This is a genomic window from Arthrobacter zhaoxinii (assembly GCF_024385505.1).
GTDB classification, from domain to species: domain Bacteria; phylum Actinomycetota; class Actinomycetes; order Actinomycetales; family Micrococcaceae; genus Arthrobacter_B; species Arthrobacter_B zhaoxinii.
On sequence record NZ_JANFLT010000008.1, the window covers coordinates 1 to 109,316 of the forward strand.

At 65.0% G+C, this 109,316-nt stretch carries 101 protein-coding genes, 1 tRNA gene and 2 rRNA genes; 68 read left to right on the forward strand and 36 right to left on the reverse strand.

The features are described from left to right. The first annotated feature begins 110 nt into the window (after positions 1–110). Both aceB and NNX37_RS15805 read left to right on the forward strand, forming a co-directional pair. Positions 111–1,742 (forward strand): malate synthase A, encoded by a 1,632-nt coding sequence (aceB, locus tag NNX37_RS15800; protein WP_255793808.1) that lies wholly within the window; start codon positions 111–113, stop codon positions 1,740–1,742. 112 nt (positions 1,743–1,854) lie between these two features. Beyond that, on the forward strand, positions 1,855–2,562 hold the full coding sequence (locus tag NNX37_RS15805) for a DsbA family oxidoreductase (protein ID WP_255793712.1): 708 nt from the start codon (positions 1,855–1,857) through the stop codon (positions 2,560–2,562). 60 nt (positions 2,563–2,622) lie between these two features. Here NNX37_RS15805 and NNX37_RS15810 read toward each other — a convergent pair whose 3' ends face one another. Further along, positions 2,623–3,297 carry a LytR C-terminal domain-containing protein gene (locus tag NNX37_RS15810; protein WP_255793713.1) on the reverse strand — a complete coding sequence of 225 codons (675 nt, stop codon included), beginning with the start codon at positions 3,295–3,297 and terminating at the stop codon, positions 2,623–2,625. Continuing rightward, positions 3,290–3,589, reverse strand: a complete 300-nt coding sequence (locus NNX37_RS15815) for a type II toxin-antitoxin system VapB family antitoxin (RefSeq protein ID WP_255793714.1) — start codon at positions 3,587–3,589, stop codon at positions 3,290–3,292. The genes NNX37_RS15810 and NNX37_RS15815 overlap by 8 nt, the downstream gene beginning before the upstream one ends. A gap of 105 nt (positions 3,590–3,694) precedes the next feature. Between NNX37_RS15815 and NNX37_RS15820 the strand changes: the two genes are divergently transcribed. Both NNX37_RS15820 and NNX37_RS15825 read left to right on the forward strand, forming a co-directional pair. Continuing rightward, on the forward strand, positions 3,695–4,630 hold the full coding sequence (locus NNX37_RS15820; protein ID WP_255793715.1) for a Cof-type HAD-IIB family hydrolase: 936 nt from the start codon (positions 3,695–3,697) through the stop codon (positions 4,628–4,630). A 114-nt stretch (positions 4,631–4,744) separates the two neighbouring features. Further along, entirely contained in the window at positions 4,745–5,629 is an 885-nt protein-coding gene (locus NNX37_RS15825) for an NAD-dependent epimerase/dehydratase family protein (RefSeq protein ID WP_255793716.1), read from the forward strand. Positions 5,630–5,683: 54 nt separating this feature from the next. Here NNX37_RS15825 and NNX37_RS15830 read toward each other — a convergent pair whose 3' ends face one another. Next, positions 5,684–6,196 (reverse strand): glutathione peroxidase, encoded by a 513-nt coding sequence (locus NNX37_RS15830; protein WP_308206338.1) that lies wholly within the window; start codon positions 6,194–6,196, stop codon positions 5,684–5,686. 161 nt (positions 6,197–6,357) lie between these two features. Here NNX37_RS15830 and NNX37_RS15835 point away from each other — a divergent pair, with 161 nt between their 5' ends. Further along, positions 6,358–7,386: an isopenicillin N synthase family dioxygenase gene (locus NNX37_RS15835; protein WP_255793717.1), complete on the forward strand. Its 1,029-nt coding sequence runs from the start codon at positions 6,358–6,360 to the stop codon at positions 7,384–7,386. An 85-nt stretch (positions 7,387–7,471) separates the two neighbouring features. On the opposite strand, the gene NNX37_RS15840 is transcribed toward NNX37_RS15835, so the two are convergent. After that, complete coding sequence (locus NNX37_RS15840) at positions 7,472–9,406, reverse strand: BCCT family transporter (RefSeq protein WP_255793718.1); 1,935 nt, start codon at positions 9,404–9,406, stop codon at positions 7,472–7,474. A 399-nt stretch (positions 9,407–9,805) separates the two neighbouring features. Here NNX37_RS15840 and NNX37_RS15845 point away from each other — a divergent pair, with 399 nt between their 5' ends. The 3 genes from NNX37_RS15845 (at position 9,806) to NNX37_RS15855 (ending at position 13,598) form a co-directional block, all read left to right on the forward strand. Further along, the gene (locus NNX37_RS15845) at positions 9,806–10,120 is read left to right on the forward strand and encodes an FmdB family zinc ribbon protein (RefSeq protein WP_255793719.1); all 315 of its coding nucleotides are present in this window, start codon (positions 9,806–9,808) and stop codon (positions 10,118–10,120) included. A 33-nt stretch (positions 10,121–10,153) separates the two neighbouring features. Then, on the forward strand, positions 10,154–11,410 hold the full coding sequence (fmdA, locus tag NNX37_RS15850) for a formamidase (RefSeq protein WP_255793720.1): 1,257 nt from the start codon (positions 10,154–10,156) through the stop codon (positions 11,408–11,410). Positions 11,411–11,486: 76 nt separating this feature from the next. Beyond that, the gene (locus NNX37_RS15855) at positions 11,487–13,598 is read left to right on the forward strand and encodes an FAD-dependent oxidoreductase (protein WP_255793721.1); all 2,112 of its coding nucleotides are present in this window, start codon (positions 11,487–11,489) and stop codon (positions 13,596–13,598) included. Here NNX37_RS15855 and NNX37_RS15860 read toward each other — a convergent pair. After that, complete coding sequence (locus tag NNX37_RS15860; protein WP_255793722.1) at positions 13,595–14,185, reverse strand: TetR/AcrR family transcriptional regulator; 591 nt, start codon at positions 14,183–14,185, stop codon at positions 13,595–13,597. The two genes, NNX37_RS15855 and NNX37_RS15860, sit on opposite strands and share 4 nt — an antisense overlap. A gap of 55 nt (positions 14,186–14,240) precedes the next feature. Here NNX37_RS15860 and NNX37_RS15865 point away from each other — a divergent pair, with 55 nt between their 5' ends. From NNX37_RS15865 to hxlA, 4 genes are all read left to right on the forward strand, one after another. Beyond that, positions 14,241–15,728 carry an MFS transporter gene (locus NNX37_RS15865; RefSeq protein ID WP_255793723.1) on the forward strand — a complete coding sequence of 496 codons (1,488 nt, stop codon included), beginning with the start codon at positions 14,241–14,243 and terminating at the stop codon, positions 15,726–15,728. A 151-nt stretch (positions 15,729–15,879) separates the two neighbouring features. Then, the gene (locus NNX37_RS15870) at positions 15,880–16,545 is read left to right on the forward strand and encodes an SDR family NAD(P)-dependent oxidoreductase (RefSeq protein WP_255793724.1); all 666 of its coding nucleotides are present in this window, start codon (positions 15,880–15,882) and stop codon (positions 16,543–16,545) included. Positions 16,546–16,550: 5 nt separating this feature from the next. Next, the gene (gene hxlB, locus NNX37_RS15875; RefSeq protein ID WP_407079979.1) at positions 16,551–17,126 is read left to right on the forward strand and encodes a 6-phospho-3-hexuloisomerase; all 576 of its coding nucleotides are present in this window, start codon (positions 16,551–16,553) and stop codon (positions 17,124–17,126) included. A 43-nt stretch (positions 17,127–17,169) separates the two neighbouring features. Further along, a complete protein-coding gene (hxlA, locus tag NNX37_RS15880; protein WP_255793725.1) occupies positions 17,170–17,793 on the forward strand; it encodes a 3-hexulose-6-phosphate synthase in 624 nt (207 codons plus the stop codon). Between the two features lie 129 nt (positions 17,794–17,922). Here the strand turns inward: hxlA and NNX37_RS15885 are convergent, their stop codons facing one another. Next, positions 17,923–18,747: an alpha/beta hydrolase gene (locus tag NNX37_RS15885; protein WP_255793726.1), complete on the reverse strand. Its 825-nt coding sequence runs from the start codon at positions 18,745–18,747 to the stop codon at positions 17,923–17,925. A 198-nt stretch (positions 18,748–18,945) separates the two neighbouring features. Beyond that, complete coding sequence (locus NNX37_RS15890; protein ID WP_255793727.1) at positions 18,946–20,733, reverse strand: HNH endonuclease; 1,788 nt, start codon at positions 20,731–20,733, stop codon at positions 18,946–18,948. 351 nt (positions 20,734–21,084) lie between these two features. Between NNX37_RS15890 and NNX37_RS15895 the strand changes: the two genes are divergently transcribed. Then, positions 21,085–21,300, forward strand: coding sequence for a helix-turn-helix domain-containing protein (locus NNX37_RS15895; RefSeq protein ID WP_255793728.1), 216 nt, complete (start codon positions 21,085–21,087; stop codon positions 21,298–21,300). 4 nt (positions 21,301–21,304) lie between these two features. Beyond that, the gene (locus NNX37_RS15900; RefSeq protein ID WP_255793729.1) at positions 21,305–21,886 is read left to right on the forward strand and encodes a Clp protease N-terminal domain-containing protein; all 582 of its coding nucleotides are present in this window, start codon (positions 21,305–21,307) and stop codon (positions 21,884–21,886) included. A 3-nt stretch (positions 21,887–21,889) separates the two neighbouring features. Here NNX37_RS15900 and NNX37_RS15905 read toward each other — a convergent pair whose 3' ends face one another. From NNX37_RS15905 to NNX37_RS15925, 5 genes are all read right to left on the reverse strand, one after another. Continuing rightward, positions 21,890–22,495: a class I SAM-dependent methyltransferase gene (locus tag NNX37_RS15905; RefSeq protein ID WP_255793730.1), complete on the reverse strand. Its 606-nt coding sequence runs from the start codon at positions 22,493–22,495 to the stop codon at positions 21,890–21,892. Between the two features lie 75 nt (positions 22,496–22,570). After that, positions 22,571–23,137: a hypothetical protein gene (locus NNX37_RS15910; protein ID WP_255793731.1), complete on the reverse strand. Its 567-nt coding sequence runs from the start codon at positions 23,135–23,137 to the stop codon at positions 22,571–22,573. Positions 23,138–23,249: 112 nt separating this feature from the next. Further along, positions 23,250–24,479, reverse strand: coding sequence for an N-acetylglucosamine-6-phosphate deacetylase (locus NNX37_RS15915; RefSeq protein WP_255793732.1), 1,230 nt, complete (start codon positions 24,477–24,479; stop codon positions 23,250–23,252). Between the two features lie 10 nt (positions 24,480–24,489). Beyond that, complete coding sequence (locus NNX37_RS15920; protein WP_308206339.1) at positions 24,490–25,236, reverse strand: glucosamine-6-phosphate deaminase; 747 nt, start codon at positions 25,234–25,236, stop codon at positions 24,490–24,492. Next, the gene (locus tag NNX37_RS15925; RefSeq protein WP_255793733.1) at positions 25,233–25,970 is read right to left on the reverse strand and encodes a FadR/GntR family transcriptional regulator; all 738 of its coding nucleotides are present in this window, start codon (positions 25,968–25,970) and stop codon (positions 25,233–25,235) included. The genes NNX37_RS15920 and NNX37_RS15925 overlap by 4 nt, the downstream gene beginning before the upstream one ends. Before the next feature lie 194 nt (positions 25,971–26,164). On the opposite strand from NNX37_RS15925, the gene NNX37_RS15930 reads away from it, so the two are divergent. The 14 genes from NNX37_RS15930 to NNX37_RS15995 all read left to right on the forward strand — a co-directional run bounded on the left by NNX37_RS15930 (position 26,165) and on the right by NNX37_RS15995 (position 40,080). After that, entirely contained in the window at positions 26,165–27,775 is a 1,611-nt protein-coding gene (locus NNX37_RS15930) for an ABC transporter substrate-binding protein (RefSeq protein WP_255793734.1), read from the forward strand. A 64-nt stretch (positions 27,776–27,839) separates the two neighbouring features. After that, the gene (locus NNX37_RS15935) at positions 27,840–28,799 is read left to right on the forward strand and encodes an ABC transporter permease (RefSeq protein WP_255793735.1); all 960 of its coding nucleotides are present in this window, start codon (positions 27,840–27,842) and stop codon (positions 28,797–28,799) included. Between the two features lie 4 nt (positions 28,800–28,803). Next, positions 28,804–30,930 (forward strand): dipeptide/oligopeptide/nickel ABC transporter permease/ATP-binding protein, encoded by a 2,127-nt coding sequence (locus NNX37_RS15940; RefSeq protein WP_255793736.1) that lies wholly within the window; start codon positions 28,804–28,806, stop codon positions 30,928–30,930. Then, the gene (locus tag NNX37_RS15945) at positions 30,927–31,745 is read left to right on the forward strand and encodes an ATP-binding cassette domain-containing protein (RefSeq protein ID WP_255793737.1); all 819 of its coding nucleotides are present in this window, start codon (positions 30,927–30,929) and stop codon (positions 31,743–31,745) included. The genes NNX37_RS15940 and NNX37_RS15945 overlap by 4 nt, the downstream gene beginning before the upstream one ends. A 21-nt stretch (positions 31,746–31,766) precedes the next feature. Next, a complete protein-coding gene (locus NNX37_RS15950; RefSeq protein WP_255793738.1) occupies positions 31,767–32,699 on the forward strand; it encodes a dihydrodipicolinate synthase family protein in 933 nt (310 codons plus the stop codon). Positions 32,700–32,704: 5 nt separating this feature from the next. Continuing rightward, a complete protein-coding gene (locus tag NNX37_RS15955) occupies positions 32,705–33,670 on the forward strand; it encodes an ROK family protein (protein ID WP_255793739.1) in 966 nt (321 codons plus the stop codon). Next, positions 33,663–34,337 carry an N-acetylmannosamine-6-phosphate 2-epimerase gene (locus NNX37_RS15960; protein ID WP_255793740.1) on the forward strand — a complete coding sequence of 225 codons (675 nt, stop codon included), beginning with the start codon at positions 33,663–33,665 and terminating at the stop codon, positions 34,335–34,337. The genes NNX37_RS15955 and NNX37_RS15960 overlap by 8 nt, the downstream gene beginning before the upstream one ends. Further along, positions 34,334–35,311, forward strand: a complete 978-nt coding sequence (locus NNX37_RS15965; RefSeq protein ID WP_255793741.1) for an alpha/beta hydrolase — start codon at positions 34,334–34,336, stop codon at positions 35,309–35,311. The genes NNX37_RS15960 and NNX37_RS15965 overlap by 4 nt, the downstream gene beginning before the upstream one ends. Beyond that, positions 35,308–35,550: a Sec-independent protein translocase subunit TatA gene (tatA, locus tag NNX37_RS15970; RefSeq protein ID WP_255793742.1), complete on the forward strand. Its 243-nt coding sequence runs from the start codon at positions 35,308–35,310 to the stop codon at positions 35,548–35,550. Before NNX37_RS15965 ends, tatA begins: the two co-directional genes overlap by 4 nt. A gap of 103 nt (positions 35,551–35,653) precedes the next feature. Further along, on the forward strand, positions 35,654–35,779 hold the full coding sequence (locus NNX37_RS15975) for a hypothetical protein (protein ID WP_255793743.1): 126 nt from the start codon (positions 35,654–35,656) through the stop codon (positions 35,777–35,779). A 118-nt stretch (positions 35,780–35,897) separates the two neighbouring features. Beyond that, positions 35,898–36,926 carry an NADPH:quinone reductase gene (locus NNX37_RS15980; RefSeq protein WP_255793744.1) on the forward strand — a complete coding sequence of 343 codons (1,029 nt, stop codon included), beginning with the start codon at positions 35,898–35,900 and terminating at the stop codon, positions 36,924–36,926. Positions 36,927–37,138: 212 nt separating this feature from the next. Then, positions 37,139–38,674: an LTA synthase family protein gene (locus NNX37_RS15985; protein ID WP_255793745.1), complete on the forward strand. Its 1,536-nt coding sequence runs from the start codon at positions 37,139–37,141 to the stop codon at positions 38,672–38,674. 102 nt (positions 38,675–38,776) lie between these two features. Beyond that, entirely contained in the window at positions 38,777–38,923 is a 147-nt protein-coding gene (locus tag NNX37_RS15990) for a hypothetical protein (protein WP_255793746.1), read from the forward strand. Positions 38,924–38,931: 8 nt separating this feature from the next. Further along, positions 38,932–40,080 (forward strand): N(5)-(carboxyethyl)ornithine synthase, encoded by a 1,149-nt coding sequence (locus NNX37_RS15995; RefSeq protein ID WP_407079980.1) that lies wholly within the window; start codon positions 38,932–38,934, stop codon positions 40,078–40,080. 23 nt (positions 40,081–40,103) lie between these two features. On the opposite strand, the gene NNX37_RS16000 is transcribed toward NNX37_RS15995, so the two are convergent. Beyond that, complete coding sequence (locus NNX37_RS16000; RefSeq protein ID WP_255793748.1) at positions 40,104–40,520, reverse strand: winged helix-turn-helix transcriptional regulator; 417 nt, start codon at positions 40,518–40,520, stop codon at positions 40,104–40,106. Positions 40,521–40,648: 128 nt separating this feature from the next. On the opposite strand from NNX37_RS16000, the gene NNX37_RS16005 reads away from it, so the two are divergent. The 5 genes from NNX37_RS16005 to NNX37_RS16025 all read left to right on the forward strand — a co-directional run bounded on the left by NNX37_RS16005 (position 40,649) and on the right by NNX37_RS16025 (position 47,930). Beyond that, positions 40,649–41,521, forward strand: coding sequence for an aldo/keto reductase family oxidoreductase (locus tag NNX37_RS16005; RefSeq protein ID WP_255793749.1), 873 nt, complete (start codon positions 40,649–40,651; stop codon positions 41,519–41,521). Between the two features lie 54 nt (positions 41,522–41,575). Then, entirely contained in the window at positions 41,576–42,649 is a 1,074-nt protein-coding gene (locus NNX37_RS16010) for a DNA polymerase IV (protein WP_455423609.1), read from the forward strand. Positions 42,650–42,962: 313 nt separating this feature from the next. Next, positions 42,963–44,477 carry an amino acid permease gene (locus tag NNX37_RS16015; protein WP_255793750.1) on the forward strand — a complete coding sequence of 505 codons (1,515 nt, stop codon included), beginning with the start codon at positions 42,963–42,965 and terminating at the stop codon, positions 44,475–44,477. A 121-nt stretch (positions 44,478–44,598) separates the two neighbouring features. Next, a complete protein-coding gene (locus NNX37_RS16020; RefSeq protein WP_255793751.1) occupies positions 44,599–46,146 on the forward strand; it encodes a sulfatase-like hydrolase/transferase in 1,548 nt (515 codons plus the stop codon). A gap of 131 nt (positions 46,147–46,277) precedes the next feature. Next, a complete protein-coding gene (locus NNX37_RS16025) occupies positions 46,278–47,930 on the forward strand; it encodes an FAD-dependent oxidoreductase (protein ID WP_255793752.1) in 1,653 nt (550 codons plus the stop codon). Here the strand turns inward: NNX37_RS16025 and NNX37_RS16030 are convergent. Further along, entirely contained in the window at positions 47,925–48,782 is an 858-nt protein-coding gene (locus tag NNX37_RS16030; RefSeq protein ID WP_255793753.1) for a PhzF family phenazine biosynthesis protein, read from the reverse strand. The two genes, NNX37_RS16025 and NNX37_RS16030, sit on opposite strands and share 6 nt — an antisense overlap. Beyond that, positions 48,782–49,531, reverse strand: coding sequence for an EAL domain-containing protein (locus NNX37_RS16035; protein ID WP_255793754.1), 750 nt, complete (start codon positions 49,529–49,531; stop codon positions 48,782–48,784). Before NNX37_RS16035 ends, NNX37_RS16030 begins: the two co-directional genes overlap by 1 nt. Before the next feature lie 209 nt (positions 49,532–49,740). Between NNX37_RS16035 and NNX37_RS16040 the strand changes: the two genes are divergently transcribed. The 4 genes from NNX37_RS16040 (at position 49,741) to NNX37_RS16055 (ending at position 53,921) form a co-directional block, all read left to right on the forward strand. Next, a complete protein-coding gene (locus tag NNX37_RS16040) occupies positions 49,741–50,529 on the forward strand; it encodes a hypothetical protein (protein WP_255793755.1) in 789 nt (262 codons plus the stop codon). 109 nt (positions 50,530–50,638) lie between these two features. Next, positions 50,639–52,024 carry a flavin-containing monooxygenase gene (locus NNX37_RS16045; protein WP_255793756.1) on the forward strand — a complete coding sequence of 462 codons (1,386 nt, stop codon included), beginning with the start codon at positions 50,639–50,641 and terminating at the stop codon, positions 52,022–52,024. Position 52,025: 1 nt separating this feature from the next. Next, on the forward strand, positions 52,026–52,859 hold the full coding sequence (locus NNX37_RS16050; protein WP_255793757.1) for an SDR family oxidoreductase: 834 nt from the start codon (positions 52,026–52,028) through the stop codon (positions 52,857–52,859). 132 nt (positions 52,860–52,991) lie between these two features. Then, a complete protein-coding gene (locus NNX37_RS16055; RefSeq protein ID WP_255793758.1) occupies positions 52,992–53,921 on the forward strand; it encodes an acetamidase/formamidase family protein in 930 nt (309 codons plus the stop codon). A gap of 15 nt (positions 53,922–53,936) precedes the next feature. Here NNX37_RS16055 and NNX37_RS16060 read toward each other — a convergent pair whose 3' ends face one another. Next, positions 53,937–55,523 carry an ABC transporter permease gene (locus NNX37_RS16060; protein WP_255793759.1) on the reverse strand — a complete coding sequence of 529 codons (1,587 nt, stop codon included), beginning with the start codon at positions 55,521–55,523 and terminating at the stop codon, positions 53,937–53,939. Then, positions 55,520–56,431 (reverse strand): ABC transporter ATP-binding protein, encoded by a 912-nt coding sequence (locus tag NNX37_RS16065; RefSeq protein WP_255793760.1) that lies wholly within the window; start codon positions 56,429–56,431, stop codon positions 55,520–55,522. Before NNX37_RS16065 ends, NNX37_RS16060 begins: the two co-directional genes overlap by 4 nt. Positions 56,432–56,767: 336 nt before the next feature. Between NNX37_RS16065 and NNX37_RS16070 the strand changes: the two genes are divergently transcribed. Further along, positions 56,768–57,352 (forward strand): DUF3060 domain-containing protein, encoded by a 585-nt coding sequence (locus tag NNX37_RS16070; RefSeq protein ID WP_255793761.1) that lies wholly within the window; start codon positions 56,768–56,770, stop codon positions 57,350–57,352. A gap of 99 nt (positions 57,353–57,451) precedes the next feature. After that, on the forward strand, positions 57,452–57,928 hold the full coding sequence (locus NNX37_RS16075) for a hypothetical protein (protein WP_255793762.1): 477 nt from the start codon (positions 57,452–57,454) through the stop codon (positions 57,926–57,928). Positions 57,929–57,944: 16 nt separating this feature from the next. Here the strand turns inward: NNX37_RS16075 and NNX37_RS16080 are convergent, their stop codons facing one another. The 3 genes from NNX37_RS16080 to NNX37_RS16090 form a co-directional block, all read right to left on the reverse strand. Next, positions 57,945–58,787, reverse strand: a complete 843-nt coding sequence (locus tag NNX37_RS16080) for a MerR family transcriptional regulator (protein WP_255793763.1) — start codon at positions 58,785–58,787, stop codon at positions 57,945–57,947. A 131-nt stretch (positions 58,788–58,918) separates the two neighbouring features. After that, positions 58,919–60,259, reverse strand: a complete 1,341-nt coding sequence (locus NNX37_RS16085; RefSeq protein ID WP_255793764.1) for an APC family permease — start codon at positions 60,257–60,259, stop codon at positions 58,919–58,921. A gap of 372 nt (positions 60,260–60,631) precedes the next feature. Further along, positions 60,632–61,099, reverse strand: coding sequence for a nucleoside 2-deoxyribosyltransferase (locus NNX37_RS16090; protein ID WP_255793765.1), 468 nt, complete (start codon positions 61,097–61,099; stop codon positions 60,632–60,634). A 96-nt stretch (positions 61,100–61,195) separates the two neighbouring features. On the opposite strand from NNX37_RS16090, the gene NNX37_RS16095 reads away from it, so the two are divergent. Genes NNX37_RS16095 through NNX37_RS16105 form a run of 3 tightly spaced genes read left to right on the forward strand, consistent with a single transcriptional unit; the run spans position 61,196 to position 63,240 of the window. Continuing rightward, positions 61,196–61,897, forward strand: a complete 702-nt coding sequence (locus tag NNX37_RS16095) for a histidine phosphatase family protein (RefSeq protein ID WP_255793766.1) — start codon at positions 61,196–61,198, stop codon at positions 61,895–61,897. Between the two features lie 15 nt (positions 61,898–61,912). Beyond that, positions 61,913–62,473: a DUF3090 family protein gene (locus NNX37_RS16100; RefSeq protein WP_255793767.1), complete on the forward strand. Its 561-nt coding sequence runs from the start codon at positions 61,913–61,915 to the stop codon at positions 62,471–62,473. After that, positions 62,473–63,240: an SCO1664 family protein gene (locus NNX37_RS16105; RefSeq protein ID WP_255793768.1), complete on the forward strand. Its 768-nt coding sequence runs from the start codon at positions 62,473–62,475 to the stop codon at positions 63,238–63,240. Before NNX37_RS16100 ends, NNX37_RS16105 begins: the two co-directional genes overlap by 1 nt. 99 nt (positions 63,241–63,339) lie before the next feature. On the opposite strand, the gene NNX37_RS16110 is transcribed toward NNX37_RS16105, so the two are convergent. The 4 genes from NNX37_RS16110 to NNX37_RS16125 all read right to left on the reverse strand — a co-directional run bounded on the left by NNX37_RS16110 (position 63,340) and on the right by NNX37_RS16125 (position 66,607). Next, positions 63,340–63,585 carry a hypothetical protein gene (locus NNX37_RS16110; RefSeq protein WP_255793769.1) on the reverse strand — a complete coding sequence of 82 codons (246 nt, stop codon included), beginning with the start codon at positions 63,583–63,585 and terminating at the stop codon, positions 63,340–63,342. Between the two features lie 125 nt (positions 63,586–63,710). After that, positions 63,711–63,911, reverse strand: a complete 201-nt coding sequence (locus tag NNX37_RS16115; RefSeq protein ID WP_255793770.1) for a hypothetical protein — start codon at positions 63,909–63,911, stop codon at positions 63,711–63,713. A 392-nt stretch (positions 63,912–64,303) separates the two neighbouring features. Continuing rightward, entirely contained in the window at positions 64,304–65,095 is a 792-nt protein-coding gene (locus tag NNX37_RS16120) for an SDR family oxidoreductase (protein WP_255793771.1), read from the reverse strand. A 156-nt stretch (positions 65,096–65,251) separates the two neighbouring features. After that, on the reverse strand, positions 65,252–66,607 hold the full coding sequence (locus tag NNX37_RS16125; protein ID WP_255793772.1) for an MFS transporter: 1,356 nt from the start codon (positions 66,605–66,607) through the stop codon (positions 65,252–65,254). A gap of 524 nt (positions 66,608–67,131) precedes the next feature. Between NNX37_RS16125 and NNX37_RS16130 the strand changes: the two genes are divergently transcribed. The 8 genes from NNX37_RS16130 (at position 67,132) to NNX37_RS16165 (ending at position 74,188) form a co-directional block, all read left to right on the forward strand. Continuing rightward, the gene (locus tag NNX37_RS16130; protein ID WP_255793773.1) at positions 67,132–68,658 is read left to right on the forward strand and encodes a pyruvate carboxylase subunit B; all 1,527 of its coding nucleotides are present in this window, start codon (positions 67,132–67,134) and stop codon (positions 68,656–68,658) included. Positions 68,659–68,660: 2 nt separating this feature from the next. Next, positions 68,661–69,197, forward strand: a complete 537-nt coding sequence (accB, locus tag NNX37_RS16135; protein WP_255793774.1) for an acetyl-CoA carboxylase biotin carboxyl carrier protein — start codon at positions 68,661–68,663, stop codon at positions 69,195–69,197. Further along, positions 69,187–70,563 carry an acetyl-CoA carboxylase biotin carboxylase subunit gene (accC, locus tag NNX37_RS16140; RefSeq protein WP_255793775.1) on the forward strand — a complete coding sequence of 459 codons (1,377 nt, stop codon included), beginning with the start codon at positions 69,187–69,189 and terminating at the stop codon, positions 70,561–70,563. Before accB ends, accC begins: the two co-directional genes overlap by 11 nt. A gap of 178 nt (positions 70,564–70,741) precedes the next feature. Next, a complete protein-coding gene (locus NNX37_RS16145) occupies positions 70,742–71,746 on the forward strand; it encodes a LacI family DNA-binding transcriptional regulator (protein WP_255793776.1) in 1,005 nt (334 codons plus the stop codon). A 53-nt stretch (positions 71,747–71,799) separates the two neighbouring features. Next, complete coding sequence (locus NNX37_RS16150) at positions 71,800–72,126, forward strand: CHY zinc finger protein (protein WP_308206340.1); 327 nt, start codon at positions 71,800–71,802, stop codon at positions 72,124–72,126. Positions 72,127–72,139: 13 nt separating this feature from the next. Then, positions 72,140–72,889: an energy-coupling factor ABC transporter ATP-binding protein gene (locus NNX37_RS16155; protein ID WP_255793778.1), complete on the forward strand. Its 750-nt coding sequence runs from the start codon at positions 72,140–72,142 to the stop codon at positions 72,887–72,889. Further along, on the forward strand, positions 72,886–73,506 hold the full coding sequence (locus NNX37_RS16160; protein ID WP_255793779.1) for an energy-coupling factor transporter transmembrane component T family protein: 621 nt from the start codon (positions 72,886–72,888) through the stop codon (positions 73,504–73,506). Before NNX37_RS16155 ends, NNX37_RS16160 begins: the two co-directional genes overlap by 4 nt. A gap of 127 nt (positions 73,507–73,633) precedes the next feature. Beyond that, positions 73,634–74,188: a biotin transporter BioY gene (locus tag NNX37_RS16165; protein WP_255793780.1), complete on the forward strand. Its 555-nt coding sequence runs from the start codon at positions 73,634–73,636 to the stop codon at positions 74,186–74,188. 158 nt (positions 74,189–74,346) lie between these two features. Here NNX37_RS16165 and poxB read toward each other — a convergent pair whose 3' ends face one another. Next, positions 74,347–76,065 carry a ubiquinone-dependent pyruvate dehydrogenase gene (gene poxB / locus NNX37_RS16170; protein ID WP_255793781.1) on the reverse strand — a complete coding sequence of 573 codons (1,719 nt, stop codon included), beginning with the start codon at positions 76,063–76,065 and terminating at the stop codon, positions 74,347–74,349. A gap of 382 nt (positions 76,066–76,447) precedes the next feature. Here poxB and NNX37_RS16180 point away from each other — a divergent pair, with 382 nt between their 5' ends. The 5 genes from NNX37_RS16180 to NNX37_RS16200 all read left to right on the forward strand — a co-directional run bounded on the left by NNX37_RS16180 (position 76,448) and on the right by NNX37_RS16200 (position 82,009). Then, positions 76,448–76,639 (forward strand): hypothetical protein, encoded by a 192-nt coding sequence (locus tag NNX37_RS16180; RefSeq protein WP_255793813.1) that lies wholly within the window; start codon positions 76,448–76,450, stop codon positions 76,637–76,639. A 64-nt stretch (positions 76,640–76,703) separates the two neighbouring features. Beyond that, entirely contained in the window at positions 76,704–77,102 is a 399-nt protein-coding gene (locus NNX37_RS16185) for a hypothetical protein (RefSeq protein ID WP_255793782.1), read from the forward strand. Positions 77,103–77,734: 632 nt separating this feature from the next. Beyond that, positions 77,735–78,208, forward strand: coding sequence for a DUF1837 domain-containing protein (locus NNX37_RS16190; protein ID WP_255793783.1), 474 nt, complete (start codon positions 77,735–77,737; stop codon positions 78,206–78,208). Positions 78,209–78,387: 179 nt separating this feature from the next. After that, positions 78,388–78,510 carry a hypothetical protein gene (locus NNX37_RS16195; RefSeq protein WP_255793784.1) on the forward strand — a complete coding sequence of 41 codons (123 nt, stop codon included), beginning with the start codon at positions 78,388–78,390 and terminating at the stop codon, positions 78,508–78,510. Continuing rightward, entirely contained in the window at positions 78,500–82,009 is a 3,510-nt protein-coding gene (locus NNX37_RS16200; protein ID WP_255793785.1) for a DEAD/DEAH box helicase, read from the forward strand. Before NNX37_RS16195 ends, NNX37_RS16200 begins: the two co-directional genes overlap by 11 nt. 294 nt (positions 82,010–82,303) lie before the next feature. Here the strand turns inward: NNX37_RS16200 and NNX37_RS16205 are convergent, their stop codons facing one another. Continuing rightward, a complete protein-coding gene (locus tag NNX37_RS16205; protein WP_255793786.1) occupies positions 82,304–83,500 on the reverse strand; it encodes a restriction endonuclease in 1,197 nt (398 codons plus the stop codon). 397 nt (positions 83,501–83,897) lie between these two features. Here NNX37_RS16205 and NNX37_RS16210 point away from each other — a divergent pair, with 397 nt between their 5' ends. The 8 genes from NNX37_RS16210 to NNX37_RS16245 all read left to right on the forward strand — a co-directional run bounded on the left by NNX37_RS16210 (position 83,898) and on the right by NNX37_RS16245 (position 94,227). Further along, the gene (locus NNX37_RS16210) at positions 83,898–85,352 is read left to right on the forward strand and encodes a DUF3375 domain-containing protein (protein ID WP_255793787.1); all 1,455 of its coding nucleotides are present in this window, start codon (positions 83,898–83,900) and stop codon (positions 85,350–85,352) included. Next, entirely contained in the window at positions 85,349–86,134 is a 786-nt protein-coding gene (locus NNX37_RS16215) for a DUF4194 domain-containing protein (protein WP_255793788.1), read from the forward strand. The genes NNX37_RS16210 and NNX37_RS16215 overlap by 4 nt, the downstream gene beginning before the upstream one ends. Continuing rightward, on the forward strand, positions 86,131–89,442 hold the full coding sequence (locus NNX37_RS16220) for an ATP-binding protein (protein WP_255793789.1): 3,312 nt from the start codon (positions 86,131–86,133) through the stop codon (positions 89,440–89,442). Before NNX37_RS16215 ends, NNX37_RS16220 begins: the two co-directional genes overlap by 4 nt. 21 nt (positions 89,443–89,463) lie before the next feature. Further along, entirely contained in the window at positions 89,464–89,658 is a 195-nt protein-coding gene (locus tag NNX37_RS16225; protein ID WP_255793790.1) for a hypothetical protein, read from the forward strand. Between the two features lie 103 nt (positions 89,659–89,761). Beyond that, positions 89,762–90,682: an oxygenase MpaB family protein gene (locus tag NNX37_RS16230; RefSeq protein WP_255793791.1), complete on the forward strand. Its 921-nt coding sequence runs from the start codon at positions 89,762–89,764 to the stop codon at positions 90,680–90,682. Between the two features lie 223 nt (positions 90,683–90,905). Next, positions 90,906–92,645: an HNH endonuclease signature motif containing protein gene (locus NNX37_RS16235; protein ID WP_255793792.1), complete on the forward strand. Its 1,740-nt coding sequence runs from the start codon at positions 90,906–90,908 to the stop codon at positions 92,643–92,645. 187 nt (positions 92,646–92,832) lie between these two features. Next, on the forward strand, positions 92,833–93,600 hold the full coding sequence (locus NNX37_RS16240) for a VOC family protein (protein WP_255793793.1): 768 nt from the start codon (positions 92,833–92,835) through the stop codon (positions 93,598–93,600). Between the two features lie 27 nt (positions 93,601–93,627). After that, positions 93,628–94,227, forward strand: coding sequence for a GNAT family N-acetyltransferase (locus NNX37_RS16245; protein WP_255793794.1), 600 nt, complete (start codon positions 93,628–93,630; stop codon positions 94,225–94,227). A 2-nt stretch (positions 94,228–94,229) separates the two neighbouring features. Here the strand turns inward: NNX37_RS16245 and NNX37_RS16250 are convergent, their stop codons facing one another. Further along, entirely contained in the window at positions 94,230–95,123 is an 894-nt protein-coding gene (locus tag NNX37_RS16250; RefSeq protein ID WP_255793795.1) for a LysR family transcriptional regulator, read from the reverse strand. A 182-nt stretch (positions 95,124–95,305) separates the two neighbouring features. Here NNX37_RS16250 and NNX37_RS16255 point away from each other — a divergent pair, with 182 nt between their 5' ends. The 3 genes from NNX37_RS16255 to NNX37_RS16265 all read left to right on the forward strand — a co-directional run bounded on the left by NNX37_RS16255 (position 95,306) and on the right by NNX37_RS16265 (position 98,548). After that, positions 95,306–96,001: a DsbA family protein gene (locus NNX37_RS16255; RefSeq protein ID WP_255793796.1), complete on the forward strand. Its 696-nt coding sequence runs from the start codon at positions 95,306–95,308 to the stop codon at positions 95,999–96,001. A gap of 128 nt (positions 96,002–96,129) precedes the next feature. Further along, a complete protein-coding gene (locus tag NNX37_RS16260; RefSeq protein WP_255793797.1) occupies positions 96,130–97,194 on the forward strand; it encodes a phosphatase PAP2 family protein in 1,065 nt (354 codons plus the stop codon). Positions 97,195–97,234: 40 nt separating this feature from the next. Continuing rightward, positions 97,235–98,548, forward strand: coding sequence for a hypothetical protein (locus NNX37_RS16265; protein WP_255793798.1), 1,314 nt, complete (start codon positions 97,235–97,237; stop codon positions 98,546–98,548). A gap of 121 nt (positions 98,549–98,669) precedes the next feature. On the opposite strand, the gene NNX37_RS16270 is transcribed toward NNX37_RS16265, so the two are convergent. The 5 genes from NNX37_RS16270 to NNX37_RS16290 form a co-directional block, all read right to left on the reverse strand. Beyond that, entirely contained in the window at positions 98,670–99,902 is a 1,233-nt protein-coding gene (locus tag NNX37_RS16270; protein WP_255793799.1) for a beta-ketoacyl-[acyl-carrier-protein] synthase family protein, read from the reverse strand. Continuing rightward, complete coding sequence (locus NNX37_RS16275; RefSeq protein WP_255793800.1) at positions 99,903–101,582, reverse strand: class I adenylate-forming enzyme family protein; 1,680 nt, start codon at positions 101,580–101,582, stop codon at positions 99,903–99,905. Between the two features lie 30 nt (positions 101,583–101,612). Beyond that, positions 101,613–102,443: an SDR family oxidoreductase gene (locus NNX37_RS16280; RefSeq protein ID WP_255793802.1), complete on the reverse strand. Its 831-nt coding sequence runs from the start codon at positions 102,441–102,443 to the stop codon at positions 101,613–101,615. 105 nt (positions 102,444–102,548) lie between these two features. Continuing rightward, positions 102,549–103,193 carry a response regulator gene (locus tag NNX37_RS16285; protein ID WP_255793803.1) on the reverse strand — a complete coding sequence of 215 codons (645 nt, stop codon included), beginning with the start codon at positions 103,191–103,193 and terminating at the stop codon, positions 102,549–102,551. After that, positions 103,181–104,443, reverse strand: coding sequence for a sensor histidine kinase (locus NNX37_RS16290; protein WP_255793804.1), 1,263 nt, complete (start codon positions 104,441–104,443; stop codon positions 103,181–103,183). The genes NNX37_RS16285 and NNX37_RS16290 overlap by 13 nt, the downstream gene beginning before the upstream one ends. 165 nt (positions 104,444–104,608) lie before the next feature. On the opposite strand from NNX37_RS16290, the gene NNX37_RS16295 reads away from it, so the two are divergent. Both NNX37_RS16295 and NNX37_RS16300 read left to right on the forward strand, forming a co-directional pair. Beyond that, entirely contained in the window at positions 104,609–105,364 is a 756-nt protein-coding gene (locus NNX37_RS16295) for an ABC transporter ATP-binding protein (protein ID WP_255793805.1), read from the forward strand. Between the two features lies 1 nt (position 105,365). Continuing rightward, positions 105,366–107,834: an ABC transporter permease gene (locus NNX37_RS16300; protein ID WP_255793806.1), complete on the forward strand. Its 2,469-nt coding sequence runs from the start codon at positions 105,366–105,368 to the stop codon at positions 107,832–107,834. Between the two features lie 59 nt (positions 107,835–107,893). Here NNX37_RS16300 and NNX37_RS16305 read toward each other — a convergent pair. The 4 genes from NNX37_RS16305 to rrf (NNX37_RS16320) form a co-directional block, all read right to left on the reverse strand. Beyond that, positions 107,894–107,981, reverse strand: a tRNA-Ser gene (locus tag NNX37_RS16305). Between the two features lie 87 nt (positions 107,982–108,068). Then, on the reverse strand, positions 108,069–108,716 hold the full coding sequence (locus NNX37_RS16310; RefSeq protein ID WP_255793807.1) for a TMEM175 family protein: 648 nt from the start codon (positions 108,714–108,716) through the stop codon (positions 108,069–108,071). Positions 108,717–108,838: 122 nt separating this feature from the next. Further along, a 5S ribosomal RNA gene (gene rrf, locus NNX37_RS16315) occupies positions 108,839–108,955 on the reverse strand. 276 nt (positions 108,956–109,231) lie between these two features. Next, positions 109,232–109,316, reverse strand: a 5S ribosomal RNA gene (rrf, locus tag NNX37_RS16320); the annotation flags it as partial.

Here is a 109,316-nt window from a genome sequence, read left to right on the forward strand (position 1 = left end):
ACCTGACCCTGGCCAGCCGCTATTTCGAGCGCTTTGCGGACCACGGCGTCTCCGAGCCGGCGCCCCCGCAGCAGCACCCTTCAGTCTTGAAAGATCCCAAGGAGAGCGCCATGAATGACCCGATCACCCTGAACGGCATTTCCCTCACCGCACCCGCAGTGCGGCGGCAGGAGGAAATCCTCACCCCGCAGGCGTTGGATTTCGTCAAGGCGCTGCACCGGGCCACGGCCTCCCGCCGGCAGGAACTCCTTCAGCAGCGGCAGGCCCGCCGCCAGCAGATTTCCAACGGCGCCGACCCCTCGTTCCTGGCCGAAACCCGCAGCATCCGCGAGGACGATACCTGGCGGGTGGCCCCCACGGCGCCGGGGCTGGAGGACCGCCGCGTGGAAATCACCGGCCCGGTGGACCGGAAGATGACCATCAATGCACTGAATTCCGGCGCCAAGGTCTGGCTGGCGGACATGGAGGACTCCTCCACGCCGTCGTGGTCCAACGTGGTCAACGGCCAGCTGAACCTACGCGACGCCCTGGACCGCCGCATCGACTTCACCTCCCCGGAGGGCAAGGAGTACCGGGTGCGGGGTACGTCCCTCACCGACCTGCCCACCATCGTGGTCCGCCCCCGCGGCTGGCACCTGCCGGAAAAGCACATGCTGGTGGACAACACCCCGATCGCCGGCGGCCTCGTGGACTTCGGCCTGTACTTCTTCCACAACGCCCAGCGCCTCATTTCGCAGGGCCGCGGACCGTACTTCTACCTGCCCAAGATTGAAAACCACCTCGAGGCACGGCTCTGGAATGACATCTTTGTCCTCGCCCAGGATCTGCTCGGCATCCCGCAGGGAACCATCCGTGCCACGGTCCTGATCGAGACCATCACCGCAGCCTTCGAGATGGAGGAAATCCTTTACGAACTGCGGGACCACGCCGCCGGGCTGAACGCCGGACGCTGGGACTACATCTTCTCGGTCATCAAGAATTTCCGCACCCGCGGCCCCCGGTTCGTGCTGCCGGACCGCAACATGGTCACCATGACCGCCCCGTTCATGCGTTCCTACACCGAGCAGCTGGTCCGCGCCTGCCACCGCCGCGGCGCCCACGCCATCGGCGGCATGGCTGCCTTCATCCCTAACCGCAAAGACGCCGCAGCCAACGACGTCGCCATGGAGAAGGTGCGCGCCGACAAGACCCGCGAGGCCGGCGACGGTTTCGACGGATCGTGGGTGGCGCACCCGGACCTGGTGCCGGTGGCCATGGAGGTGTTCGACGGCGTGCTCGGCGACCGCCCCAACCAGCTGGAGAAGACCCGCGAAGACGTGGTGCCCAACGACAAGGCACTGCTCAACATCGCTGCCACTCCCGGCGTCATCACCGAGGCCGGCATCCGCAGCAACATCGAGGTGGGCATCCGCTACATCGAATCCTGGCTGCGCGGCAACGGTGCGGCCGCCATCAACAACCTGATGGAAGACGCTGCCACGGCGGAAATCTCCCGCTCGCAGATCTGGCAGTGGATCCACTGCTCGGCCGTGACCGACAAAGGCGAGATTGTCACGCACCAGTGGGTCCAGGAGCTGCTCGACGAGGAGTTCGCGGGCCTGCAGCGCTTCGACGGCGACCGCTTCGACGACGCCCGTGAGCTCTTTGAGGAAGTCGCCTGCGGGGAGCATTTCCCCACCTTCCTCACCGTGCCTGCCTACGCCCGGTTCCTGCATGAATCGCAGGAGCTGGCCGCGGCATAGCCCCTGAGGGGTGAGGCGGATACCGCTTCAGTATCCGCCCCGGCAAGGGCCGGGAGTCATTACCGTATCCCCCGCGGGAATGGCTCCCGGCCCTTTCTGCGTTGCACCGGATATGAAGATTGATATCTGGTCCGACATTGCCTGCCCGTGGTGCTACATCGGCAAGCGCCGCTTCGAGACCGCACTGGCCCGCTTTCCGCACCGGGACGAAGTGGAGGTCCGCTGGCACAGCTTCCAGCTGGACCCGTCCCTGCCCGAACACTTTGACGGCACCGAGGTCGAATACCTCAGCGAGCGCAAGGGCATCGACCCCGCGCAGCTCGCCGGCATGCTGGACCAGGTCACCGCCCAGGCCGCCGGCGAGGGACTGTCCTACGACTACGATTCCCTCGTCGTGGCCAACAGCTTCTCCGCCCACCGGCTGATCCACCTCGCCGGCGCGGAAGCCGGACTGGAGGGTGCCGACGCCGCCAAGGAAGCGCTGCTTTCGGCCCACTTCGAAAAGGGCATGGACATCGGCGCAGCTGAAGACCTGGTGCAGATCGGCACCGGTATCGGCCTCTCTGCTGACCGGGTGAAGGCAATGCTGGCCACGGATGAATACGCCGACGCCGTTCGCGCGGACATCGCGCAGGCCCGGTCCCTCGGAATCAGCGGCGTTCCGTTCTTTGTGCTCGATGACAAGTACGGCATTTCCGGCGCGCAGCCGGCCGACTTGTTCTCCTCGGCCCTGGAACAGGCCTGGCAGGAATCCCACCCGCTGGTGAACCTGACACCGGCGTCAGTAGACGGGCCGGCCTGCGGCCCGGACGGCTGCTAGGGAGCCAGGGCAGCCCCTTCCCGCTCGACGCCGGCCGGATACAGCCGGACGACGGCACCCTTACTCGTCCGGCGTCGCGGACCCCGGGCAGCTCAGCGCACCCGGGCCGGCGGCAACCGCCTGCTCCGGCGGGGTGAGGCCCTCATAAGCGGAACCGATGACCACGTCCACGGAGGCATCCGTCCGCTCATCCAGGACGTAGTCGGTGCCGGGAAGATGCTGCTGCACCGTGTAGGCGGCGGCGAGGCCGGAACTCCCCGACACCACCAGCGCCGTCATGCCGGCACGGTTCACACTGCTGTTGCCCACGTTCTCCACCCGGAAACCGCGCTCACTCAGGGCGCTTCCCGCGATTCCGCCCAGGCCCGGCGACGCGGTCGCGTTGTAGACGTTGAGCGTGACGGTACCGGGGTCCAGATACGGAAAAGGCCCGGCCGGACATTCGTCCACCGGACCTGCCGGGGTATCGGGTGCTGCGCTCGGCAGCCGTACCCACCCCGAAATCAATCCCTGTGCCAGGACCGCCGCCAGCAGCACGAGGACCGCGAGGAACCCGACCACCGAGTTGTGCAGCCGCCTGCGCCGCTTCGCACGCCGTACCAGCTCCGGCTCGTCGGTGGGTGCGAACACCTCTCCCAGCTCGCCGCCGGTGATGATCCGGTGCCCGTGCCATTCCCGCGGATCGTTCTTCGCGGAGTTGCCGCGGTGACGCCCCTCGGGGGGTTCCTTAGTCATCGAGGACCAGCACGCGTGCGTGCAGGATGGTCCGCTGGTGCAATGCCGTCCTTACGGCCCGGTGCAGTCCGTCTTCGAGGTACATAGTGCCCTTCCATTGGACAACGTGCGGAAACAGGTCTCCGAAAAAGGTGGAGTCCTCGGCCAGCAGTGCGCCGAGGTCCAGTGTGGCCTTCGTGGTCACCAGGTCATCCAGGCGAACCTGCCGGGGAGGTACCGCTGCCCAGTCCTTCGGGGTCACGTATCCATGGTCAGGGTAGGGGCGTATGTCGCCAACAGCTTTGAAGATCACTAATACAGAGTAGAGAACATCCGCAACCAAAGAAACAGAGCTGCTCGGGCGCGCCGCGCTCAAAACCTCCGAATATCCCCTTATTTCCGTGTCCGTGACCTCAAAATGCGGTCCGGCCTCAGGACACGGGATACTGGGGAGGTGAACACCTCTGCTGCCCGAATCGGTCTCCTGCTCGACGTCGACGGCCCCGTGGCCAGCCCCGTCTCCCGGAGCGTCCGTCCCTCCATCATCCGGAACCTGGTGACCCTGGCGAACGCTGGCTGGCCGGTCATCTTCAACACGGGCCGGTCCGATGCCTTTATCCGCGAGCAGGTCATGCAGCCGATGATGGCTGCCGGGCTGCCGGAGGGGGTTCGGCTGCACGCGGTCTGCGAAAAGGGCGCCGTCTGGTTCTCCTTCGACGGAGCCGGTCCGCAGCAGTCCCAGGTGGATCCTGAGCTGAAGGTACCCGGTGACTACGCCGAAGCCATCCGCGACCTGGTGGCCGCCAAGTACTCCGGAACCATGTTCTTCGACGAAACGAAGCTGGCCATGGTGTCCGTGGAGCAGCACGTGGAGGTGGACAACGCCGACTACCTCACCGACCAGCGCCGCTTCGACGCCGACGCCCTGGAGCAGATGTCCCTGGCGGGGATGGGCGGCCGGCGGCTGGAGCACGCGATCCCGGACGCCTCCGGTGCGGTGGCCTTCCGGATTGATCCGACCATCATCTCCACGGACATTGAAGCCATGGGCGTGGGCAAGGACCTGGGTGCCCGCCGTGCACTGTCCCTGCTGGAAGCCGACGGAACACCGGTTCCGCAGATCTGGCGGACGGTCGGCGATTCCCGGACCGATTACGCCATGGCGGATGAACTGCACGCGCTGGGGTACAACGTCGCGCACGTTGATGTACGGCCGGCCGACGGCGTCCCGGTGAGGCCCTATCCGGTGCTGACCGCCGGATCGCTGATCCACGACGACGCCGGCGCGGCCTTCTTTGAACGCTGGGTGGCCATGGCGGCCGGGGAAGCGGCGGACGACGCCGTCGTCGTCTAGGCCGCTCCCGGCAGGTGGCCCAGATGCACCACCCGGAGCTTGTGGGGAAATAAAGGCAATGCCCGGCCGTAGTTGGCGGTATTGTCGGCATCCTCAGCAACCCCAGGAGAATCCATGAAAGTCCTCATTACCGGCGCTCACGGAAAAGTAGGCCGCGCCGTCACTCAAGCCATGCTGGACGCCGGGCACGAGGTCATGACCACCGACCTCTCGCAGCCCGGTTTCGAACGCAAGCTGCCGGGAGCCCCTCAGTACATGAAGGCCGATCTCACCGACGCGGGCCAGGCCTTCGCCGTCGTCCGCGGTGCGGAGGCCGTGGTGCACGTGGCCGCGATTCCGGAACCCACCGGCCACCCCGCCCATGTCGTTTTCCAGAACAACCTCATGGGCACGTTCAACATCCTGGAAGCCGCTGTCCGCTTCGGAGTGAAGCGCTTCGTCTACATTTCCAGTGAAACCGTGCCCGGGTTCTTCTTCCCCGAACGTGATTTCCTCCCGGACTACGCGCCGGTGGACGAAGAGCATCCGGTGCACCCCCAGGACCCGTATGCGCTCTCGAAGCACTTCGGCGAACAGCTGATGGACGCCGCGGTTGCCCGCTCCGACATCCAGTGCATCTCCATCCGGCCCAGCTGGGTGCAGTTCGAGGGTAATTACGAACTGAACCTTGGGCCCCAGGTCCGGGACAGTTCGGTACTGAGCCCCGGCTTGTGGAGCTATGTGGATGTGTACGATCTGGCCGACGCCATTGTGCTCGCCACCGAATCGGACCTGCCCGGCCACGAGCTTTTCTACATCGCCTCGCCCGACAACGTCGGCGGCCACGACTTTGCGCAGATCCTGTCGGAGAACTACGGCGACCAGATTCAGCTGCGCGGCCTCGACCGCCCGGATGCCTCCGGGATTTCCAGCGCCAAAGCCCGCAAACTGCTCGGCTGGCAGCCGAAGCGGTCCTGGCGGGATTATCTGGACGCCGAAGGCAACGCGCTCCGGAACTAAGCGGCCCGGCCTGGACGACGCCGTCGTCGTCCAGGCCGTTCCGCCCGACCCCACCTACTCCAGGCGCAGGACCGCTTCGATTGATTCCTGCATTTCCGGCGCCCCGGGTGCAACCTTGGACGCGAAGCGGCCGACAACCTCGCCGCTGTCGGTGATCAGGAATTTCTCGAAGTTCCAGCCGATGTCATCGCCCAGTTCCCCGTCATGGAACCGGGTCAGGAGGGCGTAGAGCGGGTGCCGGTGTGGTCCGTTGACGTCGGTCTTGGCGGTCAGCGGGAAGGTGACGCCGAAGTTCCGCGAGCAGAACTCGGCAATGTCCTCGTTCGTGCCCGGCTCCTGTCCGGCGAAGGAGTTGCTGGGCACGCCGAGGATGCTGAAGTTCCGTTCCTCGTACGTTTCGTAGAGCGCCTGCAGCCCCTCGTACTGGGAAGTGAATCCGCAGCGCGAGGCCACGTTGACCACCAGCACGGCCTTGCCGCGGAACAGCTCTCCAAAGGTGGTCTCGGTGCCGTCCAGCATGGTGAGGGGAATGTCGTACAAGTTGTCGTTCACGGCGTCGTTCTCCACGGGTGTCCCTTTCGATAGACCTGTTTTCTATTGCATCCCATCCCGGGCGGAACACCCAATTGCCGGCAGTCCGGTCGGCTGGGATGAAACGCCGGGACGTGATTCATAGCACTTCGTAACATTTGGTTTCGACTTGACAGGCCCGGTGATAACTTGCCGCTATGAACGCTATTCCAGAGTCAATCCCCGTCCTCGACCTGAGCACGGCACGCAGTGCCGACGGCTCCTTCAATCCCGAGTTCATCGACCAACTGCGTGATGCCACGCACCGGATCGGCTTCTTCCAGCTGGTCGGCTACGGTGCCGCCCAGGCACGGGTGGACGAACTGTTCGACATCACCAAGCGGTTCTTCGGCCTGCCGCTCGAGGAACGACTGGCTCTGGATAACCGCAATTCCCCGCACTTCCGCGGCTACACCCGGCTCGGCACCGAAATCACCAAGGGCCGTCCGGACGCCCGGGAGCAGGTCGACTTCGGTCCCGAGCGCACCCCCGTGGCGGACTACCCCGCGGACCAGCCGTACTGGCTGGTTCAGGGGCCCAACCAGTTCCCGGACCAGGTACTCCCCGAACTTCGGGCCACCGCCATGGACTGGGCCGAGGCCATGAGCTGGGTGGGAGCGGAACTGCTCAGTGCCATCGCAGTGTCCCTGGAAATGCCCGAGGACCACTTCACCGAGCCCTTCGAGGACACCCCGGCCTGGATGGCCAAGCTCATCCACTACGTGGGCGGCGTGGTGAAGGAAGCCGGCACCCAGGGTGTCGGCGCGCATGCCGACTACGGTTTCATCACCCTGCTCCTGCAGGATTCGGTGGGCGGCCTGGAAGTAAAGCCGCATGAGTCGGACGTCTGGCTTCCGGTGGAACCGATTCCCGGCGCGCTGGTGGTGAACCTGGGCGAAATGCTTGAGGTAGCCACGCAGGGCTACCTCTCCGCCACCATCCACCGCGTGCTGGCTCCGGCGCCGGGCGTGGACCGGTACGCCATCCCGTTCTTCTGGTCCCCGCGGCTGGACTCCGTGATTGACCCCGTGCAGCTTCCCGCCGAGCTGGCTGCACAGTCCCGCGGCATCTCCGATGATCCGGACAACCCCATGCTGGCCTCCTACGGCGCCAATGTCCTGAAGGGCTGGCTGCGGGCGCATCCGCAGGTGGCTCAGCTGCACCACCCGGAGCTTGTGGGGAAGTAAGCCGGCTCAGCCCGACGGCATTCTCGACGGCTGCGGAAGCGGGAACCCTGCGGTTCCCGCTTCCGCTTTCAGTTCGGCAAGAGCGTTATTCGACGGTGCCGGCTTTCACCTTGCCCGAATGCTCCTCCTCCGGGCCCTCCACGATGTCCGGGGTCTGCACGTTGTCCGTGTACCAATCGGTGAGGGCGGGGTCGTCGCTCTCAAAGTCGGCACCGGCGCCTTCAGCCTCCGGCACGTGCGCGGTGCCGAAGACGAAGTCGTCGCCGTGCTCGTCGATGCCGCGGCGCACGCCGCCGTTGATGGCCTCCAGCGCGTACCGGCGCCGGATCATCAGTGGGTCGTTGCGCAGGTCCTTGGCCCAGGACACCATCACGCCGACGAGGATGATGGTGAACGGCAGGGCACAGGTCACCATGATGGCCTGGAGTCCCGAGAGGGCGTTGTGACCCCCCGCCAGCAGCAGGAACAAGGCGATCAGCCCGAGTGCAGCCGACCAGATGATGGTCACCGATTTCGAGGGCACGGGCCGGCCCGACTGGGACATCGAGCCCATGACGTTGGCGGCCGAGTCCGCGGCGGTGACGAAGAAGACCATAATCGCGAGCATGCACACGATGGGCGTCAGGGAGCTGAGCGGCAGGTTGGCCAGCAGATCGAACATGACGTTCTCGCCGTTGTCCTTCACGGTCAGGTCCACCCCGTTCTGGTTCATCCAGATGGCGGTGCCGCCGAAGACCGTGTACCAGGCGATGGAGATTGCCGAGGGAACGAAGACGACGACGGTGACGAACTGGCGCAGGGTGCGGCCCTTGGAGATCTTGGCGATGAACATTCCCACAAACGGCGACCAGGAGATCCACCAGGCCCAGTACAGGGTGGTCCAGCCGGTCAGGAAGTCCTCCTGCTCGGCACCCTGGCCGGCGAAGACGGTCAGCATGTCCGGCATGTTGCCGACAAACGCGATGAGCGAGGCCGGCAGCAGATCGAGCAGGAAGAACGTCGGCCCGGTCAGAAGGACAAAGAGCGTCAGCAGAATGACCAGGGTCATGTTGAGGTTGGAGAGCAGTCGGATGCCCTTCTTGATGCCGGCGACGGCGGAGATGGTGAAGACAACCGTCAGGAGGCTGATGGCGACGACGACGAAGCCGTTGCCCAGCTCCTGGCCCGTGATGATCGAGACTCCGGTACGGATCTGGAGCGCGCCGATGCCCAGCGAGGTCGCGGTGCCGAACAGTGTCACCAGCACGGCGGAAACGTCAATGATCTTTCCCAGCACCCGGTTGTTGCCGTCGGGGAAGACCGGTTCGAACAGCGACGAAATCAGCGGCAGCCGGCCGCGCCGGAACGAGGCGTAGGCCAGGGCGCCGCCCACCAGGGCGTAGATGATCCAGGCGAGACTGGCCTGGTGCAGGAAGGTGGTCGACATGGCCGGCAGGATGGCGGCGGAGCTACCGGCCTCGGCATCGGTCGAGGGCGGCGGGGAAAGGAAATGGCTGAGCGGTTCCATCGGCCCGTAGAAGATCAGCGCGATGCCCAGACCAGCTGCGAACAGCATGGAGACCCAGGACGTGGTGGAGTACTCCGGCGTGCTGTCGTCGGCCCCCAGCCGGATCTTGCCGGTCGGCCCGAAGCCAACCACCAGCATGAAGATCGCGGCGGCAACCATGGTGGCGTTAAACAGCCAGCCGAAATGCACAACCACCCAGCCCTGTATGCCGGTGCCCACGGAACTGAGGTTGCTGGGCGCAAAAATCGCCCACGCCAGAACGGCCAGAGAGATGGCCATGGCAAAAATGAACACACCGCGCCGGGTCGGATAGTTGACCCCGGTGTCCTCAACGCTGATGCCCGGGACCAGCCCGGGATGGAGGCTGAGCGCTGGGGCGGAAGCAGCAGTACGCAGCGCTTTTTTGACACGCTCGACAGGGCGGTCGGCAGCCCTGCGCACCGGAGACCCGGACACGCTGGACCCGTCGGTACTGCCTGAGACGTGCTCTGGAGGTGAAGACTCGGAATTCATAACGCTAAACTTTAGTGCACAAAGCGCCAATTACTGTAAATCATGGATTGCAGCGGTGCCCTCTCGATCAATCGCAGAAGCGGCCGCATAGCACTGATACCGCGGCAGGACCAATCGAGCGAAAGCGCTCGAACCATGCTCCATTCATAGCCCTGCGCCGCGAAAGTATTGCACTTTACTCACCGATGAAATCGGTAGGAATAGCGAAAAGTCCTGATACTAATATCCCTTTATGATTTCTTTTCATAATTTTCGGAAACAATTCCGGCCAGCCGGATATCGCCATCGCGCACCTACCGTTGACTCGCTCCGGCCCCGTCCCTAGGCTGTCGGGCAAGCCGGAGCGGCACCGCTGTTTCCAGTCCATGGCGCTCCCGCGGTGATCGAAAGGCTTTCGACATGCCGCTCTACGCCTATCGCTGCGCTGCCAGCGGTTCAGCCGGGTTCACCTGCGCCGATTTCGAGGTGCAGCTCGCCATGGGCTCCGCCCCCGCTTCCCTCCCCTGCCCCGTCTGCGGGGCGCCCTCCGGTCGTCGCTTCACCGCACCCAACCTCTCGCGCGCCTCCTCCAGTGCGTACCGGCTGATCGAGTCCACCCGGCGCTCGGCGGCGGAACCCGACGTCGTCCGCTCCCCCGGCCCGCTGTCCGGCACCCGTCCGGCCGGCAACATCACCACCAATCCGCTCCACCGAAAGCTGCCCCGCCCCGACTAGTTCCCCGGTTGTTCCTACTCCAAAGGAGAAGCCATGCCCAAGACCGTCTTTCCCCTTGATTCGTCCCGGAAGTTCGAGGACCAGGAAAAGCTGGGGCACAACCGGTGGCATCCCGAAATACCGCCCGTTGCAGTGCTGCGCCCAGGTGAGTCCTTCCGCGTGGACTGCCGCGAATGGTTCGACGGCGCAATCGTCAACGACGATTCCGCCGAGGACATCCTCAACGCTCCGCTGCTGACCGTGCACAAGCTCAGCGGTCCGTTTGCCGTAGAAGGGGCGCGTCCCGGCGACCTGCTCGTGGTGGACATCCTCAACGTCGGCCCCATTCCGCAGGAGGACTCCGGACCGCTGGCGGGACAGGGCTGGGGCTATACCGGGATCTTCGCCCGGGAGAACGGCGGCGGCTTCCTTACCGAACAGTTCCCCGACGCCTACAAGGCCGTCTGGGACTTCACGGGCCAGACTGCCACGTCCCGGCACATCCCCGGCGTCTCCTTTACCGGCCTGATCCATCCCGGACTGATGGGAACCGCGCCGTCGTCGGCCCTGCTGGCGAAGTGGAACCGGCGGGAAGGCGACCTGATCGCCACCGACCCGCACCGGGTGCCGCCGCTGGCGCTGCCCCCGGAGGCCGAACACGCCGTACTTGGGGGCCTGCCCCGGAACCAGTGGGAGCGGGTGGGTGCGGAGGCCGCCCGCACCGCACCGCCCCGGGAGAACGGCGGAAACCAGGACATCAAGAACCTCTCCAAGGGCAGCCGGGTTTTCTATCCCGTGTTTGTGGACGGCGCGAACCTCTCGGTGGGTGACCTGCATTTCTCCCAGGGCGACGGCGAAATCACCTTCTGCGGCGCCATTGAAATGGGCGGGTTCATCGACCTGAGGGTGGACCTCATCAAGGGCGGCATGGAGACCTACGGCGTCTCCGAAAACGCAGTCTTTATGCCCGGCAACGTTGATCCGCAGTTCAGCGAGTGGATCGCCTTTTCGGGCACGTCGGTGACGCTCGACGGCGAGCAACGCTACCTCGACTCGCACCTGTCCTACCAGCGGGCCTGCCTGCACGCGATCGACTACCTGACGAAGTTCGGCTACAGCCCCGAACAGGCCTACCTGCTGCTGGGTGCCGCGCCCATCGAGGGGCGCCTGTCCGGAGTGGTGGACATCCCCAATTCGTGTTCCACCGTGTACATTCCGACGTCCATTTTCGACTTCGATGTCCGCCCATCGGCTGCCGGACCCTTCCAGATCGACCCGGGTATCGGGGCGCCCCGGGCAAGCCGCACCTGAGCCGCAGCGGCCGGGCGGGATGCGGGCCGGCCGCGCCCCGCGTTTACGGTGTACACAACGGCGCTAAAATACCCCTGTGAATACCAAAACTTTCCCGCACCTCATGGCCCCGGGCCGCATGGGCCCCATGGAAACGCACAACCGAATCGTCCTGCCGGCCATGGACATGAACGTCTCCGAGCACGGCGAGATTGAACAGCCCGAAATCGATCACTACGTGGCCCGTGCCGCGGGAGGCGCCGGGCTGATCATCACCGGTGCCTGCGCCATCGCGTTCCCGCACGGCGCGGCGTCCATGAAGGAACCGGGATTGTCGGATGACAAGTACATTCCCGGCCTCAAGGCGCTGGCCGACGCCGTCCACGCCGCGGGCAGCAAGCTCTGCATCCAGTCCACGCACCACGGCAAGGTAGCCCGGGTGGACGTGGCCAATGATCGGCCCGTGCTCGCACCCAACCAGCCGGACTACACCTACGACATGTCCGCACTGGCGGACAGCACCCGCGAAGAGCTCGGCAGGATGGGCGCCGCGACCGCCGGCAAGCAGACCGCCTATCACGAGATGACGGCCGAGGACATTTCCTGGCTGGTCTCCACCTGGGCCGATGCGGCTGAACGCGTGGCCATGGCCGACGCCGACGCCATCGAAATCCACGTAGCGCACGGGTACATCCTCGGGGTTTTCCTCAACCAGCGGGACAACCTGCGCACGGATGAATACGGCGGCTCCCTGGAAAACCGGGCACGGCTCGCCTGCGAGGTCATCAGCGCTGTGAAGAAGCGGGTGGGTGACCGCCTGGCCGTCCTGGTCCGCGTTGCCGGCGAGGAATACGGACAGGAGGGCGGCCTGACCCTCGACGAGGCGATCGAGGCATCGAAGCTGTTCGAAAAGTCCGGTGCCGACGCCATCCATGTCACCGGCTGGGGCCGCAACCCGTTCGACAACTTCACCGACGGGCCGCTGCCCAACAAGGTCGGCGCCTACCTTGAGAACGCCGCCGAGATCAAGAAGCACGTCAGCGTCCCGGTGATCGCTGTCGGCCGGATGCTGCCGGAGGTTTCCGAGAAGGCCCTGGCCGCGGGCCAGATCGACTTCGCCGCCATGGGACGCCAGCTGCTGGCCGACCCGGAGCTGCCGAACAAACTCCGGGACGGCAAGTTCGACCAGGTCCGCCCCTGCATCAACTGCTACCTCTGCGTCGCGGAAAACTTCTTCGACGACACTCCCTTCTGCGCGGTCAACCCGGCGCTGGGCAACGAGACGCTGCTGCCGCTGAAGCCCGCCTCCGCCACCAAGCACGTAGTGGTTGTCGGCGCCGGCCCGGCAGGTCTGGAAAGCGCCCGGGTCCTGACCGAACGCGGCCACCGGGTCACCGTGGTGGACAAGTCGGACCGTCTCGGCGGCACCATGTGGTTCTCCACCATGACCACTCCGGACAACGAACGCCTGCTGAAGTGGTTCAAGGCCGAAATTAAGCGCCTGAACATCGCGGTAAAGCTGAACACGAAGGCCACCGTGGAGTCCATCCGCGCCCTGCATCCGGACCACGTGATCGTGGCCACCGGCGCGGTCCGGCCCAAGCCGGACTTCCCGGGCGGCGACCTGCCGATTGTGCAGACCGGCGACACGCTGCGGGCCATGATGCTCGGCACGGCGACCGCCGAGGAGGCCGGCGCGGTGCTGAGCACCCTGGGCAAGCTCGGCCGCCTCTCCGGCGTGACCAAGAGCCCGGAGTTCGTCCGCCAGTTCACCAAGGTCTGGCTGCCGATGGGTAAGGACGTTGTGGTGATCGGCGGTTCACTCGTGGGCCTGGAGCTGTCCGAGTTCCTCGCCGAGCGCGGACGCCGGGTCACGCTGCTGCATGAAAAGCAGCAGCTCGGCCTGCCGCTGGCCATGCCGCGCCGCTGGACTGCGGTGAAGGAATCCGAAAAGCACGGCGTGAAGATCCACCGCAATGCCTCGATCACCCGCATCACCGAGAAGAGCGTCGAGTGGACCGTGGGCGGGGAAAGCTTCTCCGCCCCCGCAGACATGGTGGTCTACGCGGACGGCACGACGTCGGCCTCACCGCTGGCGGACGAGCTGCGGGCCGCGGACATCACCTGCGACGTCGTCGGCGACGCCGGTGAGGTCAACTACATCCACGGCGCCATCCACTCATCCTGGAAGGTGAGCACCGACCTCTAGATAGGCAGCGCTTCGCCCTTCGCGGGTGCGAGAAGCCGGCAGGCCGCAGCAATGGCGGCCTGCCGGCGTCGTCCGCGGGCAGCAGCGGAATCCTCGGTCCTGCCGGTGTAGAGCAGGTCCGGGGACTGCGCCCAGGCTGTGGCCAGCGAGAAAAGCAGGGTCATCAGGTCATCCGGATCCCAGGCTGCATCGATGATCCCCTGCGCCTGGGCGGCGGCAATATCGGCCGGTGCCGGCCCCGGGCGGCCGCAGGGCGCGGGCGTTTCCGGCGCACCCTCGAGCCGGGCCCAGTCCAGCATGCGCAGATGCGCGGGGTGCTCCACCGCATGGTCGTACAGGGCGCCCACAAACCCGGGAAGGTCCAGCGCGTCCCGGGGAAGCTGGTCCGTGGTCTCCTGGAGATTTGCGGCCAGCACTGCAGCGAACAGCGCACTCTTCCCGCCGAAGTACGCGTAAAGCCGTTCCTTGCTGGCCCGTGCCTCTTCGGCAATGCGGTCCACCCGGGCTCCGGCCAGTCCGTAACGGGCAAATTCTTCTCGTGCTGCGGCCAGGATCCTGGCCCGCGTGGCTTCGCCGTCGGTTCTCATACCTGTAGTCTAGCTAAGCCAACCAACCAGTTCGTTTGATGAGGATTTCCCCTTTATGGACCGCACCACCCCCTCCGGCCTGCCCCGGCCTGCAGCCGTCGACCACTCGGCACATCCGCACCGCTGGCTGCTGCTGGCCGTCCTGGCGCTGGCCCAGCTGATGGTGGTCCTGGACGGCACCATCGTCAACATCGCACTGCCGGACGCGCAGCGCGAACTGGGTATGTCCGACGGCGACCGCACCTGGGTGGTCACCATCTATGCACTGGCCTTCGGCTCGCTCCTGCTGCTCGGCGGCCGGATCGCCGACTACTGGGGCCGCAAGCGCACCTTCATGGTTGGCATGGCCGGGTTTGCCGTGGCCTCCGCCATCGGCGGTTTTGCGACAAGCACGGAAATGCTCCTGGCGGCCCGCGGCCTGCAGGGTGCCTTCGCCGCGCTGCTCGCACCGGCGTCGCTCGCCATCCTGACCATCACCTTCCCCTCCGGCAAGGACCGCATCAAGGCCTTCGCCGTGTACGGTGCCATCGGCGGCGGCGGCGCTGCCATCGGCCTGCTGCTTGGCGGCGTCCTCACGCAGTACGCCAGCTGGAACTGGTGCCTGCTGGTCAACGTTCCCATCGCGATCGTCGCCATGGCCGCCGGCCTGCCGCTGATCCGCGAGAGCAAGGCCCACGGCAACACCCGCTACGACCTGCCCGGAGCCATCCTGGTGGTCGCCGGCCTTGCCTCGCTCGTGTACGGCTTCTCCGAGGCCGAAAACGGCTGGGCACGCTTCGAAACCATTGCCTTCCTCGCCGCCGGCGTACTGATCCTCGCGCTGTTCGTGTTTGTGGAAAGCCGCGTCTCCAACCCGCTGCTGCCCCTGCGCGTGCTGACCAACAAGGTCCGCGGCGGCGCGTTCCTGACCTCCACGCTGACCGGCGCCGCACTGCTGGGCGGCATCCTGTTCCTGATCTTCTACTTCCAGATTGTCCTGGGCTACTCGCCGCTGAAGTCCGGCCTCGCATCGCTGCCCATGACCATCGCCATCACCGTCGGTGCAGGCGTCCTGTCCAAGTTCCTGCCCCGCACCGGCGTCCGCCTGCCCATGACCGTGGGCCCGGTGGTCGGCGCTGCCGGCCTGATCTGGCTGTCCTTCATCACGGTGGAGGGCAACTACGCCCTGCAGGTCCTGCCCGGGCTGGCGCTGCTGGGCTTCGGCCTCGCCATGATCTTCGTACCGCTGCAGAACGTGGCTCTGGCCGGCATTGACGAGCACGACGCCGGCGTGGCCAGCGCCGCCGTCTCGGCCACCCAGCAGATCGGCGGCTCCATCGGCACCGCCCTGTTCACGGCCGTTTACACGGCGGGCATCACGTCCTACCTGAGCAGCAACGGCGGACAGCCCGCTGCGGAACTCGAGGCGCTCGTGAACGGCTACTCCACCGCGTTCATCTGGGCCGGCGTCGCACTGTTCCTGGCCGCCCCGATCGGCTACTTCATGATCCGCCCCTCCAAGGAGGACCTGCTGAAGGTCCCCGAGGTAGCCCCCGTCGGCTAAAAGCGGTTTCCGGCCCAATGCCGAACGAAAGGAACCGGCGCCCCGAAACGGGGCCGGTTCCTTTTTTCTGCCCCGGCCCGCCTGTACGCCGGCGACATCGCCGGGAACGAAACTCCGGAATTATTCGGCGACCTAAGCAGTTACCTCCCCCATGACTACAATCGCGATCATTGGTGCAGGACGCGGCCTCGGTGCCGCCGTCGCTCGACGATTCGGCGCGGAGGGATTCTCCGTTGCGCTGATCTCCCGAAGCCAGGCCAAGGTGGACGCCCTCGCCGAAGACCTCGGCAAGGCCGGCATCCCGGCCCGGGGTTTCGCTGCCGACGTCCGCAACCCGGAATCGATTGCCGCGGCCCTCGAGGCTGCGGCCGAAAGCCTCGGCCCCGTCGAGGTGCTGCAGTACAGCCCCCTTCCGCAGAAGGACTTCATGCGGCCCGTGCTCGAGACGACGGCGGCTGACCTCAGGGGTCCTGTTGAGTTCTCCATCTACGGGCCGGTCGCCGCAGTCCACCAGGTGCTGCCCGGCATGCGGTTCCTTGACGGGAACCGAGGCACCATCCTCTTCGTCAACGGCGGATCGGCCGTGAAGCCCGGACGCGGCGTCACCGGAACCTCGGTGGCGTTCGCCGGCCAGGCCGCCTACGCGCAGCTCCTCAACGAGGTCCTCGCCGAGGAAGGCATCCACGTGTCTCAGCTGATCATCGGCGGCCGCATCATCGAGGGTGATCCGGAAAAGGATCCCGACGTTCTTGCCGGCGTCCTCTGGGACCTCCACACCCGCCGGGACACCTTCCGCCACCAGATCAGCACGGACTGATCCGCGTGAGTGAACCATCGCAACAGCCCTCCGTTCCGGCCAGCCTGCGCCTGATCCAGGACGAGCTCGCCGCGGCGGCGGACGGCCTGCAGGAAGACCAGCTCGCCGGCCTGGTGAAGGAGATCCAGCAGGCCCGGCGCGTCTTCGTCACCGGCGGCGGGCGCAGCGGGCTCGCGCTGCGCATGCATGCCATGCGCCTTATGCACCTCGGGCTCACCGTGCACGTCGTGGGCGAAACAACGACGCCGGCCATTGGCTCCGGTGACCTGCTGATCGTCGCATCGGGCTCCGGAACCACGTCCGGTGCCGTCGCTGCTGCGGAGGCTGCTGTCTCCGCGGACGCCCGTGTGGCCGTTTTGACCACCGACGGCGAATCGACGCTGGCCGGGATGGCCCACTCTGTGGTGCTCATCCCCGCGGCGCAAAAGACCGACCACCGCGGCACCGCATCGCGCCAGTATTCCGGCAGCCTCTTTGAGCAGGCACTTCTTCTGGTGCTCGACGCCGTCTTCCACACCCTCTGGAAGGCCGACGGCACCTCGGCCGAGGACCTCTGGCCCCGACACGCGAACCTCGAATAGCGCGTGCCCTGAAACTTCATTCCCCGCTAGCAAAGGAAACACCATGAAACTGCAACTCGCCATGGACGTACTGACCGTCGAAGACGCCCTCGAGCTGGCCGGCAAGGCCGCGGAATACGTCGACATCATTGAACTCGGCACCCCGCTGGTCAAGAACGCCGGACTCTCCGCCGTCACCGCCATCAAGGAAGCCCACCCGGACAAGATCGTCTTCGCCGACCTCAAGACCATGGATGCCGGCGAGCTCGAAGCCGATATTGCCTTCAAGGCCGGCGCTGACCTCGTGACGGTCCTCGGCGTCGCCGACGATTCCACCATCTCCGGAGCCATCAAGGCCGGTAAGGCCCACGGCAAGGGCGTTGTAGTGGACCTCATCGGCGTGGATGACAAGGCAACCCGCGCCAAGGAAGTCACCGACCTCGGTGCCGAGTTTGTCGAGTTCCACGCCGGACTCGACGAGCAGGCCCAGGACGGCTATGACCTCAACACCCTGCTGACTGCGGGCAAGGAAGCAGGCGTCGCCTTCTCCGTCGCCGGCGGCGTAAAGCTGGCCACCCTCGCTGACGTGCAGGCGTCCGGTGCGGACGTTGCCGTCGTCGGCGGCGGCATCTACAGCGCCGATGACCCCGCTCTGGCTGCCAAGGAACTGCGCGCCGCGATCAGCTAACAACCCTGCCGGTTAACTCCAGCAGCACCACGAAAAGAGGCCCGGGCAACCGGGCCTCTTTTCGTGGTTCATAGGCCCCGCCGGGCCGCCCGAGGCGTGCGTAAGGAGTAGGCCTGCGAAGTCGTCGGGTCAGAAAGACGGCTGCGGTTGCGCGTGGCCGAGGCTCCAGTCCAGGGCATAATCGGCCACCTCTTCCCACCCCGGTTCGGCACAGGTCCAATGTGCCCGGCCGTCAAACTCGTGATACTCCGTGAGGGCGGGTGATTTGCCCCAGTGCCGGGCGTTGGATTTATTCACCGCCGGGGGCATGATGTGGTCTTCACTGCCTCCGATAAACAGCAGCGGTGCCCTGTCCGTGGAGTAGTCCACCCAGGTCTCCTGATGCCCCGGCTGGAAATTCGCGAGCAGTCCGTACGCCCACACCCAGTTCCCGGGGGCGGCAATGGCGTACCGTTCGTAGGCGGCGTCGGAGTCCTCCCGGTTGAGGGTATTCGTGAAGGCATAGTGCCATTCATCCGGGGTGAACCCGACCGCTTTATGGAAGTTGGCAGGGTTCTTCAGGGCGGGAAAGAGTGAGCGGGCCTGGGACAGCGGGGTAACCCTCACCCCTTCGGTTGGTGCCGAATTGATGGCAGCACCGGCAGCCCCCAGACCGCGGGCGAGAAGCATCTGGGTCAGGAGCCCTCCGAAGGAGTGGCCCATGATGATGGGCGGACGGGGCAAGGCCTCGATGACGCCCGCAAGGTGATCGAGGGTTTCCGGCACGGTAAGCGCGGCGATCACGTCCGGGTTTTCGCGCAGTGCCTCAACCTCTATTTCGAAGCCCGGATAAGCGGGCGTCAGGACGGTAAAGCCCTTCGCCTCATAATGGGCTTTCCATCCTTCCCAGCTGCGGGGCGTCACCCAGAGCCCGTGGACCAGCACGATCGTATCCGGGGTGTTGGAACCGTTCATGGTGTTCCCTTCGGTGCTCCGTGGGATCAAGAGGAAATGAACGTTAGCGGGAGAGTACCCAGCCCTGCGGGGAGGAACAATCCTGGAAGTCAGTTTTCGTTGCGGAACCTGCCACTTCCGCGCAGCCCGGCGCCGTGGGACACCCTGTAGCCGTGGGACACACCCTGTAGTGGTCACGACATCTGGACACCGGTCGGTTTAGAACGGCGGCGCCGGTTCTTGCCGGGACTCGTGCTGCACTGAATTCTTGGGCCTTGAATCCGCCGGCTTAAAATTCTGCTGCCGGGGATCCGTACTCCGATTTACTGCCGGACCTGGCAGGTCCAGTTCCAAAAAGGGCTCGGTCCGATAGACCCGGCCGGTCGGTGAAGTCCACTCGATTACTCCGGGGGTGGATTGGCACGCGTTCCAGAAACCCAGAGTCTTGAACCGGTGATGCCGACGGCAGAGGTGTTCCAGGTTTCCATGATCGGTCGGGCCGCCGCGGGCCCAGTCGGTCGTATGGTCGATGTCCGAACTCGCGGTGCTGACCCGGCAGCCGGGGAACCTACAGGTTCCGTCCCGTGCCCGGAGCCAGCGCCTTAGCCCCGCCGGGACCTTTCGCCGCCGACCTACGCCCAGGATCTCCCCTGTCTTCGGGTCCTGAGCCAGCCCGGTCCATCCGGCTGCGTTCCAGGCCAGCCGCCGGGCTTCTTCGGCACTTATGGGCCCGTAGCCGTGCAGTTCTGCCGGCAGGTCATCGGCGCCGAAGAGGGTTTCGGCGCTGATCAGCACCATGATTTCGGCCCGCGGGACGATCCCCTCAATCGGTCCGGATCCCACGTCTGCTCTGGCCTCCGGATCGGGGCTGCCTTCCCGGCCGCAGTCGTTCTCCGGTCCGCCGTCGAAACTGACGCCTCCCTCGTTCTGCCTGGTTCTGTCAGTGTCGTCGCCGGTATGCACGGTCCTGCTGTTGTTTCCGGCCTCGGCTCGGGTTCCGGGGGCCGCGAAAAGTCCCCGACTGCTACCCATCAGCAACTGCGCCAGGATGTCCGCACGCAGCTGATCCGTGGACCGGGAATCCCCTCCCGCCTGTTCACCCCGCGCCGCAGTGCTGAGAGCGGTATAGATCTGCTGCGCTTCCGCGGCCCGCAGGTAAGCGGACAGACAGGACATGCCGTCCTCTTCCCGGTCCAGAGTGACCCTGCGTTGCTCGAAAGCGCTCAAATGCCTTTTGCTGACGGTCTCCGGAAACTTCTTTTCACGCAGCCGCCGGGCCTTGGCCGAGAACTGCGCCCGCGTTTGACCCTCCGCGGCCTTCAACAGATCGGCCTCAATTCCGGGGAGCTTCTCCGCGGAAACATTCCGGCACTGCTCCAGCACCACCTGAGCATGCTGATACGAAAACCGTCCCTCTTCCAGACCGGCCAGGGTCGCGGTCTGGGTGCCGCAGAGCTGGCCGGCCTCACTCAGCAGCCGCTCACCGGTCACCTGCGGAACGTTCAGAATGGCGGCGCATTCGGACGCTGCCAGGCTAAAGGCGATCCCGGGTTTATCCCGCTCCGACGGGTCGAAGAAGTTATGCCGGAAGATTTGCTCCATCCGGTTCAATAGGCGGGCCCGCTGCGCTTCTCCCCAGGAAATCAGATGCGCGACCCGGACCAAGGCATCACCGGCCATATCCTCGTCGAACGATTCAAGGTTCTGCAGCGCAAGGGTCCCGGTGAAACCGTCCGGGTAATCGGCGGCACGGCTTCCGGCCGGAGTGGCATCATCGGCGGCGGCAGGCGTTGCGGGTGCGGCCTCGGCGTCGTTCTCGGGGGCGGCAGCGGCAGCGGTGGCACTTTCGTCAGCCGTCCCGGCAGGTTGGGCGGCCAGTTCCGCCCGGAACACAGCCAGAGTGACTGAAGAACAGCGCGGCTCGGCACCACTTGCCCGCCCTTCCGGCTGCTGGTTTTCACCGCTCTGCTCTTCGGCTGTCGGTTCAGTATTTCCGAGCTGATCCATACCTCAGGATTTCATCCGGCACTGACATTCCAGGCCTCAAAACAGGCCGAAAACGGACCTCGGGAAAACCTCAGATACCCGTCTTTTCGGCCTGACTACTTGCCTTCAATGCAGGGATTTTTGCGCGCACCCGGGAGGTCCGCTCGAGCCAACAACGAGCGCCTTCGAAGTCAGCCCCGCACCGACTCTGAACCGGCTCCGCCTCGGCCATGTGGTCGGTACCCAAGACAAAATCGTCACGTCCGGGACTTCTGATTTACGTCAAGTGCGGGCACGGGGGCTTTGCCTTCGCTCCAGACTTTCCGTCAACCCCTCTTGACTCACCCGGACCGTCAACCTAGATTGACGGTCATGGAAGACCAATCCCCCCTGGCCGCCGCGGCGGCGAGTCCCGATCCGGCCACCGGGCTGCGCGCCGTCGTCGCCCTCGGCCGGCTGCGCGACCAGCTCGAGGCAGTGCAGGTCGCCAACGCCCGGGCGCAGGGCTGGTCCTGGCAGGCGATCGCGGACCAGCTCGGCATCAGCAAGCAGGCAGTGCACCAGAAATACAACCGGAAAGCGAAGTAGAGCCATGTTTGAACGGTTTACACAGCAAGCCCGTCAAAGCGTCATCTCCGCACAGGAAGAAGCCCACACCCTGGAGGCGACGCAGATCCTTCCGGTGCATCTACTCCTCAGCACCGTGTCCACCGCTGAAGCCACCACTCCCCTGCTGGCATCCGTGCTGGCCGAGTCCGGACTGACCTCGGCGCAGCTGCGCGCGGACCTTCGCGCCATGGGCGCGGACTCCGGGTACGACGACGCCGCCGCCTTGGAATCCGTCGGTATCGACCTGGACGAAGTGCGACGCGCCATCGACGCACAATTCGGCGAAGGTGCCCTGGACGCGGCGGCCGGTTCCGCCCCGCGGCGCCGTCGCCTGTTCGACTCCCTCAAAGGCGGGCACCGGCCCTTCAGCAGCGGTGCGAAAGCCGTGCTGACCAACAGCCTGCGCGAATCAACGGCCCGGAAGGACGGTTACATCGGGACCGAACATCTCCTGCTCGGGATCCTGCGCGGCGCCGACCCTGCCGCTCTGTCTCTGGTCAGCCAGCATGTCGGGCCGGACGAACTGCGGGCACGCATTCTCCGCACGATGGACGCCGCGGCCTAAGTCTTAGGCTCGGCCCAGCACCGCCACGAGGAAGTCCGACTCGGGCGTAAACGGCCGCAGGTCCCATGTGGAGAACCGCTGCTGCACCTCAAGCCCGGCCGCGGCGGCGTCGTCAAAGAAGGACTCGAAGGCGTACCCGCGGTTTCCGCCGAACCCGATAACCACGCGGCCGTCGGCTGCCAGGTGCTCGCGCGTCCGGGTCAGGACGTCGACGGCGGTGCCCGGTGCCAGGAAGGTCATCACGTTGCCGGCGCAGACAATCAGGTCGAACGGTTCGGGAACGCCTGCAGCGGGCAGGTCCAGCTCGGCCAGGTCCCCCACGAACCACTGCAGGTCCGGGAAGTCCCGCCGGGCGGCGTCGATCAGTTCGGGATCGACGTCGACGCCGACGACGGCGTGGCTGCGGCGCGCGAGTTCCCCGCCCACCCGGCCGGGACCGCAGCCGGCGTCGAGAATCCGGGCTCCGCGCGGCAGCATCGCGTCGATCAGCCGGGCTTCGCCGTCGAGGTCCTGGCCCTGCTCCCGCATCGCTTCAAACCGCGAGATGTACCAGGCGGAATGTCCGGGATTCTGCCGCTTTTTCGCTTCCCAGAGGGTTTCGTTTCGCATGTTTCCAGCCTACGTCGCGAAACCGGCGGCCGGTCAGCCGCTAGGGCTGCCGGCCGCCGGTTGCGGATGTGGAGACTAGGCCTTGCTGAGCTGCTTCTTGCCCTTGCGGTACTGCCCCATCGACTTGAAGTAGTGGTTCGACGGCGTCAGGAACAGCAGCACCGTTGCGGCCAGCGACAGCAGGACGGACACCAAAGTCACCCAGGCTGCCGGGTAGACCGTGATGACGCTGGCGAAGAACTGCACGCGCGTGTTCATCGCGGTGAGAATCACGACGACGATAAGGACTATCCGGGGCCAGCTAAAGCCCATCCGGGACAGCAGTGCAATTCCCGCGAGAATAATGCCGGTAAAGATACCCGCTGACACATAGCCGGAGATTTCCTCGGAGGACCACCAGGGAATGTTGGCTTCACCGAAGATCGACGCAATTTCCTCCTTGTGCTTCTCGGACTTCACGGCCATGATTCCCACCGGAATCCGGATAAGCACCAACGCAACTGCTGCGATCAGCAGCCAGAAGGCCATCTCCACCGTCTTCGGACGGGCCGGAGCTGCTCCCGGCGTCGCCGGAGTCTGTGCTGCCGGCTGTGCTCCGGCGTAAGGATTCTGGTTGGCGTCCTGCGCCACGTTCTCGGTCATGCTGCTTCCCCCATAAAGCTGGCTGGTTCCGCGGCGGATTTGCCGGGTCGGTAGGTAGCCTATCCGACCGCAGGCTGACTTTTAGTACCGGCGGACCGCCAAGGTGCGGACCTTATATCTCCGCGGGCGAAAGCCATCGGCCCCGCCGCATGACGCGGCGGAGCTCCAGCTCCGGGCCGAGAACCAGCAGGTCCGCAGCAGCACCCTGTACCAGCTGGCCGACCTGCTGTTCGATCCCGAGAACCCGGGCCGGCACCAGCGCAGCCGCAGTCACTGCCTCTACCAGGCTGACACCGGCCCGGACACTGTTCCGCACCAGATCCAGCATGGATGCGGTGCCGCCCGCAATCGCACCAGTGGCAGTCACCCGTGCGGTGCCTTGCCGCACCGTGACGGCCGCAGGACCAAGCCGGTACTCCCCGTCCTGCAGCCCCGCAGCAGCCATGGAATCCGTCACCAGCGCTATGTTCTCCGCACCCAGGAGCTCGAACATGGTGGCCACCAGCACGGGGTCCAGATGGACGTTGTCGCCAATGAGCTCGACGACGGCGGCGCCCGCCTTCGCTGCCCGGAGGCAGGAGGCGAGCGCGCCCGGCGCCCGGTGATGCAGCGGGTCCATGGCGTTGAACATGTGGGTGACCGTCGGGCGGGCCGCAGACGCTGCAGCGCCTGCCAGCATCCGCCGGGAACGGGCGAGGGACTGTTCGGCCTGAATCGGCGAGCAGGCGGTGTGGCCCAGTGACGGAATCACGCCGTGGGCGACCAGCAGGTCCACGAGCTGATCAGCGCCGGCCAGCTCGGGGGCATAAGTCATGGTGCGCAGGTGGCCGCGGGCGGCGGAGATAAACCTGCCCGCCAGCAACACGTCCGGATCCTGCAGCGACTGGGGGTCCTGTGCGCCGCAGCGGGCTGCGGCAAGGAAAGGCCCTTCCAGATGCAGTCCTGCCAGCAGTCCCTCCTCTGCCAGGCCCGCGAGTACTCCGAGCTGCCGGAGCAGCGCGTCCGGTGCGGCAGTGACAAGGCTGGCCAGCAGGGTGGTGGTGCCGCCGGCATAAAGCGCCGTGATTCCCGCGCGGACGTCCTCCGCCTCGGCGCTGGAGAAATCCACCCCGTGGGCTCCGTGGCAGTGCAGGTCGATCAGGCCCGGCACGAGCACCTCCCCCGCCGCGAGGTCAATAAAGCGGTCACCGGGACGGGGCTGGAATCCGGTGCCCGGCCTCGAATAGGCGAGTACCGTGCCCTCCACTGCAACCGTGGCATCCGCCAGGGTTTCCGTGCCGAGGACCGCCCGCCCGCGCAGGACGGTACGGGGAGTTCCGGGCGTCAGGGCGTATTTGGTCATTGGCTGTCCGTCAGGCCAGCAGGGAGGCCGCGGCGTCGTCCGCCAGGACGGTGACGTTGCCGTGCAGCTGCAGCACCGACGCCGGGCATTCCGGTGTCACCGGGCCGGTCAGGGCGCGTGCCAGGGCCTCGGCCTTTTCCCGTCCCCGGGCAATCAGGAGCAGCTGCCGGGCTTCCAGGATGGTGCCGAGCCCCTGGGTGAGGCAGTGCGTGGGTACGTCCTCGAGGGAATCGAAGAACCGCTGATTGGCCCGGCGGGTGTCCTCGGTGAGAGTCTCCAGTCGGGTGCGCGAGTCCAGCGCTGCACCCGGCTCGTTGAAGGCCAGATGGCCGTTGCGGCCGATGCCCAGGATCTGCAGGTCAATGCCGCCTGCTGCTGCGATGCGCTGCTCGTAGCGGGCGCCGGCCTCGTCCAGCTTCTCCGCATGCGGGTCGGGGACATGCATGGTCGCGGGGTCCAGCCCCAGCGGTTCAATGATTTCCCGGCGGAGCACTTCGACGTAGCTCTGCGCGTGGCCCGGAGCCAGTCCCACATATTCGTCCAGGGCAAACCAGGTAGCGCTGCTGAAATCGGTGCCCCCGGCGGCGAGCTCCCTGTAGAGGGGCGACGGCGACGAACCGGTGGCGACGCCGATCACCGGGGCCGGCCTCCCGGCGAGGGTTTCGAGCACAAGGTCAGCTCCGGCCTGTCCCAGGGTGGCCGCGTCGGCGCGGCGGATCACCCGGATCGAAGAGTGCTGCAGGGACCCGGCCCTCACGAGGCGTCCTGCAGCTTGGCGAGTTCGCCTCGGATCCCGTCGAAATGCCTGCGCAGGCGTTCCGCGGCCAGCTCCTTGTCACCGTCTTTGACTGCTTCAAAAATCCCGCGGTGAACCGCCGCCGTTTCCGTCAGGTTGATCAGCGGGTCCCCGCCCAGCTCCGCATGGATCTTGCGGTACACCTTCCAGAAAACGGACATCAGATTCGAGAGCAGCTCATTCCCCAGCGGTTCAAACAGCTGGTAGTGGAAAGCTTCGTCAACTTCGGTGAAGACTTCGCCTTCCGCGGCCAGGGTCTCCATCTGCTGGACAGTGGCCTCGATCTCAGCCAAGTGGTCCGGCGTCGAGAGGTCCATCGCCTCGCCGATCAGGCCGGATTCCAGCGCCTGCCGGACATCAACCAGCTGCAGCGCCTCCTTGCCTTCGTGGCGCAGGGAAAGCCTCCCGCGGAATGTCAGCCCGTCCGCCAGGGCATCGAAGTTGGCCGGAGCCACAAACATCCCAAACCCGTGCCGGATTTCAATCACCCCAAGGGCCTGGAGGACCTTCAGCGCCTCCCGCAGGGTGTTCCTGCCGATACCCAGCGCGAGGGTGAGTTCCCCCTCGGTGGGCAACGCATCGCCGGCCTTCAGGTCACGGTCGAGGATCAACTCCATGATGTCGGCCTGCAGAGCGCGGGAACGGTTCTGGGCACTGAACCGGGCCGGCGGCAGTGAGGCATCGGGCAGGCTCATTCAGATCCTCCTGGAACTGTTCGAAAGGTGGCGCCGGGGCGAAAGATAATTCGATCCTAGGTTATAGGACGTCCCATCTACGGAAAAGACACCCAGATCTCGCTTGACGGCGTGATGTGATGAACCTTACAGTTCTGGGACAACCGTCGGACATCCTACGTCCGATAAGTGACATGGATGGGTGAGGCGCAACGATGAGCAACACTTTTGAAAGCAGCGGGCTCCTGAAGGATTCAAGCCGGCGAAACTTCCTCAAGCTGGCCGGCGTGATGGGCGCCGCCGCAGCATTTGCAGGGTCCATCTCTGCATGCAGCCCGGGCGGAAGCCCGGCCACCGGAGGCGGCACGGCAGCCGCAGAAGGGACCGGCTCCATCGAAGCCGGAATTTCCTACCAGCTCTCCACCGGCTTCGACCCGATGCTTTCCACGGGTGCCACTCCGCAGGCCGCCAACCTGCACATCTTCGAAGGACTGACGGAACTCCATCCGGCCACCCGGGAGCGGTATCTCGCCCTGGCGGCCGCCGAACCGGTCATGGTGGATGACACCACGTACGAGGTGAAGCTGCGCAGCGGCGCGAAATTCCACAACGGGGAACCGGTGACCACGGCCGACGTCGCCTTCTCCTTCCAGCGCGTCCTCGATCCGGCCAACACGTCACTCTTCGCCGGGTTCATCCCCTTTATCGACACCGTGACCGCCAAGGACGATTCCACCGTCCAGTTCAAGCTGAAGTATCCGTTCCCCACCTTCAGCGACCGCATCTCGGTCATCAAGGTCGTCCCGGAAGCAGCAGTCAAGGCAGACCCGGCCGGTTTCGACCTCAAGCCGATCGGCTCCGGCCCCTACAGCCTCGTCTCCGCCGTCAAGGAAGACCGCATCGTCTTCAAGAAGTTCGATGACTACAACGGCAAGTACCCGGCCCGGGTGGCGGACATGACCTGGCTGCTGCTGGCAGATCCGGCCGCCCGCGTCGCCGCAGTGCCCTCCCGCACCCAGGCCATCGAGGACGTCCCCTACCTGGACGTGGACCAGCTCGCGAGCAAGGTCGACGTCGAGTCGGTGCAGTCCTTCGGCCTGCTGTTCCTGATGTTCAACTGCGCCAAGTTCCCGGACAAGCGCGTCCGCCAGGCACTGCACTACGCCATCGACACCGAGGCCGTCATCAGCAAGGCCCTGCTCGGCAACGCCTCTGCTGCCTCGTCCTACTTCCAGGAGGGGCACCCCTCCTACAGCGAGGCATCCACTGTCTATGCGTACGACGCCGCCAAAGCCAAGTCCCTGTTGAAGGAGGCGGGGATGGAGAACATCACCATCACCCTCACCTCCACGGACACCGGCTGGGTGACCCGTGTGGTGCCCCTGATCAAGGAGTACTGGGACGCCATCGGCGTTAGCACCACCCTGGAAATCCTCCAGTCCGCAGCGGTCTACGCTCCGGAAAAGGTGGGCGGAAAGAACTTCGATGTGCTTTGTGCGCCGGGTGATCCCTCGGTCTTCGGCAACGACGGCGACATCCTCCTCAGCTGGTTCTACCGCGGCGCCACCTGGATGGAGGCCCGCGCCGGCTGGAACACCACACCGGAATTCACCACCGTGCAGGACAAGCTGGACCAGGCCGTGAAGGTGGATCCGGACAAGGCCAAGGGCATCCACGCCGAGGTCATCAACATCGTCTCCGAGGAAGCCCCGCTGTATCCGCTGTTCCACCGCAAGCTGCCCACCGCCTGGGACAGCAACGCACTGGACGGCTTCCAGCCGCTGCCCACCACCGGCGTCTCCTTCGTAGGCGTAGGACGCAAGTAGCGAGACAACCGCGGCGGGGCGCCTCCCCGGCGCCCCGCCGTACCCCCTGCATTGGAGTTTTTGAGTGACAATGTTTATCCGCCTGTTAGGGCGCCGGCTTGCTGTCCTGCCGATCATGCTGCTGGGCGTCACCGTGATGGTGTTCATCGTGCTGTCAGTTGTTCCGGCGGACCGCGCCACCGCCGTCCTCGGTGAAAACGCCAGCGAGGACGCCAAGGAAGCCTGGCGGGAGGAACGGGGCCTCAACGCTCCCCTGGTAGTCCAGTTCTTCCGGTATCTGGGCGGTGTGATCCGGCTCGATTTCGGCGTCACCAACCCGCCGGAAGAGTCCGTGGCCAGCAAAATCGCCACGGCCTTCCCGGTGACCCTGCAGTTGACCTTCCTCGGCATCCTGCTGGCCGTTGTCCTCGCCCTCACGCTCGGCATCCTCGGCGCGCTCTACCGGGACCGCTGGCCGGACCAGGCCATCCGCATCTTCTCCATCGCGGCAATTGCCACCCCCTCCTTCTGGCTGGCGATCCTGCTGATCCAGTGGTTCGCCCTGCCCGAAGGATCCATCTTCCCCACGGGCGGCCTGGCCTGGGCGGACCAGTACGGGTTTGTCGGCTGGCTCTATTCCATGGCCCTGCCGGCCCTCGCCCTCGGCATCCCCGTCTCGGCGTCGCTCATCCGCGTGGTCCGGACCTCGATGGTGGAGGAACTCGACCGCGACTACGTCCGCACCGCCATCGGCAACGGCGTGCCCTACCGCACCGTCGTCGCCCGCAACGTCCTGCGCAACGCGCTGGTCACCCCCGTCACCGTCCTCGGACTGCGGGTGGGCTACCTGCTCGGCGGCGCCGTCGTCATCGAAAAGATCTTCAGCCTCAACGGCATGGGCGACCTGATCGTCGTGGGGCTGACGACGTCGGACACCAACCTCGTGCAGGGCGCGGTGCTCACCATCGCGGTCGCCTTTGTCCTGGTCAACATCGTGGTTGACCTGCTGTACCTGCTCATCAACCCCCGAATCCGGACGGTGTAACCCCATGCGCAATTCACTGGCCGAACGGCTCAGCAGCGGCGGCGCCCGCTTCACCGCCCTGAACCTCAGTTCAAAACTCGCACTGGGCTTCCTCGGATTCATTGTCCTCGTGGCAGTCTTCGGACCGCTTCTGGCACCCTACGGGGAGAACGAATCCAGCGTCCCGGTCCTCGCCCCGAACGGCGAGCACCTCTTCGGCACCGACGGTTCCAGCTATGACGTGTTCTCCCGGATGCTCTACGGGGCGCGGGTTTCCATCTCGATCGGCCTCGGTGCCGTTGCGCTGGCCCTGATCCTCGGCTCGGTCCTCGGCGCCGTTGCGGCCACCTCCGGCAAGGCCGTGAGCGAGACCGTGATGCGCATCCTCGACATCATGATGGCCTTCCCCGGCATCGCCCTGGCAGCAGCGCTGCTGTTTGCCCTGCGGGACCACTCACTGAACCTCTTCGGCTCGACCGTTCCGGTGATCATCCTTGCCATCGCCATTGTCTACACCCCGCAGCTCGCCCGGGTGGTCCGCGCCAATATCCTGGCCCAGTACGGCGAGGACTACGTCCGGGCCGAACGGGTCATCGGCGCCGGCCGCACCTACATCCTGCTGAAGCATATTGCCCGCAACTGCGCGGCCCCCATCCTGGTGTTCGCCACCGTGATGGTCGCCGACGCCATCATCCTGGAAGCCTCGCTGTCCTTCCTCGGCGCCGGCGTGCAGCAGCCCGCCGCCTCCTGGGGCAACGTCATGGCGGACGGCCGCAACGTGGTGTTCAGCGGAGCCTGGTGGCCGACGACGTTCGGCGGCATCACCATTCTGCTCACCGTCCTGGCACTGAACATCCTGGCCGAAGGGCTGACCGACGCCATGGTCAACCCCGGCGTCCGAAAAGGCCGCAAGGGCGTGCCCCCGGCTCCCGCCGCCGTCGAGGCAGTGGCCACGGCCGCCCAGCCCTCCACCCTTGACGCCGCCGGCACCTCGCTGACCCAGGCCGACGGCGGCCGGCACCTCCCGGAGGAGGACGCCCTGCCCGCAACAGGCGCGGCCGTCAATGCACCCGGTTCCCTGGCAGCACTGGCCAAGGAACTGGAACTGCTGGCCGCCGTCGAGTCCCGGAGGACGGACCGCCTCCCGCAGGCGGACGAGGACGCCCCGGTGGTCCTGGAAGTGAAGGACCTTTCCATCCGCTTCCCCGGACGCTACGGCGACACCGCCATCGTGGACCGGGTGAGCTTTACGGTCCGCGAGGGCGAAACCATGGGACTCGTGGGCGAATCCGGCTGCGGGAAGTCCATTACCTCGCTGGCGGTCATGGGCCTGCTCCCGCCGACGGCACGGCTCTCCGGATCCATACGGTTTAACGGCAAGGAACTGCTGACCAATGACCCGAAGGAACGCAGCCAGCTGTATCGGGGGCTGCGCGGCGAGCAGATCGCCATGGTGTACCAGGATGCGCTGAGCTCCCTGAACCCGTCCATGCTGATCAAGGACCAGCTCCGGCAGCTCACCTCCCGGGGCGGGCGCAGAAGTCCGCGGGAACTGCTCGAAATGGTGAAACTGGACCCGGACCGCACGCTGAAGAGCTACCCGCACGAACTGTCCGGCGGGCAGCGGCAGCGCGTGCTGATTGCCATGGCCCTGTCCCGTTCGCCGAAGATCGTGGTGGCGGACGAGCCGACCACCGCCCTGGATGTCACCGTCCAGAAGCAGGTGGTGGACCTGCTGAACGAACTGCGGGAACAGCTCGGGTTCGCCATGGTGTTTGTCAGCCACGACCTGGCCCTCGTTGCGTCCCTGGCCCACCGGGTCACCGTGATGTACGCCGGGCAGGTAGTGGAATCCGGCGATGTTCCGGATCTGCTGCGGGACCCGCGCCACGAATACACCCGCGGACTGCTGGGAGCGGTGTTGTCCATCGAAGCCGGCGCCGAGCGTCTGCACCAGATCCAGGGCACCGTTCCCTCCCCCGGTGACTTCGCCGCCGGCGACCGTTTCGCGGAACGCTCGCTGCGGCCGGATGCGGATCCGGAGCAGGTCCTGGAGTTTGTCCGCATCGGCGGGACGAACCACTACTGGGCCAGCCATGAAACCCCTTCGGACCTGGTCGAAACCGGCACAACAGCAAGGCAGCAGGCATGAACGCGACAGCAACGCCGAACACCACCGGCCCCGTCCTCGAACTGAAGGACATCAAGGTCTACCACCGGGCACGCTCGGGCTCCCTGTTCCGCCCGAACATCGTCAAGGCGGTCGACGGCGTGAACTTCACCGTCCGCCGCGGCGAGACCGTGGGGATTGTCGGAGAATCCGGCTGCGGAAAATCCACCCTGGCCTCCGTGCTGGTGGGACTGCAGGAGCCTACGGCCGGGGAAGTCCTCTTCCATGGAAAGCCGGTCAGCACCAAGGCCTCCTCCTCCAAGAAGACCTTCGGCCGCGACGTCGGCGTGGTGTTCCAGGATCCGGCCACCGCCCTGAATCCCCGGATGACCATCCATGACATCCTCACCGACCCGCTTCAGGTCCACGGGATCGGCACCCAGCAAAGCCGGGACGCCAAGGTGAAGGACCTGCTCTCCCTCGTGGGCCTGCCGCAGTCCGCCGCCGACGTCACCCCGCACCAGGTTTCCGGCGGCCAGCGCCAGCGCGTCGCCATTGCCCGGGCGCTGTGCCTGGATCCGTCGGTCATCGTGGCCGATGAGCCGACGTCGGCCCTGGACGTGTCAGTCCGCGCCCAGGTCCTGAATCTGCTCTCGGACCTGAAACGGGAACTGAACCTCGGCATGGTCTTCATTTCCCATGACATCCAGACCGTCCGCTACGTTTCCGACCGCATCTGCGTGATGTATTTCGGCCGGATCGTCGAGGAAGGGCCCGCCCGCGATGTCTTTGACCGGCCCGCCAATGACTACACCAAGAGCCTGCTCGGAGCAGCGCCCAGCCTTTTGCACATCTAGAACCAAGCACTGGAGAACTACTTGTCACACGCAACACAGTCCCGCTTCCACGGTGTCATCCCCCCGGTGGTTACGCCCCGCACCGCGGACGGCGCCGTCGACACGGCTTCGCTGGAAAAACTGACCAAATACCTGCTCGACGGCGGCGTTTCCGGACTGTTCGTCCTGGGTTCCTCCGCCGAGGTGCCCTACCTGACCAATGACGAACGCGACCTGGTGGTACGGACCATTGCCGGCGTCAACGCCGGAGAGGTGCCTATCCTGGCCGGCGCAGCCGAGCAGACCACCCCCCGCGTGATCGAAGAGGGACGCCGGCTGATCGGCCTCGGCGCGGACGCCATTGTGGCCACCTCGCAGTTCTACGCCATTTCGGATGCCGCCGAGACGGAAATCCACTTCCGCGCCCTGCACGCCGCCTTCGATGTCCCCCTGTTCGCCTACGACGTTCCCGTCCGGACGCACTTCAAGCTCCCCCTGCATCTGCTGGTGCGGCTTGCGCAGGACGGCGTCCTCGCCGGCGTCAAGGATTCCTCCGGCGACGACGTCGGGTTCCGGCAGCTGCTGCTGGCCACCCGGAACGTGCCGGACTTCGCGGTCTTCACCGGACACGAGGTGGTGGTCGACGGCGCACTGCTGGGCGGCGCCCACGGCGTGGTTCCGGGACTCGGCAACGTGGATCCGGCCGGGTATGCGGCCCTGTACAACGCGGCCCAAAGCGGCGACTTTGCCGAAGCGGCCCGGATGCAGGACCGCCTGGCTTCCCTCTTCAATATTGTGTATGCCCCCACCCCCGGCCGTGTCTCGCCCGGAGCCGGAGGGCTCGGCGCCTTCAAGACGGCACTGATGCTGCTCGGCGTCATCGACACCAATGTGATGTCCGCGCCCATGGTGCAGCTGAACGAGGCCGAAACCTCCGCCATCCGGACCATCCTCGAGTCCAACGGGCTGCTCTGATTTCCATGCGCCACGTGATTGGGCTCGATCTGGGCGGCACCAAGACTTCCGGCGGGGTGGTCGACGGCGAGGGACGGATCCTCTTCTCCTCCACCGTCGCGACGCCGGCGCAGGCCGGGCCCGACGCCGTCCTGTCCGCCGCCGCGGACCTCACGGCTTCGCTCCGCGCGGATGCCCGGGACTCCGGTCTGGCCGTTGATGCGCTGGGCATTGGCGCCGCCGGCGTGATCGATTCCGGGCGCGGCGTCGTCGTCTCGGCGACGGACGCGATCCGCGGCTGGGGCGGAACCAGGCTGACCGCCGAGCTCACCCGGCGCACGGGGCTGCCCGCCACGGCCATCAATGACGTCCACGCGCATGCCCTCGGAGAAAGCTGGCTCGGCGCCGGTGCCGGGATGCCCAGCGTCCTGTTTATCGGCGTGGGCACCGGCGTGGGCGGCAGCTACGTCCTGGACGGCGAATGCCTGGAGGGGTCCAGCTTCACGGCCGGGCATGTGGGCCACATCGCCTCACCCTTCGCGTATGAGACCGGCACATTTGGAAGCGGGCTGCCCTGCAGCTGCGGCGGCACCGGACATGTGGAAGCGGTGGCGTCCGGGCCGGGGATCTTCTCGCTCTTCACCCGGCTGGGCGGCGTGCAGGCGGAGGACACCCGCGGGGTGTACCGCCTCGCCGCAGAGGGCCATCCCGTTGCCGCCGAGGCTCTGCGCCGCGGGGCAGCAGCTGCAGGTTCCGCCGTCGGCGGCCTGGCGAACGTCCTGGACCCGCACGCCGTCATCGTCGGCGGCGGGCTGGCCTTCGCCGGACCGCTTTGGTGGAACACCATGGAGCAGGCGGCCCGGAACGAACTCCTGCGTCCGCTTGCCGGGCTGCCCATCGTCCCCGCACAGCTCGGGGAGACTGCCGCCATCCGCGGTGCCGCCCGCCGCGCGCTGGCACTGAACCCCGTCTCCGAAGGGCAGCATGTTTAATCTCGAGAGCCTCCGCTCCTCCCTCATAGTTTCCTGCCAGGCCTACCCCGGCGAACCAATGCGCGATCCCCGGACCACCGCGCAGGTGGCACAGTCCGCCGTCATTGGCGGGGCTGCCGGAGTACGCGTCCAGGGGATCAGTGACATCCGGGCCGTCCGTGCCGCCGTGGACGTTCCGGTGATCGGGCTGTGGAAGGACGGGCACGACGGCGTGTTCATTACGCCCACGCTGCGCCACGCCTTGGCCTGTACGGAAGCCGGTGCAGACATCGTGGCCCTGGACGGCACGCGCCGGGAACGGCCGGACGGACTGACACTGGCCGAGACCGTCGCTGCGCTGCACGACCAGACGCCGGCGCTGGTGATGGCCGACTGCGGGTCCGCTGCCGACGCCGAAGCTGCCGCGGCGGCAGGAGCGGACATCATCGGCACCACGCTGGCCGGCTATACGGACGAGCGGCCGAAAACGACCGGGCCTGATCTGGAGCTTCTGCAGGAGCTGGCTGCACTGAGGCTGGGCGTTCCGGTGATTGCCGAAGGCCGCATCCACACCCCGGCGCAGGGCCGTTCGGCGCTGGGCGCGGGGGCGTTCGCCGTCGTCGTCGGCACTGCCATCACCCATCCGGCCACGATCACCAGCTGGTTCGCCGCTGCACTCGAGTCATGACCGGCTTCCTCGACCGGGTGGATCCGGAGCTCCTGCCGGGACTGGAGTATTCGCAGGCCCACCCGCCGCCCACTTCGGTGGCCGAGCTTTCGGATTTCCGGGCCCGGACTTCCCCGGCCGTCTCCGGCTTGGGCGACATGTCCTTCCGGGACTACCCGGCTGACGGAGTTCTCCTGCGTGTTTTCACCCCCGCGGGAGCCGGCCCGCATCCGGCGATTTACTGGATCCACGGCGGCGGCATGATTGCCGGGAGCGTCGACGGCGATACCTCCTACTGCGCGGATCTGTGTGCCCGGACGGGGGCGGTGGTGGTTGCGGTGGACTACCGGCTCGCTCCGGAGCACCCCTTCCCGGCACCCCTGGATGACGTGACCGCGGGACTGCGCTGGCTGTTTGCCTCAGCCGAAGCCCTGTCCGTGGATCCGCGCCGGGTGGCGGTGGCCGGTTCCAGTGCCGGCGGCGGCCTGGCTGCCGCGCTCACCCTGCGGAACCGGGACTCCGGCGGGCAGGCGGTTGCCTTCCAGTACCTGATGTATCCGATGCTGGATTCCTCGCACTCTTCCGGTTCTGCGGTCGAGTTCGCCGGCATTCCCACCTGGAACGCTGCGCACAGCCGGTTCGCGTGGGAGTGCTATCTGGGCGGTTTCCCTGCGAGCGCCTATGCGGTTCCGGCTCTCGCGGACGATCTCCGCGGGCTGCCCCCGACGCTGATCCAGGTAGGCGAGCTGGACCTGTTCCGGGACGAAGACATTTCCTTCGCCGCCCGCCTGCTGCAGGCCGGCGTACCCACCGAGCTGCACGTGTATCCCGGTGCCTATCACGGGTTCGAACTGACGGACTCACAGGTTGGCGCCCAAAGTCTGCGCGACCGGGACCGGGCGCTGGTCCGGGCCCTCCATGGTTCCGGCACAACCGCTTCCCATGAATACTGCTCCTCCCCCACGAATACCCCGATGAAAGGTTCCCCGTTATGAGGCTTGAAGGCTGGCAAATCATCATCGTCGTCGTTCTGGCGATTGTCCTGTTCGGTGCTCCAAAACTGCCGGGAATGGCACGCAGCGTCGGCCAGTCCCTGCGGATCTTCAAATCGGAGGTGCGGCAGATGAAGGAAGAGGACGGCACTCCGGATACCACGCAGCCCGTGCCGGGAACCATACCCGTGCCGATGCCAGTGACAGTACCGAAGGACAGTTCCCCCTCCGCCCGCCAATAAAAAACACCTGTACCCGGGTTCCAAACTGCCCTTGTGAGGCAGGATGGATGTACCCAGCCGGGACGCACGATCCCCGGACCGCACAGAGGAAAGGCATTATCCAATGGCAGATCTAGGCGGCATGGCAGACAAGGCGAAGGACGCAGCCAAGGACAACCCGGAGAAGGTTGACCAGGCTAAAGACAAAGCGAAGGACGCCGTCGACGGAAACAAGGACGACAACAAGTAGTAACCGTCAGGCGCAGAGAGCCGGGCCGTCCCTGCGGGGGCGGCCCGGCTCTGCCGGTTCCGGGCCCGTTTTGTCCGCACCGGGGAATAGAAGTCCGCCCGGGTTTCTTGTACCGCCCATGAAAGCAATCGTGTACTCCGCCACAGGCCCCTCGTCCGTCCTCTCCCTCGTAGACCGCGACGCCCCCGCCCCCGGCCCCGGCGAAGTGCGGGTCCGGGTTACCGTTTCGGGCGTGAACCCCACCGACTGGAAGGCCCGCGCCGGCAGCAGCCTCGCCTTCCCCGAAGTGGTGCCGAACCAGGACGGAGCCGGGGTGGTCGACGCCGTAGGCGAGGGCGTAACCGATCTTCAGGTGGGCGACCGGGTATGGATCTACCTCGCCGCCCACGGCCGTCCGACCGGGACCGCCTCCGAATTCACCGTCCTCCCCGCCGACCGGGCCGTACGGCTTCCGGAAGACATTGGTTTTGACGTCGCCGCCAGCCTCGGCGTCCCTGCAATGACGGCGCACCGCGCCCTCACCGTCCACGAGCACGGCCCGTCCCGGCTCGCCCCTGGAGCCCTGGCAGGACGCACCGTCCTGGTTCAGGGCGGCGCCGGAGCCGTAGGCCACGCGGCCATCCAGTTCGCGGTCTGGGCCGGCGCCACCGTGATCGCCACGGTCAGCAGCGACGCGAAGGCCGAACTCGCCACCGCTGCCGGAGCGCACCACATCGTCCGTTACCCGGATGACGCCGAGGCCGAGCGCATCCGCGAGATCGCCCCGGACGGCGTCGACCACATTGTCGAGGTGTCCCCCGCCCAGAACGCCGCACTCGACGTCGACGTGATCGCCAACCACGGCAGCATCGCCTACTACGCCAATAACAACGGCGAGGAGTTCACCGCGCCGATCGTTGCCAGCTTCGCCAAGAACGTCCGCTGGCAGGGCGTGCTCATCTACACGGTGGGAACCGAGGCCCAACACGCCGCAGCAGAAGACATCACCGCCGCACTGCGGGACGGTGTCCTGCCCGTCGGCGAGTCCGCCGGACTTCCCCTCACCTGGTTCCCGCTCGAGGAAACCGCAGCCGCGCATGACGCCGTCGAAAGCGGCACCACCGGCAAGATCCTCATCCGCGTTGCCGGGGACAGCACCGACGCCTAGCTGAGGCCGATGCTGCGGAAGGGCCTTGCTCCGAGCGGGGCCCTTCCGCGTCCGGTACCGGACGGCGCTGCAATGAACAGCTCGTTCCTCCGGGATGAACCAAGGTTGAACAGGTAGCATGACGGTACTATTTCTTCTTTGGCCCCGAGAGCGGGTTGGATGTCAAGGGTGTTCGGCGGAAACCGCTGGCATCTGGAACGCGAGGTATCTCCATGTCTGGCCAGATTCTTGACGTGACCCGACGGGTCGGCGTCGTAGTGGGGCGTGTCCTGGTCTACGTCCTGATCTGGCTTGGGCTCGCGCTGCTCATCGCCGCCGCGGGCATCCGGTTCTTCTGGGGCGAAATCTCCGTGGGCCAGATGCTCCTGAACCTCGTCTCGGTGGAGACCGACGGCGGCGGCGGCGGCATTGTCTGGCTCGGCATTATCGGAGTCGGCGTCCTGCCGCTGCTCATCACTGCGGGGATTGCCCTGTGGCAGTACTTCCGCCGCCGCAAACTCCGCCGCAGCGCCGAGGAACCCCGCCGCTCCCCCTGGATCCGGCGCACCGTCGCTGCGGTCCTCGTGGGCGCAGTGGTCATCGGCGGCACCACGGCCTTCGCCTCCACCGTGGGCATGGCCGATTACATCAAGGCCGCGAACTCCAAATACAACATCGGCGACTACTACGTGGAGCCGGCTGTCACCGGCGACGAGCAGAAGCGCAACCTGGTGCTGATTTACCTGGAGTCCGGCGAGGCCACCCTCGCGGACGACCAGCTCTTTGAAAAGGACGCGTTCCTCCCGTTGAAGGAGGCCACGGCCGCCTCAGAGGGCTGGCAAAGCGTGGAGAACTTCCAGCAGTACGAGGGGGGAGGCTGGACCATGGCCGGCCTCGTCTCGACGCAGTGCGGCGTGCCGCTGAAGGGCGTCGGCTCCGCTGAGGATAGTTCAGACGCCGCCGCCCTCGACGACGACGGCGAAACGTACCTGGGCGGGGCCACCTGCCTCGGCGATGTCCTCGACGAGCACGGGTACACCAACGTCTTCCTGGGCGGAGCCAACGCCGCCTTCGCCGCGAAGGACACCTTCCTGGGCACCCACGGCTACTCCGAGGTCAAGGACCTCTCCGACTGGCGTGCCGCCGGGGAACCGGAGGAGAGCTTCCGCAGTGACTGGGGCCTGAGCGACGAACGCCTCATGGCCAACGCCAAGGACGAGATCGACAGGCTGCACGCCGAGGCGGAGACCGGCCAGCCGTTCAACCTGTCCATGCTGACGCTGGACACCCACGAGCCGGTCCATGTCTACGACTACTGCGATGTGGACACGGAGAACAACGTGACCTCCGTGTTCGCCTGCTCCATGACCCAGGTGGCCGGCTTCGTTGACCACATGAAGGAAAAGGGCTATCTCGAGGACACCGCCGTGGTGATCATGGGCGACCACCTCAAGCACATGAGCGCCGGCGACGCGTTCCATGAGCAGCTCGACCACCACGCCAACCGCACGGTCTTCAACCGGATCTGGATTCCGGGCCAGGACGCTAGCAGCACGCTGCGCCCCGGTGCGGACCAGCTGAACATGTACCCGACCATCCTGGAAGCCGCAGGCCTGACCCTCAAGGATCGTCAGGCCGGGCTGGGCGTATCCGCCTTCACCTCGGAGATTCCTGCCAAATCGGCGCAGGCCATGGAGCGCGATGCCTATGCCGAACTGCTGGAATCGCTTTCCCCGCAGTTCTACGCGGAGGCCTGGGCCGGGCGGTAGTTCGGAAGGCAGGCCCTGCCCGCTTCGCCTGCCCAGTGCCCGGGGACGGTGCATGTATGGTTCAGAGTCAGGAACCGCTTCGGTTCCGCTACAGGAGCGAACATGTCTGACAAGTCCCCGCGCCAAGCAGCATCCAAGAAGTCCGGCAAGTCCATCAAGGAAAAGCGTGCCGATAAGAAGGCCGCCGCGGCTCCGCCCGCCCTCGACAAGGCCGCCGGCGCCAAACCCGCATCGCCGAAAAAGAAGTGAACGGCCCCGTGGAGCGTCTCACCCTCGGAGTCCTTTCCAACACACGCAAGCCCGATGAGCGGCGTCTTGCCATCCACCCGCTTCATCTGGAACGCATCGCCCCGGAGGTTCGGGCGCAGATACTCCTCGAAGAAGGCTACGGAACCAGCTTCGGCGTTTCGGACGCCGAGCTGAAGCCGCTGGTGGGCGCAGTGCTCCCGCGGGCACAGATTGTGGCGGAGGCCGACGTCGTCCTCCTGCCCAAGCCGCAGCCCGAGGACCTGGCCGAACTGCGGGACGGGCAGACCCTCTGGGGCTGGCCGCACTGCGTCCAGGGCCGCGCCGTCACCCAGCTCGCCATCGACAAAAAGCTCACGCTGATCGCCTTCGAAGCGATGAACCATTGGGCCGCCGACGGCGGTTTCGGCCTGCATGTCTTCCACAAGAACAACGAACTGGCCGGCTACTGCTCCGTGCTGCATTCTCTCAGCCTGACCGGATCCACCGGCGCCTACGGCCGGCGGCTCAGCGCCGTCGTCATCGGCTTCGGCGCGACGGCACGCGGCGCCGTCACTGCCCTGAACGCCCACGGCATCCACGACGTCCAGGTCCTGACCAGCCGCGGCGTCGCGGCGGTCGGCGCCCCGATCCACTCGGCGCGGATTGTTCAGTTCGACCGTGACGACAGCACTCCGTTCCTCAGCGAGGTCATCACTGACGACGGACGGGTGCCGCTGGCCCCGTTCCTTGCCGAAAGCGACATCGTGGTCAACTGCACTTTGCAGGATCCCAACGCCCCGCTGACCTACCTGCGCACCGATGATCTGGAGGCTTTCCGGCCCGGCAGCCTGATCGTGGACGTTTCCTGCGACGAGGGCATGGGCTTTGAGTGGGCGAAAAGCACCACGTTCGCCGACCCGATGTTCGAGGTGGGCGAACACATCAACTACTACGCCGTCGACCACAGCCCGTCCTACCTCTGGAATTCCGCCAGCTGGGAAATCAGCGAGGCGCTCCTGCCCTTCCTGGAAACGGTCATTGCCGGCCCCGACGCGTGGACGGGGAACGAAACCATTGCCCGTGCAATCGAAATCCGCGACGGCGTCATCCGGAACAAGGACGTGCTGCAGTTCCAGCAGCGGGAGCCGGCCTACCCGCATGCGGCGCTGAGCTCCTAAACGTGAGGTCCTAAACGGGGGGGTCAGGCCCCGCGGGAGTCGTAGGCGGCACGCCCGGCGAAGACCTCATCCATGTGCTGTTCCGCCCAGCCCTTGATGCCGCGGGTCAGTTGATGCAGGGACAGCCCCATGTCGGTCAGTTCGTACGTGACGGTCACGGGCACCGTGGGCGTGACCGTCCGGGTGAGCAGACCGTCCCGCTCCAGCGAGCGCAGTGTCTGGGTGAGCATCTTCTGGCTTACACCGGCAAGCACCCGGGACAGTTCGGAGAAACGCAGCGGGCGGGGATCCCCGTCGCAGTCCGGCCCGCTGCCGAGGGCCGCCAGGACCAGCATGACCCATTTATCAGAGATCCGGTCCAGCAACTGCCGGCTGGGACATACATCCAGGAACGCGTTGTACTTCGCCTTTTCCTGCGCTCGTTTTTCTGCCGCCGTCATGGTTGGCATTTCCTGCACCTCGTCACTGTGGGTTACCTAGGCACTTCCAGGTGCCTACTTCCTGCAGGGAAGCTGCGTCACCATAGTGGACTGCATCGGTAAGGAACACCACCCCTGAAAGGCAGAACATGAGCACATTTACCGCCTCCCTTCCCGGCGCCACCTGGACCCTGGGCGGCCTTGAGGTGTCCCGCTTCGGCTACGGGGCCATGCAGCTCGCCGGGCCCGGGGTGATGGGGCCTCCGCCGGATTACGACGGCGCCCTCGCCGTCCTGCGCGAGGCCGTCGAGCTGGGCATCACCCACATCGACACCGCCGAGGCGTACGGCCCGCACATCACCAACTCGCTCATCCGCGAGGCACTGCACCCCTACCCCGGGACGCTGCACGTGGTGACCAAGGTGGGCTCGGTCCGCGACGACCAGGGCGGATGGCCGCCGGCGCGGAAGCCCGACCAGCTGCGCCGTGCGGTCGAGGAGAACCTGGAAACGCTCGGCCTTGATGCGCTGGACCTGGTGAACCTGCGCATGGGCGACGGCCAGGGAACGGTGCCGGGTTCCCTGGCCGACGCGATGGAGACACTCGCCGAGCTCCAGCAGCAGGGGGTGATCCGGCACCTCGGCGTGAGCAATGTGCTGCCGGAGCAGGTGGCCGAAGCCCGTAGCATCGTCCCCATCGTCTCGGTGCAGAACATGTACAACCTCGCCTTCCGCCGGGATGACGAGCTAATCGGTTCCCTCGCGCAGGACGGCATTGCCTATGTGCCGTTCTTCCCGCTGGGCGGTTTCAGTCCGCTGCAGTCCCAGGCGCTCTCCGCCGTCGCCGCACGGAGAGGTTCAACGCCCATGTCCGTGGCCCTGGCATGGCTGCTGCAGCGTTCGCCGAACATCCTGCTCATCCCCGGCACTTCTTCGGTGGCGCATCTGCGCGAAAACGTGGCCGGGGCCGGGCTGGTGCTTTCCGCGGAGGATGTGGCCGAGCTGGACGCTATCGGCGGGTAACCGGTTCCGTCGGGAACCGGTGATTGTCGTGGACGTTTAGGGCACACTGGTCGCGTGAACGCTATCCCCTGGGTGCTGCACGTCGACCTCGACCAGTTCATCGCCGCCGTCGAAGTGCTCCGGCGCCCGGAGCTGGCCGGCAAGCCGGTCATTGTCGGCGGCCGCGGCGACCCAACGGAACGCGCCGTGGTCTCCACCGCCTCCTACGAGGCCCGGGCCTTCGGCGTCGGGTCGGGGATGCCGCTGCGGATCGCAGCCCGGAAGGTGCCCGACGCCGTCATCCTGCCGGTCGACGCCGAGGCCTACCTCGAAGCTTCGGACACGGTGATGGCCACCCTGCGAGCCCAGCCCGGCGCCGTCGTACAGGTCCTGGGCTGGGATGAGGCCTTCGTCGGTACGGTGACCGAGGATCCGGATGCCTACGCCCGGCAGCTGCAGGCCGCCGTCCTGGAGCAGACGCAGCTGCACTGCAGTGTGGGCATCGGCGACACACTGGTCCGCGCCAAGAATGCCACCGACCTCGGCAAACCGGCCGGCGTCTTCAGCCTCACCGCCGGAAACTGGCTCGACGTTATGGGTACACGGCCCACCAAGGAGCTGTGGGGTGTCGGGAGCAAGATCTCGGGACGGCTGGCCAAGCTGGGCATCAATACCGTTGCCGAGCTCGCCGCGGTGGACCCCTCGGCCCTGGTACCTGAGTTCGGCCCCAAGATGGGCCCCTGGTATGCCGAACTGGGCCGCGGCGACGGCTCCAGCGTTGTGGATGACACCCCGTGGGTGGCCCGCGGGCACAGCCGTGAAACCACCTTCCAGACCGACCTCACCGAGCCGGCGCAGGTGGACGACGCCGTGCGGCAGCTTGCCGCGCAGGTCCTGGCCGATGTGGCAGCGGAAGGGCGGCCGGTGATCGGGCTGACCCTCAAGGTCCGGTACGCGCCGTTCACCACCAAGACGCATGCGAGGAAGATTCCGGAGACCTTCGACCGGGACGATGTCCTCGCCCGGGCCCTAGACCTCGCCGGTGCCATCGAGCCCGGCCGTCCAATCCGGCTTTTGGGCCTCCGCGCCGAAATGGCCATGCCCGACGACGCCCGGAAGGGACACACGCCCGCGCGCGGCGGGTGGTGAACCGGCAACTCCCCGTTTTGACGCTCCCGTGTGACTACTGCCATAGTCTTCGGGTGAACTTGTCAGGGTGCCGAACTATCGGACAGCATGAGTTAGCTCCTGCGAGCGCTTCTCAATGCCCTCCGCGGCTGCATAGAAGCTGAGTAGGACCTGACGGAACACACCCAAAAACTCCTTGTCTCTCCCTGCCCCGGGGCCACCACGCCCTGATCCGGCACGGGGAACCCTACCGCAAGCTGCCCGCCGGCGAGCAGCACCCCCGAACCCTCGACCCCGCAGCACCCCCGCGAGGCCGAGCAAGCAAAGGACCCCCATGACACAGCCACCACCGGTCGCCCAGCGGCCGGCGATTCCGGACGCCGCCAGTGCGGCGAACGCCTCCGGTCCCACCTTCCACCATGAGGAGGAGGGCTACCACAAGGGGCTCAAGCCCCGCCAGGTCCAGATGATCGCCATCGGCGGCGCCATCGGCACCGGGCTGTTTATGGGTGCCGGCGGCCGCCTCGCCACGGCAGGTCCGTCGCTGGTCATCAGCTACGCCGTCTGCGGCTTCTTTGCCTTCATGATTCTCCGGGCCCTCGGCGAACTGGTGATGCACCGGCCCTCCTCAGGATCCTTCGTCTCCTACGCCCGTGAATTCTTCGGCGAGAAGGCAGCCTTCGTCACCGGATGGCTGTACTGGCTGAACTGGGCGATGACGGCGATCGTGGACATCACCGCCGTCGCGCTGTACATGAACTTCTTCCGGAAGTACTGGCCGCCGATCGCCGATGTACCGCAGTGGACCTGGGCGCTGGCCGCCCTGATCCTGGTGCTGGGCCTGAACCTCATCAGCGTCAAGGTGTTCGGAGAACTCGAGTTCTGGTTCGCGCTGATCAAGGTGGTGGCCCTGGTTGCGTTCCTGATTGTCGGCATCTGCTTCGTCATCTTCGGCACCCCCGTGGACGGCCAGCAGGTCGGCTTCAGCCTCATCTCGGACAACGGCGGCTTGTTCCCCAACGGCCTGCTGCCCGCCGTCGTCGTTATGCAGGGCGTGGTGTTCGCCTACGCCTCGATCGAACTCATCGGCACCGCCGCCGGCGAGACCGAGCACCCGGAAAAGATCATGCCCAAGGCCATCAACACGGTGATCGTGCGCATCGCCGTGTTCTACGTCGGCACGCTCGTCCTGCTCTCGCTGCTGCTGCCCTACAGCTCCTACCACGCCGGCGAAAGCCCGTTCGTCACGTTCTTCGGATCCATCGGGGTGGACGGCGTGGACGCGATCATGAACCTGGTGGTCCTGACCGCCGCGCTGTCCTCGCTGAACGCGGGCCTGTATTCCACGGGCCGCACCATGCGCTCCATGTCGTTGGCGGGCTCGGCCCCGAAGTTCGCCGGGCGGATGAACAAAGCCGGTGTCCCCTACGGCGGCATCGCCCTGACCGCCGCCGTTGCCCTGCTCGGCGTCGTCCTCAACGCCGTCGTTCCCGCGCAGGCCTTCGAGATCGTCCTGAACGTCGCGTCGCTGGGCATCATCAGCACCTGGGGCATGATCGTCCTGTGCCAGATGGAGCTGGCGCGGCGGGCTAAGCGCGGCGAACTTTCGCGCCCGTCCTTCCGGATGCCCGGCGCTCCCGTGACCGGCTGGATTACGCTCGCTTTCCTTCTCGCCGTGCTGATCCTCATGGCGTTCGACTCCCCCGTGGGCACCTGGACCATCGCGTCCCTGGTGGTCATCATCCCCGCACTGATGATCGGCTGGCGGCTCTGCCGCGACCGCGTCCTGGAACTCGCGGCAGCCCGCGGCGACGACGCCGGTGCGCATTCCCGAGTTCACCACGCCTGAAACCAGACATTGAACCGGTAGCCTGACGGCACTAGTGTTCCCGCAGAGAACTATTCCCTGTCAAAAGAACGGTTTGGATATCAAGATGTTTGGCGAAACGCGGCCAACGCGGGGTGTTGCCGTGTCTGGCCCGGCTGTCCGCACGGCCCGAAAGGCCGGGGTGGTCCTGGGCCGGATTCTGTTATACGTCCTGATCTGGGCCAGTCTTGCCCTGCTCATCGCCGCCGCGGGTATCCAATTCTACTGGGGCGAAATCTCCGTGAGCCAGATGATGCTCAATCTCGTTTCCGTGGAAACGGAAGGCGGAGGTGGACCCGTTGTATGGGCGGGCATCCTGGGCATCGGTGTTGCACCTGTAGTCATCACCGCCCTGATTGCCCTGTGGCAGTTCTTCCGACGCCGCAAGCGGCGGAAGAACTGCAGGCAGCCCCGCCGTCCGCAGTGGATCCCGCGCACCATCTCCGCCGTCTTGGTGGCCGCACTGGCCGTTGGCAGCGTTACGGCCTTTTCCACCACGGTTGGCGTGGGGGATTACATTAAGGCGGCCAACTCCGACTACGACCTCGCAGACTACTACGTGGAGCCCACCGTCACTGACGGCGAGGACAAGCGCAACCTGGTGGTCATCTATCTGGAGTCCGGTGAGGCAACGCTGGGGGACGACCAGCTTTTCGAAAAGGACGCGTTCGCCCCCCTCAAGGAAGCCACGCCGGCCTCGGACGGCTGGCAGAGCACGGATGGGCTCCAACAGTTTCAGGGCGGAGGCTGGACCATGGCCGGCGTCGTCTCCACGCAGTGCGGCGTACCGCTGAAGGGCACCGGACCCGAGCCGAACGACGGTTCCGGTGAGGTAGGTGAAGGCGTCAGCACCTATCTGGGCGGGTCCACCTGCCTTGGCGATGTTCTGGCTGAGCACGGCTACACCAGTGTCTTCCTGGGCGGCGCCAATTCCTCCTTCGCTGCGAAGGACGTCTTCCTGCGCAACCACGGCTACTCCGAGCAGAAGGGCCTCGCCGACTGGCGCTCCGCCGGTGAACCGGAGAAGAACTTCCGCAGCGACTGGGGCCTGAGCGACGAACGGCTGATGGCCCATGCCAAGGATCGGATCGACCAGCTGCACGCCGAGTCGGAGAAAACGGGCCAGCCGTTCAACCTCTCCCTGCTGACGCTGGACACCCACAAGCCGGCGCACGTCTTCGACTACTGCAATGTGGATACGCAGAACACGGACATCTCGGTGTTTTCCTGCTCCATGGCCCAGGTGGCCGGTTTCGTGGACCATATGAAGGAAAAGGGATACCTCGATGACACTGCCGTGGTGATCATGGGTGATCACCTCAAACAGCTGAGTGCCGGTGACTCTTTCCACGAGCAGCTGGACGGCCAGACCCCCCGCTCCATCTTCAATCGGATCTGGGTCCCCGGCAACGACAAGAACACCACTCTGCGCTCAGGCATCGACCAGCTGAACATGTACGCCACGATCCTGGAAGCAGCCGGCCTCACCCTGAAGGATCATGAGGCGGGGCTGGGCGTGTCCGCCTTCGCCGCGAAGGTTCCGGGAAGCTCGGCGCAGGCAATGGATCCAAATAGCTATAAGGAACTGTTGAACTCGCATTCCCCGAAGTTCTATACGAGAGCCTGGGCCGGTGAGAAAGCCGTCCAGTAGTCCCCCTTCCCGGCGGGCCGGTCCATTCCGCCGTTCAATCAGGTAATCTCGCTGCATCCTCAATCACCGCCCCAGTTTCGCGCTGCAAGCCGATTTCTCCGGATGAGCGCCATCTCTGCGGAAGGATCAACATGACGGATGTCAGTGAGCACGCCGCCAAGCGGCTTTCCGACTCGCAATGGGAAAGACTCCTCGGGATGGCCGCGCCAACCGACGTCACCGCCGGCGACTATGTCTTTCGTGCAGGGGATCTGAACTATCCAATGATCCTCGTGGAATCAGGATCCATTGAAATGGTTCGTGACCCGTTGTGGTGGGATGAAGAAACGGTTCTCAGCACTTTGGGGCCGCGCTCGTTCGGCGGGGAACTCGGGCTGCTCAACGGCCAGGGCGCACTCCTGTCGGCGCGGGTGAAAGAGTCCGGACGCATCCGGCGGCTGGCCCGCGAGGATCTGCGGTTGGTTATGAACCAGGACGACGACCTTGGCGGAATTGTTCTCCATACTCTGTGGGAACGCCGCGAAGCGCTTCGCCGGGGTCCTGCCGCCATGACGCTGAAGTTAATCGGGACGGAAGCGTCGAGTGAATTGCTGGCTCTTCGACGCTTCGCTGAACGTCTGGATCTCATTCATACCGTCTTCGCCGTCCCGTCGGACGGGATGGGTGCCCTCGACGGCCACGGCATCGCACCCGATGACCTGCCGGCAGCGCTGATCCAGGGCAAGCTGATCAGGCGTGCGACGCCGGGGACTATCGCTGAGCGCCTCGGGCTGAGTTACCAGCCCCATCAGGAGGGCGCGACGGACCTGCTCGTCGTTGGCGGCGGACCGGCCGGGCTCGCGGCGGCCATCTACGCAGCCTCCGAAGGGCTGAGCACAGTGGTGCTCGACGCCGTCGCGCCGGGAGGCCAGGCGGCGTCGACCTCCCGAATCGAAAACTTCCTTGGTTTTCCCTTTGGAGTTGCCGGCGGAGATCTCATCCGGCAAGCGACGCTCCAGGCGATCAAGTTCGGGGTAAGGATCTGGGCGCCCTGCGATGCGGTCTCTCTCGAGACGATGAATGATGGCCTAACGCTCACGCTGGGTGACGGCGCTACCCTCCATACCCGCACCGCCCTGATTACGTCGGGGGCCGCATACCGCAGTCTCGGAGTTCAGGGGTGGGAGGACTTCGAGGGACGCGGAATCTACTACGCCGCTACCAGCCTCGAGGTGCGCCAAGTCGCAGGGCACCCCGTGGTTGTTGTTGGCGGGGCAAACTCCGCCGGCCAGGCCGCGCTCTATCTCGCATCCCATGGATGCCCGGTCCATCTGGTGGTGCGCGGAAGGGACGTTGGGGCGAGGATGTCCTCCTACCTCGTGGAACGTCTACGGGAGGATTCCCGGATCTCCATTCATACCGAGTCGAACATCATCGGCTTGGACGGAGACTCCGCCCTGGATTCAGTCCGCATCGACACCGCCGGCGCGGTGGATGCACGCGGGCTGTTCTGCTTCATCGGAGCCGACCCTGCCAGCGCCTGGCTGCCCGCCCTGGACAGAGACACTGCGGGCTTCATCCGCACAGGAACCGACATCGCCATTCAGTCCCTGGATCAGTGGCAGCCGCTGGGCCGCGAACCCATGCCCTTTGAAACCTCCACCCCGCGCGTCTTTGCAGCAGGCGACGTGCGGCACGGCTCGATGAAGCGCATCGCGGCTGCGGTCGGGGAAGGGTCCAGCGCCGTCGCGTCCGTGCACCGGGCCCTTAGCGACCCCGCCAGTCCCCTCGCCCGCCCGCTATAGCCGGACCGACCCCTCGATACAGCTCGTAACGTGTCCGCCCACCCAGATTTTCCCGTCGCGGAGACTGATGTGCACACGGCCCTGGCGTCCCAGGACAGTTCCCTGTGACGCCGTGTAGGGCGCGGCAGCCAGCCCTGCGTCGGTCAGCCAGCGTGCCAGGGCCGCGTTTAAACTGCCGGTCACGGGGTCTTCCCAGACGGGGTCTCCTCCGACGAAGGCCCGCACCTCGAACCGGGATTCCTCCGTGGACTCGTGCGGTCCGACAACACCGATTTCCAGATCACCCGCCTTCCCGGGGTCGGGCTGCAGGCTCAGGACTTCCCGCGCCGAGGAAAGCCGGACGCCGATCCACTGCGGACCGTTAACCAGCCACGACGCCTCGAGGATGTCCTCCCGCGGGATCCCCAGGATGTCCGCTATCCGACTTGTAAGAGGCTCGTCGGCGGGTTCGTAGCGGATGAGCGGCGGCGCCTCGAAGGCCAGCTGCCCCTCCTCCACCCGGACCGGAATCAGCCCTGCCGCGCATTCCTGGACGAGAGTCCCGCCGGGCCGGATCACTCCCCCGGCGTCCAGCCAGGCCTTGGCCGAGCCAAGCGTCGGATGTCCGGCGAAAGGCAGTTCTTCCTTCGCAGTGAAGATCCTTACCCGGTAGTCAGCCGCCGGACTGTTTGGCGGCAGGAGGAACGTTGTCTCCGAGAGGTTGGTCCAGGCGGCGAACCGCTGCATCTCATCGGCACTCAGCCCGTCGGCATCATGAACCACCGCCAACGCGTTGCCCCGATACGGCTCCCGGGAGAAGACATCCACTTCGCTGTATCGACGGACTTTCCTGCTGGACGATTGCGGTGACATCACGAACAGGCCCCGGACCGCACCGGCGGAAGTTCCTCGAAGGCGGGTTTTGCGAACCAATATCCCTGGAACAGGCGGATGCCGGCTGCCTTGAGAACCAGGAACTCCGCCTCGGTCTCGATACCTTCCGCGAGCAACGTGATGCCGAGTTCCTTGGCGATGCCGACGATTCCCGCCACGACGGCCCGGCGGGCCGGGCTGGTGTCGATTCCCCGGATAAGCAACATGTCGATTTTGATCAGGTCGGGCTGGAAATCGACCAGCAGGCCCAGCCCCGCGTGCCCGGCACCAAAATCGTCGACGGCGGTGGTGAAGCCATGCCTGCGGTATTCGGTGATGATGTCCGTGAGGTGAGCGGTGTCGGGCACCTCCTCATTTTCAGTGAACTCGAACATGATGGACGACGTCGGAAAGCCGTATCGTCTGGCTGCGTGCAGCGTCGCACGGAGACAGGCAGCCGGTTCGTAGACCGCCTTCGGCATGAAGTTGATGGACAGCATCAGATCCTCGCCGGCGGGGAACAGGCGCGATGCCAGCTCGACTGCCTTGACGCGGCAATCCTGGTCGAAGCGGTACTTCTGCTCCGGCGAGACCTTTGAAAGGACCTCGAAGGCACTCTCCCCCGACAATCCCCGAACCAGCGCCTCGTAGCCCCACACGCGGCCGGCGTCGGCGTCGTAGATCGGCTGGAAGGCCATGCTGAAATCGAAGTCGAGTTGTGATGCTGTCGTGCAGCCCTCGCATGCCATGCGGCGTCCCCCTCATTGAATAAGTCCACCGAGTGTACGGCCCTTTCGGCGAACGCTGTGACCCGCTTGCATGGCGCGCCTCCGGCACCCTCTCGAACCGGCCGACGCCGCTGCGGCCACACCGCGCAACGAACCGGATGTAGTTGTAATCTGGAATTATGGGCCTGCCGTTTGGTGGGCACCGGTGAAGATTCCACGAGAGGATAACGATGTCTCGCCTTACTCTGGGGAACATCTTCAAAGTCTCCGTCGCCCTCTTCTTCTTTCCTTTTGTGCCTCTCCTGGTCCTGATGATCGGAGTGCGCAGAAAAAACGGGAAGGTGATCCTTGAGGGCGCGGGTTACGTCGCGCTCGTGCTGGCTGCAGCCGCCGTCGCCGGGTACAGCAGCGGGCTGGCCGTTCTCTCGTTCTTTGTGATGCTCGGGGTCGTGGCCGTGTCAGCCATGCGTTCCTACATGCTTCGGGACCTTTGGCTGCACCCGAGAGGTAGGGGTCCGCAGATGATGACCCAGTCCCCAACACAGGTCCGGCAGGCCGGCGACCCGGCGTCGACAGGGGCAACCACGGAGGACCTGCCCTCCGCTTTGGCATGGTCAGCCGCCCTCGCCAGGAAGAACAAGAACCGGCTTCCCTCGGAGGCGTATGTCAGCATCCTGGAAACCTGCCAGACGCTGGACGCGGTGATCGACGCGGAAACGCGGCAGCCGCTTGGGGATCCGCAGTTTGAGTACGAGCTGGCAGCCACCGTGCGTGAATACCTGCCCAGCGTGCTGCGGAGCTACGTGGCCATTCCGCCCAAGATGCTGGAGACCAAACAGGCGAGCGGAAGGACCCCCAACGAGGAACTGGTCGAGCAGCTGCAGCTCCTTGCCGGACAGGCCGAGACGCTGTATGCCAGCCGCCACCGCCGCACCTCCGCGGAGCTGACCAACACGGGCAACTTCCTTCGGGAGCGGTTCGGGCACCGCCAGGGCGGCTTCGACTTCGGGATTAAGTAGCCAGACGCGATGCAGCTGCCGGGGTGTTGATGACGCCGGGCGCGACCGGGTGAGCCTACAGTGACGTACGTCACGTAGTCCCGAACATAGCCACCTGCTTGGAGCCCTAATGACGACAGTCCACAGCACACCGCCCACTGACGAACTCGGCAGCAGCGAGCGCGAGCGCGTATGCGTCATCGGCGCAGGCTGCTCCGGAATCGCGGCGGCCAAAGTTCTCCATGAACGGGGACTTGCCTTCGACTGCTTTGAACTCTCGGACCGGGTCGGCGGCAACTGGGTATGGGGCAACAGCAACGGGGTGTCCGCGGCCTACAAGTCTCTGCACATCAACACCTCGCGCAGCCGGATGGAATTCAGCGACTTTCCCATGCCCGCGAACCTGCCCAATTTCGCACGCCATGACCATGTCGCGGCGTACTTCGACGCCTACGTCGACCACTTCGGGTTCCGGGACAGGATCACCTTCAACACCGACGTGGAGCATGTGCGCCCCCTACCCGGCGGCGGCTTCGAGGTTCGGCTGAGCACCGCGGAGACCCGGCGCTACGGCTCGGTCATCGTGGCCAACGGCCACCACTGGGATCCCCGCATGCCGGAGCCGGCCTTCCCCGGCACCGAAAGCTTCACCGGCGAACAGATGCACTCCCACGACTACAAGGACGAGCAACAGCTCACCGGCAAGCGGATCGTGGTGCTCGGCATGGGCAACTCGGCCATGGACATCTGCACAGATGCCAGCTACCACGCGGCCGAGACCTACCTCTCCCATCGGCGGGGCGTGCACATCATTCCCAAGTACGTCTTCGGCAAGCCCTTCGACGAAATCGGAGCGCACGAGAAGATCCCGTCCCGGGTCCGCTGGGGCGTAGCCCGCGTGATCATGCGCGCCGCCACTGGCCCGATGTCGCGTTACGGCCTCCAGGAACCCGACCACAAGTTCGCTCAGGCCCATCCGACCGTCTCCGGCCGGATACTCGACCGGCTGGCCCACGGTGACGTGGTCCCGAAGCCCAACATCCAGCGTTTCGACGGCGACAGCGTCGTCTTCACCGACGGCACCCGCGTCGCGGCCGACCTGGTGATTTACTGCACCGGCTACAAGATCTCGTTCCCGTTCTTTGACGCTGACTTCCTCGACCCCTCCGGAGATAACGAGATCCGGCTCTACCATCGGATGTTCCACCCGACGGTGCCAGGGCTGTACTTCGTCGGACTGGTCCAGCCGCTCGGCGCGGTTATGCCGATCGCCGAGCGGCAGTCCGAGCTCGCCGCCGATCATCTCCAGGGCCTCTATGCCCTGCCCGAGCGGGCCCCGATGGACGCCGAGATCGACCGCCACCGCAAGGCGATCACCAAAAGGTACGTCGCCAGCAAGCGGCACACCATCCAGGTGGATTTCGTCGATTACATGCGTGCCCTGCGCCGCGAGCACGATGCCGGAGTGCGGCGCAGAACCGCTGCGCAGGCCGCAACCGACCGTGTGGGGGCCTGACATGGCCGGGAACACTGAGCAGCGCTCACGGCCCATCGCCGTCGTCACCGGCGCGGCCCGCGGCATCGGGCACGCCACCGCCGCCCGGCTGCTGCGCAATGGGTGGATAGTCGGCGCCTTCGACATCGAAAGCCACGGCTTGGCCGAACTCAAGGACATTGCTGCCGCACACGGCACCACGGTCGTCACGGGGCTCCTCGATGTCCGTGATGCCCAGCAGTGGCGCGAAGCCCTGGCCTCCGTTTGCGAGGACCACTTGGACCTTCTGGTCAACAACGCCGGGCTGCTGGCCGCCGGCCCGTTCGTTGATACGGATCTTGAACGGCACCGGGCGCTGGTGGACGTCAACGTTCTTGGGACGATCAATGGTGCGCATACCGCGTTCCCGTACCTGAAGAACGCTGCCAGGCCGGTGCTGCTCAACCTGGGATCCGCCTCAGCCATTTACGGGCAGCCCGATCTTGCCACCTACGGCGCCACGAAGTTCGCGGTCCGCGGCCTGACCGAGGCACTGGAGCTGGAATGGGCGGAGCATGGCATTGCCGTGCTCGATCTGTGGCCGCTGTTCGTCAACACCGGGATGGTCAAGGGCGTCAATATCGGAGCAATCAAGTCGTTCGGCGTGCGGCTGAACGAAACCGATGTTGCCGCAGCCGCTGTCGCCGCTGTGGAACGCAGAATCAGGTCCCGTCGCAACCCGAAGTGGCCCCGCAACGTCCACCACGCTGTCGGATCGCAGGCACGCTTCCTGGCCGCGCTCTCCCAGGTGACTCCGAACTGGGCGAACCGGCTCCTCACCGAGCGTCTCACCCGACGGCCGGGCTCCGGTTCGTAACGCTCCGGCAGGGGACCGAGCCGCGTCATGAATGACTCCGCAGGACAGCCCTGGCCGTACGCTGCTGGAAACAGCTCGCTGCCGGGCACGCGCCTCGGCCGCCGGAGCCCGCACCACGAAAGAGACACATCCATGGCGCACCATGAAGTACCGGATATCTATAACCGTCTGTGGACGCCGCAGCACGAGCCGGTGCTGGCGGTCAGCAGCGGTGACACCATCAGTTTTGACGTCAGGGATGCCGGCGACGGGCAGCTGGAGGACTATCAAAACGGGACGCCCGTCCCCGCCAGCGATCCTGCCCGGAGCTATCCGCTGCGGGGACCGGTGATGGTGCACGGCGCGGAACCGGGCGACGTGCTGGAAATCGAACCGCTGGAGTTCGCCCCGCTGGGCTGGGGGTTTACCGCCAGCCGTCCCGGCGCCGGCCTCCTCCCGGAGGACTTCTCCGAACCCTTCGCCTATAAATGGGATCTTTCAACGGGTCCCACCACCGCCTTCCTGGACGTAGCAACCGTTCCCGTGCGCCCCTTCCTGGGCGTACTGGCCTGCACCCCGGCGACTGTGGACCCTCTGCCCGTGATGCCGCCTGGAAACTTCGGCGGCAACATGGACATCCGCGACCTGGTGGTGGGCACCAAAATCTTCCTGCCGGTCAGCCTGCCCGGAGCTCGACTGATGTTCGGTGACCCGCACGCCGCCCAGGGGGACGGGGAAGTCTGCGTCACTGCCATCGAGGCTCCTATGAGCGGAGCGCTCAAGGTCACCCTGCACAAGGGACGGTCCATCCCCTCACCGCAGTTCCAAACCGCTGGACCGCTCCGCCCCGGCATCGAGGATCAGGGATACTACGCCACCACCGGCGTGGGGCCCGATCTGCACGAGGCCGCCCGAAATGCACTCCGGCACATGATCGAGCACATGTGCTTCACCTACCGCATCGAACCCCAGGAGGCGTATCTGCTGTCCTCGGTCATTGTGGACCTGAAGATCAGTGAGGTTGTGGATACGCCCAACTGGATCGTCAGCGCGTATCTTCCGCTCTCGATGATGAACCTCTGACCGGCCGACGGATCGCTACCCGTCGAGGTCCCGGCGGCGAAAGCCCGTGAACCCGATCAGCAGGAACACTGCGGTCACGGCGGAGATCCCCGCCAGCCCGGTCCACCCGGCGTCGTCGGCGGCAACGCTGGGAACGTGCCAGAACGGGCTGATCGCCAGCACCCAGTCCCAGAGCCGGAACGTCGGACCCAGCAACGTCAGCACGAAGGAAATGAACACGCCCGCCCAGGACGCGATCACCAGCCGGGGGCGTGCACCGACGACGGCTGCCGCGACGGCGGTGGCCGTCCACACGGCCGGAACGGCCGCCACGGCCTGCAGCAGAACCTTGCCGGCGTCGATGCCCAGCTCGCCGGAGGCCAGCACCGTGATGATGGTTCCGGCGACAAGCAGGTAGACCGTTGGTGCGGCCAGTGCCAGCACAACGTTCGCCGTGAAGTAGCGCGGACGGCTTACGTCGGCGGCCAGAACCGGCTCCAGCCTGCCCTCCAGCTCCTCGGTCCGCACCTTCTGCAGGATCTGCACCCCGGGGATGGCGGCGATGATCCCGGCCAGGCTCAGAATCGTCACCAGGAACGCCGGCGCAAGGGCCTCGGGGGTGGTGGCGCCGGAGGCGAGAACCGAGGCGGCAGCACTGTCGCCGCTGAGGATGTCCTTGAACGAGCGGGCAAAAAACCCGAAGACCGTTCCGACAACCAGGAACACAATGGTCCAGGTGAGGAGCGGGGCGCGGTTCAGCCGGACCGCCAGGCCCCACGGAGTTCGGATCCTCCCCCGGGCCGGTCCGGGCCGGGGAGCGATCGCCCCCTGCCCGAAGTCGCGGCGCGACTGCAGCAGGAAGGCAACACCGAGCAGGGCTCCGGTGAGGGCCGCCGCGGGGAGCAGCGGCCACCAGTGGTTGCCGCTGGCCGGCCGGGTTTCCGTCATCCAGCTCAGCGGATTGATCCAGGATGTCCACTCCGGCGCCTCGATCGAATACAGGAAGCCCCGCAGCAGGAACAGCGCGCCGAAGGTGCCCACAGCCAGCGAGTTCGCCGTCCGTGCATCAGTTCCCAGCTGCGCGGCCACGGCGGCGACCGCAGCGAACATCCACCCGGTGGCGGTGAACGTTGCGGCCAGCAGCAGGGAGGCAGTCCAGGTGCCGCCGCACCAGAGCGTGACCGTGCCGGCGACGACGCCGAGGGCCGTTGAGCCGATCAGGGCCAGGCTGACTCCCGCCAGCAGGCGACTGCCCCGGCCCAGTACGCCGGAGGCCAGGAGTTCTGCCTGTCCCGAGTCTTCCTGGCCGCGGCTGGACCGGGTGACGGTGAAAATCGATCCGAGGGCGGCAAGGAAACCGCCCAGGGCGAGGCTGCGCCAGGCATTGAATCCGTCGTCTGTGCTGAGATTGTAGGCCGGCCCGAAGATCAGGCCCAGAGGGTTGGAGCCAACGGCCAGGGCCAGCCCGAGGCGGTCCTGCTGGGTGGGGAAGACCCAGGGGTAGACCAGCACGGAAGACGCGGAGAGCGCCGTCGTGATCAGGATCCAAGGCACGAACCGGCGCCCGTCGAACCGGACGGTTGCACGCAGCAGGGGTGCGCTCCCCGTCAGGGCGCTGCTCATGGGCGCGCCCCCGGGGAGGGGCCGCCGTCGTCGTACAGCCGCAGGAACAGGCTCTCCAGCGAGGGCGGTTCAACGGTCAGTGAGGTAATACCGAAGGGGATGAGGGCTGTCATTGCCTCACCCACCCGCGCGGAGTCCACCACGGCCGTCAGCCTGTCGCCGTCGAGGTTCACATCCTCGAACACGGCCGGCTGGCCGGGCTGCGGGGCACGTTTCAGCGTGGCATGGACGGAGGTGGTGGTATGCCCGCGCAGCTGGGCCAGCGTGCCTTCCTCCACGATCCGGCCGTCCCGGATGATGCTGACCCGGTCCGCGAGGGTTTCAACTTCCGCGAGGACATGGCTGCTGAGCAGCACTGTCGTGCCGCGGTGCTTGGCCTCACCGATCACTTCCTGGAAGACGTTCTGCATCAGCGGGTCCAGGCCGCTGGTTGGCTCATCCAGGACCAGGAGTTCGACGTCGGAGGCCAGAGCCGCCACTATGGCCACTTTTTGCCGGTTTCCCTTGGAGTACTGCCGGCCGCGTTTCGCCGGGTCCAACTCAAACCGCTCCAGCAGTTCCGCCCGCCGCCGCTCGTCCAGCCCGCCGCGGAGCGAGCCCAGCAGGTCGATGGCCTGCCCGCCGGTCATCCCCGGCCACAACGCCACATCACCCGGCACGTAGGCCAGCCGCCGGTGCAGCGGCACGGCTTCCCGCCACGGATCCTGTCCCAGGACCTGCAGGGTTCCGGCGTCGGCTTTCAACAATCCCAGCAGCACGCGGATGGTTGTTGACTTCCCGGCACCGTTTGGTCCCAGGAAGCCGTGCACCTGCCCGCGCTGAACCTGCAGGTCCAGCCCGTTCAATGCCGGGAATTTCCCGAAAGACTTCTCCAACCCCTGAACACTGATGACCACTTCCGCGCTCATGGCCTCCCCGTTCTCTAGCCCCTTACAGCCAGTCTGCTGGCAATCCGGCACGACGGCGATGGCAGCGGGGAGTTCCGGCGGCTCAAACGCCCGGATCAAGTACTAGCTGACGGGCTCGTAGGGCTCGCATCGGTCCTGGAGTTCCGCGGCGGCCCCCCAGCATGAGCGGGACCTATCCGCCCGGCATTTCCGCGGAGATGCGTGGCCGTCCTGCCCGAGATGCAGGAGAATGGAACGGAAAGCGGAAGGGCCCCCGGATGAGGAACTGCTGCAGCAGTTGCGGTTCCCGCCGGGCAGGCCAACCAACACCCAGCCCGCTAGCTGAGGAGAACCCGCATGTACCGAAGCCGCATCTCCGCACCCGTGCTGACCGCCGTCGCGGGCTTGGCACTCATCACCGGATGCACCGCTGACCCGGCGCCGACACCCGAGGAAACCGGAACCGCATCATCAACTGCCGTCGGAACACCGGACAACACCGCCACGGCCTCCCCGACAGATTTAGGCGCCTCATCCGCGCCCACTGGATCCGGTGCAACGATCACCCTCAGCCGCGGGCAAGAACACAAAATCACGGAAGCGAACACCAGCGTCAGCATTACCTGCTCAGACGGTGGGGACATCGACGTCGAGACAAGTGGCGCCAGCGTACAGGCGACTGGTCAATGTGAAGACATCGACGTCGACGGCAATGCCAACTCAGTCACCGGGGAGGACTCGGAAAGCCTCGACATTGAGGGCAGCAATAATGAAGTCACCCTCCGCAATGTGCCTGACATCGACGTGGACGGAACCGCGAACACCGTCGGCGTCGAGCAGACCGGTGACATCGACGTCGAAGGCGAGAACAACAGCGTCACCTACACCTCCGGGGACCCCGTGATCGAAACCGAGGGTACAAACTCCGTCGCAGTCCGATGACGACGGGCGTGGGCAGATAACACTCACCGCGCCATTACGGCAGGACCTCGAATACCGTCGTAACGTTGTGCCCTACAGCTTCGAAAAAGAGAGGGCGTTGTGAACGTAGACGAGGTGACCCTGGGAAGTTATCCGCGTGATGATGTTGCATGGGCGAAAGACGGCAAGGTTCGGGAAGGTCGCGCGACGATACTGGTCCGCCAGTCTGACGGAACACTGAAACCCGCCGGCGAAGTCGCCTTGGGGGACGGGAGTGTTCTGCATCCTGACGTGGAAGTCGGTGGCGAGTTCATCGTTGAGCTGCGCGCCCGCTTCGAATCGCAGATATTCGAGCGCCGGGTGACCTTCATTGCCAGCGGTGACGAGGCCAGCGATATCTTTGTATCGGCAATCGGGCCCGGCGGGCACGCTGAACCGAAGGCCGGCCTGTTTAAGCGGGCGCGGTATTCAGGCTTCGAGTTTGGTGTGCTGGTAATGGCCGCCATGACCGAGCAGGGCACCCGCCTCACCGGCACGTCAGACCCGCTCGTCAAGCATGGACCCGGCGATGGCGTAGCTGCCGTTTCTGCCACCTAGCCGCCGCGGGTCCTGTCTAGGAAGCGGGTGACTCCCGGGCGGCGAGTTCTCCGGTCAATTCCATGCAGCGCAGGCGTGCCGGTGAGTAGTCGTAGGGCATCATTCCAATGGCCTCGATGAGGCTCACCCGCTTTTCCCCGCCGCCAGCGCCGTGGCCGGGGGCATTCTCACCTTCAGCGGCAGCAGGGTGCTGAGCATCCCAGGAATCGATAAGTGCTTTGTCGCTCTGCGCCTGGCCGGATTTGTTGATGACGGCGTCCAGCTTCAGTTCGAAGGCGTGCCGTTCGGCAGCGGCCTGCGCCACGCGGGGGTCGTCTACGGCGACCGTGTCATCGAGTGCCTCCTCGGCAGCCTCCGCGCGGTCGGATTCCTCCCGCAGACCCGGATGAGCGGCCAGGGCGATGTAACGGCCCGCATTGACGGCCGCCCCTAGTGGCCCGAAGATCCGCTCGATGACCAGCAGGCTGTCCAGGTCCGCCTGGCGCAGCAAGCCCTCCGGCAGTCCCTTGAGACGGCCGGTGACGACGTCGGAGAGTAGACCCATCCGGCCCCCCACCGTGCGCATGCGCTGCACGACGGCGGCGTCGCGGCCGCTGTCGACACCAGCAGGAGCCGCGGCAGCAAAGACTTCACGTATGTCGTCCACGGCCATCCCGGCGTCGAGCATCTTGTGGATCCACAGCAGCCGGATCATATCCTCATAGCCGTATCGGCGGTGGCCTTCTCCGTCCCGTGCGGTCTCGGGAAGCAGACCCGACTCGTGGCAGCGGCGAATCGCTTCCGGAGTGGTGCCGGCAAGCCGTGCCGCGTCACCGATCTCAACCTGACGCGGCGGGAGCGGGATAAGGGACGAGTGCATGTGCAGGGCCTTCCTTAACGGGCGGGACGACGTCGTGCCTCGATCGGACTCCATCACGCTGCGGACGGGGCAACTTTCGCACTACCCTACCCCCGCGCTTCACCCGGCGCGGCTGTGTGGGCTCTCAGGCGTCAGCTGGCGCTCGTGCGTTCCTCGTGTTTGCGTCCGGCCCGGGCAGCGAGGAACAACAAGGATCCGACCACTACGTAGGCGGCGGCGCCGAGCCAGATGATCCCGGCTTGTTGTGTGAGGAGTGCGATGCTCGCAATGATCGCGAGGACCGGCAGGATCCGGGGGGCGCTGAAGTGGTCGTGGTCGACTTTGTCCTTTTTGAGGACAAGGACGCTGACGTTGGCAGAAAGGAACACCAGGAGTAGGAGCAGCACGGTGGTTTCGGCCAATGTGGCGACATTTCCAAGGAGGGTAAGGACGATCGTCAATCCGGCAACCACAACAATGGAGACCCAGGGAGTGCGACGGCCTGGCAGCACGCGGGCGAAGGCGCGAGGGAGCAGCTCCGCTTCCGCTAATCCGTAGCCGACACGGCTGGCCATAACCATAAACAGCAGTGCTCCGTTGGCAATGGCGATCAGGGCGATGATGCTGAACAGTCCGGGCGGGATTCCGACGCCGCTGGCGGCAACGACGTCGAGCAGGGGTCCGGTGGAGTCGGCCAGTTCCGCCGGGGGCATAACAATGACCGCTCCGAGAGCGATGAGGAGGTAGACGACCCCGGCGGTGCAGATCGCACCGAACAGTGCGCGAGGGTAGGCCCTGGAGGGGTTACGTACTTCCTCGGCCATGTTTGCTGCCGCCTCGAAGCCCAGGAAAGAGAAAAACGCGACGATCGATGCGGCGAAGGCGCCTTGGAACGGCGGTACGTCGGGTGCGAACTCAAGGAGCCGGGAGGGGTCCCCGTTGCCGGAGGCGAGGACGATGGCGGCGACGACGATGACGATGACGAGACCGGTTACCTCGATGACGGAAGCTACGAGGTTGGCGCCGAGGGACTCCCGGACGCCGCGGAGGTTGATCAGGGTCAGCAGGATGATGAATACGATCGCTGCGGGGGCGGCTGGCACGTCGATGAGCGCGGTGAGGTAATCGCCTGCGAAGGCGTTCGCGAGGGCAGCGGCTGTGGTGATCCCTGAGGCCATCATCAGGAAGCCGACGAGGAATGACACGTAGGGGATGCCAAAAGCCCGGTCGGCGTAGCGAGCGGCTCCGCCAGCGTGCGGGTACTTGGTGATCAGTTCCGCGTAGGTCGCGGCGGTGAGTAGCGCGACGACCAGTGCGATCAGCAGGGGTATCCAGATCGCACCGCCGACGTCGGCCGCCATGGTACCCACGAGGGTGTAGATGCCGGCGCCGAGGGTGTCGCCCACGATAAACCCGAACAGCAGCGGCGTACCAATTGCCCGCTTCAGTCCGGTTGGTGTTTTTGATGTGGCGGTGCCGGAATCCTTCGTCATTGGGCTATTGGATTCCGTTTGCCGTCCCTGCGCAACCACTTGGGCGAAATCCAGTGCACCAAAAGCGTTGAGGCAAGTAGTCGAGCACTATTTACCGGCTCGCAGGCCTATCGTCGTTCACCCGTCGAGCCGATGTGCTCGATCTCGAAGTACGATGTCCCGATGGCGCCAGCAATCCGATGACGGTAAATGAGATACATCCCCGGCCACCGATCGTCGTAGCTGTGGAGGGGAAGTTCGAGTCTCTCGGGACCCCCGATCAGCTCCAGCGTCGTCACGTCCGGTCGTCGCGGTTTGTGGCTCTTTTTCACATCCGTATCCTCGCAGAGGAAGCCCACTGCAAACGGCTTTGTACCCCCGGAAGCCGGTCACTCACTGCCGCAGAACCGGGTCAGACCGAGACAACGGGCGCTTCGCGATCATAGCCAGAAGATCGTCTAGAGTTCCGTGGCACTTTTCCAACTCAGGTAGGTGGTAAAACGTGCTGGCGGTCTCAGGGTTATTGAGGTCCTCGTCCGTCGCATGCAGGATGGTTCTTCTGCGTTGAGCGATGGCGATGCCAAGCTCAACATGCGTGCCCTTCCCGCCAGGCAGCAGGATAACGACGACGTCGGCCCCCATCACTGCATCTCTCTCCCGCTGCCCGATAGAGCGCAGATCATCGAGGGTGACTGTTCCCGCGTCACGCGCTGGCGCGTTCCGGGTCCAGTCGTACGCGTTGACATAGCCCTTGCTTTCCAGGGCCTGCGCGACGTACCGGACATTGGCGATATTTCTGAAGCTCGACGCGACATAGAACCTTTTCAAAGCTTCTCCCTCGTGATTGGAACTGCGGGCCATTGTTCCTTACTAAGCCGGCCCGGCGCCCATGTGGAGCACACCCTGCACCGTTCTCGTCCGCACCGGGCGGTTTCACGCCGGTACTACTCTGGGGAGATGGCAACAGTAATCCTCGTACGGCACGGCCGCACCACAGCGAACGCCACCGGAGTGCTGGCCGGCCGGACCCCCGGCGTCGAACTCGACCAGGTGGGCCGCGAGCAGGCCGCCGCGACCGGCGACCGGCTCGCCGTCGTGCCCCTCGCCGGAGTGGTATCCAGTCCCCTGGACCGCTGCCGGCAGACCGCGCAGTTCATCCTCGACCGCCAGACCGGCACCCCGCATGCACCGGTCGACGTCGACCTCACCGAGTGCGACTACGGCTCCTGGCAGGGCCGCACGCTCGAGGAGCTCGCGAAGGAGAAGCTGTGGGCGACGGTGCAGTCACAGCCCTCCGCCGTCACCTTTCCCGGCGGCGAGTCCATGGCCGCGATGCAGGCCCGCTCGGTAGCGGCAATCCGGCGCCACGATGCAGCCTTCGAAGCCGAGCACGGGCCGGGGGCCGCGTGGGTGGCGGTGAGCCACGGGGACATCATCAAGTCGGTCCTTGCCGACGCGCTCGGCATGCACCTGGACATGTTCCAACGCATCAACGTGGGCCCGGCCTCCGTGTCGATCGTGCACTACGGCGCGGGACGTCCCACCGTCCTGGCGACCAACACCGACGCCGGGGACCTGTCCTGGCTGGCGGCCAGGCCGACGTCGGACGATGCGCCGGTCGGCGGTGGTGCAGGTCACGCGGCACCGCCGGCCCGATGAGCCTAGAGTAGTTCCATGCCTACAACCGTTCACGATTTCGACTGGCCGGACCGCGTCGTCGTCGGCACTGTCGGCGTCCCGGGCCAGCGCACGTTCTACCTGCAGGTGCGCGCCGGGAAGCAGATTGTCAGCATCGCCCTGGAGAAGCTGCAGTCGGCGCAGCTCGCCGAGAAGATCGACGAGATCCTCGACCAGCTCATGACCGTCGACGGCAACCCCTTCCATGTTCCCGCGAGCACTCCCCTGGAGCTCGTGGACAATGACGATCTCGAGGCCGTTCAGGAACAGTTCCGCGCCGGGGTGATGAGCCTGGGCTGGGATCCGACGACGGCGCAGGTCGTCATCGAGGCCTACCCTCTCGAAGAGGTGGATGAGGACGACGACGGCTTCCTCGAGGATGACGACGACGCGACCGACGACGCCGAAGAGGTCCTGCGGGTGCGGATGCCGGTCGGCACGGCCCGGGCCTTCGCGAAGCGCACGCGGGAAGTGGTGGGCGCCGGGCGTCCGATCTGCGTGATCTGCGGTCAGCCGATCGACGCCGACGGGCACACCTGCACCTTCCCCGAGGCCTGATGCCCGCGCCCGACCTGGTGACCGCGGAGCTGACGCTCACCGGCCGCCTGACGACGGCGTCCAACGCCACCTTCCTGGCCAGCATCGGCGACGCGGCGGTCGTGTACAAACCGATCGCCGGCGAGAAACCGCTCTGGGACTTCCCCGACGGCTGCCTCGCGCACCGGGAGGTCGCCGCCTACCTGGTGTCAGAGGTTCTCGGCTGGAACATCGTGCCGCGCACCTGGCTGCGGGACGGCCGGTTCGGCGAGGGCATGGTGCAGCTCTGGCAGGAGACCGACCCCGAGCAGACTGCGGTCGACCTGGTGTCGGCGGACGACGTGCCTGGCACCGGATGGAAAGAGGTCCTCCAGGGTCAGGACGAAACCGGGCGGATCGTCTTCCTCATTCACGAAGACACTTCGGCGCTGCGGCGGATGGCGGTGTTCGACGTTCTCGTCAACAATGCCGATCGCAAGGGCGACCATGTCCTGGCCATGTCCGACGGGCACCGGTACGGCGTGGACCACGGGCTGACCTTCCACAGCGAGCACAAGCTGCGGACGGTGCTGTGGGGGTGGATCGGGGATGCGTTGAGCGTCGAGGAACTTGCGGGTGTTGACCGGGTTCTCTCGGGGCTCGAGGGCGAGTTGGGCCGGGACCTGGCGAAGCTGCTTACCGCTGAGGAAGTCGCGTCGTTTGCTGCTCGTTGCGCCCGGTTGCGTTCGGCTGGCCGGTTTCCGGCTCCGAGCGGTGACATGCCCGCGGTGCCCTGGCCGTTGTTTTAGGTCAGCGACACTTGGGCACTACCGGTTGAGGGCGATTTCTTTGCCTGTTTCCCTAACCGGACGACCGTTTCCGTACCAACCCCAAGCTCTCCACACACGTCACCGAACGGTGCGCACCAGATAGTCCAGAGCCCGGCAGGCCCGCCAACCAGTCCATATGGCAAAGATGCCCGCTCCTACGGCGGCAACAGCGGCAAAGACTGCCAGCAGCGACGGCTGCCCCGCGAGTCCGGCGGCCGGGTCGATCCCAACCGTGAACGCGGCAAATAGTGTGCAGCCGACAGATACAAGCCACAGCACCAGCGTGGCGGTGAACATTCCGGCGACCGGGTGCGGACGGTTCATCAGTTTCCCCCCTGAAGATGACAACCGGCTCAGCGTATCCCACCGTCCAAGTGGAGCCGTCGTGCCATGACGGTTATTCGGGGTCGCCTTGGCGTGACGGCAACACACCGGCTGCTAAATCCGTCCTACTGGGAGTTCAGATACAGTTCGTAGTCGGCCGCCGCTGCCATGATGTCGTCATAGGTGACGAAATCGTATCCCTCCAGAAGATAGGGGCGGTGTGATTCCATCCCGTTGCTACAAACGACGTCGTCGTGCCAGTCGTAGTTGAACGTTTCACTGTACCGACAAGTCCATCCGGGGGCTTCAGGGAATGCGTCATTCATCAGCCTGCGGATCTCATCTTGGTCCGGTTCCCAGTACGAATCGGGTACGTCATCGCTGGGGGTATTGTCGTCAAGCTCTTGATATCCAGAGCCAAAAAGCGGGACACACCCGCTTACCAACAGAGTGGCGATTAGCAAAGATGCTGTAGCCGTGAACCGTTTCATGGACACAACATAACAAAGGAAATACAAATCACGGCTGCATTGCGAAGAATTCCCAGTTGTTTAGATAAACCGATGTTTGAAGCCCGTGCGTCAGCCCCCGACGCAAACTGATTCTGTCTGTTGCGGAGCCACGCATGGCCTTCCGGGCCACGGGGCTCGTCACGGCAGCCGGCGTGCGTTCACCGAGGACGGGTTCACTGGTGTACGCAGTGAACGGCTGCTATCCGCTACCGAGACAGCCAGCCGCCGTCGATAGTAAGGGCAGTGCCGCTCACATAGGCAGCTGCGTTTGAGGCAAGGAAGACGGCTGCACCTGCAAGATCCTCCGGTTGTCCCCATTTGTTAGCGGGGATACGGTTCAACATGTTTTCCGCCCGCACAGGATTTTCCCGATGAGCAAGGGTGAAGTCCGTTTCCATGTAGCCGGGCGCTATTGCATTGACCCTAATGCCCTGCGGTGTCCATTCATTCGCCAGCGCCCTGGTGAGGCCAAGCAACCCGTGTTTGGAGGCCGCATAGGCAGGAACTTCCACGCCCCCTTGGTAGGAATTAATCGATGCGATATTGATGATACTGGCGGGAGCATCACCTGCTGCGATAACGCCAAGAGCGAAAGCCTGGCTAAGCAGGAAAGGGGCAGTGAGATTTACATCCATCACTGCTAGCCAGTCTGATTTTGTTGTTTCGACAGCCGGACCTCTGCGGATAATACCTGCATTGTTGACCAGGATTGTCGGTTGCGGGAATTCGTTTCGGGTCCACGAGATCAATTCCGCTGCGGTCTCCTGCGTCAGAACACTGAGGTCGGCTGTACAAGTGGAACAGTTAACCCCTCGGCTCCGCACCTCCTCGGCGACCTGCTCGAGGCCATCGAGGTCAACCGCCAGAATATCGGCTCCCGCCTCCGCCAGGGCGAGTGCCATAGAGCGGCCGAGACCGCGCGAAGCGCCAGTGATCAGTGCTGCTTTGCCGTCCAACCGGAACAGATCCAGGACGGAAGTGCGGGATGACGTAATCATAGGTAATCTGCTTTCGCCTTCAGTTGCTTGCGGAACGGGGTTGGAGGGCTGGCAGGTACAGCCCACCACAGGACATGCCGCCGTCGCTCACCTGCATCCATCGGATTAGGTGCGCGACGGCGGCTAGGGGTCTACAACAAACTCTGACCTGCCAAACTAGACGGTCCTCAGGTCCACGCCCTTGGTTTCCGGCAAGAACTTCATTGCAACGAAAGTCAGGATGCAGAGGATGACAACCAGCGCCCCGGACAGCCAGGTCAGATCCATCGACACGAACAGCTGATACACGTACGGTGCGGTGCCGCCAAACCCAGCGACGGAAACGGAGTAGGCGAGGCCGATGCTTTGCGTGCGCTGCGATGTCGGGAAGACCTCCGACATAATTGAGGAGAGCAGCGAACCCGAGGCCGCCACGATAACCAGAGCGACTGTCGAAGCGACCAGCAGCGTCCAGGGCTCATCAGTGATCATCGCCATCAGCGGGATCTGGAATACACCCATCGCGATCGCGAAGAAGTAGATTACCGGCTTCCTTCCGATACGGTCGGAAAGCCTGCCCCACAGCGGGAGTGTGCCGAGAGCAACAATCTGCGCAACAACAGTCACCCAGTACGCACCCTGGATGGACATTCCCTGCTGCGTGATGGCGTATGTGGACACGTAGGAGGACCAGGTGTAGTGCGCTGCCGTGACACCCGAGACCATTCCGATGATGAGGAGGATGGAGACCCAGCGTGGACGAGGTTTCCGAGCTCCGGTGTCTGGACCTGCGGCACCTTCCAGCGCCGGCGTGGATACCGGAACCGGCGACCCAACGGTCTCGTTGCTTTTCTCGTCGAAAACTTCGGATTCGTGCATTCCGCGCCGGAGGTAGAGAGCGAACACCGCACCGAATGCGCCCAGGAAGAACGGAATTCTCCAACCCCACTCGGCCACTTGCGATTCCGCGAGAACAAGCGAGATGATGCCGCCCAGCACATAGGCAATGACTGAACCACCGAAGATGGCAACGAAGACGAGGCTTCCCCATTGCCCACGCTTCTCGCGGGGAGCAATCTCGGGAATATAACTGTTCGCCGTGGCCGACTCGCCACCGTGGGCGAAGCCCTGAATCATCCGGACCAGGAGCAGGCCGATCGAAGCGCCCAGACCGATGGTGTCGTACGACGGCATGAGCCCAATTGCAACGGAGGCCAGGGCCATCATGATCATCGTCGTGATCATGACCTTCTTTCGTCCCTTACGGTCCGAGATGGCTCCGAACACAACGCCGCCGAGCGGCCGCATAAGGAAGCCGACTGCGAAGACTGCCAACGTCGAAAGGAGAGCCGAGGCAGGGTCTGACTGGTTGAACATCGCGGCCGCGATGAAAGGTGCGAACACCGCGTAGGAGCTCCATTCGTACCACTCCAACAACTGGCCAATCGTACTGGCACGAAGAGATCTTCGGCTCTGTTTACGAGCTGTTTGATCTGTTTCAACGGCGGAGTTATTCGCATCTAATTTGGTCATTGCAGTCCCTTTAATCCTTCTCATATCGAGATTGTGTCGCGTTCAATTTCAATACCTTCGCAGCGCCTTAGTCAGGTTTTTATGGAAAAACGCTGATCCTAAGCACGACATTTGCCAATCTCACCTGCTTCACCGTACGAAGTTCATCCCGACCTCCGTGCCCACGGACGACAAGACGATTAGTCACATCCTTGTGAAGATGAAATGCCATACTCAGCAGCTGATCGTGTGCAATCCGGGGCCGGCCGACCGGCTACTGAGCAAGGTTGCCCGGACAGTTCGCCACCCCTGGATGCAGGCGGCAACGACCGACCGAGGTTGAGGCCGGGTGTCGGCAGCGGTGATCAACCGCTGGCTCCGGGCCTCGTCCGCCGTCAACGAGATGTCAGTTTCATCGACATGGGGTGCACGTGTCAAATGTCACATTACGGGGTTGACGTCGCGTTGTGAATACGATTTCATAGGGCGTGAATACGATTTCACCAACACGGCGGCCCCGACGACGCCGAGGAACGAGGCCAGAGTTGACGAACGATACGGAAACCATTGCGTCCGTGATGAGCCGTGGCGGCCGCCCCGCCAACAGCCGTCGCGAGATCAAGATCATCGACACCACTTTGCGTGATGGACATCAGAGCATTTGGGCCACAAGGATGCGGACCGAACACATTGAGCAGCTTGCCGCCGATTTCGATGCGGTCGGGTATGAGCACGTCGATCTCGTTGCGCCCATCCAGTTCGACGTCGCGGTCCGCTACCTCAAGGAAGACCCGTGGGAACGTGTGCGGAGGGCCCATGAGCTCGCCCCGAACACCAAGTTCCGGGCACTCATCCGCTCACGCAATATCGCGGCCTTCGATTTCCTTCCCGATGACGTGATCATGGCCTGGGTCGAACGCCTGTACGCGAACGGTTTCCGGGTCATCGGTTCTTTCGACGGACTCAACGACATCGACAACATCGCCCCGGGACTGCGCCGAGCAAAGGAACTGGGAGCTGAAACATTCGGCGCGGTTTCCTTCTGCGAGAGTCCTGTTCACACCGATGAACTCTTCGTGTCGAAGGCGCAGGAGCTCATAGAGAAAGCGGACGTGGACCGCATCATGCTCAAGGATGCGGGCGGTCTGCTCACGCCCGAACGCATCCGCTCGCTCGTCCCTGCGCTCAAAGCGGTCATGGGCGGACGTCCGCTCGAAGTCCACACGCACTCGCTCACCGGCCTGGCACCACTGGTGTGCCTCGAAGCGGCAGAGGCCGGCGCCGACTCGCTGCACCTTTCAGTCGCCCCTCTCGCAGCGGGAAACGGTCAGCCCTCCGTGCAGAATGTGGTTCGCGATCTGCGTGCCCTGGGTTACACGGTGAAGCTCGATGACGCGAAGATCGGTGAGATCAGCAACAAGATCCGCACGATCGCTGAAACCGAGGATAAGCCGCTCGGCGAGCCGGTCGAATACAACGGGATGCACTTCATGCATCAAACCCCCGGTGGGATGCTGTCGAACTTCCGTTCGCAGCTCGCGACCGCCGGACTCGGGGATCGCTATGAAGAGCTGCTGGTCGAAATTGCCCGGGTACGCTCCGAACTTGCCTACCCGATCATGATTACCCCGTTCGCCCAGTTCGTGGGCACCCAGGCGGCAATGAACGTCTCGATCGGTGAACGATACAAGATCGTGCCGAATGAGATCAAAAAATACGTCCTCGGGTACTACGGTGAACTGCTTGCCGAAATCGACCCCGAGCTGCGGCAGAAGATCATCGACAACGGTGCTTCCGACATCCCGCTGGAGCCCTCGGAACCTGAGCCCATGCTCGATGACCTTGCCGCGCAGTACCCCGACGAGCCCATCGAGTTCCATCTGCTGCGCGCGATGTTCGCGGGCGATCAGGTTGACGAAATGAAGAAGACCGTGGCCGAAGGCGGCAATCCAGACGAAATCCCGATGCCCCTGTTGGGAATCGTGAAGGCGCTTTACGAAAACGGCAGGCCCGGAGTCAATTCCCTGACCGCCGGAGACCTGCACATCAACATCCTCAAAGGAGAGAACTAACCATGACGCTGAACCAGCCTAACGTCCGCGAGCTCAAGTCCCTCGTCGAGTGGGTGAACGTCAACCCCGACGTGCGCGAGCTCTCCATCAAGTACGGCGACGTCGAGCTCTTTGTGTCCCGAAACGAGCGCACCCTCGCGGCACCCGCGGCGCCGGCCCCCGCAGCACCTGCGCCCGTCGCCGCGCCGCAGCAGCCCGCCCCCGTACCGGCCGCAGCGCCGTCGGCCGCGGCAGCTCCCGCCCCTGCAGCCGCCGACGTACCGTCCAAGCCGACGGCAACTCCCGCCGCGGAGGACGAAGTGGTCATTACTGCACCGATGGTCGGAACGTTCTACGCGTCCCCCAAGCCGGGGGCCCCCGCTTTCGTCAACGTGGGGCAGCGTGTCTCGCCGGACTCTGTCCTGGGCATCCTTGAGGTCATGAAGCTGATGAACAACGTGGAAGCCACGGTTGACGGCGTCGTGACCGAGATTCTGGTGGAGAACAACCAAGCGGTCGAGTTCGGCCAGCCGATGATGGTGATCAAGCGTGACGTCTAAGCAACTCAACAGCGTTCTCATCGCCAACCGGGGCGAGATCGCCCTCCGCATCATCCGTGCGTGCAAGGAACTGGGGATCACCAGCGTCTTGGCCTATTCCGAGGCCGACAGGGGCTCCCTTCCCGTGAAGCTTGCGGACCGGGCGGTCTGTATCGGGCCGGCCAGCGCGGCGAAGAGCTATCAAGACCCGCGTGCCATCATCAGCGCCGCACTCGCTTTCAAAGTCGACGCGATTCATCCCGGTTACGGCTTCCTTGCCGAGAACCCGGATTTCGCGGAGATGTGCGAGACCGAGGGTGTCGGATTCGTCGGCCCCACTTCGAGCATCATCCGAAGCATGGGCGACAAGATCCAGGCCAAGAAGATCGCACGCCGTGCCGGCGTTCCGACAGTTCCCGGCTCGGACGGTGCCATCGCTGAGCACGCCGAGGCGGTTGCTGTGGCAAACGACGTCGGTTATCCCCTGCTCATCAAGGCCTCCGCGGGCGGCGGCGGCCGCGGCATGCGGGTTGTCGAATCGGCGGAGACGCTTGAACGGGATCTCAGCGAGATTATGGCCGAGGCGGAGACCGCCTTCGGCGACCGTTCGGTGTACCTCGAGCGCTACCTCACCGACATCCGCCACATCGAGATCCAAGTCGTGTCCGACGGCCAATCGACTGTGCACCTGGGTGAGCGTGACTGCACCGCTCAGCGGCGCAACCAAAAACTCGTCGAGGAGGCCCCCTCGCCGGTACTTGATGGCGAGCTGCGGAAAAGTCTTGCTGATGCGGCAGTCGCGTTGTGCCAGGAAGTCGGCTATCGCAACGCTGGAACAGTGGAGTTCGTGTTCGACAACATCGAGCGGAAGTACTACTTCATCGAGATGAACACTCGCATCCAGGTTGAACATCCGGTGTCCGAGATGATCACTGGCATCGACCTCATCAAACTCCAGCTTGAAATAGCGGCGGGCAACCCTTTGCCCCTGACCCAGGATGACATTCACATCCGCGGTCACGCGATCGAGTGCCGTATCAACGCTGAGGATCCCGCCAAGGGATTCATGCCGAGGCCCGGCCGCATCGAGTCCTTCCGCGCGCCCGGCGGCTTTGGCGTCCGTCTTGATACCCACATTGAGACCGGATACGTGATTCCGCCGTTCTACGACTCGATGATCGGCAAGCTGATCGTCTGGGGCAATGACCGTGAGGAAGCCATCTCCCGTGCACTGCGGGCCCTCGAGGAGATGCAAGTTGAAGGCGTTACGACGACTGCCGGCTTCCAGGCCAGCATCCTCGACAGTGACGTGTTCCGCAGCGGCGACTTCAACACCGCCTTCGTCGCAAAGTTCCTTGAGAGTCAGGCTGCTACATCTGACATCTAGGGACCTTTGTTGAGGGGGCAGGGCGAGGTGCCGTCCGGGTGGATTCCCGGCGGCACCTCCCGGTGATCCACCTGATGCCAAGGGCATCGGTGGATCCGCGAAGCTCATGATTCCTCACCCCACCGGACGTGAGAAGCTGAAACGGCGCCGCAGATCGCGACGGACGGGAGGGGAGGAGATGTCGATGCTAACGGGCAGGGAGATAGCGCGGCTGGCGGGCGTGTCGCAAGCCACGGTGTCGCGCGTCGTGCAGGGCTCAACGCGCGTGAGCGAAGAGAACCGCCGCCGGGTTGAAGAAGCCATGGCCAAATACGGATACGTGCCCAACGCGCAGGCGCGTGCCATGCGCACCCAGCGCTCGGGGACGATCGGCGTCATCGTAGGTGAATTCACCAACCCCTGGTATCCCGTGATGATGTATGCGCTGGCCCGGGAGATCAACCACGCTGACCTCCGTATCAACTTCTGGGTATCCGACGGCGGGAACAGCGAACAGGCAGCGATCGAGGCAATCCGTTCAAAGCAGATCGACGGACTGATCTTCACGACCGCAACGCGTGAGTCGCCGGCGTTGCGCACCGCCCTTGAGCTGGGCCTTCCCGTTGTGCTCGTCAACCGAAGTCTTGAGGAGATCACAAGCGACCAGGTGGTTGGCGACAATACCGGCGGTGGGGCGTCGATCGCGACCCACTTCCTGACCCACGGGCGTACCAGCGTCGCCGTTGTCGGTGGTGGTCCATGGGTCAGCACGGGGCGGGAACGGCGTCAGGGATTCCTCGACGTTTTCGCCGATGCCGGAATCCACATCCCGCCTGACCGCACCCCCGAAACGAAATTCAGCCATCAGGCAGGCCTCGACGCCGGACGGCTGCTGCTGGCAGATGACCCGCCCGATGCGATCTTCTGCGCCACTGACATCATCGCGTTTGGCGTGATCGACGCAGCAAAAGAGCGTGGTCTGCGGGTGCCCGAAGATCTCTGGGTCGCAGGCTACGACGATATCCCGATGTCGGCCTGGAAAGTTCTTGACCTGACGACGGTACGCCAACCGATAGACGAGATGGCCAAACTGGCGCTCCGGAACCTCCTCACCCGAATCGACAATCCCAAGGCCGAGGTTGAACAAAAACGTTTCCCCACGGAACTTGTGTTAAGAGGGTCCACGGGGAACACGCCGATGTGAGCGCTGCCCCTTGGCCCAGGAGAAACCTCAATGAAACGAGTCGGGGAAAGATGATGGTGCAACGAATTCTGGGGAGCCCCGTCGATGACCAAACGCGGTGTATCCACTACCGCACACCGCTGGACGTCGTCGCGATCAAGTTCCGCTGCTGCCGCCAGTACTACCCCTGCCATCTCTGCCATCAGGAGAGTGCGGAACATGCGGCGGCGATGTGGCCGGCTGATGAGCACGACGCCGCGGCCGTCCTCTGCGGGGTCTGCAAGACCGAGCTCACCATCCGCAACTACCTGAAGGTGGACGGCTGCCCGCGGTGCGGAGCACCGTTCAATCCGGGATGCCGCCTGCATTCCCACCTGTATTTCACTACGGAGACTCACTAGGAGAACCCACAAGGTGTTCAAGCATTCACTCCCGACGGCGTCGCACCGCGACCAAACCGGAGGGACTTCAGCGCCACGGCACCCGAGCATCCGGCTGACGAATGTCGCGGTAACGCGGGAAGGCGTCGACGTGCTCCGGGACGTGGACTTATCCCTGGATGAGCACCGCATCGCCGTCATCGGGCTCAACGGCTCGGGCAAGTCCACCCTGGTCCGCCTGCTCAACGGGCTCCTGCTGCCTACCCGCGGCACTGTCCAGGTGGACGGGCTCTCCACCGCGAAGGCCGCCAAGCTCATCCGGCGCCGGGTGGGCTTCGTGTTCCAGAACCCGGAAAACCAGATCGTGATGCCTATCGTGTTTGAGGACCTCGCCTTCGGGGCGAAGAACCTGGGTGTGGGCGGAGCCGAGCTGACGGCGCGGGTAGATACAGTCCTGGAGCGGCTGGGCATAAGCCACCTGCGGGACCGGGAGTCCCACGCCCTGTCCGGGGGTGAGAAGCAGCTGGTGGCTCTGGCCTCCGTGATGGTCATGGAGCCGGACACCATCGTCTTCGACGAGCCCACCACCATGCTGGACCGGCGCAACCGGCGCCGGCTGCAGTCCACCATCGATGGCCTGGACCAGCGGGCGATCGTGGTGACCCATGACCTCGATCTCGTTGTCGGCTACCAGAGGGTTCTGGTCGTCCACGAGGGTCGGATCGCCTTCGACGGCGCCCCCGCCGAAGCCGTGGAGTTCTACTGCGGGATCAGTGACCGATGACCAGGCCCAGCGGCCCGCTGACCCGGATCCCGTCCGGCTGGAAGTTCGGCTTCCTGTTCGCCGCCAGTCTCGGCATCTATGCCGTGACCGATCTGGCCGTCCAACTCGCGATCTTCGGCCTGGCCATGGCCACCGCCTTGGCGACCCGGACCCCGTTCGTCCGCCTGGCGCGGCTGCTGGCAGGGCTGGTGCTGATCGTCGGGATCGTGTTCCTGACGCTGGGGCTCAGCACGAACTGGGAGGCCGCGGCGGTCTCATCCCTGCGACTGCTCAGCCTGTGCCTGTTCGCCTGGGCGGTGAGCCTGAGCACCACCTTCGGCGAGATGCTCGCCCTGTTCGAGCGGGTGCTGGCACCGACCCGGCGCCTGGGGCTGAACCCGGCCCAGATGAGCCTGGCCCTGTCGATGACGATCCGGTTCATTCCGCAGATCCACACCCAGTACCTCGAGGTCCGGGAAGCGCAGTTCGCCCGCGGTCTGCACCATAGCCCGGTGGCAGTACTGGTGCCCCTGCTCGTGCGCACGCTGGAATCGGCCCAGGAGACTGCCGCGGCCCTCGACGCCCGGTGCTACGATTCCCCGGCACCACCGCGACCCGCGTCCCCCCTGCACCGCTGACTCGCCCTACCCCACCCTCTGTTCCTGCCCCCGCTAGCGAGCCGCTCCGCTCGTCCCCCACTCTCAGCCCGATCCAAAGGACCGCACGGCCATCGACACCTCACAGACCACCCAGAACACCGTGCTCGTGGCCGTGTTCGCCGCCCTCATCGCTGCCCTGGGGCTCGTGCCGCCGCTCACGGTGGGGATTGTCCCGGTGCCCATCACCCTTCAAACCCTCGGGGTGATGCTCGCCGGTTCGCTGCTCGGACCCATCCGCGGGATGCTCTCCGTGGTTGTCCTGCACACTCTGGTGCTGGCCGGTCTTCCGCTGCTGGCCGGCGGGAAGGGCGGGCTCGGGGTGTTTCTGGGCCCTACCGGCGGCTACTTAGTGGGCTGGATCCCCGCGGCCCTGGTCGTAGGGGTGCTGGTGAAGTACTGGGCGATCCGGCGCACCGGCCGCGCCGCCCGTTTCAGCGCAGTGCTGCTGAGCGTGATCGGGGGCGGCATCCTGGTCATCTACGCCTTCGGCGTGCCGTGGACGGCACTGGTCACGGGACTGCCGCTGTCCACCTCCGCTCTGGGCGTCCTCCTCTTCATCCCCGGCGACCTGCTCAAGGCAGTCGTTGCGACGTTGGCCGCGATCAACGTCCACCGCAGCTACCGCCGCCTCCTAGGCGGGGTGCGGACGGCTGCCCGCTGACACCCGGGCGGAGCAGCCCGGTGGGCCGAGTCTGCCGGCTGCCGATCGCGTGGCTCGGGATGTGCGAGGCGATTGCGGGCAAGAGAGACAGCTAAATCATTAACTTGGCCCGGATGCATTTCACCGCTGGATAAGTCCGTCAGAGTTCCAGTTCTCCGTCAGAGCAGCTGGCGCGCGTTCGCCTTTGCGAGATCGATGAGCTCGCGGCCGTTCCCGGCGAGCACTGTGCGCATCGCGTAGACCGCAAAGCCCGTGGCCTGCTTCGCGTCGATCTTCGGCGGCATTGAGAGTTCCTGGCGCTCCACCGCGACGGAGACGAGCGCGGGGCCGTCGTACGCGAATGCCCGGCGCAGGGCGCCCTCAAGGTCCTCCGGGCGCGTCACGCTCTCGCCGTGCATCCCCACCGCCTGCGCAACCGCACCGAAGTCCGGGTTCTCGAGCCCGGTGCCGAAGTTGACGATGCCCGCGGCCTTCATCTCCACCTCGACGAAGCTGAGCGCCGCGTTGTCGAACACGACGATCTTCATCGGCAGCCGATGCTGCACCACCGTCAGCAGCTCGCCGAGCATCATCGCCAGGCCGCCGTCCCCGGCGAGAACCACGACCTGCCGGTTCCGGTCCACCGCCTGGGCGCCCATGCCGAGCGGGGTGGCCGCCGCCATGGTGCCGTGCCAGAAGGAGCCGATCAGCCGCCGTCGTGCGCCGATGTGCAGGTGCCGGGACGCCCAGATGACCGGAGTGCCGACGTCGGGCAGGAAGACCGCGTCGTCGTCGGCGAGTTCGTCGATGAGGTGGGCGAGGTGCTGCGGATGGATGGTGCCCGGGCCCTGCTTCTCGAGGTCGTCGAGCTGTGCGCGGGTGCGGCGGTAGTGGTCCAGGGACTTCTCGAGGTGGGTGCGGTTCGACTTCCGCTCGAGCAGCAGCAGCAGCGCCGCCGCCGTCGCGCGCACCCCGCCGACCATGCCCTGGGTGAGCGGCACGCGGCGGCCGAGCTGCTCGCCCCGGATGTCGACCTGCAGGATCTTGGCCTTCTTCGGATAGAACTGCTGGTACGGGAAGTCGGTGCCGAGCATCAGCAGCGCGTCGCAGTCCTCCATCGCCCGGTATCCCGACGCGAAGCCGAGGAGCCCGGTCATGCCGACGTCGAACGGGTTGTCGTGTTCGATGAATTCCTTGCCGCGGAGCGCATGCACAATCGGCGCTCCCAGCGCGTCGGCGAGGGCGAGGACCTCCTCGCGCGCCCCTTCCACGCCGGCGCCCGCGAGGATCGTCACCTTCTCGCAGGAGTTCAGCGTGGCGGCTGCCTCCTGCAGCTCCGCCTGCGAGGGCACGGTGACCGGGTCGGTGCGGCGGACCGTGAAGACGCGCTCGTCGACGGCGTCTTCCAGGGCGGTGTCGCCGGCCATCACGAGCACGGCGACGCCCCGCTTCTCGATGGCCGTCCGCATCGCGATCTCCAGCAGCCGCGGCATCTGCTCAGGGCTCAGGACCATCTCGCAGAAGACCGTACAGTCGCGGAACAGCTCGGTGGGGCGGGTCTCCTGGAAGTACTGGCTGCCGATCTCGTCGGACGGGATATGCGAGGCGATTGCGAGCACGGGAACCCGGCTTCGGTGCGCGTCGTAGAGCCCGTTGATGAGGTGCATGTTGCCGGGGCCGCAGCTGCCCGCGCATACCGCGAGCTCGCCCGTAAGCGCCGCTTCCCCGGCAGCGGCGAACGCGGCCTCCTCCTCATGCCGGGTGAGCATCCACTCGATGCCCTTCTCCCGGCGGATGGCCTCGGTCACCGCGTTCAGGGAGTCGCCGGGAACTCCCCAGATCCGCTGGATCCCATTGGCGGCGAGGTTGTGGACAACGGTCTCGGCGATCGTGGGCATGCTGCTCCTCAGGTCGGCGCGTGCGGATGGCCGTCAGTCTAGGCGGCGGGATCGGGTGGGGCTAGAGGCGGGGCGGGTGCGTGCTTGTGCCGCGCCGGCGTGGTGAGCCTGGGCTGGGGACCGACGACGGCGCAGGTGGTCATCGAGGCCTACCCACTTGAGGAGGTGGATGAGGACGACGACGGCGTCCACCCTTCCTGGGCGGCGACGCCGCCGGGGTCCACGAACCCGTCGCCGGCGTATTTGGGATTTTCCCTTCGGGTGCCTCCCTACGGGTGCCTGGCGCGCCGGAAGGTGGTTGGCCGTCTACCGAGTGGCGGAGGCGCTGGGCTGGAACAATGTGCCGCGCGCCTGACTGTGCGACGGACCATTCGGCGAGGGAATGGTCCAGCTCGGGCACGAGATAAACCCGGAGCAGACCACGGTGGACCTGGTGCTGGACGACGCGGTACCTGATACCTGCTGGGAGGAGGTCTTCCGAGGCCAGGACGAAACCGGGCGGATTGTCTCCCTCATCCACCAGGACACCCCAGTGCTGCGGTCGGGGACGATACGGCTGACTACGTCTGGTTAAGCCTGTGCCCTTGAGTCCACCATGGAGGACCACGTAATCTCAATTACTTAGCGAGAGGAGAATAGTGCCCACCGTATCGAATGTATTTTTCGTACCGGACTTGGGGGATGAAACAGCAGAGCAAAAGCTGCGTATCGGCCTCCAGGAATTAGGACTCGTGCCCAAAGCGTCCAATCTTGGGGGTTTCCCTGACCTAGAACTTGTGAATTTTCTGTATCTCTCCCTCGGGGTGTTGGCCAAGGACGTCGTAGCCGGAATGGCCACTGATGTCGTCAAGGCGTCTCTAACAAAAGCCGCTTCGTGGGTCCGTGGTAACAAGCGGCAGGAACCTTCCACGGTGGATTACGCCGCTGAGGTCCACATGTACCACTCCGAAACAGGTGATTATTTGGGATGCGCACGCGTGATCTTTCCTCCTGAAGGCCCTCCCCGGATAATCTCTGATCCCGGACCAAGCCTGTAGAAGTGAGGGGAACAGACCAACTCTCGTTCAGCTCATCGGGCTGAGCCATGCAGATCACAATGACGATCATGTTCTCGTCGTGCAGCTCACCCACCACTGTGAGCACAAGCAGCGGACAATACTGTGGGGTTAGATGGCGAATGTGGTGCCAAGGAACTCACGGGCATGACTCCGTTCACCAAGGGCAGTTGGTTTACCTGAGCCGGAAACTAGCGGAAGTGGTCACTGCCGCGGAGAGGGTAGACATCCCAACTAACAAACTAACTGTCGTAAGGTCAGCGGACGGGCCCTGCCGAGCTTTGGACTGCACCCCTCGAACGGATGACCGAAACGCAAGCGGTATTTGGCCGTCCTCCGAAAGTCTGCATTCTGCCCAATGCCCCCCATTTGATAAGAAGGATATTGTAACCACGGACGCCGGAGAATTTTTGCGCAAGCTCCATACCCAAGGAGGAATTGCCCGCAATTACAACTCTGTTAGTCGGTTACCAAAATGACTCTTACAATGGTGGAAATACCTGCTCGATGTACGACGCTGTCTCCCGCGAAAACTATGGATTGACGTGCTTGAATGAGCAAAAGTGTTGTGTTCCAGCTTCACAGCGTGGGACGGTCTGGAGGATGTGAGGGTCGTGACCCTTTTCAATAATTGGTGCGCAAGCAGCGGACTGACCGCCATTGATGGCCACACGGTCAGCAAAGAGGTTGGCACGATTACTTCGCAGGATGATGACGCGGGTATCGAACTCATCGCCACTAGGCTTCCCGAGGTGTACGCCGACACGACAGCTCTCGCACTTATTGCTGAGCGATATGGGAAGCCGAATGTAGCTGCTTTTCTTCGTAACCGCCTGCCGACAAAGAAAAGCTCTCGATCCGGGGACATGGGCGAGATTCTCGCTACGGCATATCTCGCTGAGGAACACGGATACATCGTGGGACCAAGTCGGCTCATAGACCGAGACCACCAGGAGTGGGCCATGAGAGGCGACGACGTACTCGCGGCACGGGTCCATGAGAACTCGAAGGTGCATATCGTGAGAGCGGAAGCGAAGAGTCGAGTCCGCCTCGGGAAAAAACAGTCGAGGAAGCCAGGGAAGGGCTAACGCGGAATGATGAAATGCCGTCTCCACATTCGCTGTCGCAGTTCGCCCACCGGCTCTTAGCAAGTTCCCATCACGAAATCGGTGAGGCTGTGATCCATCTGCAGTTGATAGAGGGAGTGAGACCAGATCGGGTTAGTCACCTCATGTTTTTGTTGACCAGTGGTGACCCTAGTTCTCACGTGGCTGCAGATCTCACCACATATGCTGGCGTTGTCCCCCAACTGACCATCACTCTCAACGTCCAGGATCACGAAAAGTTCATCAACGACACCTATGACAAGGTGGTCAGCGATGGCGCGTGACGCACAAGGTTTAGGTGAAGAGCTTAGTGCCGCCACCGACCCAAGCTTCCGTGGCCGTCTACTTGCCCGCGGGCAAGCTCAGTCGATGATTCGACGGGACGGCGCCCTTCCGAGCGGTTCTCCAGAGTTTAGTGCTTTCCTTGACGGAGACCTCCTCAATTATGGCTACGCGCTATTGTCCGACGGACTGGACCTCCTCGAGCAGTTGGACTCCGATGAAAATGATGGAACATCCAGCCAAGCCGAGGTTGCGAGGTTTGCGTTCATCCAGAGCTCGTACGCCTTGGAATCTGCTACGCGTAATTCGGCCGGCACTTCAGACAAGATGTTCCATCGACTCATCGCAGGCGCAGCCAGCCACCTCGGCGGTTACGCCGCCCGTGCTTTCTCGCTTGTCGAAGGCAGCCAAGAATCGGGCCAGCTGACGCCTATGGAACGCACCTTGGCAGATCTGATAATGCGCGACCTTAGTGCAATCGAGGAACGAACGCGGCTTTTTCGCTCCTTCGAAGGGGTCTCAGATGAGAGCTTGCTTGCAACCCTATCCGAGGATGATGCCAATGAAGTGGGCGCGTTCGGCCCCATCACCCTGCTCCTAAGTGAGCACTATCTCTCAGCTGTCGCCAAAGGTATTTTTGCCATTGAGGTAGAAAACCGCGAACTCTTGAATACTGCCGTACAGGACATGATTCTGGGTGAGCGCGCGTCCATGGACGCCAGCGTTCCCGGGCCTTGGTGGGTATACCGCCTCACTCGTCGGATAGTGGGTGACTTGTTTCGTACCAGCATCGGCTCGAATATTCCGGTTGATTTCCCAGACGGCGCCGCTAGTGGCACGATCCGCTGGCGTTACTTGCGCAGCACTTTCATTGAGAATCTCCTCTCACGGAGACGTTCTGAAATCGACTTATGGCCGTCTCAACTCAACGTCGTGAACCATATTTTTGCCAACGGACGCGACCTAGTCGTCGCTTTACCAACCAGTGCCGGTAAGACTCGTATCGCAGAACTATCCATACTTGCAGCGTTGGCACGTGGGCGCCGTACCATTTATGTCACGCCACTTCGGGCTCTCTCAGCCCAGACCGAGCAGATTCTAACAAGAACGTTTAGCGCTCTCGGGGTACGTGTGTCCTCCCTATACGGCAGTGCAGGCATCAGCGACGTAGACGGCGATGCCCTGCGTCTGAGCGAGATTGTAGTTGCCACCCCAGAGAAGCTGGACTTCGCACTTCGATCCGACCCCTCTGTGTTGGACGATGTCGGACTGATCGTCCTCGACGAGGGACACATGATCGGAGCGTCTGAGCGCGAGATACGTTATGAGGCTCAAATTCAGAGGCTCTTGCGCCGTTCCGATGCTGCAAACCGAAGGATTATTTGCCTATCCGCCGTATTCCCATCAGGTACTGACTTGCATGACTTCGTCGCCTGGATAACAAACGATGATCCTGAAGGTTTGCATCAGGAGAGCTGGCGTCCAACTCTGCAACGATTTGGCCTGATCGAGTGGCAATCGAGCCATGCCAGATTGTCGATCACCCTCGGCGCGGATCAGCCCCACATCCCCCGTTACTTTGAAGCAGCGCCGCCTACGGGTCGGAGAAGAAGGCAGTTTCCGGCGAATCAGCGGGAGTTAGTCATTGCAACCGCCTGGCGTCTGGTCGAGGAAGGCCAGACCGTCCTCGTCTTCTGTCCGCAGCGCAACTCGGTGGAGCCATACGCACGCACGATCATTGACCTCCACAGGCAGGGCTTGGTCCCTACTCTCCTTCCAGATCACGTCGATTTGCGCGAAGCTCTTGTCGTGGGAGCCGAGTGGTTCGGTGACGATCACCCCATTCTGCAGTGTCTTGGGCTCGGTGTAGCCGTTCACCACGGGGCCCTCCCGGGGCCATTCCGCAGGGAAGTGGAAAAGTTACTTCATGATGGCAAATTGAAGGTCACCATCGCCTCACCAACACTGGCTCAGGGGCTAAACCTCTCTGCGTCCTGCGTGCTGTTTCACAGCCTTAGGCGCGGCCGCGATCTGCTGAAAAGCTCGGATTTTTCTAACGTCATCGGACGGGCTGGACGTGCGTTTATTGATACTGAGGGACTAGTTCTGTACCCGATCTTCGAGCAGGACCGCCGCCGGCGCAACAATCTTCGTCGGGACTGGGGACAGTTGACTCAAGGCGGTGGAGGTAAGGCACTCGACTCGGGACTCATACAGATCGGAATCGCTCTAATACGGCGCATGCTCGCCTCCAGCGGCTCCCACAGGATAGAGACGTTTCTTGACTACCTGACGGGAGGCCCCGATTGGAACCTCCCAATCTTGGAGAGAGAGTCGACTGAAGACCAGCTCACAGCTGAGTCAGAGTGGAGGGAAAATCTTTCGCTACTTGATATCGGCATCCTCAGCACTATCGGAGACGGCGCGTACGACTCAGATCCGGCCGCCGCCATACAGATACTCACAGATGCTCTCGTCGACTCATTATGGGAACGTCAGCTACGCCGTGGGGACAGCGATACTGCCGCAGCCATTCGTCAACTAATCATGAGCCGGGTTCGACATCTGTGGGTAATATCCACACCTTCTCAACGTCGCGGGTGGTATCTTGCTGGGCTTGGAGCTGATGCGGGGTCGAAATTATCGGAGATTTCAGGTCACGTAGTCAACTTACTAAATCAAATCGATACTGACCTTTTAGAGGACAATCTTGACGCCGCCTCCAATCATTTAGTCGAGGTTGCTGGTGCCATCTTCAGCTTGGCTATATTCACCCCTGATGACTTGATTGGCAACTGGCATGACGTGCTTCGCCTATGGGTCCAAGGACAAAGTCTTGCGAACCTTACCGGAGATCACGTCAAGATCGCTCAGTTCATTGAATCCGGAGTAGTCTACAAGCTGGTCTGGGGCATGGAGGCCGCTCGAGTTTTCGAGACAGCCCAAGGCAATATACTTGCCGACACCTTAAGTGGCGCTGCGGCAACCGCGGTAGAAACTGGAACATTCAACTGGTCGGCATCGGTCCTGATCCGCTCTGGGTTCGACCATCGGCTTGCCGCTGTAAACGCAGTCGTCAGCACTGGTGCCGACTTCTACTCCGGCGCGGAAATGCGTCAATGGATTGATGGCCTCGACCCCGCTTACGCATCGGACACGGCCTGGCCCAGCCCCGAATCCAGACGGGCATGGGAAGAATTCACCTCCCATGCCCGTCAACTTACGTACCGGCAATGGAAGCGGACAGTCGCCAACCTTGAGGAAGTTCGGTGGATTGGAGAGGTTCCCGTCCAAAACGCTTGGCTCCGGGTCTCTGCCCTCGACGCAAACACTATTCAGATATGGACACCCGGGTTCGATCTTCTCGGCGAAGCCAGTGTTCGGCTAAATCCCGACCGACTCGGTATTCTTCGCGCACAACGAACGACTAGCTCTCATGGAATCCGCTTGATATACCGCGGCCCCAGGGACCTGTATGCGCCCGTTGGTCCAAACACCTAGAACCAGTCATATAAGACTGCGCGACGATACGCTCGACGACAGGATGTTCAACTCTGGCAGGCAACCGATCCCGACAGAAGCTGTGGGCTTGGTGGCGGCGTACAAGGGGATGAAAGCTGGCCGGAAAGAATTCCCGGAGGCTTAGGAAGGAAGCGTACGGATCGTCGCCCTCGTTCAAGACTCGCGGCTCCACCGCTGGCACAAGCTTCGGGCACTGCTGCAGGCCTGAGTCAGCGTTTGGTCAATAAATCCATGGAAGCCTCAAACCCCTGCCTTGAAGCGACTCCTCATCATTTATGACCTAAGCCCATATGTGATGGCTAGAGTCGGTTGCTGAGCTAGAAGAACCTCCATTCGGTTATCGGGCCACATTTCGATCTGTGGTTGCTTTCCCAGCCCATTGTGCTGCTCGACGATGCTGACGGCGTCAGCAGTAAAACGACCGCTTGTTGCAATGATTAGAAACCGGATGACAGGGGGTTGCCACATACTGAGCCTCGACAATGAGTCCTGCACGTCACCTGGTCCAACGGATTTTGAGGTGTAGTGCTTCGCCTGCACAATCACGCGCTCGGTCCTAGTTGACCCAGCGGCATCCTGAACGATTCTCTCTAATGAGATATCCCGTCCGCGGTCGGCTGCATTAGTGTTCATGAGCCAGTCAATATTTTGGTAACCATCAAGGCTCCGCAGTATATCGAAGAGCAAACGTTCGAATTGATCCGCCGTTAGTGCTGCCCAGTTCAAAGCTGTTGCGGCACCACCAGACGGGCGTGCGCGGCCAGCCATCCCTAGATCGACTTCAGGAACCGGAATTGGGTCTGTTTCTCCGAAACGTGCAGCCTCGATATCCAAGCGAACAGATGGCCAATCAAACTCATTGATTTCGTGCCAATCGTTGACTTCACTGAAGCGTAAGTGCCTCCGCAGATCTCCCCATCGACCCTGGCGTTCCACAGTATCGCCGAGTAACCGTTCAATCTCGGCCAGTGCATGTTCCACCATACGGGTATCGTCGGTCTCGATCTTGTTTCGCTTTCCCTGCGCTTTTATGAAGTCGTCCATCGTGGGAAGCGTGGCTGTGATCGCCTGAATACTTCTCGTAGCTTGGCCTGTCAGTTCCTCCAGGCGCGATGCGATGGCGCGACGTCTAGCCTGATCCAAGCGAAAACGATATTCAGCTAGGTCCTCCGACGGCTTCTCCAGAACGGCATAGGCCCCAAGGGGAGGCTCTTGTATTTCCGCGTAATCGAGGAACATTTGTCCTAGCGCATCCATTTCGGGTAACGATTCGGAGATTCTCCATCCGTCAATCGGAGCGAGGCCGGGCAGCAGGGCCTCCCAAGCGCGCACCAAGTTTTGGTATTCAGGGGTGGATCCTCGTGACGGCCCCTCAGGCAAAAGTGGGCTTGCTCGATCCCATATTTGTTCGAGCTTGTTAAGGTTTACCGTGACCTTGTCGAAGATGGTCAGCAACTGATCTAGTTCCATTTGCCAAGCTTGTCATGAAAGCTGAATTTTGGGGGCGGGGCGTTGCACGATCCCACCTCCGTGATTAACGTAAAGGGTTTTGAAGAAACAGCATTTGATCGTCTAGGTTCGTCCGGAGCGGAGGCCGCAATGGGCGGCAACTTAGTCGTAACCCACTCGTTAGTTCGACCGTAGAAGTCACTTCGGCTGTGGGCGCTAGGAGCCCCCGAGGACACTGATTTGCAGCCACGCAAGTACCAGCACCGCGATTGAGCACCGTCCGCCATTAGCGGCCGTGTACGCATCGAACGGGATAGTCGATACAGGCAGCCCGCACGCCCCTGACCCACCCCACTCCCCCACCCGGCTAAAATCGAGGAGGCCCGTTTTTCCCCACCGCACGGGCGGAAAGCGCAGAATGTCCTTCATCGAGAACACCGTTGCCCGCTGGGCCGAACTGCAGCGGCTCCAGGCCTCCCCCGGCTGGAAACTGACCAACGCCAACGCCTGGATCCCGGCGCTCTTCCGCGAGGCCTTCACCCGCACCCGCCCCCGGGTTCCGCTGGACGACTTCCACGCCATGACGGACTCGTTCCTGAACCGGCTCCGCATGGACGGCGTGCAGCTGCGCGAAGACTGGACCGGACGGAACTACGCCGATGACTGGGTGGCCCGCCGCTTCCTGGCCCGCCCGCGCGCGGATGGAAAGTTCGTCTACGAACTCACCGAATCCTCCGCCCGCTTCCTCTCCTACCTGGACGGCTACACCAGCGACAAAACGTCGCTGAACTCCTCCCGCCTGGCCACCCTGCTGGACCGGGTGGAAAACCTCGCGCAGGAATCCAACCCGGATCCCGCCGCGCGCATCGCCGTCCTTAAAGAAGAGGTCGCCCGCCGCGAGGAAATGATCCGCGCCCTGGAATCCGGCGAGGCTCCCCCGCCGCTGCCGGACGACACCGCCGTCGAAGCCGCCCGCGACATCCTCGACCTGGCCGCCGCCCTGCCCGCCGACTTCAAGCGGATGCGCGACGGCCTGGAAAAAATGCTCCATGACCTGCGTCAGGAAATGGTGGAATCCAACGCCGCCAAGGGCCTGACCATGGGAGAAATCCTCGAAGCGGACAAGAAGCTGCGCAGCACCGCCGAAGGCCGCACCTACGAGGGCTTCACCGCCTTCCTGAACGACGCCGACCAGCAGGCCCGCTTCCGCGCCGCCATCGCGGAGGTGCTGGAACGGGACTTCGCCGACGACATGAGCCCCGAAGACCGGCAGAGCCTGTACCGGCTGATCAGCGACATGCGCGACCAGGCCACCGAAATCCACCGGATCTACGGCCGGCTCTCTGAATCCATGCACACCTACGTGCAGAGCGACGAGTACCGCGAATCCGTGCAACTGCGCCAGCTCATCCGCGCCGCCGAAACCGCCATCCACAAGGCTCCGCGCGGACGCCGCCGGGCCGCCGTCGTCCCCGCACCGCAGCTGCACGGCTCGGGCTTCGAATCCCTCAGCATGGTCCGGGTCTACAACCCTGAAGACCACGCCGCCCCGCGCACTCTGCCCGAACCGCCGCAGTTCACCGAGGCGGACATCCACCGCTTGGTCCGCACTCCGCGCGCGGACCGCCGGGTGCTGGCCGACGCCGTCTCCCGGGCGACGGCGACCCGCGCCAGCGCCACCGTGGCCCAGGTGTTCGAGCAGCTGCCGCCCGAACACCGGCACCTGAACAGCATCCGTGCCCTGCTCGCCGGCGGCTCGGCCGGTTTTGATGCAAGCAAACCCCTTGAATCCGTCACCTTTACCCAGATCGACGGCAGCGAGCGCACCGCGCTGCTGCCCGCCGTCGCCGTCGCGAAAGCCCCCGAAAAATGAGCGAGACCACAGCAACAGCAGCCCCGGAGGAATTCGACCCGGAGCTGGAAGCCGAAGACACCGAGGAAACAGAGTCCCCGCGCGACCTCCTCGTCGACGGCCCGGAACTGTTCCCCGGCGACACCGGCACCCTGCCGCTGAAGCTGCGCCAGGCCCTCATCCGGCTGCTGCGCGGCCCGTACCTGGACGCAAACTCCTCGGACAACGTCTACGAGACCGTGGTGGACAACCAGGAGCAGCTGCGCGTCCGGCTGAGCGAACTGTTCCTCACCCTGGTCATGGACGAGGACCGCAAGGTCGCTCTGCTGCGCCCCGTGGAAATGGCCGAACCGCACACCTCCGCCCTGCAGCGCCAGCGCGAAATGACCCGCGAGGAAACCCTGCTGCTGCTGCGCATGCGGCTGATCCTGGACCGCCACACCGGCACCGGGAACGAGGCCACCATCGCCCGGCAGGACATCATCGAGGTGCTCGAGGGCTACGTGGACCCGGGCCAGCGCGACGCGAAGTCCGTGGAGGACCTGGCCGACGCCGCCATCCGCAAGCTCGTGCAGGACCGCCGCCTGCTGCTCCCCACCGAGCTGGACAACGTCTGGGTCATTTCCAACGCCCTGCCGCTGGCCCTGCCGTACAGCCAGATCGGCGACATCATCACCTTTATGCAGACCCTCGGCGGGGACGACACGGGGGACGACACAGCCGCGCCCGCCCTGGATTTGGACGGCACTCCCGACGACAAAACCCCCGCTGACGAAGAGAACGACGGCGAGGAGCCGGCATGAGCATCGAAACCACCCTCCCCATGGGAGACCTGATCAACCCCGGCCAGAACCGGCTCGCCTCCGTGCAGATCGTCAACTGGGGAACCTTCGACGGCGCCCACACCATCAAGGTGGACCGCGCCGGCACGCTGCTCACCGGAGACTCCGGCGTCGGCAAATCCACCATCTTCGACGCCATGCTCCAGGTCATGGACGCCCGCCCCCGGATGAACGAGGCCGCGCAGAACAACTCCGGCACCAACGCCGAGGAAAAGCGCAACGCGTTCTCCTACATGCGCGGACGCCTCGGCACGCAGGGAGCCGACGACGGCGCGGGCACCGCCTACCAGCGCCCCGGCGCCACCTGGTCCGCGGTCTGCCTGACGTTCGACAACGGCCTGGGACAGATCACCTCCCTCTCTGTAGTCATGGACCTTCCCGCCACCGGCACCGAGCACAACCTGGGCCGGTACTACCTGGTGCACAACCGCCCGCTGGACCTTCAGGCCCTGCAGGCCGGCATGCGCGGCCGCTTCACCAAGGGAAGCCTGGAAAACCTGCTGCCCGGCGCGGCCGTGTTCGATTCGCACAAGATGTTCGCCGAACGCTACCGCCACGCCCTGGGTGTGGAGGACGAGAAGGCCTTCAACCTGCTGCGCATCCTGCAGACCGGCAAGGGCCTGGGCGGCACCGTCAATGACTTCTTCCGCAACAACGTACTGGACACCCCGCGCACCCTCACCGCCGCCGAAGAGGCCGTGGAGGACTTCAGCCACCTGCGCAGCATCCGCCGCCAGCTCGAACGCGCCCGGCAGCAGCGCGACCACCTGCAGTCCGTCCCCGAACTGCACACCCGCTACCGCGAAGCCGCCGACGCCCTGGCGCACAACCGTGCCCTGGCGAAGGAAGGCCTGCCCGCCTACCGCCAGCGCCTGGCCCTCGAAGGCGCGCAGCGCACCGCCGAGAAACTCGAGCAGGCCGCAGCGGCAGCCCGCTCCGAGCTGTCCGCCGCCGAAACCCGCCGGGCCACGCTGAAGGACCAGCGCGACGCGCTCAGCACCCGGTACACCGAAGAGGGCGGCGGAGCAATCGCCACCCTGGAACGGGAACTCGCGGCCGCTGCCGCACAGCTGCGTTCCCGCGAAACCGTGGAAAACGCCGCGAAGGACGAGCTCGCCGCGGCGGGGATCGACGTCGACTTCTCCCCCGCTGGCCTGGTCACCGCCCGCAGCCGCGCCGCGGAGCTGGTGAAGTCGCTCGGCACCGAGCTCGACGCCGCCCGCGAGCGCAGCAGCAACGCGCACGGCGAGGCGTGGTCCCTCAAGGGGCAGATCGCGAAGCTGGAAAACGAGATCGGCTCCTTCCGGCGCCGCACCTCCAACATCCGGCAGGACTCCCTGGACCAGCGGGCCCGGATCTGCGCCGCCACGGGCATCGACGAAGCGGACATGCCGTTCGCGGGCGAACTCATCGATCTGCCCAACGAACACGTCCAGTGGCGCCCGGCCGCAGAGCGCACCCTGCGCTCCCTCGCCACCGCCCTGCTGGTGCGCGGCGAGCACATGGCCGCCGTCACCCGCTACCTCAGCGAAAACGACATGCACGGCTACGTCCGCTGCATCGACGTCTCCGTTCCCGTGGACGGCCCCACCGAACCCGGCCCGGATGACCTGATCACCAAACTCATCACCCGGGACACGGAGATGGGCCGCTGGGTGGCCCGGAAAATCACCGCGCACTACGACTTCGTCTGCGTCGAAGATCCGGCCGGGCTGGCCGACGTCGCCAAGGGGGTGAGCCTGGGCGGTGCGGTCAAGCGCAACCGCAGCACCACCGAAAAGGATGACCGGCACACCAAGGCCTCGGACAACGTCCTGGGCTTTGACAACAAGGACACCGTCGCGGCGCTCGGCAACGAGCTGCTGGCCCTGCGCGGCGTCTTCGAGGAAGCAGACAACCTCTCCCGGCAGCATGCGCAGGAACAGGACGAACTGGTCCGCCGGCTGGCCGCCGTACGCGCCATCGCTGCCGATGAGCGGACCTGGGAGGACCTGTCGGCCGACGCCGCACGGGCCGCCGTCGCCGTCGCTAATGACCGGCTGGAGTCCGCCCGGGATGCCAACGCCGATCTGGAGCAGATCCGCTTCGAACTCGACACCGCCGAGCTGGACCTCACCGCAGCCACCGAGAAGGTCGGCGTGCTCAAGGGCGACGCCGCGAGGCTCGACGCCGACCTTGCCGCCGCCGTCGAGCGCCGCACCGCGCTCTCGGCGAAGGCACCCGAGGCCCTGTCCGAGGGGCTGCGGTCCGCGCTGGCCGAGTTGTTCGACCCCTTCGGGGACCTGACCGACCCGGCCCGCCTGAAGGAGGCCGCCGGCGAGGTCGAACGGTCCCTGATCACCGAGCAGGGCCGGCTGGAAAAGACCCTGCTGGAAACCCGCGCGAAGCTGGAACGCACGTTCGAGACATTCAGCGACAAGTGGGGCTCGGACTTCGGCACCTCGGTGGAATCCGCCGGCGCGTACGAGGACCGCTTCGAGGACATCATTTCCGAGGGCCTGCCGCAGCGCGAAGCCGAGTTCCGCGAATACTTCAACAACCGCACCTACGAGCGTTTCAGCGACCTGCTGCAGCTGCTCGACGAGGAACGCCGCAGCATCTCCTCGCGCCTGCTGCCGCTGAACTCCGTGCTGCGCCGGGTGGAATACTCCGCCGGCAGCCACCTGGAGATCGAGGTCGCCACCACCGTTCCCGACGCCGCACACAAGTTCCGCACCGAACTGAAGAATGCGCTGCCCATGATGGGTTCGCGGCAGGATAAGGCGGACATGGACGCCCGGTACGCCGCGCTCGAGGGCCTGGTGGACCGGCTGAAGGATCCCGAGGAGAAGCGCTGGCGGGCCGAGGTGCTCGATGTCCGCTCGCACGTGACCATCACCTGCACGCACCGCCTCGCCAGCGGGCACACCTACACCAACCTGCAGGCATCGCTGATGTCCGGCGGCGAGGGCCAACGGTTCACCGCGTTCATCATGGCGTCGGCGCTGGCCTACCAGCTGGGCATTGTGTCCCAGGGCTTCAGCACGTACGGAACCGTGATGATGGACGAGGCGTTTGTTAAGTCGTCCCTGTCCTTTGCCGAGGCGTCCATCAACGCGCTGCACGAGTTCGGCTTCCAGCTGCTGCTCGCCGCGCCGGAGGACAAGGTGGACCTCTCCCGGTTCCTAGGCTCGGTCACGGAAATCCTGCGCGACGACGTCACCAACCGTTCCGGCGTGATGGAACGGACCATGGGCAATTCCCGGTCGGTGGACATTCTGCTGCGCTAGGCGTTTATGAAAGGTAATGACATGAAAGACAAGTACGCGGTAAACGCCGTGATGCTAGCCGGCGTTGTCTGCATTCTTCTTGCCACGATGGGGCCGCTGGGGAACATCGCGGGCATTCTGTGGCTCGCTGCGCTGCTGTTCTTCGCAGCGGCACCGGTGCTGGCCTTCCAGCGGCACCAGCGTGACGGAGCGCCGGACCACGGCCCCCGTCCGTAGCCTGCGCCCGTAACCTGCGGTCCGGCAGTACCGGACACCGAGCGGTTGCAAGGGGCACTAGGGGCACTAGGCAAGCGGTCCGGACGGATGGACACTGGGGAAGATGAGCGTCTTTTCTCCTCCCCGGGCGATCGCGTCCTGGCGCCGCCAGCTGATCGGCACGTTCAGCAACAACGCCACCGAGATCCCGCAGTGGGAGCTCGACCTGGCCAACGGCGCCGACGTCGGCCACTTCGGTCAGGAGTCTGCCGTGTGGGCGGTGCACGGGTCCATGACGCCGATCATTGCCGGCATCCGAGCCCTGCTGCTGCAGGCACTGCATCCGGGGGCGATGGCCGGGGTGCATGATTTCTCCGACTATCGGTCGGATCCGCTGGGCCGGCTCGCCGGAACCATCCGCTGGATCTTCACCGTCACCTACGGGGACACGGCCACTGCCAAGGCGGGCTCCGACTGGGTGCTGCGGCTGCACGAACGCGTGCACGGAACTTATGTTGACGCCGACGGCGAGGTGCAGCCGTATTCAGCCAACGATCCCGAGATTGCCCGCTGGGTCCATCTGGCCTTCACCGATGCGTTCCTGTCCTCGCACCAGCGCTACGGCGGTCCGATTCCCGGCGGAGCGGATGCCTATGTGGCGGACTGGGCGGTGGCCGGTGAGCTGATGGGCATTCCCGACCCGCCGCGCTCCGAAGCCGACCTGCGGAAGCAAATGGCCGGCTACGATCCCCAGCTGCGCAGCAGCGGCTACGTCCAGGAGGCACTGGGCTTCCTTCGCCGTCCTCCCCTGCCGCGCAATCAGCGGATCGGCTACCGTGTGCTGTTTGCCGGAGCCGTGGCCAGCCTGGAGCCGAAGCACAGGGAGCTGCTGGGGTTGCGGGCTCCGCATCTGGGTCCGGTTCCGCTGCCGATGAAGTTTCCCGTGAAACTTGTTTTGGGTGTTATCCGGTTCGGGCTTGGCCCGATGGGACCCAGCGAACGGTCCGCCCGCGAACGGATTGCACGGCTGGGGGCGGCGCAGTAGTCGCCGCGCAGTAGGGACTATGGAGCGTCGGCCCAGCCTGAGTCTCTAGTGGCCATTCAGAAGGGGCATCCAGTCTGTCCGGGCTTCGTCTCAGAGCCCTTGGAGTTCTCATTCTTGTGCAGGTAGTAGCGCTCAAAAGACAGGTATTTTCGGTTTCTCGGAAGAGACGTTTTGAGCCTGTTTTCGGCCCGGAAATGTCAGTGCCAGGTGAAATCGTTGGGGTATGGATCAGCTCGGGAACACCGAACGGACAACCGAAGACCAGCAGCCGGAGGGCGTGGCTGGGGAAGCGGACGCGCCCCGGACGCCTTGCACTCTGTCCGTGTACAAGGTGGATCTGGACGCTTCCGAACCTGCCGGCGGTGCTGACGACACTGCTGCCACTCTCACTGATACTGCCCCGGACGATGCCAGCGCTCCCGTCTCCAACTCCGAGCCTGACGCCGGTGCCGCACCTACAGAGTCTGCCACCGCGGGTGCTGCCACTGATGCCGGCAGTCCTGCCGAGGGGTACCCGGACGGCTTTACCGGAACATTGGCGTTGCAGAACCTCGAGGCCTTCGACGAGCAGGCGGTCGGCCAGGCACTGTCCCGGGTGGCGCACTTGCTTTCCTGGACGCAGGCCTTGGAAGCCCGCCTGGTCAACCGGATGGGGGAGCTCTTCCGGGACGACAGATGTACCCCTTCCGAGCGGATCGAGCCGGGGCTGGCGTTTAGCCTCGCAGCTTCCGAATGCGCGGCCATCCTGAAAATTCCGGAAGTCACCGGTCAGCGGCTCCTCAGCGAAGCGACGAGCCTCTGCACGTCCCATACGGCAACCCTGACCGGACTGGAAGAGGGACGCTTTTCCTACCAGCATGCGCAGGTGGTGCTGGATCAGTGCCAAAACGTGCCAGCGGGTGCATTACCGGAATTTGAGAGTGACCTGCTGAAGGCAGCAGAGGGCCAGACCCGGTCCCAGTTCTCCGCCAAGGCCCGACGGCTGCGCGAGAGGAAGTTTCCGGACACCATCAGCAAACGGCACCTGACCGCGTTCGAGCAGCGCAAAGTCACCCTGGACCGCGAAGAGGACGGCATGTCCTGCCTCTCCGCCTATCTGCAAGCGGCAGAAGCCCACCAGATTTACACGTCTCTCAACAACGCAGCACGGGGCGAACAAGCAGCCGGCGATGGCCGGACCGCGGATCAGCTGCGCGCGGACATCCTCGCCCAGTTGCTCATGGGCGGGCTCGACCCAACACTGGTAAGCGCAGAGACCGGCCGCAGCAGTGACGTCCGTAAGGGGACCGGTGGGGCCGGCGGTGTTCGCGGTCCGGGAGGCGATGTCGGGAGTGTGACGGGCGGGGGTCGTGGGACCGGCAAAACCGGCGCGGGCGGGACCGGATGCGATGACGGCAGCGTCGTGCCGCGCGCGGAGATCATGGTCCTGATCAATGCCGAGACACTTTTCGGCGCCGACGACCAGCCGGCCGAACTGCACGGTTACGGGCCCATCAGTGCCGAAGCGGCCCGCAGGCTGGCCCGGAACGCTGCTGGTTGGACCGGTTTGGCCCAGGACCCGGTAACAGGCGAAATCCTGGGAGTGGGAAGGCGCAGAAAGGTGCCGGCCGGCCTCAGACGCTGGCTCCGCGCAAGGGACGGGACCTGCAGGTTCCCCGGCTGCCGGGTCAGTACTGCGAACGCGGACATCGACCACACCACCGACTGGGCGAAAGGCGGCCCCACGGACCACGGGAACCTGGAACACCTCTGCCGTCGTCATCACAGGTTCAAGACTCTCGGCTATTGGAAGGCCAGCCAACTGACCCCCGGAGTGATTGAGTGGACCTCGCCGACCGGACGGGTTTACCGCACCGAACCTTTCCTGGCACTCCGACCACCGGACACAGCACCGGACCCGCGAAAGGACCAGGCACGGGCGAACCAGAAGCAGACAGACCCGGAACCCGCACCACCGTTCTAAGCAGCTCCCGGTCCACGGCGGAACAACCATTCATGCTTCGGCGCCCCTCGCCCCGGAACGAACCAACGGGCACCACTTTAGCTGCCAGTCAACGGCGGTAAATGGCACGGGTTCCGGGGCCGATTTCCCTTGTAGAGCCCTCCGACACCGGATTTACTGTTCGCACACGTACAGGAGGCACTCAAAGATGACGAGCTCGAACGCTGCAGCTGAATCACACATCAAGTCACGGAACAGAGACATGCTGTCGGGTGAGGCGATCGCAGAGGCCAAACTGACCGATTGGCGCAAGCTGGCCCAAGGACTGCACGCCCGCTATCTGGTCGATGACTTCGACGCCGGAGCACGGTTTGTCACCGCGGTAGGTGAGGCGGGCACTGCGCTCGGACACCACCCGAGCGTGTCGATGGGCAAGTCGATTGGCAAGGGGTATGTCGACCTCAAACTGGTCAGCGCCGACGCCCTCTACCGGGACAACGAGGGCACCGAACACGTCGTCGAATGGGTCACCCAACAGGACGTTGACCTCGCGCGAGTGATCACCGAAATCGCTGCGGACCACCAGATTGACGCCGACCCGGCCTCGGTCAGCGTCCTTGAACTGGGCCTCGACACGGCACACTCCGCGACCATCGCCCCGGTGTGGGCCGCCCTGCTGACCGGCAACGCGGACGCCCAGGGCCACGGGTCGCCCAGCGACGAGATCCGGGACGCCACGGGGCGGATACCGAACCTCTGGTTCGGCGACGTCAACGAGCACGAGAGTCAACGGTTTCACCTCGAGGTTTACGTAGCCCCCGAGGTGGCCGTCCAACGAATCAACGCTGCCGTGGCCGCAGGGGGAACCGTCGTGGATGACAGCAGTTCGCCGTCGCTCACCGTGATCGCCGACCAGGACGGCAACACAGGCGTCCTGTGCGTAGCCGAGACGCCAATGGCGAAGACCGAATCTTGACCTTCTTGAACTCGGAACAGGACGGACATGGCGATGTCGCACGTAATCAAGCCGCTTACTCCGGCAACCTTCCCGGCATGGCTCGCACTCGCGCAGAAGCACAACGGGGTCTGGGGCGGGTGCTACTGCTCGTACTTCCATGGAGACACCGAGAACACCGTCAAAAGCGAATACGACCGGCCGACGTTTAAGCAGCGGCTGGTGGCGGAAGGCGCAGCACACGCGGCTCTTGTCTTCGACGGCGACGACGCGATCGCATGGTGCCAGTACGGGAGTCCGGCCGAGCTGCCGGGGATCTACCACCGCAAGGAGTACGACGCCGACGAGACCAAGCCGGCGCCGTGGCGCATCACGTGCTTCTTCGTCGACCGCGACCACCGGCGTTCCGGCGTGGCACGAGAGGCGCTGGACGGTGCGCTCGAACTGATCGCTCAGGCCGGCGGAGGCGAGGTGGTCTCGTTCCCCAACGAAGTCACCCCCGGCAAGAGAACGTCGTCTTCGTTCCTTCACAACGGGACGCGGGCCATGTTCGAGAAGGCGGGATTCACGTTCGAGCGCCACCTCGGCAAGAACAAGACAGTGATGCGCAAGACCGTCCAAACGGCCCTGCGGCTGACGCCGACTTGAACCTAAGCCCGGCCAGCCGCCACCGCCACCAGCTCGGCCGCAACTCCGGTCAGCCGGCGGGGACCGGACCACACGGCCGTCAGGGGACGGGTGATTCCCTCACCTTCGAAGGGAACCTGCAGCAGCTCCCCGCTGGCAAGCTGGTCGCGCACCACCAGTTCGCTCAACACCGCAGGACCTGCGCCGGCAGCAACAGCAACACGCACTGCAGCATTGCTGCTGAGCACCTGGGCCGGCTCGACGACGTCGTACCCGGCAAGTACCTCCTGCAGCGCTTCCCGGGTACCGGACCCGGGTTCCCGAACCACCAAAGGTGTCTGCGCCAATTCCTGCAGGCTGATCCGGGTACGATCGGCCCACTCGTGAGACGGGGAAACCACCACCACCAGCTCATCCTCACGGACCACCAAAGCGTTCAGCCTTACCGGAAGATTCGGAGTCTCCACAAACCCCAGCTGGAGACTCCCCTGCTTCACCTCCTCGATAACCTGCGCCGAGTTCTCCACCCGAACGTCGATGCGGGCCTGCGGCAGCCGCCGCTTCAGCTCGGCCACCCAGGCGGGCAACAGCATGTCCGCGATAGTGAGGCTGGCACCCACACGAAGCTCCATCGCCTCGTCGCTGCGGCCGTTACGCATCACGTCGTTGAAGTGCCGAGCCGCATCCAGAAGTTCCCGGGCTGAATCTGCGAGCAGCCGCCCCATTGCGGTGGGCACCGATCCGCGGGGGCTGCGCTCCAGCAGGGCAGTCTTCAGTTCCGCTTCCAACTCGGCAATGGACCGGCTCGCATTGGACTGGGCCATCCCCAGTTTCCGCGCCCCGGAAGCCACGCTGCCTTCGTCCACCACGGCAACGAACAATTCCAGCACCTGCAGGTTCGGCCAGGAAGAAGCCATATCAAAAGCATATAAACCCATGCGCGATTGCAGGCTACCGGGCCGCCGGATCCGGTGGGAGCATCGAAAATAGTGGGCGCAGCAGAGCCTCGTAGCGGGAACCGCTACCGTAGCGGCAGTCGCTACCGCAGGCCGTACAGCGCGCCGATCCGCAAACCCCTGACACCTCGCCGAAAGGAATCATGCGCAAGCGTATCCTCGCCTTGGTAATGTCCGGGCTGCTCGCCACCGGCACGGTGGTCTCCTGCGCGGACCAGGAACCTACTGCAGGAGGAACTGCAACGGCGGAAGCATCGGCCAGCCCGTCGGTGGAAACGTCCATCCCGGCCGACCGCCTGGATAAAGTGGCTCCCGCTGATGCAAGGGCAATCACCGACCCCGCAGACCCCAAAGCCACCCTGGTGCTGTTTACCGATTACCAGTGCCCCTACTGCGCCCAAATGGACACAGTGATCCAACAGGCCAAGAAGGACTACGGAGATGACGTCCGTATCCTCGTACGGAACTATCCCCTGCCCAAACACCAGAATGCAGCGCCGGCGGCCCGCGCCGTGGAAGCCGCCGCAGAACAGGGTGCCCTGGAGCAGATGGCCGCGTCCGTCTTCGAGCACCAGCAGGACTGGAAGGCCGCCAACACGGAGGACCTCGAGGACGTCTTCGTCTCCTATGCCGAGGACCTCGGACTGGACATCGAGAAGTTCCGCGCCGATTACACCTCGGATGCCGTGAGGGATCGGGTGGCTCGGGATCTGGAGGATTCCCAGGACCTCCAGCTCCCCGGCACACCCTCACTGATCCTCGACAATCGGATGCTGGAACTGGAATCCGTCGATTACGGCGCCCTCCAGGAACAGCTCGACGCAGCCCTTAACAAGTAGGAACCGGCTAAGCGCAGGCATCTTAGCCGGAGGGCGGACGGAACCGGCAGCGGGTGTGACCGAAAGCATACTGATGGTAGCGGCCTCCCGATAACAGGTTTATACCGATCTTGGGATAAAAATGTCTCATGACTATCGAAGCCGGCTCCGTCCGCCCTGCCTGGCGCCGCCTCTTCGGCGTCCCTCTTTTTGTTTCAGCTGCCTTTACCGTGATCATGCTGGTGGCCGCCGTAGTAGCGGGCCTCCCCGTCCGGGATCCTGACGGGTTCCTGGGGCCGAGCTACATCCGTCTGCCGCTGATTGTGCTGCTGATGATCGCCGCTGACGTCATTCCCCGGGCCATTGCCCGACGGCGTGAGCTGGGCGGGCTGGGAGCCGCGACCACCGATGTGCTGCGCACACGTTGGTCCGGATCCCGTCTGGCGGTGGCCGTGGCGGGACTGATCACCTTCTATCTGGCCTACATGTCCTACCGGAACCTGAAGAGCTTCCTGCCCTTCCTGCAGGATCATCTGACGGACCCGATGCTGGAGGACACGGACATGTGGCTGGCCGGAGGGAACTTCCCCGGCGACGTCCTGCATGAACTGCTCGGCACCGGTTTCAGCGCCGATCTGCTCTCCGGCGTCTACATGCTCTTTATGGTCTTTGTTCCCGTCTCCCTCGCCGCAGCTTTGGTGTGGTCCGACAACCTGCAGCGCGGCGCCTGGTACGCCACGGCCCTGTCCTTCAACTGGATCCTGGGCACCGTCAGCTACTACGCCCTGCCGTCCATGGGCCCGATCTACTACGACGCCGCCCCGTTCAGAGACCTGCCGGAAACTGCCGTTTCATCCCTGCAGGACTCCCTGTATGAGAACCGGATCGAAGTGCTGGCGAACCCGTTCGCCGCCGATTCCGTCCACGGCATTGCAGCGTTCGCTTCTCTGCACACCTCCATCGTCTTTACCGCCGCGTTGGTGGCCCACCTGACCCGCCTGCCCAAGGTGGCCCGCTGGATTATGTGGATCTACGTCCTGCTGACCACTCTGGCCACGGTCTACTTCGGCTGGCATTACGTGCTGGACGTGGTTGCCGGGCTTGCCCTCGGCGCCGTCTCGGTGTGGCTGGCGGCGAAGGCCGTGAACGCCGGGAACCGGAAGAAGCCGGCAGCGGCCGACGTCGAGCCGGAGCTAGTCTCGTCCGTGCGGTAGGCTTCCTCAGCGGGAACCACCCCTACTGAGAGGCAGCACGATGAGCGAACATCCAATCGTGCTGCCCGACTATCTGGCTCCTCCCCCGAAGCGCGGTCCCGGCCGCCCGAGGATGATCGTCGTAACCCTCGTGAGCCTCTTTGTGGTCACCTCCCTTGTTGCCGCCTATCTGTGGGTCGAGTACTTGACGTATACCGAGGCCGCCGCGGATTCCCGGGCCGAAGGCTACATACTGGTGACCTCACGCAGCGCGGTGCATGACGCGTCGGACCCGCTCCCCGCAGACATCAGCGAGGAAGACTACGCGGACTTCTGGGCTGAACCTGCCCTGAACACCCCGGACGCCCTTGCACTGCTGGACGTCATCAACGAGGGATGGAAGGCGCGTCTCCAGGAGGACGTGAAGCACATGGAGTACAGGGTGGACAAGATCGTAGACCCAGCCAAACGTGCCAACGCCCAAGCCGCCGCGGACGAGATAGCCGAGCTCGTCTCACACGGCACGGTCCAGGGTGCGAAGAGTGCGGTTTACGACGACTTGGCACAGCTGTCCAGAAAGACCTGCCACCGCTGGGACAGGGACGACGTCTCCTACCAGGCCAACGGGCATCCCATTCGAAATTGGACTACCACCCAGCCCCAGGTCCTGTCGTTGCTGGAATCCGAGGAGCATACGAGACAGGCAACCAGCCTGGTCGCCAAGGTCTACCCGGCTGCCTTTGAAGCTGCCCTCCCCCGTTTCTGCAAGTTACCGATACCGCCGGAGAGCAGCCATCCGGGCGATATGAACCTCCTGTTCTCGGTTACCCATGAGGCAGATATGCTGCTGGAATCCTTGGAGACGCACCCCAACGCCGCGGGACAGCTGACGGCGGCGGATTACGAGGCCTTCTGGAACAGCCCGGTGATGACGTCGCCGGAAGTCCAGGCCTACCTGGACCGGGTGGGGGAAAAAGCCGTCATCGACCACCGCGGGATGGCGGCCTACAGGCAAAAGCGCGAGACCGAACAAATCGTGGATCCCGGCGTGCGGGAGCATGCCCAGCAGTACACCGACTGGGTTCTCGATGAGGCCGCGAAGGATAACGGCAGAAGGCTGGCCGTCGGTATGGTCTATCAAGATCTTGTGGAGTACTGGGATGCCGCCTGCACCGGCGAACCGGACCGTTGGCTGCATCGGTCACCGGTAAAACGGAACATCTGGAACTCTCGCCTGGAACCCGAGTTCAGTACGCACTACCTGTCGTCGGCCTGGAGTGGCCGGGACTCCGAGTGGAGTGAGGATACCTTCGAGTTGGCCCTGGAGTTCTATCCGGAGGCTTACGAGACCGGGCTCGACTCCTACTGCCAGTAAGCGCTCCTGGCCCCCTGCGGTGTGCCGGAACGGCGGCAACGAAATTCCCTTGCTCGCAGAACTCGCAGGAAATATTAAAGCCGCCTTCCTCCGGCGCACCTCCGGGGCGCTCCTGCGCACCTCAGACAGGACCGAACGCCGCCACAGCATTTTGGCCGCCGAAACCGAACGCGTTGGTAAGCGCATAGCGGACCGGTGATTCGCGGGCTGTTCCCGGGACGTAGTCCAGATCGCATTCCGGATCCGGCGTGGTGTAGTTCAGGGTGGGCGGAATGACACCCTCACCAATCGCCATCGCGCAGAGCAGAGATCCAAGGGTGCCCGCCGCGCCGATGAGGTGCCCGGTCATGGACTTGGGTGCCGTAACCGCGAGCGACGGCGCGTGCTCGCCGAAGGCGGTGTGCAGGGCTAGAGTTTCGGTCCGGTCATTGGCCTGCGTGGAGGTTCCGTGGGCACAGATCAGATCCACGTCCTCCGGGTTCAGCCGGGACCGGTCAAGCGTGCGGCAGATGGCTTCAGCCGCATACTGTCCGGAGGGGGCCGGAGCAACAATATGGAAGGCGTCGGACGTCAGCGCGCCGCCCAGCAGCTCCGAATACACCTCGGCCCCGCGGGCACGGGCATGGCTGAGCAGTTCCAGCACGCACACCACCGCTCCCTCGGCGAAAACAAACCCGTCCCGGTCCGCGTCGAAGGGCCGGCTGGCTTCCTGCGGCGAATCGTTGTTCCGGGACAGTCCGCGCATAGCGTTGAGCCCGGCAAACATCACCGATGTAATGGCAGCGTCGGTTCCGCCAGCCACCACCACGTCGGCGTCGCCGGCCAGCAGGGTACGGCGTGCCTCCAGCAGGGCCTGAGTTCCGCTGGCACACGCCAGGGCGCTGGCGTTCACCGGTCCGTGGACCGCCAGGTCGATGGCCACCTCGCAGGCCGGCATATTCGTCAACGATGACGCCACGAAGCTGGGGCTGATACGGCGCAGACCGTCACGGCCGAAAATCTCCGTGGCGGCCTGGATTTCCGGATACCCGGAGACAGCACTGTTGATGATCACCGCCGCGTCGGTGTCTTCCAGGGAGGTGCCAAGTCCGGCGTCGGCCACTGCCTCGCGTGAGGCCGCCACCGCCAGCTGGGAGGCGCGGGAGGACCGGTGCAGGCGCTTGACCGGCAGGTACTGCGCCGGATCGAAGTTCTTCACTTCTCCGGCAATCCGGGTGGGGAATTCCGTGGCATCGAAGGCGGCGATTTTGTCGATGCCGCTGCGTCCGTCCTTCAGTCCCGCCCAGGTTTCGCCCCAGGTGCCGCCGAGCGGTGTCACCGCCCCCATGCCGGTGATGACCACGCGCTCGTCCATCTAGTCCGCCTTCCGGGCCGGCGCCGGGACGTGCATCCGACCATCCAGCCAGTCCTGCGCTGCGGAATCCGCCACCTTGTAGTGCATTTTCTTTCCGGTGGCGGTCATCGGCACTTCGTCGACAAAACGGTAGCCCCGGGGCCGCTTGAAATCGGCCAGCCCGGGATGGGCCAGGCAGAACGCGTCCAGCCCGTCGGCGTCGAGCTCCGCGTCCCGGCGCACCACATACGCCACCACACGCTGCCCCCACCGGTCATCCGGCACTCCCACGACGACGGATTCGAGGACGCCGGGATGGTCCGCGAGCGCGGCTTCCACCTGCACCGGATGGATGTTCTCCCCTCCGGAAATGATCATGTCATCCGTCCGACCCATGATGGTCAGGTAGCCTTCCGCATCCCAGGTGGCCATGTCCCCGGGGTAGAGCCACCCGTCGTGGAACTTCTCCTCCTCCACATGCGGCAGGTTGGCGTAGCTGAACCCGGATTTCGGCGAGCGCATAATCACTTCGCCGATCTCGCTGCCGTCCCGGGCGGCCAGTTCGTGCGGCTGCCCGCGGCGGCCTTCAAACACGCGGACGACGGCGACGTCGTCGTCCGTACACGCGCGCCCGGCGCTGCCGGCATGGGCGGGGAGGTCCTCGGGACGCAGGAACGTGTTCCAGAAGCCCTCGGTGGTTCCGTAACCGTTGAAGATCCGCGGCGTGAGCAGCTCCTGGTACCGGATGGCCGCGGCGCGGTCCAGCGGTGCACCCATGGTCACGATGCCGCGCAGGGTCTCCAGGTTCCGCGGGGTCTTCTCCTGCTCGACGGCGATCATCTCCAGGGTGGTCGGCGCACCGATCAGATAGGTCAGCCCCTGCTCCCCTACCCAGTCCAGCACTGTTGCCGGGTTAAAGCTGCGCATCGGGACCACGGACCCGCCGATGTAGAACACGGGGTTGGGCCCGCCGGAGTGCAGGCCGCCGCGGTGGAACCACGGGGTCATGTTCAGGGTGCGGTCGGACGGACTGAGTGGAAAGTGCATAATCACGTCGTGGGCGCTCATCAGCTCGGCGATGGACGGCAGCGGCACTCCCTTGGGCATGCCCGTGGTGCCCGAGGTGTAGAAGCGGGTGCTTTCCTCGAAGGTGGAGAAGTCCGCGGGGAGCTCGGGCAGGTCCCCCGTCGCGGCGTCGACGGCGGCGTCGAAGTCCTGTCCCAGCTGCCCCGATCCCATCCCCCACTGCGTGGAATCGCCACCGCCGGCCACCAGGACCACCGGTGAAACCCCGGCCAGCTCCAATGCCTGCGCCGCGGCGTCGGTGTGCTCGGCGTCCACGATAAGCACTGCCGGATCGCTGTCCTTCAGGATGTGCGCGGTTTCCGCCGGTGCCAGCCGGTAGTTCACCGGAACGCTGACCGCCCCAAGCCGCTGGGTGGCCAGGTACAGCAGGGCGAACTCGACACTGTTGTAGAGCTGGTAGAGCACCCGGTCCCCGCGCCCGACGCCGCGTTCGGCCAGTGCACGGGCCACGGCGTTCACGGCATCCCCCAGCTGGGCGTACGTGAAGTCCCGGCCCGTCACCGGATCGGCCAGGGCAACCCGGTCTGAGTACCGCGCCACGTTGCGGGAGAACCCAGCGGCGTAGGTCAGGGAGTGTTCGAAGTAGTTCCGGTAGCGGGCGGGATCGTAACTCACTGATGCTTCCTTTCAATCCATACGGCTTGGTTACCGGCTGCCGCCCCGGGTGGGCTTCTCCGGCAGTGCGACCGGCGGACCGGACGCCTCGGAATGGAACGGCGGAGCGATGACCGACAGGCCGCCGTCGACCGCCAGGACCTGCCCGGTGGTGTATCCGGCTCCTTCGGAGAGCAGGAACTCCACCGCGGCGGCCATCTCGTCGACGGTGCCCGGACGGCGGGCGGGCAACCGGGAAATGACGCTGTCCATCGGGGCCATACCGTCCATGGAGTAGAAGTAGTCCAGGGAATCGGACTCGATCAGGCCGCCGTTCACCGCGTTGACGGTGATGCCGTAGGGGCCGAATTCCACCGCCATAAACCGGACGAAGGACTCCACGGCGGCTTTGTAGGAGCCGAGCGCCGCATAGGTGGGAAAGGCCCGGGTGCTGCCGTAACTGGTCAGCGCAACTATCCGGCCGCCGTCGTCCATGAGCTTCACCGCCTCCTGCGCGCCCAGGACAAAGGGACGCACATTTACGGCGTAGGCACGGTCCAGATGGTGGGTTTTCAGGTCCACCACGTTCTTGAACGCGGCAGCGGCGGCGTTGTTGATGAAGTAATCCAGCCGGCCGTATTCGTCCGCTGCTGCATCAAAGAGCGTGACAATGTCTTCGGGGTTCTCCACGTCCGCCTGCACCGCGATCCCGCCGCCGCCGAGTTCCTGCAGCCGGGTAACGACGTCCTTGGCCATCTCCGCGTTCCGGCGGTAACCGACGACGACGGCGGTTCCCTGCGCAGCGAGCCGCTCCGCCACGCGCCGGCCGATCCCCCGCGAAGCACCGGTGATCAGCGCTACCTTTCCGCCGCCCTGTTCCACGTGTGTCCTCCTGCGCCCGGCTGTAGTGCATCACACCTTGTCACCGGTGCCGTCCGGGAAACAAGACCCGGGACAAAACCTGCATGCGGGTAGGCCGGCAGGTGGTCAGGAGCGCAGGTATGCCAGGGCGGCCAGCACCCGGCGGTGCCCGCTGTCCGACTGGGCCAGCCCGAGTTTCGCGAAGATGTTGCCGATGTGTTTGCTGACCGCGGTTTCGGACACGGAAATGGCCGAGGCAATGGCGGTGTTGCCTAGCCCTTCGGCCACCAGCCCGAGCACTTCGAATTCCCGCGGGGTCAGTGAGCGGACGGGGTCCTGGCTGCTGCGGCGGCTGAACAGCTGGGCAATGACCTCCGGGTCCATCACGGTCCCGCCGGCGGCCACACGCCGCAGTCCGTCCACGAATTCGCCGACGTTGCCCACGCGTTCCTTCAGCAGGTAGCCCACCCCCTGGGCTCCGGAGGCCAGCAGCCGGCTGGCATAGCGGTCCTCCACATAGGCGGAGAGGACCAGCACCGGAAAGTCCGGGACCCGGGAGCGCAGTTCCAGGGCGGCCCGCAGGCCCTCGTTGGTGAAGGTCGGCGGCATCCGGACGTCCAGCACGGCGCCGTCGGCGCTGCCCGGTTCGAAGGCTTCGAGCAGGTCATCGGCGTTGTCCCAGGAACCCACCACGTCGAAGCCTTCGCTCTCGAGCAGCAGTTTGAGGCCCGCGCGCAGCAGGGCATCATCTTCGGCGATCAGAAGGCGCATGGCAGTTCCACTCTTATGTTTGTTGGTCCGCCGCCGGGACTGTTCAGCACCAGCCTGCCGCCGAACGCCGCCGCGCGGCGGGCGATGCCGGCCAGCCCGGTGCCGGCAGTTTCTCCCGGGTCCACCGTCGCGCCGCCCCGGCCGTCGTCGTTCACCAGGACCACCAGGACATCTCCTCGAGGGGTGGATTCGGTCCGCAGCACCACGTCGATCCGTGAGGCATTGGAATGCTTGGCTGCGTTGGTCAGGGCCTCGGCGAGGACAAAGTAGGCCGCGGATTCCACCGCCGCGGGAGCGCGGAGCAGGCCCTCCACATTCAGGGAACACGGAACGGGCGAACGGCTGGTCAGTGCGGAGGCTGCACCGCCCAGACCGAGTTCATCCAGGACCGGCGGATAAATATCGTGCACTGCCGCGCGCAGTCCGGCGAGCGCCTCGGAGGCGGCGTCCTGTGCCCGCCCGATGAACGGCACGGCAGCAGCCGGGTCGGTTTCGGCGGCGCGCTGGGCGAGTCCCAGCATCATCACGACGCCGACCAGCCGGTTCTGCGCGCCGTCGTGCAGTTCGCGTTCAATCCGGCGCAGTTCCGCCGCGTGGGCGGCCAGGGCGCTGGCCCGGGCGGTCGAGAGGTCGGAGATCCGGCGGGCCAGGTCCGCGTACCGGCGGGGCGAGAGGATGGCCAGGGTGGCTTCGCTGAACCGGCGTGCCAGCCACGGCAGCAGCACCCACGCCCCGGCGGCATACAGCAGTCCCAGCAGGATCATCAGGAGGGCGTCGGCCCAGCTGCGGACGAAGATGGTCAGTTCCAGCGGTGCGTCCGGCGGGAAGAGCTGCCACAGGGGTGCCGCAGCGACATAGAGTACCGCGCCAAAGGGAAGCGCGAGGGCCAGCGCTGCCGCCAGTACGGCAAACGCGCAGTGGAAGAGCAGCCAGGACAGGTCCCGCTTGGTTTCGGGAGCACTCAGCAGGGCGGCCAGTTCGGTGAACGAATACCGGCCGGTGAGGCGGCGCCGGTCAAAGGGGATGACGGCGGAAGCCCGCTTTGCCGAGCGGGTCTGCGCCCGGGCGGCCAAACGGTTCAGGATCTCCAGGAAGCTCGGAACCGCGTACAGGCCCACCCCCAGGGCCACGAACGGAAGCAGCGCAATACCGGCCAGCAGGACGGCCAGGGACACGAACCAGTAGCCGCCCTCGCGCACAAGGAAACCCGTAGCCCGGATTCGGGTCCTGGCGCGCTCGGGGAGTCTCACCCGATGAATTATGCCCGAGCGGATTCCCGCTGTCGGTATAGCCAGCTATACCCCAAACCGGGCTGTTGGCTGTATCGGATCTCCTTTTCCCGCTCCGTAGCGTCGGAGTCAGCAAGTTTTCCCGTTCTTCCCCTCCCTTCCCCGGCCCGACCAAAGGATGACCCGATGTTCACCGACGCCTCCGAATTCTCCGGCCCCGCAGCTCTGCAGCTGCAGGGCGTGTCCAAAAGCTACCGTTCCGGCAACACCACGGTGCCGGCCCTCCGCGAGGTGTCCCTGGCCATTCCGGCCGGCACCTTCACCGCGGTGATGGGGCCCTCCGGGTCCGGTAAAAGCACCCTGCTCCAATGCGCTGCCGGGCTCGATGCCCCCGACAGCGGCACCGTGCTGCTGGGGGATACTGAAATTTCCCGCCTGCACCGCAAGGCCCTGACCCGTTTCCGCCGGGACCACGTCGGTTTCGTCTTCCAGTCCTACAACCTGCTCCCCCAGCTGACCGTGGCCCGGAACGTCACGCTGCCGCTGCTGCTGGCCGGGCGGGCAACGGACCCCGTCTGGCTGGACTACGTACTGGAAGCGGTGGGGCTGGCCGGCCTGGGCGAGCGGAAGCCGCAGGAACTCTCCGGAGGGCAGCAGCAGCGGGCCGCCATTGCCCGTGCGCTGATCACCCGGCCGGACGCCGTTTTTGCTGATGAGCCCACCGGAGCCCTGGACTCCGTCACGGCACGCCAGGTGCTGGACCTGCTGCGGCACACCGTGTCGGCCCTGGGCCAGACCGTCATTATGGTGACGCACGATCCCGTGGCCGCGGGTTCTGCGGACTCCGTGCTTTTCCTCGCGGACGGGCGCCTCGACGGCAGCATGACCGGAGCCACCGCCCTTGATGTCAGCGAACGCATGGCCACCCTTGGGGAGCACTGACATGTGGACCCTTGCCCAAGCATCCATCCGGCACCACCGCGGCGGGTTCGCCGGGGTTTTCGTAGCCGTGTTCCTGTGCGCCGCGCTGATCACCGCGATGGGCGTCCTCATTGAATCCGGGACCCGCGGCGGCATCGCTCCGCAGCGCCTGCAGGGGGCCGACGTCGTTGTGGGAGCCCCGCAGGCGCATCCGGTGGTGGAGGACATGGACGCACCCTTCGCCGAGCGTGTCCTGCTTCCCGCCGACGTCGTTGACGAGATCGCGGCCGTCCCCGGAGTTGACCGGGCCGTCGGCACCATCGACCTTCCGCTGGCCACCACCGACGGTACGGCCGTCTCCGCCGCCGCCTGGGACTCCGCAGCCCTGACGCCCTACACGCTGACCGCCGGCGAAGCTCCCTCCGGCACAGCGGAGGTAGTGGCGGATGCATCCTTCGGGGTGGACCCGGGCAGCACGCTCATCCTCACCCACGGCGGGGAGGCGACGGAGTACACCGTGTCCGGCCTCGCCGCTGCGGAAGCGGGCGTGGACACCGGTCCTGCCGCTTTCCTCAGCACCGCCGGTGCGGGAGCCCTGTGGCCGCACGGAGACACGGTGGCCACCGTGGGCGTCATCGCCGAATCAGGCGTCCGGCCGACGCAGCTGTCCGCCGACATCGAGGCACAGGTGGCCGACGTCGTCGGCTATACCGGGGACCGCCGCGGAGACGTGGAAAACCTGGGCGGATCCGCCGCCCGGTCCACGCTGCTGCTGCTCAGCGGCTCGCTGGCCGGGGTGGCCGTTATGACCGCGGTGTTCGTGACCGCCGGGACCCTGTCCCTGTCCATCATGGCGCGGCGGCGCGAATTCGCGATGCTGCGCGCTGTGGGTGCCGGGGCAAACCAGACCCTGGGCCTCGTGATGCGTGAAGTCCTGCTGGTGTCCGGCGCGGCCGCTGTACTGGGTGCGGCGCCCGGCTACCTGTTGGCGGGGTTCCTCGGCCAGCAGTTCGCTGCCGGCGGGGTGCTTCCGGAGACCTTCGTCCTGGCTTTCAGCCCGCTGCCGGCTCTGGCGGCCGTAGCGGTCAGCATCACCGCTGCGGTGGGTGCCTCGCTCGTCTCGGCCCGGGGCACGGTCCGTGCGGCGCCGACGGCGGCCCTGCGGGACTCCGTGACGGAAGCATCCCGGCTGGGCCGCGGACGCGTCATCACCGGACTGTCCCTGCTGGGTGCCGGCCTCTTCGCGGCCCTGGTACCGGTTGCCCTCCCCGGCACGGCCGGGCTGGCGTCCGCCGCCTCGAGCATCCTGCTGCTGATGATCGGTGCCGGCCTGCTGGGGCCCTGGCTGGTGACGGCCGCATTGAAGCTGGTGCAGCCGCTCGTCCGCCGCAGCCCCTCCGCTTCGCTCGCCCTGGCGCAGGCCAACGCCTCCGCTTTCCCGCGCCGGCTCGCCTCGGGGATTGTTCCGCTGGCCCTGGCCATCGCGCTGGGATCCGTGCAGTTCTTTATGCCGGCCACGGTGGCAACGGAAGCCGAACGCCAGTCCCGTGACGGGGTGGTGGCCGGGTATCTGGTTAGTGCTCCCGGGACCGGGGTCTCCCAGGAACTCGCTGAGGAGGTGGCTGACCTCCCCGGTGTGGAGGCGACGTCGCCGGTGGCCCGCTCCGCGGTTCTCGCCAAGGCAGGCTTCGCAGGTATGGAGGACGGCGTGCAGCCGTACGCCATCCAGGGTCTTGCCCCGCAGGAGTTGGACGGGACCCTGGACCTGGACGTGACGCAGGGTTCGCTGGACCGGTTGGCGGAACCCGGCACGGTAGCGCTGAGCGCGGATCTTGCCCGGGAAGCCGGAACATCCGTGGGAGAGGACTTTGCCTTCTACTACGGGGACGGCACCGAGGCGACTGCCGCCGTCGTCGCCACGTATGAGCGGGGGCTGGGATTCGGGGATGTGGCGGTGGCCAATGAGACGCTGCGCAGCCACACCACCACCGGACTGAACGACTATCTGCTGGTCACCGCGGAGCCGGATGCGGATCCGGGGGAACTGGCCGCCGCCGTCGACGGTCTGGGGTTGACCCTTCTGGATAAGGAGGAGCTGGGTGCAGCCGGAGCTGCCGAACGGAATGCCGACTCGTGGGCGTCGGTTATCGCGATGTTGGTCCTGCTGGGGTATCTCGCCGTCTCCGTGGTCAACACGCTGGTCATGGCGACGGCGCGGCGGCGGCCGGAGATGATGCTGCTGCGGTCCCTGGGTGCGTCGGATACCCAGCTGCGCCGGATGACGGGGGCGGAGTCGCTGCTGATTGTCGCTGCCGCCGTCGTTATCGGCACCGTCCTGGCCCTGCCGCCGCTGATAGGGATAGCCGTCAGCGTCTCCGGGCTGCCGCTGCCCACGATCGTGCCGGCGGTGTACCTCGGCCTCGCAGGTGCGACGGCGGCACTTGGGTTCGGATCCATTGCGGTGGCCACGCGTACCGCGCTCCGCTCCTGACGCAGCCTGCCGGTTAACGAGAAACACCCCGGTCCGAAGACCGGGGTGTTTCTTTGTCCTGGCGGAGGATGGGGGATTTGAACCCCCGAGGGCGTTAACCCAACACGCGTTCCAGGCGTGCGCCATAGGCCGCTAGGCGAATCCTCCAGGCTTGCTCCCGTAGAAGCAGATATAAGACTACCCGACGCAGGGCCAAACCACCGAATCGGCGCCATGACCCCACTTGAGGAGCGCTTAGGCTGAGCTGGTTCGCCTACGCCCGAGGCCGTGGAGTGCGGCATTGATAATGACAATTCCCAGCCAGGACCAGGTGGCCGCCTGCGGACTCCACAGAATGGCAATGGGGATCGAGGCCAGGAAAACCGCCGGGGTGACCGGGGCGCGGACCTGCGCGAAGGCCGGAAGCCGGGGATCTACGTCATCCCGGAAAAGGCCCACACGGCTGCAGTAAATCCATAGCCCGGTATTGGCGGTGCCGATAAGCCCCAGTGCCGCCGCATAAATCACGACGCCGAGCACCTGGTCTCCGTAGAACGCCAGCATGTCTGTGGCGTATCCCAGCAGGGCGACGAACAGCAGCAGCACCAGGTTCAACTGCTGCAGCCGGCCGGTGAATCCCCTCAGGAGCCGGAAGAGCCGGTGATGGCTAAGCCAATAGGCGGCAGTGACCGCAAAGGACAGGACGTAAGCCCCGAACTCCGGAAGCTGCGCGGCCACGGCCGCCCCAAGCTCGTTGGCCGGCACCTGTGGAACCCGGATGTCCACGGCCAGCAGCGTCATGGCGATAGCGAAGACGGCATCGCTGAAGAACATGGTGCGGTCCAGGTCCGGACCGGAATTTGCTCGAGCGAAGCCCTGACTGTTGCTGTTTTCGCCGGCCACCGGACCATGCTTGCGTACATTCCACAGCGGGTCGAGCGTCGGCCGAAGGAAAGCGGGCCGGCAGGTGCAGTTAAACAGATAAGGACCCGCACATCCTTGTGCGGATCCTTATCCCAACGTATGTCCGGCGGTGACCTACTCTCCCACATCCTCCCGGATGCAGTACCATCGGCGCTGTGGGTCTTAGCTTCCGGGTTCGGAATGGGACCGGGCGTTTCCCCCACGCTATGACCGCCGTAACCCTAGCCCCGACGACAACGCATCGGGAAATCTCTGATTACAGGCTGCCCTTTCGGGTTTCTGCTCCTTAATCTTACCGCGTCTTCCGGACCATTTCGACCACGCCGGGCCGGCTGGACTTGTCCGGGGTGTCGGAAGAAACACAGTGCCTCGCCTGGTCCGACTCCACCCCGGTGCCGGTGGGCCGCCGGTAGGTTCCGTGGAGGTGCTGAACAGGGCTGGTTAAACAGGAAGAGCCCGTACCAACACTGGTACGGGCTCAACCTTCAAATATTGTCCGGCGGTGACCTACTCTCCCACATCCTCCCGGATGCAGTACCATCGGCGCTGTGGGTCTTAGCTTCCGGGTTCGGAATGGGA

Excerpts from the sequence above, each read along its gene's own strand:
- NNX37_RS16080 (WP_255793763.1), bottom strand. The coding sequence starts at position 58,787 with ATGCACTCGTCCCTTATCCCGCTCCCGCCGCGTCAGGTTGAGATCGGT.
- NNX37_RS16270 (WP_255793799.1), bottom strand. The coding sequence starts at position 99,902 with ATGGACGAGCGCGTGGTCATCACCGGCATGGGGGCGGTGACACCGCTC.
- accB (WP_255793774.1), top strand. The coding sequence starts at position 68,661 with ATGACGCTGAACCAGCCTAACGTCCGCGAGCTCAAGTCCCTCGTCGAG.
- NNX37_RS16250 (WP_255793795.1), bottom strand. The coding sequence starts at position 95,123 with ATGGCTTCTTCCTGGCCGAACCTGCAGGTGCTGGAATTGTTCGTTGCC.
- fmdA (WP_255793720.1), top strand. The coding sequence starts at position 10,154 with ATGCCCAAGACCGTCTTTCCCCTTGATTCGTCCCGGAAGTTCGAGGAC.
- NNX37_RS15925 (WP_255793733.1), bottom strand. The coding sequence starts at position 25,970 with ATGAGCCTGCCCGATGCCTCACTGCCGCCGGCCCGGTTCAGTGCCCAG.
- NNX37_RS15975 (WP_255793743.1), top strand. The coding sequence starts at position 35,654 with ATGGCAGATCTAGGCGGCATGGCAGACAAGGCGAAGGACGCAGCCAAG.
- NNX37_RS16240 (WP_255793793.1), top strand. The coding sequence starts at position 92,833 with ATGACGAGCTCGAACGCTGCAGCTGAATCACACATCAAGTCACGGAAC.
- aceB (WP_255793808.1), top strand. The coding sequence starts at position 111 with ATGAATGACCCGATCACCCTGAACGGCATTTCCCTCACCGCACCCGCA.
- NNX37_RS15955 (WP_255793739.1), top strand. The coding sequence starts at position 32,705 with ATGCGCCACGTGATTGGGCTCGATCTGGGCGGCACCAAGACTTCCGGC.
- NNX37_RS15860 (WP_255793722.1), bottom strand. The coding sequence starts at position 14,185 with ATGAGAACCGACGGCGAAGCCACGCGGGCCAGGATCCTGGCCGCAGCA.
- NNX37_RS16030 (WP_255793753.1), bottom strand. The coding sequence starts at position 48,782 with ATGTCACCGCAATCGTCCAGCAGGAAAGTCCGTCGATACAGCGAAGTG.
- NNX37_RS16225 (WP_255793790.1), top strand. The coding sequence starts at position 89,464 with ATGAAAGACAAGTACGCGGTAAACGCCGTGATGCTAGCCGGCGTTGTC.
- NNX37_RS16015 (WP_255793750.1), top strand. The coding sequence starts at position 42,963 with ATGACACAGCCACCACCGGTCGCCCAGCGGCCGGCGATTCCGGACGCC.
- NNX37_RS16040 (WP_255793755.1), top strand. The coding sequence starts at position 49,741 with ATGTCTCGCCTTACTCTGGGGAACATCTTCAAAGTCTCCGTCGCCCTC.
- NNX37_RS16235 (WP_255793792.1), top strand. The coding sequence starts at position 90,906 with ATGGATCAGCTCGGGAACACCGAACGGACAACCGAAGACCAGCAGCCG.
- NNX37_RS16045 (WP_255793756.1), top strand. The coding sequence starts at position 50,639 with ATGACGACAGTCCACAGCACACCGCCCACTGACGAACTCGGCAGCAGC.
- NNX37_RS15905 (WP_255793730.1), bottom strand. The coding sequence starts at position 22,495 with ATGCGAAACGAAACCCTCTGGGAAGCGAAAAAGCGGCAGAATCCCGGA.
- NNX37_RS16210 (WP_255793787.1), top strand. The coding sequence starts at position 83,898 with ATGTCCTTCATCGAGAACACCGTTGCCCGCTGGGCCGAACTGCAGCGG.
- NNX37_RS16200 (WP_255793785.1), top strand. The coding sequence starts at position 78,500 with ATGGCGCGTGACGCACAAGGTTTAGGTGAAGAGCTTAGTGCCGCCACC.
- NNX37_RS16055 (WP_255793758.1), top strand. The coding sequence starts at position 52,992 with ATGGCGCACCATGAAGTACCGGATATCTATAACCGTCTGTGGACGCCG.
- NNX37_RS15845 (WP_255793719.1), top strand. The coding sequence starts at position 9,806 with ATGCCGCTCTACGCCTATCGCTGCGCTGCCAGCGGTTCAGCCGGGTTC.
- hxlA (WP_255793725.1), top strand. The coding sequence starts at position 17,170 with ATGAAACTGCAACTCGCCATGGACGTACTGACCGTCGAAGACGCCCTC.
- NNX37_RS15985 (WP_255793745.1), top strand. The coding sequence starts at position 37,139 with ATGTCTGGCCAGATTCTTGACGTGACCCGACGGGTCGGCGTCGTAGTG.
- NNX37_RS16145 (WP_255793776.1), top strand. The coding sequence starts at position 70,742 with ATGTCGATGCTAACGGGCAGGGAGATAGCGCGGCTGGCGGGCGTGTCG.
- NNX37_RS16120 (WP_255793771.1), bottom strand. The coding sequence starts at position 65,095 with ATGATTACGTCATCCCGCACTTCCGTCCTGGATCTGTTCCGGTTGGAC.
- NNX37_RS16105 (WP_255793768.1), top strand. The coding sequence starts at position 62,473 with ATGCCCGCGCCCGACCTGGTGACCGCGGAGCTGACGCTCACCGGCCGC.
- NNX37_RS16215 (WP_255793788.1), top strand. The coding sequence starts at position 85,349 with ATGAGCGAGACCACAGCAACAGCAGCCCCGGAGGAATTCGACCCGGAG.
- poxB (WP_255793781.1), bottom strand. The coding sequence starts at position 76,065 with ATGCCCACGATCGCCGAGACCGTTGTCCACAACCTCGCCGCCAATGGG.
- NNX37_RS16115 (WP_255793770.1), bottom strand. The coding sequence starts at position 63,911 with ATGAATGACGCATTCCCTGAAGCCCCCGGATGGACTTGTCGGTACAGT.
- NNX37_RS15885 (WP_255793726.1), bottom strand. The coding sequence starts at position 18,747 with ATGAACGGTTCCAACACCCCGGATACGATCGTGCTGGTCCACGGGCTC.
- NNX37_RS15960 (WP_255793740.1), top strand. The coding sequence starts at position 33,663 with ATGTTTAATCTCGAGAGCCTCCGCTCCTCCCTCATAGTTTCCTGCCAG.
- NNX37_RS16260 (WP_255793797.1), top strand. The coding sequence starts at position 96,130 with ATGACTATCGAAGCCGGCTCCGTCCGCCCTGCCTGGCGCCGCCTCTTC.
- NNX37_RS16160 (WP_255793779.1), top strand. The coding sequence starts at position 72,886 with ATGACCAGGCCCAGCGGCCCGCTGACCCGGATCCCGTCCGGCTGGAAG.
- NNX37_RS16060 (WP_255793759.1), bottom strand. The coding sequence starts at position 55,523 with ATGAGCAGCGCCCTGACGGGGAGCGCACCCCTGCTGCGTGCAACCGTC.
- NNX37_RS16065 (WP_255793760.1), bottom strand. The coding sequence starts at position 56,431 with ATGAGCGCGGAAGTGGTCATCAGTGTTCAGGGGTTGGAGAAGTCTTTC.
- NNX37_RS16285 (WP_255793803.1), bottom strand. The coding sequence starts at position 103,193 with ATGCGCCTTCTGATCGCCGAAGATGATGCCCTGCTGCGCGCGGGCCTC.
- NNX37_RS16300 (WP_255793806.1), top strand. The coding sequence starts at position 105,366 with ATGTGGACCCTTGCCCAAGCATCCATCCGGCACCACCGCGGCGGGTTC.
- NNX37_RS16100 (WP_255793767.1), top strand. The coding sequence starts at position 61,913 with ATGCCTACAACCGTTCACGATTTCGACTGGCCGGACCGCGTCGTCGTC.
- NNX37_RS16095 (WP_255793766.1), top strand. The coding sequence starts at position 61,196 with ATGGCAACAGTAATCCTCGTACGGCACGGCCGCACCACAGCGAACGCC.
- NNX37_RS16110 (WP_255793769.1), bottom strand. The coding sequence starts at position 63,585 with ATGAACCGTCCGCACCCGGTCGCCGGAATGTTCACCGCCACGCTGGTG.
- NNX37_RS15940 (WP_255793736.1), top strand. The coding sequence starts at position 28,804 with ATGCGCAATTCACTGGCCGAACGGCTCAGCAGCGGCGGCGCCCGCTTC.
- NNX37_RS15805 (WP_255793712.1), top strand. The coding sequence starts at position 1,855 with ATGAAGATTGATATCTGGTCCGACATTGCCTGCCCGTGGTGCTACATC.
- NNX37_RS16255 (WP_255793796.1), top strand. The coding sequence starts at position 95,306 with ATGCGCAAGCGTATCCTCGCCTTGGTAATGTCCGGGCTGCTCGCCACC.
- NNX37_RS15990 (WP_255793746.1), top strand. The coding sequence starts at position 38,777 with ATGTCTGACAAGTCCCCGCGCCAAGCAGCATCCAAGAAGTCCGGCAAG.
- NNX37_RS15870 (WP_255793724.1), top strand. The coding sequence starts at position 15,880 with ATGACTACAATCGCGATCATTGGTGCAGGACGCGGCCTCGGTGCCGCC.
- NNX37_RS16050 (WP_255793757.1), top strand. The coding sequence starts at position 52,026 with ATGGCCGGGAACACTGAGCAGCGCTCACGGCCCATCGCCGTCGTCACC.
- NNX37_RS15840 (WP_255793718.1), bottom strand. The coding sequence starts at position 9,406 with ATGAATTCCGAGTCTTCACCTCCAGAGCACGTCTCAGGCAGTACCGAC.
- NNX37_RS16125 (WP_255793772.1), bottom strand. The coding sequence starts at position 66,607 with ATGACCAAATTAGATGCGAATAACTCCGCCGTTGAAACAGATCAAACA.
- NNX37_RS15910 (WP_255793731.1), bottom strand. The coding sequence starts at position 23,137 with ATGACCGAGAACGTGGCGCAGGACGCCAACCAGAATCCTTACGCCGGA.
- NNX37_RS15915 (WP_255793732.1), bottom strand. The coding sequence starts at position 24,479 with ATGACCAAATACGCCCTGACGCCCGGAACTCCCCGTACCGTCCTGCGC.
- NNX37_RS15900 (WP_255793729.1), top strand. The coding sequence starts at position 21,305 with ATGTTTGAACGGTTTACACAGCAAGCCCGTCAAAGCGTCATCTCCGCA.
- NNX37_RS16220 (WP_255793789.1), top strand. The coding sequence starts at position 86,131 with ATGAGCATCGAAACCACCCTCCCCATGGGAGACCTGATCAACCCCGGC.
- NNX37_RS15895 (WP_255793728.1), top strand. The coding sequence starts at position 21,085 with ATGGAAGACCAATCCCCCCTGGCCGCCGCGGCGGCGAGTCCCGATCCG.
- NNX37_RS15930 (WP_255793734.1), top strand. The coding sequence starts at position 26,165 with ATGAGCAACACTTTTGAAAGCAGCGGGCTCCTGAAGGATTCAAGCCGG.
- NNX37_RS15820 (WP_255793715.1), top strand. The coding sequence starts at position 3,695 with ATGCGGTCCGGCCTCAGGACACGGGATACTGGGGAGGTGAACACCTCT.
- NNX37_RS15825 (WP_255793716.1), top strand. The coding sequence starts at position 4,745 with ATGAAAGTCCTCATTACCGGCGCTCACGGAAAAGTAGGCCGCGCCGTC.
- NNX37_RS15945 (WP_255793737.1), top strand. The coding sequence starts at position 30,927 with ATGAACGCGACAGCAACGCCGAACACCACCGGCCCCGTCCTCGAACTG.
- NNX37_RS15865 (WP_255793723.1), top strand. The coding sequence starts at position 14,241 with ATGGACCGCACCACCCCCTCCGGCCTGCCCCGGCCTGCAGCCGTCGAC.
- NNX37_RS16070 (WP_255793761.1), top strand. The coding sequence starts at position 56,768 with ATGTACCGAAGCCGCATCTCCGCACCCGTGCTGACCGCCGTCGCGGGC.
- NNX37_RS15810 (WP_255793713.1), bottom strand. The coding sequence starts at position 3,297 with ATGACTAAGGAACCCCCCGAGGGGCGTCACCGCGGCAACTCCGCGAAG.
- NNX37_RS16085 (WP_255793764.1), bottom strand. The coding sequence starts at position 60,259 with ATGACGAAGGATTCCGGCACCGCCACATCAAAAACACCAACCGGACTG.
- NNX37_RS16245 (WP_255793794.1), top strand. The coding sequence starts at position 93,628 with ATGGCGATGTCGCACGTAATCAAGCCGCTTACTCCGGCAACCTTCCCG.
- NNX37_RS16180 (WP_255793813.1), top strand. The coding sequence starts at position 76,448 with ATGGTCCAGCTCGGGCACGAGATAAACCCGGAGCAGACCACGGTGGAC.
- NNX37_RS16025 (WP_255793752.1), top strand. The coding sequence starts at position 46,278 with ATGACGGATGTCAGTGAGCACGCCGCCAAGCGGCTTTCCGACTCGCAA.
- tatA (WP_255793742.1), top strand. The coding sequence starts at position 35,308 with ATGAGGCTTGAAGGCTGGCAAATCATCATCGTCGTCGTTCTGGCGATT.
- NNX37_RS15890 (WP_255793727.1), bottom strand. The coding sequence starts at position 20,733 with ATGGATCAGCTCGGAAATACTGAACCGACAGCCGAAGAGCAGAGCGGT.
- NNX37_RS16265 (WP_255793798.1), top strand. The coding sequence starts at position 97,235 with ATGAGCGAACATCCAATCGTGCTGCCCGACTATCTGGCTCCTCCCCCG.
- NNX37_RS16230 (WP_255793791.1), top strand. The coding sequence starts at position 89,762 with ATGAGCGTCTTTTCTCCTCCCCGGGCGATCGCGTCCTGGCGCCGCCAG.
- NNX37_RS15965 (WP_255793741.1), top strand. The coding sequence starts at position 34,334 with ATGACCGGCTTCCTCGACCGGGTGGATCCGGAGCTCCTGCCGGGACTG.
- NNX37_RS16035 (WP_255793754.1), bottom strand. The coding sequence starts at position 49,531 with ATGGCATGCGAGGGCTGCACGACAGCATCACAACTCGACTTCGATTTC.
- NNX37_RS16205 (WP_255793786.1), bottom strand. The coding sequence starts at position 83,500 with ATGGAACTAGATCAGTTGCTGACCATCTTCGACAAGGTCACGGTAAAC.
- NNX37_RS16005 (WP_255793749.1), top strand. The coding sequence starts at position 40,649 with ATGAGCACATTTACCGCCTCCCTTCCCGGCGCCACCTGGACCCTGGGC.
- NNX37_RS15835 (WP_255793717.1), top strand. The coding sequence starts at position 6,358 with ATGAACGCTATTCCAGAGTCAATCCCCGTCCTCGACCTGAGCACGGCA.
- NNX37_RS15980 (WP_255793744.1), top strand. The coding sequence starts at position 35,898 with ATGAAAGCAATCGTGTACTCCGCCACAGGCCCCTCGTCCGTCCTCTCC.
- NNX37_RS16000 (WP_255793748.1), bottom strand. The coding sequence starts at position 40,520 with ATGACGGCGGCAGAAAAACGAGCGCAGGAAAAGGCGAAGTACAACGCG.
- NNX37_RS16295 (WP_255793805.1), top strand. The coding sequence starts at position 104,609 with ATGTTCACCGACGCCTCCGAATTCTCCGGCCCCGCAGCTCTGCAGCTG.
- NNX37_RS16090 (WP_255793765.1), bottom strand. The coding sequence starts at position 61,099 with ATGGCCCGCAGTTCCAATCACGAGGGAGAAGCTTTGAAAAGGTTCTAT.
- NNX37_RS16150 (WP_308206340.1), top strand. The coding sequence starts at position 71,800 with ATGGTGCAACGAATTCTGGGGAGCCCCGTCGATGACCAAACGCGGTGT.